Source organism: Enterococcus sp. DIV0574 (assembly GCF_051711125.1).
In the GTDB taxonomy this organism is placed as follows: Bacteria; Bacillota; Bacilli; order Lactobacillales; family Enterococcaceae; genus Enterococcus_D; species Enterococcus_D gallinarum.
This window is the reverse complement of record NZ_JBIOMA010000001.1, coordinates 2803599-2918941: the sequence shown is the minus strand read 5'-3', so window position 1 is coordinate 2918941 and position 115343 is coordinate 2803599. Positions and strand designations below refer to the sequence as shown.

Genomic DNA, 115343 nt, shown 5'->3' with positions numbered 1-115343 from the left:
TCGGTCACACTTTTGCCATCAATCAGAATTTTTCCTTTGGAGGGGTCTGTCATACGGTTGATCATTCGCATACAAGTAGTTTTACCACTACCACTGGTACCAATGAAACAAATAAATTCTCCCTTTTCAAAGGATAGATTGACATCTTCGACAGCCACTTTGCCGCCTTTATAGATTTTGGATACATGCTGAAATTCAATCATGATTTCACCTCTAGTTTTATTTAGGCGCAGCTTATTTACGCCTAGGGTCTGTAATTAGTATGCCCAAAAGTTTGCTGTTATTCAAATATTCTGCCTTTTTTATTCATATTTGCATATTATAAGCAAAATGTTTGAAACAAATCCAATCGAAATGAAAATCCAATAGGGAATATATGCATTATTCTTCATTTTGATTGTTATTTTTAAATGGGAATGAGTAGACTTTCTTCTTCACTAAAAGTGATATACAACATTTTAATATTAAATTAAAAGCGAACATTGCTGCTACAAGCGAGCATGTATCGAGTCACCAAATACTAAATCGATACATTTCAGATACATTTTTCCTTTAATTTAGCAGCAGGAGGTGTTCCGATGCGGAAAATAATTCTTATTTTGCTTTTTGTTTCAGTAGTCCTTGTTGGTGGTATTACTGGCTGGGCAGTCTATTCTGCAAATAAAATAAATACAAAAGTGTACGAAAAATTGAATCCTTCAGATGAGCAGTATGACTTAGATTACGACCAATTGAAACAAGAACCTTTTAATGTTTTGCTACTTGGCGTTAATACTGGAGAGTTTGGGCGAACGGATTCTGGTCGAAGTGACAGTATGATAGTCGCTCATATCAATTTAAAAAAGAAAGAATACACATTAATGGGAGTTGAACGCGATCTTTTAGTTGATATCGCAGACCAAGGAATGCAGGATAAATTAAATGCGGCGTATGCTTATGGAGGTGCAAGCTGTTCCGTTAAAACAGTAGAAAAAATGTTGGATATTCAAATTCCTTATTTTGTTTCTATTGATATGGGAGATTTTCAAAAGATTCTCAAAGAAGTAGGAGCTGTTCAAGTAGAAAATGAATTTGAGTTTAGTTCTGATGGATTCGATTTTCCTAAAGGTAAACTAACGTTATCTCCAGAAGAAGCACTTTCTTGGGCGAGAATGAGGTATGAGGATCCACGAGGGGACTATGGCAGACAAATGCGGCAACAGTTGTTACTGAAAGGTGTTTTGGAAAATATGGCGCAATTGAACCAAGTCACAAAATGGAATGCATTTATCGATATCTTGACAGATAACATCAAAACCAATCTACCCATTACCAATCTTGTTCTTCATGCGAAGAAACTGATGAAAGAGCCAACAATTATTCATGACCAAGTGATCGGAGAGGAATTGATTCAGAATGGAATCTCTTATCAAACAGTTTCGACAGAAGAGATAGCAAGAGTTCATGATGTATTGACAACAAATAAGGAGGAAAAGCAATGAAAAAGATCCGTTTACTCATAACTGGCTTTATCTTTTTGTTAGTACTTTGCGGCTGTGCACGAATCAGTGAGGAATTTGCTAGAGGAAAAACAGAGAACAATCTGTCCCAGTCCTCCGAGTTAACAAGCAACAGTAGTTCTTCAAGAACAGTGACAAGTAACAATAAGGCTACTACAGAGACTAGTTTGGAAAATATACTAGAAAGCACTACAGAGACAGAGGAGATTCCTTCAAATAAAAAAAAGGTCGCTTTGACATTTGACGATGGGCCAGATCCCAGCAATACACCTAAATTATTGGAACTATTGAAAAAAGAAAAAGTGCCAGCTACTTTCTTTTTAGTAGGACAGAACGTAGAGATGTATCCCGAGGTGGTGAAAGCCATCGCAAAGGATGGCCAAACTATCGGTAGCCATACCTATGATCATCAAGACCTCAGCACATTGGACGAATCTGGAATGACTAATGAGATCACGAAGACCGATCAATCTATCAAGAAACTCACAGGCAAAAAACCAGCCTATTTTCGCCGCCATATGGTTCTGTCAATGCAAAAGCTGCAGAATTGATCAATCGTCCCATCATCCAATGGTCTGTTGATTCAGAAGATTGGAAATCTAAAGATGCCCAAATGATCATTGATAAAGTAACGAGTTCTGTCTATGATGGTTCGATTATTTTGTTGCATGACATTCATCCGGAAACCATTGCTGCAGTCCCTGAGATTATTCGTGATTTAAAAAAAGAAGATTATCAATTTGTGTCTTTAGCTACTCTTTTGAATAATCCTTCCAGCAATGAGACTTATTACGGAGAAAATGATCATCGGCCAGCCGGAGGTTAAACATGGATAAACACTATTCAGCAGGCATCGATTTTCTTAGGGCATTTGCGGTTATTGCTGTTATTCTCTACCATTTGCCTCAATATTCTTTTCAAGGAGGAAATCAAGGCGTAACGATTTTCTTTGTTATTTTGGGTTACTTGATGGCAAAGAATGCTTCCTATGCGTATCAAAAAAAACAGTTCTCCTGGATTGGCTTTTATAAGAAACGGATCAAACGGATTTATCCGTTTCTTTTATTCTCCTTACTTATCTTTATTCTGATAGCTGGGAGTATTCAAATCCGAATGCTAGGAAACATCAAAAGTGAACTTCCAAGTTTACTCTTTGGATATAACAACTGGTGGCAGATCCACGAAAAAGTCTCTTATTTTGATCGCTTCGCAAATTCGTCCCTATTTAAACATTACTGGTCTTTGGCGGTGGAATTACAATTTTATCTAGTTTTTCCACTCTTCTTTCTAACAGTCATGCGTTTGTCTAGAAAAAGAGGCTATCAGCTTATGTATCTTCTTACCATTATTTCGATTCTCACCAGTCTGTTATCGCCGTTTTCTATCGCTTATTACAATACCTTTGCTCGACTTTATCCGTTTATAGTTGGCATGTTTGGTTTTTTCAATAGAAAGAACATTAATGATGTCATTTCTTCAAAAAAAGTAACGAAGTTTTGGCTCATCATGAGTTGTTTGACTCTGGCTGTCTTTATTCCGCTGCCTTCGTTTACAGGTAGCTCATTGCTTGTCAGTGTATTAACAATGCTATTACTCGTTTTGATAAATGACAAAGAAGTGGAAAAAAGAACCAAAATCGCCAAATTCCGTCTTCAATATATAGGCAAAATTAGTTATGAATTATATTTGGTTCACTATTCGGTGTTTATTCTCCTAGTGAATATAGCACCTAAGATGAATCCTCTAATTGAATTGGTAGTGGTTCTGATCATGACGGTTCTGATGATTGCTGGCTTTCATTCTTTCATGCATTTAAAAAGAAAAGCAGGACGTTACCTTGGAGCAGGTCTTGTTGCTGTTGCAATCGGAATGATCATTTTTGCACCGACTAACCGTCTGACTGCGGATCAAAACGAATTGAAACAAGAGTTAAGCAGTAATCTGAAAAAGATAGAGAATCAACCCAATCAAAAAGGAAATATCTTATTTCTAGGGGATTCTGTGATGCTTGGAGCATATCAAGAATTGGAAGATACGTTTAGTGGGCAAGCAACCGTTGATGCGAAAGAATCACGGCAAATATCTAGTTTGGCAACGATTCTTCAAGGGTATCCCAATTTAGCTGATTATTCGACGGTAGTAATCGGACTGGGTACAAATGGTATTATTTCGGATGAGTCAATCGATGAAATCCTTACTCAATTAAAGGATAAACAGATATACTGGATAACTATCAAATGTCCGGAAGGCTGTCAAGAATCTGTGAATCAAAAATTAGCAGAGCTTCCTAGTCGCTACAAGAATGTCAATATCATCGACTGGTTTAGCCACAGCAAAGACCACCCAGAATACTTTTATGATGATGAAACTCATTTGAATGGGGAAGGACGCAGTGTTTATGCCCAATTAATGAAGTCTGTTCTTTCTAAATAGTGGGACAATGGCTAGGAGAGCGCGTTAAGACAGGAGGAACCATGTATTTACTAAATAAAACAATGAATGGGATTCGGTTATATTATTTGATTTTACTGGGAATCTTATATCTTTCATTTTATCAATCAAGTGTCTATTTTCTTTTCTTTACTAATACTATTTTGGCATATATTCCAATAGAATTAACCTTTCTTGCAATGTATTGTAAAAAAAAGTACATTATAGTGGTAGTTGTGTGTCTCTGGCTTGTTTTTTTACCAAATAATTTTTATCTCATGACAGATCTATTTCATCTTTCTTTATTGACACCTTATGATGAAGTAACATTGTTGATAAGTAAGGATTTAATGAATTGGATCAAACTTTTTCTGATTTTGTTGGCAGTGATGCCTTCAACAATTTTGGGCTGCTGGAGCATTGACAAGATTGCAAGAATATTAGTAGAGAAATTAACCATTGGTGTCTACCCAGCGCTTTTGATTGCGTGTCTTTTATTTATGGATTCTATTGGGATTTATATTGGGCGATTTACCCGTCTTAATAGTACAGATATTTTTGTGCGTCACAATCAAGCGCTTCAAAAAATTTTCGCTGATTTTGAAGATATTGACAATCGATCGATCGTACTTTTACTTTTGCTCTATCTTTTTTTGTGCGGTATCATGATCGGCTATCAGCTTATAAAACAGCTTCTTTACAAAAATTGGGAAGAAAGTGTGAAATCAAATGGATGTACTCATAGTAGAAGACAATCAAGCCATAAATAACCTGCTAGTAAAAAGCCTCGCAAAAAAAGGCTATCGAACGATCCCGATTTTTGATGGCAAAAGTGCCGCAGATTACATTGAAAATCATGAGGTGGATCTGATTCTTTTAGATATCATGTTACCAGAAATAAGTGGGGATGAATTAATAGACTATTTTGTCGAATTTGATATCCCAGTTATCTTTTTAACTGCCAAGAATACCTTGCATGATAAAGTGCGAGGATTAAAGTTAGGTGCAGAAGATTACATTACGAAACCTTTTGAACTAGAAGAATTATTTGCTCGAGTTGAAACAGTACTTCGCAGAAGGAAAAAGAGTTCTGTTTCTGAGATAAATTGGCACAACATCCGTATTGAAGACGAGAAGAGAAGTGTATTTTTTAACAATGAGTTGATTGCATTGACGCCTAAAGAATATCAATTGTTCATTTATCTCGTTCAAAATCGCGGAATTATTTTAGAGCGAGAAACGATTTATCAACGAATTTGGGAATCGCCAAGTGAGCCAGATAGCAGAACTCTTGATTTACACATTCAGCGGATCAGAAAGAAACTGCATTTGGAAAACGAGCTGCGAACGATTTATGGTGTAGGGTACTTATTGGAGGAATAAGATGAAATATGCGACAAAAGCATTCTATTGGCTGCTATTCTTTTTTTTACTTTTGTATTTAGGGATCAGCACCATCAGTTTGCGGATCATCGCTCAACATGCAATCAATCAGGAATATGATCAAGCACTAGCTACCCAAAAAAGTGCTGCGATACTATTTGCAGCCAAAATTGAAGATCAAGAACCTACGAAAGAGCAGTTACGGAATCTAAGTGATATAGTCAAGAGCACGGTAAAGAATGATTTTGAAATTTTGGATAAAGAAGGAAAGAGTGTGTATGCCAGTACAACTGACTTTCCAAGCATAACAGAGGTTGTTGATTACGATTCAATTAAGAAGAACACAATCAACATTAGCCCAATCATCACAATCAAACAAGAGAAGTTTTTATTTACAAGCTCGACAATTGGAACGACAGACTATTATTTGGTGTCTAAGCAGAATCTAATCACTTATCAAAGTATTCTGAAGAAAGCAAGTCATTATTTTCGAATGATTTTATTTCTTTTGCAGATCGTTTTGATTCCAATGTCGTGGTTTTTATCAACCCTCATCACTAAACCGATTCAAAAATTGATTGATCGCGCAACAGAGATTGCAAAAGGGCAAACAACAAAGCCTTTCGTTGTTGAAAAACGTGGAGATGAAGTTGAAAAGCTTGCCAACAGCCTAAACGACATGGCCAATAAATTAAATCAAGACATAGAACAAATCAGTCAGGAAAAAGAAAAGCAAGAATTATTTGTCTCAAGTTTATCCCATGAAATTTCTACCCCGCTAACGTCGATCATCGGCTATGCGCAAATGTTGCAGTGGGAGGATCTAAAGGAACCTTCTTCGGAATTTGTCGATTATATTTTAGAAGAAAGTTTCCGCTTGAAAAGCCTATCAGAAGATGTTTTGCGTTTATTGTACTCGAAGAAAAATGAAATGAATCTCGAAGCAATATCGACAGACCAGATTGACTCTTATATTACTCAATTTGTCTCTGGATTAGATGAGCGGATCCTTTTGCAGATGACTCTTCAAAAGGCCACCATACGAATGGACTTTAACCTATTTAAATTAGTCATTGCAAATATATTTTCTAACGCATTAGATGCGATGAAGGATAGGAAAGAGATGTGCATCACTGGCTACAGTAATGAAGGACGATATTATTTTATACTGAAAGATACTGGTCAGGGAATTCCCGAAGAGATTATTGATCAAGTCACTGATGAATTTTTTACGGGGGATGTCACTAGAAATTCTGGGCATTTAGGCTTAGGGCTTTCATTAGTGAAGAATATTATCTCACTTCATGAAGGGCAAGTGACGATCACTAGTGAGAAAGGTGAAGGAACGTTTATTACGATCGACTTTCCTTTAGATGAGGACTGAAGATGAGGAAAAGAATAAAGATAAGTCTGATCCTCCTATGGGTCGGTTTCAACGTATTTCTACTATTTTTACCAAATATGCTGTTTACAGATTCATTGTCAAAGCCAGTCGTATTTGAAGAATCCTTGGAGCTGCCTTCAAATAAAAGTACATTAGAAGAAGTGCTCACGAACGCCGGGAAAGTAACGCAATATAATAATACGGGAGAAGGAAGCCAGTATGTCAATACATATGCGGTGGAAATAGAGAAGCTGCTAAAAGAAATGGGAATCTCTTCAGAATACTTGGTTACGTTATCCCAGAATCTAAAGATTGATTCGGAAACTGTTTATTGGCAAATCAATTATTCTTCGATCGAAGGTTATGGGGAAGCCCTGATTGAGGAATCGACTAATAAAATCGTCCAATTTAAATATTACCCAGAGCAATCATTTCAAGAGATAGATCCTGAGAAAATTTTAGGGGCATATTTTAAGTATCTAAACATTGAAATTTCCTCAATAAAAAAAGATAGTCCACTATTTGAAGTATCTTTTGCTGACGGCCAAAACATCAAAGCGGTTATTGATAATTATCGTATTATTCTTAATTATCCCAGTGTTGAATAGGACAAGTAATGGAACAAGTAGCATTTTTTGAATATAGTTCTCCTTGGAGCGATTAAGAAAGGAATGAAAGGATGGCTTTATGAATTTTCGATAGAAGTGAATCGATAGAGACGAAGTGATTCGTAAAGCATAGGTTAGCAGTTCAACCTAAATGTCTTTCGTGGTTAGTTTGAATAATGGAAAAAGAATACTGGAAACGAATTTGCTTGCTTACTGCAATTCCCGATTGGAATAAAGATTCATAGATTGTTACAGAAGTTGAACGATTAAGAAAGAAATATGAAGACTATCGCAAAGAAATTGACTCGAAAAAAGTCATGGTTTTTTATAAAAACAACAGCAGTTATGTTTATGACACATTGAAAAAATGTGCTCAGCAAGAAAAAATCCCACGTGAAAAAATTTTGTTTTATTCACAAAACGATAAAGCAGATAAAAAAGGCAGAAGATTCCGTGTTATCGGTTAAAATTCTCTAATAGATTAGGAGCACCGTGAAAAGGTTCTAGTCTCTCTAGCGCTCTTTTTATTTAAAGCTATGCCTAGTTTCCTAATTGGCGAGTAATCTCTAAACATGATAGAATAGACGGGCATATGAAAGAAAGAGAGTGACGACATGCTTACAACAGAAGATTTTGACTTTGAGTTACCGGAAGAATTGATCGCTCAAACGCCGCTTAGCGATCGCTCCAGTTCCCGCCTATTGGTCGTGGACCGAGAAAGCGGTGCAATGGAAGACAAACATTTTTATGACATTATTGATGAATTAGCTCCTGGCGATGCCCTTGTGATGAATGATACTCGCGTTTTGCCCGCTCGTATCTATGGCGAGAAAATCGAGACCGGCGCTCATCTAGAGATTTTATTGTTAAACAATATCGAAGGGGACAGTTGGGAAACATTAATCAAACCTGCCAAGCGAGCAAAAGTCGGTACGAAGATCACCTTTGGCGACGGTCGCTTAGAAGCGGTCGTTGAAAAAGAACTCGAACATGGTGGCCGAATTATTCGATTCAGCTATGATGGGATTTTCTTAGAGATTTTAGAATCTTTGGGTGAAATGCCATTGCCGCCATACATCAAGGAACGATTGGAAGATCCAGATCGTTACCAAACCGTTTATGCTAAAGAGAATGGATCTGCAGCGGCACCAACGGCCGGTTTGCACTTTACGCCAGAATTATTGAAGAAAATCGCTGATAAAGGGGTCAAATTAGTTTATTTGACCTTACACGTGGGTCTAGGAACTTTCCGCCCAGTTAGCGTCGATAATATTGCGGATCACGAAATGCACAGTGAATTTTATCGATTGACGGAAGAAGCGGCGGCTCAATTAAACGATGTGCGGGCAAATGGTGGGAAAATCGTTGCGGTCGGAACGACTTCGATCCGTACATTAGAGACGATTGGTACCAAATTTGATGGCGATATCAAAGCCGACAGCGGCTGGACGAGTATTTTCATTACCCCCGGCTATCAGTTCAAAGTTGTCCAAGCCTTCTCAACGAATTTCCATTTACCGAAATCGACATTGGTAATGTTGGTCAGTGCCTTTGCCGGACGCGATCTAACATTAGAAGCTTATCAGCATGCCATCGATGAACGTTATCGCTTCTTTAGTTTTGGCGATGCCATGTTCTTAAAATAAAAAACTGAACGACAAGAGCGGCTCGTTAAGTTGGGATACTTCTCAACTTTTTGAACTGCTTTTTTGTCGTCCAGCTTATAACTAAGGGAAGGTATAAGTGGTGGTCGCTGATGGTTGGTTCATGCAAAGCAATTGTTTCTCAAAATTTGTTTTCTTTTACAAACTTACACATGTTTCGTGTGTACTGATACAACGTAATAGACGTATCCTTTTTTCGAAAAGATTCTCGATTTTGTGTTACGCTTTTCTGTTACTTTACACGCTTGATACTAGGTGAAACTTGTACGTTCAACAACTTTTAGTAGATTGAGTTTGCGATATTTACAAGACCACCAACAGAGTTGCTACCTTCCTTACACCTATACTATAGCATATTTAGGAAGCGTTTGCAAATAGGTAGGGTATACAAAGTACAACGATCAATTCACAATTTAAAATCTAAAAAGCTGACTTACTAAAACATCGTTTATTCAATAATCAGCAAATCAGCAATCACTCGTTGACGTTCCTAGAGAGAGTCCACTAATTGTTAGGATCGTTGGTAAACTTTATAAGGGCGTCCGATTTTGGTATAGATAATCTGACTGGTAACATAGTTATTTTTTTCTAAGTAAAGCATGTATTTACGGACTGAGACATGAGAAAATCCGCTGATCTCTACCAAGTCTGGGATCGTGAAAGTGTCTGGAAATGTTTGGATAGCCGCTTTGATGCGATCCATGGTATCAGGAGAGAGTCCTTTATCCAGTTCTGTAAGGGATGACTCGGGACTCTTCTTTGCAACCATTATTTGATCAATGGTTTCTTGGGCAAGACTGTCTTGTTCCAAAGCTTCTTGCCGTTTTAGAAATAGTTCGATGCTTTGCCGGAAACGTTCATAGGTAAAGGGCTTGACGAGATAGTCCAGAACACCTAAATGTAGTCCATGCTGAATAGTTTGTGTCTCATTGGCTGCTGTGATCAAGATCACTTCGATGGCTTGCTGAGAGTTCCGGATCTCTTTGAGCAAGTCTAAGCCGTTGCCATTTTTCAAATGGACATCTAGCAGCACTAAATCAACTTGTTTGTTTTGTAGTAAGTATTCAGCATCTGTCACAGCATCTGCCGAATAGATTTCTTGAAATCTGCCGATTTTTTCTAAATAATTCCGATGGATAAATTCCACCATTGGGTCATCTTCGACAATTAATCCATGTAATGGTTTCATTTTATCACCCCATGATAATGCGTTTGTAATTGGAGAACGACAAAGTTAGGTTGTTCTTCTATCAAAAACTCTGCCTGGTAATCTTTTAACATTTGTTGGAAATAGTTGCTGTGAAAACTATCCTGCAATTGCTGCTGATCCGTTGTGGTCAGCTGAATGGTATAGGTCGTTGTCAGCAGGCCTGTTTCATGATGGATCTCGATCCGCAAATCTTCTATGGTGTTTAGTTGCAACAAAACATGATGAATATACCGGTAAAGATCGATCAACGATTTTGTTTCAACTTCTTGCGAATTGGCGGGAATTTCTGGTGAAATCTCGATCATCAAGTGGATTTTACGCTCAAAGAACTTTTGACGTTCGCCAATCAAAAATCCAGCAACTTGCGGATTCTGAACTAAAAAAGACAAGCGATGAGAGAACTCTTTTTCTGGAGTCAAAATATCATCCAGATAAATTTTCAATTCATCATAGGCTTTTAAATCAGCGAGCCCATAGATCACATGCAGTTTATTCATAAACTCATGGGACTGAGACTGCAGCGCACTGGCGTAAGCAGTAGTATTGGCTAACTGATCCATGACGAATAACGATTCTGTCGCATTGCGCAAAAACACGATCCAACCGATCCGTTTCTGATCCACATTGATCGGTGCAGAGGAAAAAAGAAAATCCTGTCCATTTTGCCGATAGAGCTGTTCAACATTTCGCTCCAAGTCTACAGCATCGGTCTGCAAGATCAAATCCTGCAAATGTTTGCCGACCAAGGAGTCATTGTGTCCACTGTTCTTTTGGTAAAGCTCGTTGGCGGCGATATTTGCCAAATTGATTTGTTGGTTCAAATCCAATACAATGACCGCATCTTTAGTTTCTTCCAACATGGCATTGCGTTCTTCAAAGAGACGTGAGATTTCTTTTGGTTCTAAATTATGAAGTTGCCGTTTCAAATAATAGGCAAGTCCAGTTGCTGCAAAGGCGGCGATTGTGATACTTAATGCTAAGGCAAGTAGATACCCTTCCCGAGAACTCTTTACTAAAGCACTCAAGGACTGCATACGGATCCCTAAAGCTACTACACCGATTTGTTTTTGCGATTCAGTGAGGGAATAGACGGGAACGAATCCCCGCAACGAGCGACCCAATGTTCCTTCACTGACAGAAACATGTTCTTTTCCTTCCAATGCAGTGACTTCATCACCGCCTTCGAAGTGTTTGCCGATTTGGGTCTCATCTGGATGAGTCAAACGAATGGCTTGCATATCCATAACTACCACGAAATCCAACCCGTGTATGTGTGTCACTTCATTTGTGTAAGCTTCCAATTGATCGTTGGAACGTCCTTCTTCCAAAGCGGTAGTCACTTGTGGATCGATCGCCAGCTGTTTACCGACGGACAAGAGCAGGTGTTCTTCGTTGGAGCGAATAAATGTGGAATTTTGAATAAGGACTAAACCATAAAGAATGGAAGTGACAATGAGTAAGACGATTGTAAAGACTAAAGTCAATACCCCCCATAACCGTAACCCTTTTTTCACTACATTTCCCCCTTTATTCGTAAATTATAACATAGCGGCGGAATCCCTAAAGACGCTTTAATTAATTTAAATACTTAAAATAATTAAATAAACTACGAAAAAGAAAACGCTTGCTTTAATCTGTGTGTAACGAGGTACTCGTAGAACTAGTAGATCAATTTAGGAGGAAAGCAAAATGGAAAAGCATATCGAACCCCATGTGGCGAGAGAACAGGTTGAATCTAAAGCAAAAGAAGAGAAGCTAATTGATCGGTGGATGAAAATCAAAATTGGATCAGTTCCGCTGCCAGTATACATTGTTTTATCAACAGTCATCGTAGTCACGGGTCTGTTACAACAATTACCCGTAAATATGCTAGGTGGTTTTGCGGTCATTTTGACTTTAGGGTGGTTATTAGGAACGATTGGTGCCACTATTCCTTTTATCAAGAATTTCGGTGGTCCGGCAATTTTATCTTTATTGGTTCCATCTATTTTGGTTTTCTTCAACTTAGTCAATCCGAATATTCTTGAGTCTGCCGATATTTTGATGAAGCAAGCCAACTTCTTATATTTTTATATTGCTTGTTTAGTTTGCGGCAGTATTTTAGGGATGAATCGCAAAATCTTAGTCCAAGGTTTGATGCGGATGATTATTCCCATGATGATTGGGATGATCTGCGCCATGGGTGTTGGTACGCTAGTTGGTGTATTATTAGGTTTAGAATGGCAACATACGTTGTTTTTCATCGTTACTCCAGTGTTAGCTGGCGGGATCGGTGAAGGAATCTTGCCTTTATCACTAGGCTACAGTGCCATTACTGGTATGGGGAGTGAACAGCTGGTCGCACAACTGATTCCAGCAACGATCATTGGTAATTTCTTCGCGATCATGTGTACCGCATTGCTCTCTCGCTGGGGAGAAAAACGACCAGATCTTTCTGGGGGTGGACAATTGGTCAAAATGAAAAATGATGATGACATGGCAGATGCGTTAAAAGATGATTCCGGCGCTTTTGATATCAAGAAAATGGGCGCTGGTGTGCTGACCGCTTGTACACTGTTCATTGCTGGTAGTTTACTGCAGCATTTGACTGGGTTTCCTGGTCCTGTATTGATGATTGTCTTAGCCGCTTTTTTGAAATACTTGAATGTGGTACCGGCAGAAACACAACATGGCTCCAAACAATTGTATAAATTTATTTCCGGCAACTTTACTTTCCCATTGATGGCTGGTTTAGGATTGTTGTATATTCCATTGAAAGACGTTGTGGGAACACTGAGTGTCTCTTATTTCTTAGTCGTCATCAGTGTAGTGTTCACGGTAATTGCCACCGGGTTCGTCGTATCACGTTTCATGAACATGTATCCCATCGAAGCCGCAATTATTTCTGCTTGTCAAAGCGGTATGGGAGGCACAGGAGACGTAGCGATCTTAAGTACCGCTGACCGTATGAACTTGATGCCTTTTGCCCAAGTAGCTACCCGTTTAGGCGGCGCCATCACAGTGATTGCCATGACCGCAATCTTGCGAATGATTTTTTAATAAAAAATAGAAAAAACGATCAACTATTGGAGGAACGAATCATGTCAGAAGATGTAAAAGAAATCGCTTTGCGACAAGCCAAAGAACATGGCGGTAAATTGGAAGTAGTATCAAAAGCGGCGATTGAAAATCGAAGAGACTTAAGCATTGCCTACACTCCGGGTGTCGCTGCCGTATCTTCCGCGATTGCAGAAGATAAACAGCTGGCCTATTCATTGACAACAAAGAAAAACACAGTCGCTGTTGTAAGCGATGGTTCTGCTGTGTTAGGTCTTGGTAATATTGGAGCAGAAGCAGCAATGCCGGTCATGGAAGGGAAAGCCGCTTTGTTCAAGCGATTTGCAGATGTAGATGCTATTCCTATCGTTTTAGATACTCAAGAGACAGAAGAGATTATTGCGATCGTCAAAGCAATTGCACCGACCTTTGGTGGAATCAACTTAGAAGATATCAGTGCGCCGCGTTGCTTCGAAATCGAACAGCGGCTGATCGAAGAGTGTGCGATCCCGATTTTCCACGATGACCAGCATGGGACGGCAATAGTTGTCTTAGCGGCTGCTTTCAACAGCCTGAAATTGATTGGCAAATCACTAGCAGAAGCCAAAATCGTTGTCAATGGCGGTGGTTCTGCTGGACTTTCTATTACTCGTAAGTTTTTGGCAGCTGGTGCAAAAAATGTCATTGTCGTAGACAAGGTGGGGATCTTGAATGAAGAAAATGATCAGTTACCACCTCATCACGCAGAGATTGCTAAAGTGACAAACCGTGACCATCTTTCTGGTGATTTGCAGACAGCGTTGAAAGGTGCTGATATCTTCATTGGTGTTTCTGCTCCAGGAGCACTGAAGAAGGAATGGATCGCTGAGATGGGAGATAAGCCTGTGATTTTTGCTATGGCTAATCCAGTACCGGAAATCTTCCCAGACGAAGCCTTAGCAGGAGGTGCCTATATCATTGGTACTGGACGCAGTGATTTTCCTAATCAAATCAACAATGTGTTGGCTTTTCCTGGTATTTTCCGTGGAGCTTTAGATGCTCAAGCCCGCAAAATCACGGTTGAGATGCAGATTGCCGCAGCAAAAGGAATTGCTAGCTTGATTCCAGACGAGGAGCTGTCACCAACAAACATTATTCCGGATGCTTTCCAAGAAGGAGTAGCCAAAATCGTTGCGAATTCAGTCAAAGATGCTGTGGAAGCAAAACGTGTCAATTAACGGAAGAAACATTACGTTGAGAACAATTTTTCATTCAATCAAAAAGGACCTTACTTTGATATGTCAAAGTAAGGTCCTTTTTTTAAGCTAATGTCTGTTTTGGCAAGTTTTCATAAAAGGCTGCTTTGGTAGCACTGATATAAGGTGTCAACCAAAGATACCCGATACCAGCTGTGATAATGGCTAGAATGTGCCAGCCAATAAAACTCAAATCAAGTAAGAACAGTTTTCCTTTATACCCTTTCATCAATCGGCGGCTAGCCGTGATGCAAGCAAGAAAATCTGGCCGTGTACCTGTTTGCTCATAGGTATCATAGTAGATGAAGTATGCTTGTGAGTAGGAATAGGATTTGATGATTCCTGGAATCACAAATAATAATGCCCATAAACTAACGAAAATCGTTGATAAAATATAGATGACAATGATACCAAGTGCGAATACACCGCTAAATCCACGAAAGACATCAGAAAATGGACGAATCTCTTGTTTATTGCCGCGTAACAAATCAAGGAATGTCCAAGAAATCCCGGCACCAAACAATGCTGAGAATAATCCGCTGATCAAGCCACCGCCACTACCGCCAGTTGAGTTCGACGCTTCATTGATGGATTGACTATCAAAGGCACCATTTTGACTTAATGCCATCAAAGGCAACACAACAATCACTACGATCACAACAGCAAAAGCAATAGAGATCAACGTAGGGACCAAGCACATCAATACGCTATCTTTCCAGCGTCCATTCAGAACGGATTTGGCTTCACTTTTTAGTTGTCCTCTAGTTTTCATAAAAAAACCTCCTTTCTATCTGTTTAACATGATAGCAAATGAGCATGGATTGTACAAAAAATAAAGCAAAGAAAGGAAAGTTTTTTTGAAAAAGAGGAAGAGAAGCTGAAACCTTCTTGCAAATTCCTAACGCAACCCTTATCATTAATAGCGTTGCACAGTTAATCGAGTCTATAAAGAAAGTAGGGAAATGAATGTCGCAACCTGCCATTCGTTATCGTCTGATCAAGAAAGAGAAACATACAGGTGCCCGTTTAGGTGAATTGATCACACCGCATGGCACTTTTCCAACGCCAATGTTTATGCCTGTAGGAACTTTAGCTACTGTTAAGACCCTTGCACCGGAAGAACTGAAAGCCATGGGCGCTGGTGTCATTTTAAGTAATACATATCACTTATGGCTGCGACCAGGAGAAGATCTAGTGGCCGAAGCAGGTGGGCTGCATAAGTTTATGAATTGGGATCAGCCGATTCTAACCGATTCTGGTGGCTTCCAAGTTTTCTCACTAGCAGATATGCGAAATATTGTTGAAGAAGGTGTCCATTTCAAGAACCATCTAAACGGTTCAAAAATGTTCCTTTCACCAGAAAAAGCTATCGATATCCAAAACAAACTAGGTTCGGATATCATGATGAGTTTTGATGAATGTCCGCCATTCGATGAAAGCTATGAGTATGTCAAAAAATCAGTAGAGCGGACTTCTCGCTGGGCAGAACGCGGATTGAAAGCTCATGCCAATCCAGATTCTCAAGGCCTATTCGGGATCATTCAAGGGGCCGGTTTTGAAGATTTACGGAAACAAAGTGCGCAAGATTTGATCAGCATGGACTTTCCTGGTTATTCGATTGGCGGTTTGTCAGTAGGCGAGCCAAAAGCTGAAATGAATCGCGTCTTGGAATTTACCACACCATGGATCCCTGACCACAAACCTCGCTATCTGATGGGGGTAGGAGCCGCAGATTCTCTGATCGACGGCGTTATTCGCGGGGTCGATATGTTTGACTGCGTATTACCGACTCGAATCGCCCGTAACGGAACATGTATGACGTCTAAAGGTCGTTTAGTCGTGAAGAATGCCCAGTTTGCCCGAGATTTCCGACCAATTGATGAAAACTGTGATTGTTATACTTGTAAGAATTACTCACGGGCGTATATTCGTCATTTGATCAAATGTGATGAAACATTCGGGATCCGATTAACTTCTTATCACAATGTTTATTTCTTGTTGAATTTGATGAAACAAGTCCGTCAAGCGATCATGGATGACAACTTGCTGGAATTCCGGCAACATTTCTTCGAAGAATATGGCTTCAATAAAGAAAATGCCAAAAATTTCTAATTTATTCTGGTAAAACGGTAGGAATACACGTCAGATTCTGATAAAGTATCTATAGAAAAGTAAAAAAATCGAGGTGAAAAAAATGGCACAATCTTTACCAATGCTCTTTATGCTTGTTGCTTTGGTGGCAATGTGGTTCTTCATGAGCCGTTCACAAAAGAAACAACAGCAAGAACGAAAAAACTTATTGGAAAATATGAAGGCTGGAGATCGCGTAGTAACAATTGGCGGACTTCATGGCGTTCTTTCTGAAGTAAATACAGACAAGAGTACAGTTGTCATCGACTGTGAAGGTATTTTCTTAGAGTTCGATCGGGCAGCGATTCGTACCGTGACACCTGGTACTGGTGCATCTGTTGCAACTGAAATCGAACCAGCTGATGTTGTTGATGAAACAAAAGCAGACGATACAAAAGAATAATTTTTTTTGATCCGTCTGACAAAGACAGCTAGGACTAGAGCGTGGGACAAAAGTAAAAAAAACTTTTGTCCCACGCTCTAAACACGTCTAGATGGTGGGAGCAGAAGCAACTCCTTCGGAAACAAGTCGAAATACCCCAAAATTTGAGAAGCAATTTCCGCGTATTCCTTCTTATTTCTAGGAGTTTAGCACCTCTGTCCCAGCCTCTTTTTTTATAGAGTGGCGTTTGTCCAGATTTTCGCTTGTTCTTTAGCAAGAGCAAAAAAATCAGCAAGCAAAGCATGGAGAACAGGTCTTTTTCTACATTAATAGCCCCCTTAACAAGCATTTCTGTTAAGGGGGCTGTTTGTTTGGTAAAAGTGATGCTGCTACTCGATCGGAATGGTTTTCTTAGGTTCTTTGCCGTGATCATCTTTTGGCAAAGTCAATTTAAGAATACCTTCAGAATAAGAAGCTTTGATGTCGTCTTCTTTGACATTTTCTAGCAAATATTGGCGACGAACACTTGTTAAACTACGCTCGCTGCGTACTAGTTTTCCTTTTTTATCTTCAGTCGTAGTATCCGATTGATGTTGACCAGCAATCGTCAAAATACCATTCTCATAAGTGACTTGAATATTTTCTTTAGGAATACCAGGCAGCTCTGCTTCAACGAGATATTCCGAATCATTTTCGTGAATATCTGTTTTGATCATGTTCGCTTTAAAACCATCAAAAAAACTGCGACCAAAATCTTCGAAGAAATTAAAAGGTGTCATACTATAGGCATCTGAGCGACGAGGTTCAATCTCATGTGACATAATAATCAATCCTTTCTTTATTTTTCTTTCCAATTATTATTTTAGTCAAAATTAGTCAGTTTTCAAGTATTTTACTCTCTTTTTCTAGCCCGCATGTCAGGATAAATTTTACCCCTCGATCCTGAGAAAGACTATGGATCAGCAAAGGCGGTTTCTTTAAAGAAAATAAGTTTTTTGATGACAGTATATACTTAATGATATATACTATAATCGAAGCGGAAGGAGATGCTTATGCCAAAAAGAATAAAACGATTAGCTGTTGCACTCATTTATGCACTGTTATCATCCATCGCATTGAATATGTTCTGGCTGCCAGGAAATATATTTGCCAGTGGAATTACTGGACTTTCACAATTATTGTCGCAGCTCTTGGAAGTATACTTTGGTAACGAGTGGTCAATCCCTGTGTTGGTCTTATTTTTTAACGCGCCATTGTTAGCGATTGCATGGTGCAAAATCGATCGTGATTTCGCGCTTATGACGGTTTGTACTGTCTTCCTCTCATCTGTTATGATGAAGGTGGTCCCAGTTGTCACATTGACTACAGATCCAGTCATCTGCGCTGTTTTTGGCGGTGTGCTCCATGGGTTTTCCGTTGGTCTGACTTTAAACGATGATTTTTCCACAGGAGGATTAGATATTTTAGGGATCTTAGTGAAGAGAATGACCGGCAAAAGTATTGGCAGTTTCTTTATCTTTTTCAATGTCAGTCTCCAACTCGTTGCTGGAATGATTTTTGGCTGGCCGTACGCTTTTTATAGTGCAATCTCTTTCTTTATCAGTGGTCGAATGGTAGACTACGTGAATCTCAAGCAAAGGCGTGTGCAATTACTAGTAGTAACCGAAAAAGCAGAAGGTGTCATTGCAACATTACAATGTGCACTTCAGCGAGGGATCACAGTGATCAATGATGTTGAGGGGGGCTTTGATCATCAACAGAAGAAATTGTTGCTTTTAGTCATCTCCCAAAAAGAATTAAAGACAGTTGAAGGAATGATTCAATCCGTCGACAACCAGGCCTTTGTTAGTGTGGCTTCTGGTGTGAGTGCGAATCGTCCATTTTATGAATGGTAGAGTAGAAAGTAGGGAATCAAGTGAAAAAACAAGCCGTTTTTCAGGAAGTAGCAGATAAAATCGCCCAACGTGTCAATGATGGCACTTATGTAACGAGTCAGAAGCTGCCTTCTGATTATGATTTAGCGGAAGAATTTCAATGCAGTCGGCTAACTGTCCGCAAAGCCATCGATCTTCTGATCACCCAAAATATCCTAGTCAAAGAAAAAGGCAAAGGAACGTATGTGATGAAGCAGCCAAAGATCCAGAGTGGATCTGGCGGATTGCAAAGCTTCACCGAAACGGCCAAAGCCCAAGGGAAAAAGACCCGAACCGAAGTATTACAAGTAGAGACAGTGAAAGAATTACCGACTAAGATCCGACAGATGTTCGGCAACTATGGGAAAGAACCAATGGTGTATCTGACTCGTTTGCGTTATTTTGATGATGAACCGATGACGGTGGAGAACCTCTATGTATTGAAGCGTTATTTAGAAAAAGAGTCCGGCGAAATCACCAAAGATCAGTTAGAGTCTTCTTTATATGAAGTGATCGAAGCCAACATTGAGATTGGTTATTCCCATCAAGAAGTGGAAGCGGTCAAAAGTCCGCCAGACATTGCCAAGCTATTGCATGTATCCGAAGAGGAACCAATGCTTCTCGTCCATTCGATGACTTATTCCCCTTCTGCGAAACCGATCTTGTTCGATACATCTTTTTATCGTGCAGATAAATATACCTTTAAAAATACATTGGTACGTCAAAAATAAGGGGTGGCAAAAATGGACCAAATCAGCACAGCCATTGAGGAAAACTGGCTGGATTTTCTAAACTTACTCAAACAAGTCATGCAAGTTCCTAGTGTCAAATCTGAACCTATGCCACAGGCGCCCTATGGTACGGAAACTCGGCGAGTTTTGTCTTTGGTAATGGAAAAAAGTGCCGCTTTTGGATTTGGAACAAAGGTGATCGATGATGCGATCGGCTATGCACAGTGGGGACCAGAAGGGTCAGACTACATCGGTATCCTGGGACATCTCGATGTGGTGCCTGCGGGTTCAGACTGGGATTTTCCGCCGTTTGATTTAAGCGAAAAAGACGGCCGCCTTTATGGTCGGGGAATTCTAGACAACAAAGGACCAATCATTAGTTGCCTTTATGGGATGAAATTATTGAAAGAATTAGGACACCAACCGAAAAAAAATCTGCGGATCATTTTCGGTACGGATGAAGAAAGTGGTATGTCGGATGTTCCTCATTATTTGGCCGCAGAACAACCACCTGTGTTCGGATTTACGCCAGATTGTAAGTATCCGGTAGTCTATGGCGAACGAGGGGTCGTCAATGTAGCGCTCCATTTTCCGCTGCCAGACGATGAACTACAGCAACTCACTTCGTTTCAGGGGGATCAATTCCGAGACCATGTTCCTGACGACTTGAGTGTAAGCATTGCCGATCAGAAGTTTGAAGTCACAGGGAAACGTTCTCCAAGCAATGCTCCTGAATTGGGAGAAAATGCAATTTCGATCCTGGCAGCCCAACTGGCTGAGAAACAAACTATTCCTCCAACCATACAATCTTATTTTCGTTGGATCTGTCAAAGCTTTCATCAGCAGCATTTTGGAGAAGGGATTGACTTGGCGCTGGCTGATGAAGATTCTGGTAAATTGATTTTGACGCCTGTCGTGATACAAAAGTCTCTCACAGGATTAGTGATGGAAGTTGCCTTTCGCTACCCAGTGACTGTTACAGAAACAGACGTATTGTCCCGTTTGAAAAGGCAACTGCCTATCGGTGTCGAATTAGAAGTCATTCGCAGTATTCCCGGGTTTTGCCGAGACAAAGAATCAACCGAAATAGCTAAACTGTCGACGATTTATCACACAGTCACAGGCAATGACCCTAAACCAGTAACCACAACAGGGGCAACCTATGCACGCAAAATGCCGAATATCTTGGCATTTGGTCCGTCTTTTCCTGGTCAAAAAGGGATTGCACACAATAAGAATGAGTACATGGACAGTGCTGACTTACGGATGAATTTAGAGATCTACATGCGCAGCATCAAAGCATTAACAGAATAAGAATGCCCTGGATGAATCCTCAACAATAAAAAAAATCCGAAACGAGTTTCTTATAAATCAATGAGAGTTGAAAGAAACTCGTTTTTTAGTATAGACATACTAGTATATACCATATAGAATATACTTGTAAGCGCTACAAATGATGGAGGGAAAGATATGTGGGGAATGATTGCAACTTGGCGAATGGCACACGATGGTGTACTGGCAGCCAAAGAACTTTTAGAAGGACAAGCGTCATGCAAAGATGCAGTAGAAACTGCCATCAAAGCAGTGGAAGATTATCCATTTTATAAATCAGTTGGTTATGGCGGATTGCCAAATGAACGCGGAATCGTCGAAATGGATGCCGCTTTTATGGATGGTGAAACATTTAAGATTGGTGCCGTTGCAGGGATTACCGATGTTGCCAATCCCATCTCAGTTGCACGCCAATTGAGTGATGAGAAATTCAATAGCTTTCGAGTAGGGCAAGGAGCCACCGAATACGCGATGTTGGCTGGATTTGAACGTAAGAATATGTTGACCGATCGGGCAAAAAAAATCTGGGAAAAACGATTAGCAGAAATCGCTGCTTCCAACCTCGATCCTTACGATGGCCATGACACGGTTGGCGTTGTTGCTCTCGATACGCAACAGCAAATGGCAGTCGGAACCTCTAGCTCTGGTTTGTTCATGAAAAAACAGGGTCGAGTGGGAGATTCGCCATTATCCGGCTCAGGATTTTATGTAGACAGTACGATTGGCGGAGCTGCCGCTACAGGTTTGGGTGAAGATTTGATGAAAGGCTGTCTTTCTTATGAAATCGTCCGCTTGATGGGAGAAGGTCTTTCACCACAAGCCGCTTGTGACCGGGCTGTTTATGGGTTTGAAGAACGATTACGCAAACGTTATGGCAAAGCAGGTGCCTTTTCGTTGATAGCATTGGATAAAAATGGGGCATGGGGGGTGGCAACAAATGTAGAATTCACATTTAGCGTTGCGACAGCTGACCAAGAAGCGGCTATTTATATGGCCAATCCTGGTCCAGATCAAACCACGGTGATCACACCGATCACGCAAGAGTGGCTTGATGCATATGAAGCACGCATCAAAGCACCGGTATGATTTCAAAAAAAGAGGATTGCAAAGAGCAAGATCTCGAAAGGAAGAGTGGAATGTTCGATAAATTAGAAAATGTGTTGATGCCGCTTGCGGTAAAGTTAGGGCAGAACAAAATTTTGATCGCAGTGCGTGATGGCTTTTTGATCACGACACCATTAGTGATTGTAGGATCGATTTTCTTACTGTTCGCAAATTTTCCAATACCAGGGTGGTCAGAGTTTTGGGCAGGAATGTTTGGTACAGGTTGGGAGTCGTGGGTCACTCGGGTTTCTGGTTCTGTCTTTAATACAGTTGGCTTCTTTTCATGTCTAGGAACGGCGTATGCTTATGGACGGGAAAAGAAAACCGATCCCATCCAAGCGGCAGCGGTAGCCGTGATTGCGTTTTTGATTTTAACACCAAATAAGCTGATCGTTGAAGGAGTGGCAGATCCAATTAGCGGGCTTTCTTTTGATCACTTAGGAACAAATGGGATTTTTGTCGGTTTGCTCGTCGCACTTATTTCTGTAGAAATTTATGCTTATACAACAAAACGAGGCTGGACCATCAAGATGCCTGATGGGGTTCCACCTGCTGTAACGAAATCCTTTGCTGCGCTGATTCCAAGTGCACTAGTCATGCTCTTATTTTTTGTCATCAATATATTATTTGGTATGACCCCTTTTGGTACCGTCCATGATTTTATCTTTAATGTCTTGCAAATGCCATTAAAAGGAGCCGGTAATACATTAACCGCACAGATTTTCTATAGTTTAGCCTGTACGATTTTTTGGTTCTTTGGGATTAATGGTCCGGCGGTAGCCAATTCTGTATTTGCGCCGATCTTAAGAATTCTAACCATGGAAAACCTAGATGCCTTTCAAGCTGGTAAAGATTTGCCAAACATCTTCACGGATCCATTTTCGAACTTCTTTACCAACTTTGGCGGCGGTGGTTCTACACTTTCCCTTGTAATCATCATGGTCCTCTTCTGTAAATCAAAACGGATCAAAGAACTAGGGAAACTTTCGCTCGTTCCTGGAATTTTCGGGATCAATGAGCCAATCATCTTTGGTTTGCCAGTCGTATTGAATCCAATCATTATTATTCCTTTTATCGCTGTTCCAATGGTTAATCTGCTTTTATCAACATTGGTAACCAACCTAGGAATCATTCCTTATACAACCGGCGTTTCATTGCCATGGACGACCCCGATCGGCTTCTCAGGGTATTTGAGTACAGGAAGTCTGGTTGCCTCTGTCTGGCAATTGATTCTATTAGCCATTGGTTGTTTGATCTACTATCCATTCATTATGGCATTAGACAAGCAATACCTGAAGGATGAACGGGAAGCAGAACAAGCCAAAAGTGAAGAACTGGAATTGTCGTTTGATGATATTTCCATCGATCACTTGTTATAGAAGGGGGATCACAATGAAAATAATCTTTTTGCTGGATCAAATTCAAGCCGGACTTGGTGGGAAAGAACATGGGGATCAGCCATTAGGGGGGCAAAAGACAGCGATTGGTTCTGTCAAAATGTTCGAAAAGTTATTAAAGGAAAAGAATATGGAGGTTCTTGCCACGATTTATTGTGGTGATGACTATTACCGAAAGCATGCGAAGGAATCTTCTTTAAAGATTGCCGCAATGGTACAGAAATTAGGCGCAGATGTGTTGCTTTGCGGTCCATGTTTTAATTATGAAACATACGGGGAAATGGCTGCTGAAGTTGCGAAAGTTGTCGAAGAGAAGGTTCAGATCCCTGCTGTTGCGGCGATGTCCATTGAATGCCAAGAGGCAATCACAAGATTTAAAGATCAAGTAGATATTGTAAAAATGCCAAAAAAGGGTGGTACTGGATTAACAGAAGCAATGAACGAAATGTTGACTCTTTGTCAGTTGAAAGCAGAGAAAAAAGATACAACGGATTACGTGAAGGAACATTGTTACTAAGGAGTGGTAAAGCAGATGGGACAAATGGATCAGCTCGAAAAAGTGGTCAAAACTCCCGGAATTTCCGGAAGAGAAAAAACAATCTCTAAATTATTGAAAGAGTATTATGCACCTTACTGCGATGAAATCATCTATGACAATCTAGGTTCGATCTATGGGGTCATCAAATCTGAAAAGGAGAATCCAACCACTGTTTTAGTGACTGCCCATATGGATGAACTTGGGTTTATTGTCAAAAAAATCGAAGAAACCGGCTTGATTCGCGGACTGATAATGGGGAAAATCGAGCCGAATAGCTTATTGGGACAGGAAGTCCACCTGTACAATCGACAAGGGAAAGCCTTCCCAGGCGTCATTTTAGGACGAAACAAAGCAAACCAGGTTCAGGGAAAAGAGGACGTTTTATTAGATTTTGGTTTTTCTTCAAAAGAGGAAGCATTGTCAGAAGAAGTTTCTTTGGGAGATATGGTGACATTTGCGCCCAAATTTACTGTCAGCAAAAATGGAAAAGAATGGATCGCTCCAAATTGGAATGGACGGATTTCTGTCAATCAAACGATTGATTTGTTACGTCAAATTTATGAAAATCAACTCAGCTTCCCTTTTGATCTATATGTTGGATGTACGGTTCAGGAGCAAGTCGGTGCCAGAGGTGCTCAAACAGCAGCGAATCTGGTTGCACCAGACCTAACGATCATCCTAGATACAAATCGAGCCTGGGATTATCAGGAAGATGCTGGCGATGTACAAGGAGAACTCTCAAAAGGAGTTCTATTGACATATTATGATCCTTCCGTTTTGCCAAATCGGTTGCCGATGGAAGAATTGAGAAAAATCTGTGAAGAGGCAGCATTGCCATATCAATATTATTTCTCATTAGAAGACTCAGACGGTGCTTGGTTCAACAAATTACGGACGGGATGTCCAGTCTTATTTATGAACATGCCTGTAAGAAATATGAACACAGCAGCTCAAGTTGTTTCGCAAGAAGATTATGAAACAGTCGGTCAAGCCATCTATCTTTTTCTGAAAGACTTAGACGAAGCAGCGATTGTTTCATTCAAAGAAGAAAACCGCTAGGAGACGATCCCTATGAGAGCTGTAGACTTAGAAATCCTAAAAGAATTAAGTGAAGCCGATGGTATCGGCGGCCGGGAAAAAGAAATATCCAGAATCGTGAAGAAATATGCAGAAGGAGCAGTTGATTTCTGTTTTTATGACAACCTTGGTTCATTGATCTTAGTAAAAAAGAGTTCTAAAGCGAATGCGCCCAAAGTGATGTTGTCAGCCCACATGGACGAAGTCGGTTTCGTAGTTCGAAAAATCACCAAGGAAGGTTATTTGAAACTCTTACCGGTAGGCGGCTGGTGGGGACACGTCATGCCCGCACAGGAAATGCGTGTCACAACGATGGAAGGCAAGAAATACACAGGGGTCATTGGAAGTCGCGCGCCCCACGGGATGCCGCCAGAAGAAAAGAATAAAGTGATCCCAGCTAATGAATTTTATTTAGATATGGGGGTTCCGTCAGCTGAATATATTCGCCAGTTAGGAATAATGGTAGGCGACATGGTTACACCTAAGACGGTCTTTCGTGAAATGAATGATCCGAATTACTTGCTAGGGAAAGCGTGGGATGATCGAGTTTGTGTGGGTGTCTGTATTGAGGTCATGAACGCTTTAGCCAAAGAAGAGCTAGCTGTTGATGTCTACTTTGCGGCAACGACTCAAGAAGAAGTCGGTATACGAGGTGCCCGTACAGCTGCCCACAGCATTAAGCCCGATTTGGCGATTGCGTTAGATGTCACTACCGCTGTAGACACTCCCTTTGATCAAGGGGGATTGCAACTGGGAAAAGGTCCTGTACTCTCTGTTTTGGATTCGCTAACGATCGGTAATAGTGAACTGCTTGCAAAAATGGAAGAGATTGCAGTAAGACAAAAACTACCTTATCGGCATGACTTCATGACTGTTGGAGGGACAGATGCTTGCAACATCCATAAAGCAATGACAGGAGTTGTTGCAATGACAGTATCGATTCCGACAAGGTATATGCATTCCTCAAGATTAATCATCCACAAAGAAGATTATTTGCAAACAATCATTCTATTGAGTGAATTTTTGAAAAAAATCACCTCTGAAGAAACACGCTCCTTCAAAATTGGACAATAGAGTGTTATTGTTCATCTATGTAAATGCAAAACCAAAATCAGTATCCATCATACTAAGAACCGATATATTTGAGAATCAATCAAATATATCGGTTCTTTTTCTTGGAAAAAGCTTGATAAAAGCAACGATTGTTCAATAAAGCACATGGATACTCGAGTCACTTAAACATCAGATTAAAATAACTCGATATGTTGAAAACGCTTGATTTAACTTATTTTTAAAAAACTGTGAAAAAAATCACAGAAATTGTTTACAAACGAAAAGAGTTATTGTATGATGTATATGTGAAGTAATTAACAAATAAATTGTTAACGAACTAGGAGGATTACAATGGCTAAGACATTGGAAAAAGAAGTGACGATCGATGTACAAGCAATGATCGATGATCTTGCAAAAAAAGCAAACGTGGCCTTAAAAGAAATGGAAAACTTTGATCAAGAGAAAGTAGACCATATCGTACACGAAATGGCTATGGCAGCCTTAGACAAACATATGCCGCTTGCAAAAATGGCAGTTGAAGAAACGGGTCGCGGAATCTATGAAGATAAAGCAATCAAAAATATGTATGCTTCAGAATATATTTGGAATAGCATCAAACATGACAAAACAGTTGGCGTGATCAATGAAGACAAACAAAAAGGGTTGATCGAAATTGCTGAACCAGTCGGGGTTGTCTGTGGGGTAACTCCAACAACGAACCCAACGTCAACAACGATCTTTAAAGCAATGATCGCATTGAAGACTCGGAACCCAATCGTGTTTGCTTTCCATCCATCTGCTCAAAAATGTTCAGCAGAAGCAGCGCGGATCGTTCGTGATGCAGCAATCGCAGCCGGTGCACCAGAAAACTGTGTGCAATGGATCGAACATCCATCAATCGAAGCAACAGGCTTATTGATGAATCACCCAGGAATCGCCATCGTATTGGCAACTGGTGGTGCAGGCATGGTCAAAGCTGCATACTCAACAGGAAAACCAGCCCTAGGTGTAGGTCCAGGTAACGTCCCTTCTTACATCGAAAAAACAGCAAAAATCAAACGCGCGGTCAACGATTTGATCGTTTCTAAAACATTTGATAACGGAATGATCTGTGCTTCTGAACAAGCAGTGATCGTTGATAAAGAAGTCTATGCAGCTGTTAAAGCAGAGTTTGAAGCTCATCAAGTATACGTGGTAAAACCAAAAGAATTGCAAAAACTTGAAGATGCAGTGATGAATGAAGGCAAATATGCTGTAAATCCAGCAATTGTTGGACATTCAGCAATGGAGATCGCAAAATTAGCAGGCATCAAGGTGCCTGAAGGTACGAAACTATTGATTGCAGAACTAGATGGCGTGGGTGCAGATTACCCATTATCTCGCGAAAAACTTTCTCCAGTTCTAGCAATGATCAAAGCAAACAACACAGAAGATGCTTTCCAAAAATGTGAAGCTATGCTTGATTTAGGTGGATTAGGACATACAGCGGTTATCCACACAGAAAATGAAGATTTGCAATTGGCATTTGGCTTACGCATGAAAGCTTGCCGTATCTTGGTGAATACTCCATCTGCTGAAGGTGGTATCGGTAATATCTACAATGAAATGATCCCTTCATTGACACTTGGTTGTGGTTCATACGGAAAGAACTCTGTTTCTCGTAATGTTTCTGCTGTGAACTTGATCAACGTTAAAACTGTAGCGAAACGGAGAAATAATATGCAATGGTTTAAATTACCGCCAAAAATCTTCTTTGAAAAGAACTCTCTATTATACTTAGAGAAAATGGAAAATGTTGAACGTGTCATGATCGTTTGTGACCCAGGAATGGTTCAATTCGGCTACTGCGATACCGTTCGCGAAGTTCTTGCTCGCCGCAAAAACGATGTGAAGATCGAAGTCTTCTCAGATGTAGAACCAAACCCATCAACAAATACCGTTTATGCTGGAACGAAGATGATGGTTGATTTCAAACCAGATACAGTAATCGCTCTTGGTGGTGGATCAGCAATGGATGCTGCGAAAGGCATGTGGATGTTCTATGAACACCCAGATACATCTTTCTTTGGCGCAAAACAAAAATTCTTGGATATCCGTAAACGGACATACAAGATCGACAAACCAGAAAAAACTCAATTTGTATGTATCCCAACAACTTCCGGTACAGGTTCTGAAGTAACCCCATTTGCGGTTATCACAGATAGCGATACGCATGTGAAATACCCATTAGCAGACTACGCATTAACACCAGATGTAGCGATCGTTGACCCTCAATTCGTCATGTCAGTTCCTGCTTCTGTAACAGCAGATACAGGTATGGATGTATTGACCCATGCGATTGAATCTTATGTGTCGGTAATGGCATCTGATTACACTCGTGGGTTGAGCTTACAAGCAATCAAGTTAGTCTTTGACTACTTAGAAAAATCAGTGAAAACACCGGATATGGAATCTCGCGAAAAAATGCATAACGCATCAACAATGGCAGGTATGGCCTTCGCCAATGCATTCCTAGGTATTTGTCACTCAGTTGCTCACAAAATTGGGGGAGAATATGGTATTCCTCACGGACGTACCAATGCGATTCTTTTACCGCATATTATCCGTTACAATGCCAAAGATCCTCAAAAACATGCGATGTTCCCTAAATATGATTTCTTCCGTGCTGACACAGATTACGCAGACATTGCGAAATTCTTAGGTCTTAAAGGAGAAACAACTGCGGAACTAGTTGAAGCATTAGCAACTGCGGTTTACGAATTAGGTAAATCCGTTGGTATCGATATGAACTTGAAAGCACAAGGCGTGACTCAAGAAGTATTGGATGCAACTGTAGATCGTATGGCTGAATTGGCTTACGAAGACCAATGTACAACTGCGAACCCTAAAGAACCATTGATTTCTGAATTGAAACAAATCATTGTGGATGCTTATAACGGCTAAGCAATGAATGCACCAATCCCCTCGGTATCTTAGCTGCCGAGGGGATATTTTTTGTAGTTGAGAGATACAATGAATTGAGTTAACTGTAGGGTGGTGCAGAAACTAGTAAATTTGACTATAAAAGAAGTGGTATGTGATATGTAATATACAGTAGAGAAAACAATTACTATTCAGCCCGTCTGTTTTTCAACATTATTCTCGAAGCTTTTCTTGACGAAGCAAAAGAAAAACGCAACAATAGAGTAGGAGGTGGTACCGATGGACACAGAGGCCTTAGTGTTAGATTTACTCGTTCAGCAAAAACAAATGGAAGCGTTACAAAACTATTTAATGAAAACATCAATGGTTGAAGATGAAGCAAGCCAAACGTTTCTTTTTGACTTAAAGGATTATGTCGATAGTTTATCTTTAGTGACTATTTACGAAACGGCACCAACGATAGAAGAACGTCAAGTGGAAGAGATGTCGGCTATTCTGGGAGATCAGGCTCAAACACTTCGAGAGTTAATCCGGCAACTAGAAGAACTTGAAGATGCTGGGAAGAAGGATTTCTATGGTCAACAAGACGGTGAGTTGCGCCGAACGATTGCTGGGTTAAAAGGTATCCTCGAGTTAAATGGATTACTTTTACAAGATAATCTTACGTTTCAGAGAAAGTGGAAGGACACCGATGGTACAGTGGTAGTCAAAGAAACAGCGTCCGAAAAAAATGGCTTTTTTCAACGTTTGTTTGGTAAAAACAAGTAGCTTCAGTTTTATTTTTCAGCAGTTTGATGTTTGAAAAGGAGAAAGATGAAAAATCATATACAATTGAAATCAATCACCGAAGAAAACCTTTCTGCTCTTTGGTCGATCAGTTATGGTCCTAAAGCTGACTTAGAGTGGAAAAAGTGGGATGGACCTTATTTTCAGGACCCTATCCTAACCTGGGAAGAATTCAAAAATGGATTTGGCAAAAATTGTTTAAATAATCCATTACGGAAGGCTATTTATTATCAAGGAAGGCTTGTAGGAATCGCCACTGCATATTGGGAAGATGGCAATCTGCATCAATGGCTTGAATTTGGTGTAGCAATCTATGATGCCACTATATGGAATCATGGGGTCGGTAGTCATGCGATGCGTTTGTGGATCACATTCTTATTTGAACAAGAACCACTCATCCAACGGATCGGATATACGACTTGGTCAGGCAATCACCGGATGATGAAGGTTGGGGAAAAACTGGGCATGACGAAAGAAGCACAAATCCGTAGAGTTCGTTATTGGGAAGGCCACTATTATGACTCAGTAAAATACGGTGTGCTGCGAGAAGAATGGAACCAAAGAATGGGCAGGTAAGAAAAAAACTGCACTGTACCAATAAACGGGATTTTTTGTTCCGTCTGTTGGCATCGATAACAGATCTAACTGCTAAAACGTAAAAAATATCTATTTGTGGATCCAGCTGGGGATATTCCTTGCTGGTCTTTTTTTGTCGCCAACTGTTATTGATTGTCTTGCTCCACAATATCGAAAGACGAGGAAGCTAAGAAGCAGCTTTATTTCAGCTGATCAATTTACAATTTTAGATGCAATCCTTTTTTGAAAGTCATGGGAGAGTAAGCGTAGATACACTGATTTTTGTTTGAAGCAAAGTCAAAGCAGGTACAGCTATTTTTTTTGCTACCATTATTCCTAGAAATACTTTGGTCTACAGATACAGTAGTTATTAATTTTTAGCAAATGAAATGGCGTGATTGGGGTGTGAAAAGTGCGTAACGTTCGTGCTATATTTCACTAGTTAAGTTATAACTTTACTATTTTCCATTTTAGGATTATTATTATTAAAATGAGAATATGGTTAAAAAAAGAAAAGGTAATGATTAGCAAAAAAGGAGATCAAAAATAAACGAAAAATATTTAGCTATGTATCTTTATTTGTCTTATTAAATTCACCACTGGCTACCCCCGTAGTGACAGTACTAGCAGCGGAGGGAAACGACTCTGTACAGTCTGACACCACCCAAGAAACTAGCAACGATTCAGTTGAGACTGTTACTGAATCTTCTACCTCTGAAAGTGTTACTTCTGATTCAAAGGAATCAAGTTCTGAGAGTGAAGCATCAACAACATCAACAGCATCAACAGTAGGTACAGAAGAATCATCGATTCCAGATACAAGTTCTGCCAAATCAAAGGAAAAATCAGCTAGAAGTTTGTTGCCATCAAATGCTCAACAGTTCGCAAATTCGTTGCCTGATAATCAAGCCAATACTGAGGATGTTTCTAGTTGGTTACCAGATCCTACATTACAGTCAATAGTGGCGAAGGCATTAGGAATCGAAGTATCAGAAATCACTAAAGAAAAAATCAGTAAAATGCAGACAATCTATATTTATTCGACTGATTCAGCTCTTGCTGATTTGTCCGGTTTGGAGTATGCCACAAGCCTGTCTTCCTTTTACATGAATGGAACCAATCAGATTTCTGATTTTTCGGTATTAACTAAGATAGATAGTTTAGTCTATGCTTATTTAATGGGAGCGAATGTTACAGATGACAATGTTCCTGATTTTGGGGACAATTTTACTCGATTGAACCTTTCTTCTGCTAATGTCACAGATGCTGTCTATCCGAAGATACTTGAAATGAAGAATTTAGAATCACTTACTTTTGAGTCGAATATGAATATTACTACGATTGCGCCATTGGCTACATTGCCGAATTTAAAGGAATTACGGATTCAATTTTGTGCGGTCAGCGATTTCACCGTTATCAACAATTTTCCTGTCTTAGAAAATCTGGCGGCTTATGGGCAGAATACAGGAAGAAGTGATGGAGTGACTACGATATCTGCTAAGGAGCTGAATTATGATGCTGCAACGCAGTCATTTTTTGTCCCGTTTTCGATCATGCCCAATCGACTAACAAATTTTGATGGCTATGTTCCACCTTTTTCAACATCCAATAGTCAAAGCCAAACGTATTTTGACTTAAACGGGGTTCAACTCCCTTCTTCTCAGCTATCTATTACAGATCAAGACGTCACTGTGTCTGATATAACCCCAGAAGAATTTGAAGGTATTCATACGATGAAATACAATTCACGTCTGAATAATCCAGCCGGGACATATGCACAACCAGATGGGTTTAGCTTCTACGCGATTTCTTCAGGTACCTATTTGCATCAATTTGCGATCAATCATCAAGAAGCAGCCGCAGATGTCACAGTAGAATATGTGGACACAGATGGAAATGAGATCCACGCACCACAAGTCATTACAGGGAATGTTGGAGATGACTACGACGCTACGACAGATGTATACAAACTAACGATCAATGGTTATACATTAGACACGAAACAGTTGCCAAAGAATGGCACTGGAGTAATGAGTGATCAAGCGCAAACCGTGACATATGTGTATACGAAGAATTCGGATAAAGGCAAAGATTCAGAAAGAGCGGCAGCTGTGACAGTTGTCTATGTTGACAAAGACGGCAAAGAAATTCATGCAGCGAAAACCATTCAAGGAAATATCGGTGATCACTATGATGCTACTACGAAAGAATATCAGTTGTCGATCAATGGTTATCATCTAGATGAGAGCCAATTACCAGAAAATCGGATCGGAAAGCTAGGGAAAGAGCCGCAAACCATCACATATGTATATACAAAAGATGCTTCTCCAGCAAAAACATCCACTTCAGAGCAAAAAAACAAGACATCAACATCTAAGAAAGAAAATACAAATTATCAAAAAGATTCAGAATCAAAAGCAAAATTACCACAAACCAATGACGTATCAAAAAGTTATTTAAACCTTATAGGAATTGGATTAGTCAGCTTTATTGAATTCTATTTAATAAAAAGACGAAAATAAAAGGTAGCAGTTCTTTTTGATTACGAGATGTCGATTCTTAAGTGGAGACAAGGATTGTTCATTAAGAACGATCGATGAGTAAACGACTAAATACCAAAACAAGGAGCCTATCTTCTTGTTTTGGTATTTTTGTGTGCGGTAGTCTTTAGGAATCAGTACATCGACAGCTCAAAAAAATAGATCTATTTACAAATACACTTTTTAAAACATAGAGAACGTTCATGCATTTAAAGGAATTTCTTGTTCTATGCTATACTTGGGGCATCAAAAAATACTTTTGACTAAAACCGATAAAACATGCAACGATAATACCGGGTGACGTTCTTTGAACTTTGTTATTGTGTAGGAGATGGGAGAGAAGACGAATGAATCCTTTAGAGAATATGAATCAGGCAATGGCCTATCTAGAAGAAAACTTGTTAGAAGAAATTGATTTTACACACATGGCTAAATTAGCTGGTTGTTCGGAATATCATTTTCGGCGGGTATTTTCCTATTTGGCGGGTATGTCTTTAAGCGAATATTTGCGATGCAGGAAATTGGTTTTGGCAGGAGACTTGTTGAAACAAGGAGCGAAAGTAATCGACACTGCAACGTTACTTGGCTATGATTCGTCGGATGCTTTTAGTAAAGCCTTTCGTGGGATGCATGGCATTTCTCCCTCACAAGCAAAACAGCTGGATGTTATTCTAAAAGCATTTCCACCAATGACTTTCCAGCTGACAATCAAAGGAGGTAACAAAATGGACTATCGGATCGTGCACAATGAACCTTTTCAAATCGTCGGTTTCAAAAAAAGGATCACGCTGCAGTATCAGGGAGAGAATCCGCAAATGACATCACTGTATGAAAAGCTGACGCCAGAGCGCATTATGGAACTCAAAAATCTGGCAAATATCCAGCCGCGAGGAATTATCAGTGTGTCGGCAAATTTTGTCGAACGAGAAGTGGAAGGAACAGCGCTTGATCAGTATGTCGGTGTAGCAACTACCCAAAAAGCATCAGAACCTTATGATGTGTTACAAGTGGAAGAATCTGATTGGGCAGTCTTTACAGTAGTAGGACCATTTCCAGAAGCAGTTCAAGAAACTTGGGCGCGTATTTACAGCGAATGGCTGGCAATGTCTGATTATCAATTAACTGGAGGACCCGAACTTTTGTGGCATGAAAGTTCCGATTTGTCTAAACCCGACTGCAAAAGCGAGCTATGGATTCCAGTCAGTAAAAGCTGATGATTGACGAATCAAACGTCACGAAAGAACGTGCAAAGTGAGGAATCAAAACAAGCCAAAAGAAGCACAGAAAGTTACTTCTGTGCTTCTTTTGTATATTCATTGAATAGGAGTTTGAGAAGAATCCATGATGTGGAATTTGTGAGAATAAGACGAGTGATGGTGCAAGAAACTTTGGGCGAAGCCCATTGCTCAAAATAAGTAAGCTAAAAAAATATATTCAAAATAAAAAATGTTATTGTATGTTTGAGAAGTAAGAAGTAGACTATTCTTAATAGTAGACTACTCTTAATGATAGAATGGCGCCTTTTATAGACAAACGTTTTTGAACAAGTATGCCAGGGAGGAGCTGGGTAAATGGACAAGCAAACGAGTAATCAATCATGGTTTTATAGTACATTTTCAAATGACATCCAAAAAATGTTACTCGATGGAAAGCGGGTAGCAGCACTGATTGAAATTGACGCCAAGGAATATCCTCAAGGGTTTGTCAAATGTTCAGCTGGAACGCCTAATTGCAAATGTATCATTGGAGAAGATACGATTGACATAATCAAGTTGGGGGAAAACCATTGTTTGTTTATGAAAAAGCAGGAACAGGAACTATTTCACATAAGAAGAGCAGACTTGGAATATCTTTATTTAGAGATAAGAAGATTAGGAGCTGCGACTAATGGGTACCATTTCTTATTTTTAGATTTGAAAAGCAAGATAAATCCGAACCCGCTAAAATTTGCTATCAATTCTTTGAAACCATTTTTGCTGCTGTGGAATCATCCAGCTTTTGCAGCAATTGAAAAAAGGATAGACGATCGCTTAACTCCTTTACTAAATTGCAATGATTCAGATAGGATCCCTGACGAAATCAAAAGTAATAGAATCGATATTCCTTTAGTGACTGATCGAATAGAATAGAGACAGATTCAAATTAGTCCAAGTGTCAGGTGAAACCCGACTATCGCATTTTCATTGAAACAAGCAAAAAGACTGCGAAGAACCTTTAGAAAGGTTCTGTCGCAGTCGTTTTCTTGTATACCATAATCAGTTCACCATTTTCTGGATCTATGTGGTGGGTATGCCTAAAGCCAAAAGCGGTATAAAACGAAAAGATCGTTTTGTTCTCTTTGTGGGCACTTAAATAGATTTTTTCCACTGTCCAATGGCAGAAAAGATAGTCTAGGAGCAACGGCATAAATTTCTTGCCTAAGCCTAATTTTTGCCAATGCTGATCGATCATCAAGCGATCCAACCAAATACTTTGTTCTTGTTCGTTATAGGCACCGACCATTGCAAAGCCGACAATGGTTTCTTCTTTGTACAAAGCAAGCGGGACCCAATGCAAAGAAGTATCATATGCAGCTTCCAGCAAGGAGGTGGTGTTGTCTTCAATAAAAGTATGTTGGGATTCTGATACTTTTAAGGCAGCAATTGTACGCCAAGTAGACTGGGACACTTCTTCAATTCTGACTGTCATAGTGTATGTCCTTTCTTCCATTTTTTTTAGTATAACGAAAGCTGTCTCAAAGAACAAATACAGTTGCCGCAATTAGCAGCTAGTCTTGCGTTAGGGGGAGAAGCCGGGCTGTACTTTTCGTATTTAATTTACTTTTTAGCAATAGTTTACTTTTTGTTTACTATTTCCTGTTACTATAGTATTGGCTCAGTTTTTATTATTCTGATAATCAAATTTTATTTTCTTTATTTAAAAAGGTAAGAAATCGGATCATTGCGTGTGCAAGGAAGAAAGAATTCACTCTTTCACAACTGACTGAAGGCATCGGTTGAAGTACCTATAAGTATGGGCTAAAATCGAAAAAAATAGACAGCACCTCCTTTCAATAAGAGGCGGATCACGTCGTGAAAACAGGCGATCCCAATTTTTTCAAAGAGAACACTTTAAATGATGGCTGCATAACTATGTTGAATCATCGCTATCAAAGAGAAGAGGAAAAGAATGACTATCAAGCAGCGTTTATTTATATCGCATATATTGATGATTATTGTCCCAGTTTTATTGAGCTTATTAGCTTCAGTGATTGCTTTTTTAATGGTCTGGCGTTATTTCTGGGGGCTAGATGAAGGAGCCATGATCAAGAATACCGAATTTCGTGCCCAGTATGCGACGGTTGAAAGTCTGGTGATCAAATGGGATACGGAGAAGACGACAGATGCAGAAGTAGTCGCCGACATGCAACATTTCAAAAAGACCAATCATAGCAAAAATATTGCATTGCTGGTTTATCGCGGCGACAAGCTAATTTCGTCTGTAGGGGAAGTAACAGATCAAAAAATGAAAGAAACTGCTCTTAAAGAAGAGGGAGAACATAGTTACTTAAAAGATCAAACCTTTCTTACGACATTTGATACCAGCAACTACAAGATTATCTTGATCAATTCAAATTATTACAATGATTTGTATTATCAAGATCCATTATGGGATCGCGATTACAAAGCGATGTTGTCTCGGATCATCGTGTTAGTCGTGATTTTGATTTTGTCGATTATTTTTATTACTAGCCGTGTTCTGACGCGATATCTCACAAGAAGTATTACCGATCCTTTGGAATTATTGACTGTAGGTTTCTATAAAATCAGAGAAGGAGATCTGCAATATCAGATCCAGTATACGAAGCAAGATGAATTTTTACCGGTCTCAAAAGACTTCAACGGTATGGCACGTCAGCTGAAAGAAATGATGGATAATCAAAACAAACTGGAAACCAATCGTCGAGAATTGATCGCGGGTATTTCCCATGATCTGCGAACCCCACTGACTTCGATCAAAGCCTATGTCGAAGGATTAGAGAAGGGGATCGCTAATACACCTGCCATGCGGACCAAATATTTTACGATTGTAAAAAAGAAGATCGATGATTTGGACCAAGTGATTGCACAGCTTTTCTTGTTTTCTAAGTTGGATACCGGTGAATTTCCTTTCAATCTAGTGACAACTACTAGTAAAAAACTGATCGATGAATACATCGGCTTTATCCAGCAGGAATACGAATTGAATGGATTGACGATTCTATTGGAACCGACGGATCAAAACGTTTCGCTAGAAGTGGATCCAGTTCAGTTTCGTACAGTCTTAACAAATCTATTTGAAAATGCCCGCAAGTATGTGGATCGCAACGATAAACAAGTGGTCGTCTCTTATGAAGTAGTTGAGGAACAGTTTATCTTGTCGATCATTGATAACGGCAGCGGTGTTTCGGAAGAGAATTTGGAAGACTTGTTTGAACTTTTCTATCGCGATGACCGCTCAAGAACCAACCCGAGCAAAGGCAATGGCTTAGGCTTAGCGATTTCGAAGAAAATCATTGAAGGATTCAATGGAACGATTCAAGCGTACAACCATCCAGCAGGGGGATTAGCGATCGTTATCACCCTCCCAGTTAAATCAAAAAGGAAGTGATCGAAGTTGAGTGTACGAGTATTAATTATTGAAGACGATGAAGATATTTCAATGATCGAAAAAGATTTTTTAGAAATGGAAGGGTATGAAGTCCATATCGTTAACGACGGTTGTGTGGGCTATCATGAAGCATTGACGGAGAAATACCAATTGATCCTATTGGATGTGATGCTGCCAGGAATGGATGGACATGAGATTTGTCGAAACATTCGCGATAAAGTCGATATTCCAATCATTATGGTCACGGCCAAGTCAGAAGAATTAGAAAAGCTGCGAGGTTTAGGTATAGGTGCGGATGATTATATTTCGAAACCTTTTTCGCCAACCGAACTTGTCGCTCGGGTCAAAGCGAACATTGCACAATACAATCGGATCAAGCGCGGACAACAGACAGAAACTGTATCTAGTGAAATCGAATTAGGCGGTATCCGAATCAATTCACAAACGCATCGGGTTTACGTGGATGGAATCGAAGTTGACTGCAAACATCGAGAGTATGAGTTATTGCTCTTTTTGATGGAAAATCCAGAGATCGTCTTCAGCAAAGAACAACTCTATGAAAAAATCTGGGGGATGGAAGCACTAGGCAACATCCGAACCGTCGCCGTCCATATCAATCGTTTAAGAGAAAAAGTCGAGGAAGATCCCACCAATCCACAATATATTCAAACCGTCTGGGGAGCAGGGTATCGCTTTAAGGCGTAACATTGCAGCAAAGTGGTTAGTTGCTGCCAAAAAATATAGCAGCAAGAATCTTTTTTCAGCATAGGTGCTGTTTAAAGAGATTCTTGCTTTTTTTATGAAGAGATGACAATTTTGTTCGTGAAAGCCATTTTGTATTACAAAAATGTAAGTAGATTAAAAAAAAACTAATAAATGAAATAAAAAGTTTATCGCCAGTTTATAAATTGTTTAACATTTCAAGGTCAATTATTTACTCCTTCATTCTAGAATCAATATAGCAAGAAAAGGAGGGATTTGGTGAAACAACGAATCAAAAATGAACATGTGCGTCAAGCACTCTTCTTTGCAGGCAAAACCCTTTTTTATTTCTGTATCATTTTGATGCTGATTTATCTTTATCATTATAAAAACGTGCAAGGTGGCACCTTTATCTATAATGAATTTTAGGAGGAATGTTCATGAACGTGGTAAATATTGTGCAAGCCATTGAAGAATGGGCACAAAAGGATCCAGAGAGGATTGCCTACCGAGAAGATGACCTAACATATACTTATGGACAATTAGCAGCTCGATCCGACCAATTAGCTGCCTATCTCGAGGAAACTCTGGAAACTCGCGGACCGATCGTGGTTTATGGCGAGTTAGAATTTGACATGCTAACAGCCTTTTTGGCAGCTTCCAAAACAGGTCGGGCATATATTCCGATTGAAAGTACCACGCCAAAAGAGCGTATTGAATTGATCCTCTCTGTGGTTACGCCAGATTTGATCATTAGCGTAGCTGACTGGCAAGGTCCGGAAACAATGATTCCAATGCTAGAAATAAATCAATTGGAAGAAATCTATCAAAGTGGGCGCAATTTAGGCACTACAAAAGTACTAGGGAAGGATGATATTTACTACATCATCTTCACATCAGGAACGACCGGCATCCCTAAAGGAGTTCAGATTAGTCATGGAAATTTATTGAGTTTCGTGCAATGGACATTGAAGGATTTTTCTTTACGCGAAGGGATGCATTATTTGGCACAGGCACCGTATTCCTTTGATCTCTCTGTCATGGGGTTATATCCAGCATTGACTTCTGGCGGCTGTTTGGTGCCTTTAAAAAAGGCGGTCATTAATGACTTCAAAACATTGTTTGGAACCTTGCCGCAATTGGCTATCAATGTTTGGATCTCGACACCTTCATTTATGAAACTATGTTTGATGGAAGAGACCTTTGACGGGATGCACGTTCCTCAGTTGGAACGTTTCTTATTCTGTGGGGAAGAACTACCAAAAAAAACCGCTCACGCACTGCTGGAACGTTTTCCAAATGCAAAAATCTACAATACCTATGGACCTACTGAAGCGACTGTTGCCGTATCCGGAGTGCAAATCACTGAAGAATTACTGGAGCAATATGATCGAGTGCCAATTGGGTATGTGAAAGAAGATTCGACGGTTTTCTTTATGGAAGAAGATCAACTAGTTCCTAAAGGGCAAGTAGGTGAGATCATCATTAGTGGTCCTAGCGTGTCAAAAGGGTATCTGAACAATCCCGAGAAAACAAAAGAGGCATTTTTTGTCCATGAAGGGCAACCAGCGTATCGAACCGGCGATAGTGGCAGAATGACGGAAGATGGTTTGTTGCATTATGAAGGGCGTCTTGATTTTCAAGTGAAGTTCCATGGGTATCGAATGGAATTAGAAGAGATCGACCATCATTTAAGCAATAGTTCGTGGGTCAAACAAGCCGTCGTAGTCCCTAAATATCAAGAAAAGAAAGTGGAACAGCTGATTGCTTATGTCGTTCCCGAAACGCACCCATTCGAGAAAGAGTTCCAACTGACAAAAGCCATCAAATCTTCACTGAGTGAAACAGTGATGGAGTATATGATTCCGCAGCGATTTATCTATGTTGAGCAGTTGCCTCATACGGCAAATGGCAAAATCGACCGCAAATGGCTGACAAATGAGGTGAATCCTTCATGAACCTGCAGCATATGATTCCTTATGCAAATCCCACCTATTTCATTTGGCTAATGGTAGGATTGCTTCCGATGATGCTTGTGCTGCTGTTCAAACAAAAGCGTTGGCAATGGTATCAAACGTTACTCACACTAGTGGTATTGTACGTAAGTTTTGGTGGTGAATATTGGCAACAGGGGCTAGCGCTGATCGGATACGTCGTGTATCAGACATTACTCGTCTATGGCTATTATCAGCATCGTCAACGAGCAAATACTTCAGGCGTCTTTTATGGTGCAGTGGTAGCAGCGATTTTACCATTGGCATTGAGCAAAGTCACCCCTTTCTTTGTTGGACATGCCTCATTGATTTATTTCTTGGGTATCTCTTATCTGACCTTTAAATCAGTGCAAATGATCATGGAGATACGGGATGGACTGATCAAAGAATACCATCCTTGGCGTTATATCCAGTTTCTACTATACTTTCCAACGATTTCTTCGGGTCCGATCGATCGGTATCGCCGCTTTGAGAAGGATCTGCTGAATCCGCCGACAAAAGAAGTGTATCTCGATTATTTAAACAAAGGAGTCGCCAAAATCATGCTAGGGCTCCTGTATAAGTTCATTCTTGGTTATTATCTCGGTCAAGTATTACTGCCGATCGTAACCAAAGAAGCCCTGCAAAATGGCTTGTTCTCTTGGGGAATGCTGAGTTATATGTATGTTTATAGTATGTATCTGTTCTTTGATTTTGCTGGCTATAGTTTGTTTGCGATTGGTGTCAGCAACTTCATGGGTTATGATACACCAGCTAACTTCAATAAACCTTTTCTGGCGCCTAATATCAAAGAATTCTGGAATCGTTGGCACATGAGTCTGTCTTTTTGGTTCCGAGACTATGTGTACATGCGTTTAATGTTCACACTGATCAAGAAGAAAGTTTTCAAAAGCCGTATCGTCGCATCCAATGTCGGCTATTTTGCCCTCTTTTTGTTAATGGGCATTTGGCATGGACTTACCTGGTATTACATTTTATACGGGGTATATCATGCGACATTGATTTGCGGAAATGATGCGTGGATCCGTTGGAAGAAAAAACAAGGAAATCTGCCATCGAACAACCTAACCAAAGCGGTGTCCACTGTATTGACCTTCCAAGCAGTTTGCTTTAGTTTTCTGATTTTCTCAGGAATCTTGGACAAATTATTCGTTAAATAAAAGGAGAAAAGAATATGACAACCAAAGAAGCAGTATTAGACATTTTAGAATCAGTTACAGGAAGTGATGAAGTAAAAGAAAACGAAACAATCGATCTTTTTGGTGAAGGATTATTAGATTCATTAGGATCTGTTCAATTGCTGGTTGAACTAGAAGGGCAGTTAGGAATTGAATTTCCCGTATCGGAATTTGACCGGGCAGAGTGGAATACACCAGCAAAAATCATTGAGAAAGTCGACACGCTGCAAAGCCGATGATGAAAAAACGACTACTCACGGCTTTTGGACCGCTTCTTTGTGTGGGGATTCTTGTCGGGGTACTCTTCCTTGGCCCTTGGAAGATCAATAGCCACGATCCGAAAGTCATCGCTCAAGCGGCGACGGCAATGAATGATGTGGTGTTTCGCGGGGATCGTATCAAAAATGAGGCAATAGCAACAGGAAAATATGTCCCATTTTTTGGCTCATCCGAATTAAACCGTGTGAGTGCCACCCATCCTTCCGTATTGTCGCAGAAATATCAACGTTCTTATACGCCATTTTTGATTGGTGCACCTGGCACCCAGTCGCTGACCCAGTACGCCATCATTCAATCAATGGCGAAAGAATTAGCAGGGAAAAAAGCAGTCTTCATCGTTTCCCCTCAATGGTTCGTTCCTAAAGGGTTGAAAGGAGACTATTTCAACCATCATTATTCCGAACAGCATGTGTACGATTGGCTCTCTTCGTTAAAGAAAGTCTCTGACACCGATCAATACTATGCCGAACGTCTCTTAGACTATTCGAAAGTGAAAGAAAATAGCTTGACGGAACAAGTCTTGAATGAAGTGAAATCCGGTAAGATACCGACTGATTGGCAGAAAAAACAGATTGATCTGCAACGATCTATTTTGAAACGGGAAGATGAGCTTTTTAGTGGTCTTGGGTTGGGGCACAACTTGACTGACAAAATCACTGCTGCTGCAAAGAAATTACCTTCTACCTATAATCTCGCTCAAATAGAACAAGTAGCCGATAATGAAGGAAAAGCAGAAACGACTAATAATTCTTTAGGGATCAAGAATTCTTTTTACCAACATAATCTGCAAAGCCGCATAGATAAAATGAAAGGCTCTCAAAAGAAATGGGATTATCGTTTTGGACCAGAATATAGCGACTTTCAACTAGTACTGACAGAATTTGCTCGCAACAATGTGGATGTCTTATTTGTGATTCCGCCCATCAATCAGAAGTGGATGGATTATACCGGCTTGCCGCAAGAGGTGTTGTCCGGTTTTGACAAAAAGATCCGCTACCAGTTAAGAAGCCAGGGCTTCATGAATATCGCTGATTTATCAACGAAGGGCAATCAACCCTATTTCATGGAAGATACGATTCACTTAGGCTGGCGTGGCTGGTTGGCAGCAGATGAATACATTCAGCCATTCTTGGATTCCAAGGTCAAAGAAAAACCGTTGTATGAAATCAACCATTATTTTCTCTCCAAAAATTGGCAGCAAGAGGCACCAAAAGATATTCAGGGGAAATGAAAAAGGAGGACTGTTGGAGAATAGGAATGCTGGAGGCTTCATTCAATGAGTAGACATACGAAAAGACATGCAAAAAGACGCTCAAAAAGGCGCTCAAAAAGAAACGTTCAAAAACTATTGCTTGGGATTGATATCCTGGTAATCATTTGTGGTCTCATTGGCATCTACTACTTGTTTTTGCCAACGGAACCAACGGCTGCTTCTGATCATTACAGTGAGCAAGTCGCACATTCCAGTACTGCCAGCAGCTCCTCCTCCAAAAAGGAGCAACCCGCAAACAAGAAACAGGACTTGTTGGATGCGGGGAACTATGACAATCTCATTAGTGACCAAGAAGTCGTCACAGCCGAAGGAGCCAGCTACGATCAGAAAATTCTTTCCAGTGGTTTTATTGGAAGTGCATTGGTTGTAAAAAACGGGAAAGTCCTGCTGCACAAAGGGTACGGATATGCTGACAAAGCAGCTGATGTCAAAAACACCCCGGCAACATTATTCAATATTGGCTCGATGCAAAAAGGATTGACGGCGGTCTTGATCATGCGGGCAATTAAGGAAGGGAAACTATCCTTGACGGATACATTAGCGCGCTTTTATCCGTATATTCCAGGCGCTGCCAAGATTACGATTCAGCAAATGCTGCAGATGGCTTCCGGACTCAAACTTTCAGAAAATCCGCAAGGGCTGGAAGACGTGCAACAGATCCTCGACTGGGATGCCACCCATGCTGTCTTATCCGGAACCCAAGGAACATTCAAATATAGTCCCATCAACTACAATTTACTGGCAGGTATTTTGACAAAAGTATCAGGAAAAAGTTATGATGCGTTGTTAACGGATTTTTTTATCAATAAGAATGGGTTGAAACAATCTTTCTTGTATAAAGCCTTTTTACAGCAGGATCATCCTACGGTCAATTACAAAACGGATGGCGAAGCAGATCCTTACGGGAACCCTAACAATATTTCCTCAGCCAACTTGGCAGCTGAGGTAGGAACTGGAAATCTCTATATGTCAGTTGGCGACTTGTATCGCTATTATGATTTATTATTGAATGGGAAACTGCTGGATAAAGCTTCACTGAAGCAAATGTGGCAACCAGCCGCTGGCGGGTCCTATGCCGCAGGTTTTTATGACAAAGGGACTTATTTTCGGGCTCATGGTGGTAAAGGAGGATTCGAATCGTTTGGGTTGTTTTCTAAAGACAACAAAACCAGCGTGATCCTACTATCCAATCGTGGACGTAAAAGCGACACAGAATTAATGAATCAACTCTATCATCCGCTTGCAAATGTTGATGCTTCTTTTTGATTGCATCATTTTGCTCGTGCAAGCTTAGAGTTTTCAAGTAGGACACCCTCTGTTCCTAAAGACAAAAGCACATGCTTTCGTCGGGGCTGAGGGTGTCTTTTTTTAGTTTCTTTCAAAGGGGATCCTCACAGCAGTTTGTAATGATTCCAATGTATCTCTAGGGGCTAGATTAGAAGAATTTTAAAAAAGTAGGCAATTGCGTTTGAACTTCATTCTCAATTAGTCTAAAATAGTGAGAAAGAAAAGATACTGGAGGGAACAGAATGTCAGTTTTAGAAATCAAAAACCTGCATGTCCAAATTGAAGATAAAAAGATCTTAAAAGGTGTTGATCTTGTTTTAAAAACCGGTGAGATCCATGCCATCATGGGACCTAATGGGACAGGAAAATCTACCTTATCTGCAGCAATTATGGGAAACCCGAATTATGAAGTCACTGAAGGAGAAATCTTGTTCGATGGGGAAAATGTGCTGGAAATGGAAGTGGATGAGCGAGCACGTTTAGGTTTGTTCTTGGCGATGCAATACCCTAGTGAAATTCCAGGAATCACAAATGCTGAATTCATGCGAGCTGCTATCAACGCTAAACGGGATGAAGAGGACAAAATCTCTGTCATGGATTTTCTAAAGAAATTAGATCAAAAAATGGATCTATTGAACATGCCAGAAGAAATGGCAGAACGCTATTTGAATGAAGGTTTCTCTGGCGGGGAAAAGAAACGGAACGAAATCTTGCAATTATTGATGCTAGAACCAACATTTGCGATTTTAGATGAAATCGACTCTGGATTAGACATTGATGCCTTGAAAGTCGTCGCTAAAGGGGTCAATGAAATGCGCGGGGAAGGCTTTGGCGCGCTCATCATTACACACTATCAACGGTTGTTGAATTATATCACTCCTGACGTGGTACATATCATGATGGAAGGTCGCGTGGTAATGACGGGATCTGCTGATTTAGCGAAACGCCTGGAAGCTGAAGGCTATGCTGGAATCAGTAAAGAATTAGGGATCGACTACAAAGAAGAAGAAGCATAAGGAGGCAAGGCAAATGGCAAAATTACAGGATTATCTTGACCAAGTCAACGTGTTTTCAGCGTTGAAAGAAGAACCTGAATGGATGTTGGAACTCCGCCAAGCAGCCCTTGCAAAAGTGGATGAACTCCCGTTTCCAAAAATTGAACGGGTCCGTTATGAACGCTGGCCTTTGTTTAATATCAATGAAGCAGCACTTGTCGGTGAACAAGAATTCTCTGGCGTGATTGATCCAGCGGCAGCAGGATTGGGGGCAGTTCCATCCTTTGATGCAATGGATAGCCATCCAACGGTTGTTCAGTTTGATGAAACAACGGTCTTTGAACAATTACCGCAACATCTAGTGGATCAAGGTGTCATTTTTACGGACTTGTTTACCGCAATGAGAGAAGTACCAGAACTCGTCAATCAATACTATATGACTAAAGCAGTCCCAATGGATGAAGACAAAATGACTGCGGCCCATGCGGCATTTATGAATAGTGGTTTATTTTTATATGTACCCAAGAATGTCATCATTGAAGAACCACTAGAAGCAATCTTCTATCATAATGGCAATAGCCAAGCGCATTTCTTCAAGCATGTCTTGATCGTAGCAGATGAGCACAGTGAATTCAGCTACTTGGAACGTTTCCAAACCAAAGGGGATCAAGCCAAAAAGTTATCTGGAAATATTGTTGTAGAAGTGATCGCCAAAGCAGGGGCTAAAGTCAAATTCTCAGCTATTGATCAATTGGGGGTCAATATCACTACCTATATGAATCGACGAGGCTATGTCTTACGAGACGCTATGGTTGATTGGGCGATTGGTGTCATGAATGACGGCGATGTGATTGCTGACTTTGATTCAGACCTCGTTGGCGAAGGCGCCCATTCTGAAGTAAAAGCTGTTGCTATCAGTGCCGGTCGGCAAACACAAGGGATCGATACGCGAGTGACAAATAAAGCACCACATTCGATCGGCCACATTTTGCAACATGGTGTCATTAGAGAACGCGGCGTCTTGACCTTCAACGGTATCGGACATATTTTAAAAGGAGCCAAAGGTGCCGATGCCCAACAAGAAAGTCGGGTCTTAATGTTGTCTGACCAAGCTCGTGGCGATGCCAATCCGATTCTATTGATTGACGAACATGAAGTTACGGCAGGACATGCTGCCAGTGTGGGTCGTGTCGATCCAGAAGAAATGTACTACTTGATGAGTCGCGGCTTGCGCAAGGAAGAAGCAGAACGCTTAGTGATTCGCGGATTTCTGGGATCTGTCTTAACAGCCATTCCTGTGAAAGAAGTGCAACAAGAACTGGTGGCTGTTATTGAAGGGAAGTTACTTGCATGATCGATGCCCAAAAAGTGAAACAAGCGTTTCCTATCTTGGATCAAGTCGTCAATGATGAGCCATTAGTCTATCTTGATAATGCTGCCACCACCCAAAAGCCGGAAGCCGTTTTGAAGACGATCGCTGCCTATTATCATCAAGACAATGCCAACGTTCACCGTGGCGTTCATACATTGGCGGAACGGGCGACCCATTCTTATGAAGCCGCGCGGGAAAAAGTTCGCCATTTTATTCAGGCCAAAGAAACCGCCGAAGTGTTGTTCACTCGTGGTACGACGACAAGCCTGAATTGGGTAGCCCGCAGTTTTGGGGATCAATTTGTCAATGAAGGTGATGAGATCGTGATCTCTTACATGGAGCACCATTCCAATATCATCCCATGGCAACAACTGGCAAAACGCAAGAAAGCGATTCTGAAATATATCCAATTGACGCCAGAAGGTATCCTTGACATGGATGATGCACGTCAACAGATCACGGATAAAACAGCGGTGGTTGCCATTGCTCATGTCTCAAATGTTCTTGGTGTGATCAATCCAATTGCTGAGTTAACGCAACTAGCCCATCAACACCAAGCCGTGATAGTAGTAGATGGCGCCCAAGCAGTTCCCCATATGTCAGTTGATGTCCAATCATTAGATTGTGACTTCTATGCTTTTTCTGGTCATAAAATGTGCGGCCCGACCGGCATTGGTGTCTTATATGGCAAACGTTATTGGTTAGATCAGATGGAGCCAGTGGAATTTGGCGGCGAAATGATTGATTTCGTTCATCTTCAAGAAAGCACGTGGAAAGAATTGCCATGGAAGTTTGAAGCAGGTACTCCAAACATAGCTGGCGCCATCGGGCTAGGGGCAGCGGTAGATTACTTGAGTGAACTTGGGTTAGCGGCCATCCATCAACACGAGGCTGAACTGGTCGCTTATGTTTTGCCAAAATTGCAAGCCATTGATGGACTGACGATTTATGGTCCACAAGAAGCAGCCAAACGAACAGGTGTCATCGCTTTTAACATCGACGGGATTCATCCCCATGATGTAGCGACTGCATTAGACATGGAAGGTGTCGCTGTCCGTGCCGGTCATCATTGTGCACAACCCCTCTTAAACTATTTGCACGTACCGGCAACTGCACGTGCCAGCTTTTACCTGTATAATACAAGAGAGGACGCCGATCGATTGGTTGACGCCATCAAGTTAACAAAGGAGTTTTTCCAACATGGCATTAACGAAATTAGATAATTTATACCGACAAGTCATATTAGATCATTCCAGTCACCCCCATCATCGCGGAACACTAGGAGATTCTACCTATAAAGTTGAATTGAATAATCCCACTTGTGGCGATGTGATTCATTTAGAACTCGCCGTTGAAGGGGAGACCATCAAAGACGTGGCATTTACCGGTGAAGGCTGTTCTATCAGCACTGCCAGTGCTTCAATGATGGGAGATGCAGTGATCGGCAAAACATTGACCGAAGCTGGAGAATTGTCAGGTTTATTTTCTGAATTGGTCCAAGGTCATACTGTTTCTGACAGTGACCGTCTAGGTGATGCTTCAATGCTAGGAGGAGTGGCTAAGTTTCCCGCGCGGATCAAATGTGCCACCCTTGCATGGAAAGCATTGGAAAAAGCGATCGCCGACGATACCCAACAATCAGATGTGGAACACAGACACTCGGAAACCGATGAGCATCAAGTAGAGTAGATTGCAGCAAAACAAAGGAGTGAGAACCATGGGTGTACCCGAATTAGAAGAATATAAATTTGGCTTCCACGATGACGTGCAGCCCGTATTTAGTACCGGTGAAGGCTTGACCGAAGACATCGTCCGTGAAATCTCACGGGTCAAACAAGAACCAGAATGGATGTTGGAATTCCGATTGAAGTCATTAGAAGCCTTCAACAAAATGCCCATGCAAAACTGGGGACCGGATCTGTCCGACATCGATTTCGATGCCATCAAATATTATCAAAAACCTAGCGACAGCCCAGCTCGAGACTGGGATGATGTACCAGAAAAAATCAAAGAAACCTTTGAACGAATCGGAATTCCCGAAGCAGAACGTGCCTATTTAGCCGGGGCTTCGGCACAGTATGAATCAGAAGTCGTTTACCATAACATGAAAGAAGAGTTTGAAAAGTTAGGCATCATCTTTACCGATACCGATTCAGCCTTGAAAGAATACCCAGAGATCTTCAAGCAATACTTTTCAAAATTAGTACCGCCAACCGATAACAAATTGGCTGCACTGAACTCAGCTGTTTGGTCCGGTGGAACCTTTATCTATGTACCAAAAGGCGTCCGCGTTGACGTACCGCTGCAAACCTATTTCCGGATCAATGCCGAAAACACCGGTCAGTTCGAACGAACATTGATTATCGTTGATGAAGGTGCCAGCGTCCACTATGTGGAAGGCTGTACCGCACCAACCTATTCCAGTAATAGTTTGCATGCAGCTATCGTCGAAATTTTCACCTTGAAAGATGCCTACTGCCGTTATACAACCATCCAAAACTGGTCCGACAATGTCTATAACCTCGTAACCAAACGAGCAAAAGCATTGGAAGGTGCCACAGTCGAATGGATCGACGGCAACTTAGGTGCCAAAACAACCATGAAATATCCAAGTGTCTATCTCGATGGCAAAGGCGCCCGCGGTACGATGCTCTCCATTGCATTTGCCGGTGCGAACCAAATCCAAGATACAGGTGCTAAAATGATCCACAACGCACCAAACACTTCCAGCTCCATCGTCTCGAAATCTATTTCAAAAGACGGCGGCGCCGTAAACTATCGTGGACAAGTCACCTTCGGCAAGAAGAGCGCAGGCTCTATCTCTCACATCGAATGTGACACTATCATCATGGATGATCTATCGAAATCCGATACCATTCCATTCAATGAAATCCACAACAGCCAAGTATCATTAGAACACGAAGCAAAAGTCTCAAAAATCTCAGAAGAACAACTCTACTACCTCATGAGCCGCGGCCTATCCGAAAGCGAAGCCACCGAAATGATCGTCATGGGCTTCGTCGAACCATTCACCAAAGAACTACCAATGGAATACGCCGTCGAGCTAAACCGATTGATAAGTTATGAGATGGAAGGGTCTGTGGGGTAATAGAATTGTTTAAGCTAGAAATGCCTATTTGAAGGCGTTTCTGGCTTTTTTTGTTTGGGTGTGTAGAAAGTAACATCAAAATTAACACCAATGAGAAATGGATAGTTAGATTGTTATGGTAAAAATAATCTAAGTAATGAAAACCTTTCAGAGGAAAACGAAAATGTATAGGGGAAATAAAGATAAGATACTTTTTTTAAGATTGAAAATATAAAATATCATTGTTCTTATGCTGCTATCATTTGGAAATTAAGCTATCCGTCCGTTGGTGCACTACGTCAATGGTATAATGAATATTTGTTATCTGGGAAGCTTCATCATAATCACCGGAAAAATCAAAGTATTCTGAAGAACAAAAACGAATAGCCGTGGATTATTATTTTGAATATGGCCAATATTACGCACGAACCATTCTTATGCTCAGAAGATTTCTCCTGTACAACCAAATCTAATGAATCGTAACTTCAAAGCAAAAAAACCAAATGAAAAATAGTTAATAGATATTACTGAGTTTAAAATTCTTAAAGGGAAAATCTATTTGTTCCCGCTTGTCGATTGCTACGATGGAGCTTTTATTAGTTGGACCATTGAAACAAATCCTGACGCAGAATTAGTGAGTACTATGCTATATTGTGGACGAGCTGAGCTCTACCCTTCAAGGTCAAGAGCGTCCAATCATTCATTCTGAACGTGGGGCTCATTATCGATGACCAGATTGGATCGAGCGAATGAACAAAGCAAACTTGACTCGCTCCATGTCTAAAAAGGGGTGCTCACCAGATAACTTAGTGTATGAAGGTTTCTTTGGACGATTAAAAAACGAGGTGTTTTATCAACGTGACTGGAAAAACACAACAATCAATCAGTTTATAAACCAATTGGATAACTATATCCACTGGTATAATCATAAACGGATCAAGTTAACTTTAGGAGGACTAAGTCCTCTTCAATATCGGAAGAAACAAAGATGTATTTTTAAAAATGGTCCAGAAAAACATCCGCACCCCCAAACCCACAATTTTAAACTGCCCTTGACAGGAGATGATGGAGTCTCTAAATCACTATATTTTTAACTAGTGATACCGATATAGATATATATCTGTAATAAACAAAAAAATGAAAGCGCTATTGACAAGTTCGTATAGACAATGATACCATTATAGAGTAAACGTTTACGTTGTTTTGTTAGTAGTATTTTCTCATTTTTTTTAGTTATTTATGTAAACGATTACGTAGACCGAATAAAAGGAGTATTACGAATGAAAAAGATGCATAAAATTTTGACCGGTTCAGTTGTATTGAGTAGTGTTGTCTTACTTGCAGCATGCAGTGGCGAACAAGACAAAGAAGCAAAAACAGATACCGATGGAAATATTGTCATGACAGTGGGTCAACAGACGCAGCCAAACTCCAAACTCCCTGATGGAGACTCTTATGCAGATAATGCTTATAGAAGACTGATAAAAGAAGAGCTAGGTGTGAGTATTGAGAGTGCATTTGAGGCAAATGGTGATGATTATACCAGACAAGTGTCGCTTGCCATTGCTTCAGGCGATCTACCAGATGTAATGGTTGTCAGCAGAGATGAGATGGAGGAATTGGCTGACAATGATTTGATTGCTGATTTAACAGATGTTTATGAAGAATACGCTAGTGATAATATCAAAAATATTTACAATTCTTTTGACAATGTCCAAATTGATTCTGCTAAAATAGGCGATCGAATTATGGGACTACCAGGCACTGCGAATGATTTTGGTCCTAATTTGGTTTGGATTAGACAAGATTGGTTAGATGACTTGGATGTCCAATTGGACGAAGATGGCAATCATGCCATTACTTTGGAAGAGCTAGAATCAACGGCCAAAACGTTCAAAGACAAAGATGCAGGAGGAACAGGGAAAACACAAGGTCTCGCATTTGCCAATTGGCTAACTTCCGATAGTCATGGAGGATCTGGGTATACAGCAACTGCGATATTCAATGCCTTTGATTCATTTCCTAAAAATTATTTAGTTGGGGAAGATGGTCAGTTGGTTTACGGGTCAAATACTGCCAAAACCAAAGAAGGATTGAGCTACGTAAAACAACTATTTGACGATGGAATTTTAGATGATCAATTTGGTACGCGAACATACGACGACATCAATGCGATGATGATTAATGGAGAACTTGGTATTATACCTGGCCCTTGGCACTTATCTGATTGGGCTTTGGTTCAAGCAAAAACTGCAAACCCTGATGCAGCATTCACGCCTTATGCAATTGAGAGTAGTGATGGTCAAGTAAATGGTGTGAGCAAACCAGGTGTAGGTGGCTATGTAGTTGTTAATAAAAATTTTGCAAACCCAGAATTAGCCATAAAAATAATCAATTTATTGTTTGATGAAGTACCAAACTCAACCGATATGGAAACAGAGTATCCTGAAATATATGCCTATGCGCAAAAATCTGTAGACGGATCAGTACGTCCAATGAATATTGAAATGTTCGAAAACTTAAGTGAAATATCTGATGCAGTGGAAGCTTCTCAAGCGGCTGAAGGTGAGATAGATATTGATGATATTTCAAGTTTCACAGTAAAAAACAATGCACAAAAAATTAAAACCTATCTTGATGATCCGAGCACTGCAGATCCAACAGATTGGGCGGTCTATGCGTCGAGATTATTGGCTGTAACTAATGTGATGAACGGTGTACGGGAAGAGAATATCTATAATGAAATCACGCCATTTACGACATTTGAAACCATTAAAGCAAGTGAGCGGAATGGTGCCCAAATTTCAAAATTAGAAGAAGAGACGTTTATCAAATTTGTGACAGGGGAAGAATCTTTGGATAATTTTGATTCATATGTGAAGACTTGGAATAGTCAGGGTGGACAAGCAATTTTAGAAGAAATGCAAAAGCTCGCGGATGAATAAAGGTCATTTCTAAATTTTGGGTAGAGCATTTGTTCATTGCTGCAAATGCTCTACTATATTATCAATTATCAAATAAGGAGAAAGTTTATGGAAAAGCTTGCAACAAAAAAGAAGTGGTTTTCTAAAGATCAGTGGTTATTTCTAGCAATGATTGCGCCGGGAATGATTTTTCTACTAATCTTCTCGTATGCGCCAATGTTTGGTTTAATTATGGCATTTCAAGATTTTGTTCCAGCGCGTGGCTTTTTGGGTTCGGATTTTGTTGGACTAGATAATTTTATCTATATTTTTAATTTGCCTGATATCTGGCAAGTAACCTACAATACGGTTTTTATCGCAGTAGGGAAAATTGTGTTGAACACCATTATTCCGATTATCTTTGCCATTTTATTGAATGAGATTCGCGTCAAATGGATGAAGAAAACCATGCAAACAATCGTTTATTTGCCACACTTCTTATCATGGGTCATCTTGGCATCAGTTATTCTCAATCTATTTAATTTAGATGGTACTGTGAATCAAGTGTTACAAAGCTTAGGCTTGGACCGAATTAACTTTTTGGGCAGCAATGCTGTGTTTCCACATTTGTTGATTTGGACAGATGTATGGAAAGGATTTGGTTATAACTCTATTATTTTCTTAGCGGCAATCACATCGATTGATCCAGGGTTATATGAGGCTGCAACAATGGATGGCGCTAGTTGGTTGCAACGTGTAAAACATGTGACGATTCCAGGCATGATGTCTTTTATTATTTTGATGACCATCTTGGCTTTACCAGGTATCTTAAGTGCCGGATTTGATCAAGTTTACAACTTATATTCACCACCAGTCTATGCTAGTGGAGATGTTTTGGATACTTACATTTATAGAATTGGGTTAATCGGACGTGATTATAGTTTAGGGGCTGCAGTAGGACTTGTCCGGTCGATTATCGGTTTGATTTTGATTTATGTCTCGAATAAAACAGCTGAAAAAGCCACAAATCGGGTTATGTTTTAATTCATAGAGAGGAGAAAAAAATGAGAGAGAAATTCGGTATTCGACAATTTGTGATTTATTTAATCGTTATTTTATTAACACTATCTTGTTTGGTCCCTTTATTAAACGTTCTGGCGCTGTCCCTAAGTTCCTCCCAAGCAGCTGCAGGGAATAAAGTAGGACTTTGGCCAGTAGATCTCACGTGGGCAGCATATGAAAGAATCATTAACGATACACAGTTTTGGCGTTCGTTTGGGATCTCTGTTTTTCGTGTATTTGTTGCTTTGGTCCTTAATTTAGTGATGATCGTCACCTTAGCTTACCCATTATCAAAATCAAAAAAAGTGTTTCGGACTAGACGTTTCTTTATGGGATTTATGGTTTTTGCGATGCTCTTTAATGGCGGGATGATACCGACCTACTTGATTGTGCGTAATCTGGGAATGATCAATAGTATCTGGGCGTTAATATTACCGGGTGCTGTGCCTATTGGCAGTGTCATTTTAGTCATGAATTTTTTTCGAGGGGTACCTAAATCTTTGGAAGAGTCTGCATTATTAGACGGAGCAAATGCATTTGATGTTCTGCGTAAGATATACATTCCCATATCTTTACCTTCTTTGGCAACTGTATCATTATTTAGTATTGTCGGGAGCTGGAATGATTTCTTTGGTGGTTTGATTTATATGACAAAAATTGAAAATTACCCATTAATGACGTACATTCAATCTCTGTCTGTCAATATTGCAGAAACTTTGCAAAATGCAAGCGGCATGACATCAGAACAATTACAAAGTTTATTAGCTGTTTCAGATCGTAATCTGAATGCAGCGAAAATCATTGTAGCGATTGTCCCCTTGTTAGTGATTTATCCTTTTTTACAGAAATATTTTGTACAGGGAATTGTTGTTGGGGCTGTAAAAGAATAATTCTAATCATGAGATAATTGAAAAACAAGTCAATGGATTCGATAAGAACCTAAGAAGAAGGGAAGTAAACCTATGAATTCTTTTTTTCGAATAGATGGACCCGTCTATAACCTTTTGATGAAGTTGTGGAGTCTGTTCGTTCTCAATTTATGTATTTTAATAGGGAGTATCCCAATTGTAACAATTGGTGTTGCAACCAGCGCAGCTTATGCCGTTTGCTTTAAGTTGCATGAAAACAATGATACACGTGTTATTGAAAACTTTATTTTGGCATATAAACGAAATTTCAAACAAGCTATTGGTTTTAGTATCATGCAATCTATTGTTTTTTTCGTTGTGGTTGTCGATTTGAATTATATGATCCATTTGGATCAGCAAAATCTCATTGGCTTGCTTGGGGTATCTATCGTGGGTCTTGTCCTTGTGTTAAGTAGTCAATATACGTATGGTTATATTGCACGCTTTAAAGATTCGGCTAAGCTTGTTTTCATGAACTCTATGAGGCTTGTCTTAGCAAATATGCGGGTGAGCTTTTTGTTATCAGTTATCACATTGTTCTTGCTATTTTTGATAGTGACCTCCCCAATTGCATTTGTTTTTGTGTTGTATCTGAGCATTTTTATTGGGTGTAGTTTTCTTGTATTCTTAAAATCATTTTTAATGTTAAGTGTATTTAAAAAGTATGAAATGTAAAAGGAGATTCAATATGAGTTCATGGTGGCAAAAAGCAGTCGTATATCAGGTGTATCCTCGTAGTTTTCAAGATAGTAACGGGGATGGCATAGGTGATTTAAAAGGGATTATCCAACGATTGGATTACTTGGCGTATTTAGGCATTGATGCGATATGGTTAAGTCCTGTCTATAAATCGCCAAATGATGATAATGGTTATGACATTTCAGATTATCAAGAGATAATGGACGAATTCGGAACAATGGAAGACATGGAAATTCTGATTGCAGAAGCTATGAAGCGGAATATCCGAATCGTTATGGACTTGGTTGTTAATCATACCAGTGATGAACATCCCTGGTTTGTTGAGGCAAGACAGTCAAGAGACAATCAATATAGAGATTTTTACATTTGGTCAGATCCTGATTCACAAGGGAATCCGCCCAATGATTTAGGTTCAACATTTTCTGGTCCAGCTTGGGAATATAGTGAATTAACGGGACAGTATTATTTACACTTATTCAGTAAAAAACAGCCGGATTTAAACTGGGAGAATCAAGAAGTAAGACAGTCTGTTTATGACATGATGAATTTTTGGATTGAAAAAGGGATTGGCGGATTCCGAATGGACGTTATTGATTTAGTTGGTAAACAACCATTCAAAAAGATAACAGGGAATGGGCCTAAACTGCATGAATACTTGCAAGAAATGAATCGAGCTACATTTGGCAACAAAGATCTTATGACGGTTGGAGAGACTTGGGGAGCAACACCAGAAATTGCTAAATTATATTCCAAACCCAATCGTAATGAACTGTCAATGGTTTTCCAATTTGAGCATTCCGGTCTTGATCAGCAACCAGGAAAAGAAAAGTGGGATTTAATCGACCTGTCTATTCCAGCACTAAAGGACGTTTTTTCCAAGTGGCAAACAGAGCTGGCTTCCGAGGGATGGAATAGTTTATTTTGGAATAACCATGATTTACCAAGAATCATTTCTCGCTGGGGGAATGATAAAGAGTTTCGCGTCCAAAGTGGAAAAATGTTTGCAATTTTGCTGCATTTATTAAAGGGAACCCCGTATATTTATCAGGGAGAAGAAATCGGTATGATCAATTATCCGGTTGAAACCATTGAAGAAGTCGATGACATTGAGAGTATCAATATGTACAATGTCCGCTTGTCGCAGGGTTATGCAAAAGAGGATATTTTGGACTCGATCAATGCAAAAGGGAGAGATAACGCAAGGACACCGATGCAGTGGAATGATTCAAAAAATGCAGGATTTACCTCGAATAAACCTTGGCTACATATAAATCCTAATTATCCTGAAATCAATGTGGAGAAAGCTCTTGAGGAAAAAGATTCCCTTTTCTACACATATAAAAAATTAATCCAATTGCGACATGAACATCCAATTGTAGTTTGGGGAACTTATAATTTGGTTGATACCGAAGACGAAAATATTTTTGCTTATTGCCGTGTGCTAGATGAGCAAAAATGGTTGATCATTACTAATTTTCAAGAAAAGACAACTACTTTTGATCTAAAGGAAGAGCCAAAATCAGTTTTGATTCAGAATTATACGAAGAAAGAATATACAAAAGGTATGCTCTATTTGGACCCCTATGAAGCTGTTGTCTTAGAAATAAGCTGATTTACTTAGTGACTGAAATATTTAGAAAAGGAGTAAATATGACGAAAATAAGAGAAAAAAATAATAGAAAAGTTCTTGCAACAAAAAAAGATACACAAAAAAGCTGGACTGTTTCGATTATTATCATTGCCTTTCTTTTCGTTTTTATTTTTGGTAGTGCTTATATGAACAAAAAATTGCAAGAGGAGATGGTGGGCATTCAATATGATGCAACATTAAAGTTTTCAGTAGATAAATCTATGTATGATCCCGGGGAAACCATCATCTTGGCGTTATCGACAAGTTCAAATTCTCTAGAAACATCTAAAGGCAAGTATCTTGTCAACGTGAAATACTTGAACGAAACAATCGATACGATTGAAGGCGTTTGGGAAACGACATCAGAAGGGAGCATTCAAGAGGAAATTGAATGGACTGCACCAAACGAAGACTTTAAAGGCTATTTATTTGAATTGGACATACTCGATTCAGAGGGTCACGCTATTCGACACATGAATACAGCAGCAGATGTGTCAAGCACATGGACGAAGTTTCCTAGATATGGCTTTTTGACAAATTTCGATAAGGATATAGACACTGAAGCAGTGATTGAGCAAATGAACGACTGGCAATTAAATGGGATTGAATACTATGATTGGAAATACCTGCATCATCAATTAATTCCTGAAGATGGAACAATGGAGTGGCAAGATTGGGCTGGTCGCAAGATTAGTGGAGAGACCATCAAAAGCTACATAGCTGAAGCAAAAGCAAGAGGGATGACAAATATGTCCTATAATATGATTTATGCTGCGACAAATAATTATGCTCAATATGGTATCAAAGAAGAGTGGGGGCTGTGGTATGCAGAAGATCATGAAGCTGGTAAAAATAAAGGTGATCGATTTACATTCTCAATGGGTGCAAGTCCTACAGGTCAATCCAATCTCTTTTTCTTTGATATTCAAAATCCAGAATGGCAAAACTATATTATTCAAAAAAATTTAGAAGCTCTACAAGTGATGGGATTTGATGGTTGGCATGGAGATACAGTGGGTGAATGGGGAAAAATGTGGACTCATGATATGATTGGTGATGAGACACAAGGTATTTATGTGAAGGATGGGTATAAAGAATTCTTGGATATTGCCAAAGAGAAGCTTGATAGCTATTATCTATCATTTAATCCTGTAGGTGCTCAAGGTATCGAACAGGTAAATGCCTCTGCTGTGGATGTCCTATATGCAGAAATCTGGCCTTGGGATACAACAAGTGATGGAGAGCAGTACAATACTTATCAAAGTCTAAAGAACGTCATCGATAATTCTCGAGACCAAAGTGATGGGAAATCTCTGATCATTCCAGCATATATGGAATACGATTATGCTGAGAGTGTGGTGAGTGAACCTTTTAATATGTCTGCAGTTTTATTAACAGATGCGGCAGTATATGCTGCAGGAGGTTCACGTATTGAATTAGGTGATGGCGACGAAATGCTATCGAATGAATATTTTCCCAAGCATAATTTATATATGTCAGATGAACACAAAGTACGTCAAAAAGCGCTGCAAAATTTTATTGTTGCTTATCAAAATCTTTTGCGGGATGGATTAGAAGATAATGGGCATCAGATTGAATTTGTCGATCAAAATCAATCGAGCGATGGACAGCCTAATACAATCTGGGCATATAGTAAGTCTGGTAATGGATTCGATACGATTCAAATGATCAATTTACTTGGCGTTTCTGATAATGATTGGCGAGCAAATCAAGGAGAGAAAGAAACACCTACTATTGTTGAAGATTTGACAGTGAAATATTATACGAATGACACATTTGAAAGTGCTTGGCTCACTTCCCCAGATCCGAGATATAATTCCGTTTCTAAAGAACTGGATATGGAATATGGACATGATGCGCAAGGAAATTTCGTTACGATCACTGTTCCCTCGTTAGAGTATTGGGACATGCTTTACTTTAAGCAAAAAGGATGAACGACAGAAGATCAACCCGCAGAAGGCGCATGTTCAAACGTTGAACAAGAAAATTTATTGTGAACCCGTGTGCTTCATTTATTTCACTAATGAAGGCGCGAGGTTCTTTTTTTATACTAAAACCTCTCGCATTTCCCTCATATTTGTGTAATACTAGAGCTAACAACGTAAGCGTTTACTCAGGAGGTTTCTATGCAATATACAATTAAAGACATTGCCAAGAGAGCGAATGTCTCGATAGCTACAGTTTCACGAGTTATTAATGGTCTTGGTGGATACAGCGAGGAAACAAAACAAAAAATTTTAGCTATTACTCATGAGTTGGGCTATAGTCAGAATAAATCTGCTGTATCATTGGTGAGTAGAAAGTCAAATTTGTTAGGTATTATTATGCCGCAGTATGCTACTACTTTTTATGGTGATATTATTAGCGGGATTGAAGATGAAGCCTATCAAAGAGGCTATAACGTTATTTTGACACATGCAGGCGTAGATGGGTCTAGGATGAAAGAAAGCATCACGCTTATGAAGGAGAGAAATGTTGACGGGTTTATCATTTTTTCTGTAGATTTATCAAATGATGAGATCCATTTAATTAAAAAACACAATATTCCTTGTGTGTTGCTTTCTGCAGATACGGTGAAGGGGGATATTCCGTTTGTTAAAGTCAATGATGAACAGGCGATTGCCGATGCTACTTCATATTTAATCAAGCGTGGAAGTCAAAAACTAGCTCTGATTGGTGTAAATCCATCTGATCGTATCGCAGGGAAGGCACGGATAAAAGGATTTAAAAAAACGTTGATCCATCATCAATTGATTTATTCTGATACAGATATTTATTTTGGAGATTATGGTTTTGATTCTGGAAAGAAGAATATGGAGGAAATTATTCAATCGGGTGTTTGCTATGATGGAATTGTTAGTGCCAGTGATGAAACAGCATTGGGTGTCATGTCAGCTTGTTCTGAAGCTGGGATTAAAATTCCTGAGGAATTGTCAGTGATCGGCTATGATAATTCATTAACAGCAAGAATGAGTACACCAGCTTTAACAACAGTATCTCAACCTTTTCATGAAATGGGGAGTGAGGCAATTGACATGTTGATTCAACTTGTTGAAAAAGGCGGAAACGTAGAATCTAAGATTGTAAAACATGAAATTGTAATCAGAAATTCAGTTAAATAATCGTTTTCTGTTTTTGTTAGTATATGTTGAATATCTTTCCAATACCATGTCAATCATGGCACTAGTCAAAAGTAGCCAATTATCTATCGGTTAAAGATTTCACTATAAATGACTCAACAGAGGGACAACCTGAAGTAGGTATTGCAAGTGAAGGTTTTGTGAATTATCAAGAATCAGCACAATTGGTGAAAACAGATAGTAAAGAAAACCCATTGCCTGGCGCAAAATTCAAGCTCATCGATAAAGAAGGAAAAACGGTTATACAAAATCTTGTATCGGATGATAAGGGGGTTGTATTGGTAAAAAATCTGGCACCAGGAGATTATCAATTTATTGAGACAAAAGCGCCTAGAGGATATGTGTTAGATGAGACACCTGTTGAACTTACATTTGCAAGCAAAGCCCTAGGTGAGCCAAGCTTAGTTGATGTAGGGGAATTTGAGAACTCGAGTTATCTAATTGGTAAAAGGCATATTTATAGATATTTTTTTGATGTGGGTGTAAGGGATAGTAAAGGGAGTAAATTTGGAAACTTCATTTCCTATGCTAGAAGATGTCAAAAGAAATTTGATCAAATATCTCCTCTGACGGAGAATTTAATGATGGAACAAATAAAAAACAGACGTAAAAAGCTATTAAAGAAAATGTATAAGAACTGATAATCAAATGATATGCTCCCATCATAGTAGACGTTAGAAAAAAATATTGATAATCTACTATGATGAGAATTTATCAAATCGTGACTTTCATATCTATCGTCCATTAACCGCTGAAACAAACACCAAATAATTCGCGAAATCGCCAATCCGTTGTCGGTGGTCATTCACATCACTTCTTGTACGTTGTTCTTGTTCTTCTTGTAAGAATAAGCGTGATGTCCAAGAATGACTGTCCCAATGGTTTAATTGAAAGATGCGTTCCAATAGGATGAAATGGTCGATAATGGTATTGTGAATATTCGTTCGTTCGGAATCTTTTGCCAGTTTTTGTTCCTTAGAAAATTGATGCCATTCTGCACGAATGACTGTATAACGAATAGCAGCACCCATCAACTCTTCCCAAATTTCGATAAAATCATTATCATTCATATCAGCATTTTTCAATATTTCTTGATAGATAGTGGTCATTTCAGTAAAAGATAACGCTTCTGGTTGTTGTAAATAATTTTCGTATGTTTGATTCAATTGGGACATTAAATCACTCCTTGAAATGTTTTTTGTTTTAACTAGTTTACTACAAGCAATAAGTTAGTGCATCAAAAGAAAAATAGGTAAGCATACCATTTTGGTAGTTTGTTTTCGTTGAGTTGGTAGAAATTTGATGAGACAATTAGGCTAGTATTACTTTGTTCAGTGATACTAGCCTATTTTGTATCCAAAATTTATGAAAATGATTAAAACAAATCTTTTTCTTGCTCAATAAATTGAGCAAATTTATCAGCACTTCGTTCTTCTCGTTCTGGATAAAAATAGTTGTAGACTTGTTTTGTCATTTTTGAATCTCTATGTCCAACACGATACATAATATCCTCTAGTTTCATATCTGCCATTGCGCACAAGGAAACGTGAGTTTTTCTAAATTCATGAAGAGTTATCCGTTTTTCAAGTTTATATTTATTAGCGATCATATCATACCAATCATTTGGTTGACTAGGACGACAAAAGTTATTTGAACGATTGGGGAAGACTAGTTGCTTATTACTCTGATGGCTTAAACCTAGTATAGAAAGCTCCTTTTTTTGACGTTGTTGCCAGTTGTTTAAAAGTTGTATGGTTTGCCAGTTGTCAAGGGCCATAATAAAATGTTGGTTTTGGGCCATTGAAATTGTAGGTAGTTTTCTCTTTATCGTTTCGTTTCTTTTCCTTTCGTTTCACTATAACTTTTCATTCGATAGGAAGGTCCTGTAATTTGAATAATTTTAGAATGATGGACCAATCGGTCCAATAAAGCATTAGTCAATTTCTTATTACCAAAAATTTCGGACCATTGAGACAGAGGAATATTCGTTGTAATAATCGTTGATTTTCTTTCGTATCGCATATTAATTAGTTGAAACAGTAAGTTAGATCCTTCTTTTGAGAAGGGGAGATACCCGACTTCATCAATAATTAATACAGAATAGCTCGCATATTTTTTGAGCATGGTATCACTTGTCCCACGTTTATGTGCCCGGATAAGTCGATTAACCAGTTCTGTACTAGTGATAAATAAACAGCTCTGCCCTCTATCAATACACTCTAAACCAATTGAAACGGCTAAATGGGTTTTTCCAACACCGCTATTTCCAATGAATAAAAGGTTGTCATACGTGTCTAAAAAGCGTAATGTCACTAAATCTTGAATTTCACTTTTTTTGATTTTGGGTTGAAAATCAAAGTTAAAATCATGAAGGCGTTTATGATAGGGAAACATTGCCCGTTTTAAAATTTTTCTTTGGGTCTCCTTTCTACGATAGCTAATTTCTTGATGTGTTAATTCAAATAAAGAATCAACTAGAGATTGTTCATTTTTAGCTACTTCATCTAAATGGGCAGGTAAAATTTCTTTGATACAGGTAAGATTTAAATCTGATAATTGATTTAATAACTGATGGTAATTTGACATATGAGCCTCCTTATAATTCATCGTAAGCATCTAAATTTTCTTCTACAAAGCGCTCCAACTCTTCGTCTTCTAAGTATTTGAAGACATCAGATCGAAGAATCTCAAGAGAGTCATCACGTTGATAATTTAAGGTTTTTTTGCTTAATGGGTGCGAGCGAATACATTGATGGCCATACCAAATGAATAGACTGTCCTTACGGACATCTAAAGTTACCTCTTTACCAATATATTTCACGGGAACAGAATACTTTGAGTTTTGATATTGGACCATGGATTCAATGGAAACTTTTCTAATTACGTGTTGGGTTCTAGAAACATATCTGACTAATTCTAAACGATTGAAAGGACGCAACACCGATTGTTCATCTATAAGAAGCTTAGAGGGATGATTATTCACTGCTTGAGAACGTTCATTATTTAAGTCATTCATAAACTCATAGACGATTCGTTTTAGCTCCTGCTCATTTTCAAACTCGTAGTTAAAGACCATTAAGCGGTTAACAGTACGAGCTAAAGCTTCAACTTTGCCTTTGGTTTGTGGACGAAAAGGGCGACAAGCAATCGGATTGAATCCAGCATCTTTAGCAAATTGACGAAATTTTTCGTTAAAAACGGTTTGACTAAATTGGCTTTTACTTCTATCAACAACTGTTTTCATATTGTCAAACCAAATTTCTTGAGGAACACCATTCCCGCAGTACTCAAACGCATTGACCAAACAATTGAAGACATTCGCTTGGGTTCGATCAAAGGTTACCTCTAAGTATTTCATGCGAGAATAGCCTAGAATATATAGAAAAAGATTGAAGTAAAAGACTTCACCATGTTTACTCACCATCTTAATATTTTCTTTCCAATCGACTTGAGCAGAAAGACCTGGCGTCGTTTCAATTCGAATGGTTGCTTTTTTTACACGCTTTTCTCGATAGTTCCGACAATATCGTTTGACGGTGGTATAGCCACCTTGATATCCTTTTTTCTTAATAAAATAATAAATTGAAGAAGCGGAACAGCTTAACTCCATTTTATCTTTAATAATTTCTTCAAAACCGCTTAATAAAAGAGGAGCAGAAGATTGTCTCTTTTTGATCTGTTCTACTTCCCATTTAGTTCCAGCTTCATAGTAACGCTTGACTGTTCGGTAATCACAATTATATTGCTTGGCCATGGCTGCATAGTTAGGTTGAATATCGTTCATAATGTGTCGTAAGACTCCTTCTAAGACATCTTTTCGCATGAGTCACTCTCCTTGAATGGTTTCATGAAAAAGAATATCAGATTTTAAATCTAACCTACATTTTCGATGGCCCTTTTCCTACATTTTATCGTGGCCCTTTACACAATGAAGAAATGAAGATAAAAAAAGAAGTTGCGAAAATTGTTTGAATAGTGCTGCATGAAAGATACTTTTCTACTAGAATTGTCTAATTAAGTTCAATATTAAGAGTGTTTGTAAAAATTATAAAAATGAGATAAAGTATCTAATAAGTATTTTTTTAAACACTATTTTTTATTAAAAAGGTTTAAAGAATTGAAATTCTTATAGAGTTAAATTTTTTGTCATGATACCTTTGTTTAAAAGGAGGAAGAGACTTATGCTCTCATACACAATTTATTTTTTTGCAGTTTGGTTTATACCCTTAGCCATAATTATTTATGGAATTTATAAAAAATCAAAGAAGTTTTGGCTTACAGGAATTTTCTTAATTCCAATCTTCCTTATCGTTATGCCGGTAATAGCTATGTTTTTTGGTGGAGATAATATGTAAATTATTTTAGATGAGTCAAAAAAATTGACTCTTCGTAAAATTTTTCATGTTAGTTTTTCCATTCTTGCTATTCTATAGGCTGATTATTTAGCTTATTAACGATAGACTCAATTGGTTTATTGAAACATACGCTACCTAAAAAATAATTAATCGTCAAATGATTTTTGAATATAGGAACAACAAAAAAAGTTGAAGCTAAAGAAATTGGAGCAGACGTTCAAAAAGACGGAACAGTTACAGTTAAAGGTTTAGACGGAAAAATGAAAGTTTTACCAAAAACAGGTGAAACAGCAAATATTGCATTGTCTGTCCTAGGTTCATTAATGGTATTAGGATCAGGAATCATTTTTAAAAAGAGAATTTAAGTAAATTTAAAAGCATGGTCGCAAGTTTCACTAGCAGCCATGCTTTTATTGAATCATTGTAGGACATTTTAAAGATAAAATTGCCCACTTTAAAATTAAACATGTGCTTAGAATCGTTCTAGGCAACACCAATAACAACAGATAGAATCAGCAACTTGGCTTCATTTTAAAATCATGCTATAATGAATGTGCGAAACGAGATAAGTTCTAATGAATAGCACAAAAGCCCAACCTATTGCGAGTAGGTCGGGCTTTTCTTTGCACTTGTTGCGAATACAAGCGTGTGAGTTAGACAGCAACTTGCTTGCTATCGTCTAATCATCTAACCAATGATCAACTAATGTGATTATTAGACCCACTAAAAGTGGTGCGATAACTAACGAGATAATTTGTTCCATGAATAGCACCCCCTTACGGGGCAAGTTGCCGTTAATTAGTATAGCATACTTAATATTCTAAACAGTTGATAAATTAAGATAAAAGCTAAAATCACTAATCACAAGTGATTTGTGATTAATCACTTGTGATTTACAAGGTGTAACGATATAATTAAATGGAAAACGTGCAAAATATTTACATAAACAGGGGGAGAAACTTGGAACTAGCATTTAGAGAAAACTTAAAAAAGATGAGAGGTACCAAATCAAAAGAAAAATTCTCCCAAGAATTAGAAATGAGTAGATCAAATTATTCACGAATAGAATCAGGAAAATCAGATCCAACCATAAAAACACTAGAACAAATTGCAAAGTTAACTAACTCAACGCTAGTAGTGGATTTAATCCCAAATGAGCCAACAGAACCAGAATCAGAACAAGTAACATTGGATTTAGAAATGGAAGAAGAAATAATCTCAACTCTCCAAAATCCTCAAAATACCGCTATATCAAGCCATTTCCAGCCTCTACTTATCCACCCTTGTTATCAATCCCACCAACTCGATGTGGCTTGAGAGGACAGAATGAATGTCATTTGAGTATGTTCGTTCTCGGAAACATATCCACTGCGTTTTTAGCACTATCGGTAGACGGGAACATATCCATTCATGATAAAAAATAACGTGTCTAATTGCATAATCATTATTGAGTAGAGTTGTCAAAAGAATAAACATAACGTATTTCAGTAAGTTTTTTTCCTGTAATTTCAATAATGCATTCATCGTCTTCATTGCATCGCCACTTATTCTTCCGGCTGAATCAATACTACCCCCTGCTCTGAGATGACAATAATGATATCACCTGAAGCTGGTATCCCCTTGTTGGAAGTATATCTTTCAAAAAATTTGACAAAACTTATCATCTAGTACAATTTCCATGCCTAAAACCACAATATTAATATCCCTCGACTACTATAACTTCACCTTCTTCATCAGTTGGGGGTTGAAAATGATCATAATAAGTGGAAGCTGTTTGCTCCGTCAATATGATATCATTTTGATGATTTCCGTTTCTTTTTCGAATACGTTCCATAACAACTTCCTTAGGTGTCTTTATATAATAGATTTTGGGTTCTATGTCGTATTTCTTTAATAATGAAATATATTCATTTCTCATTTCTCTAGACCAAAATGAATAATCGAGAACATTTCAATGTTTTGCATGATAAGTGAAATTAGTTTTTCATCAAGATAGGTTTTAATATCTTCTAAAACCTCCTGAGGTAAAGGATGTTCATTCAAACCTCGTTTGAATGATTCTTCATCATAAGATAGTATTGTCATCCCGGTACTTTCAAATTTTTTTGCTAGTGTTGATTTACCTGCTCCCGCAGGGCCGCACATTAAAATAACTTTACTTTTCGACAAATTATCTACTGTATTTTTCATTGATATAACCTCCTATAACAAACCAAAAAAACATGACACTCTCCTTAAGCATTATTACTATTCGCTCTTTTCATGATTTCCTGTACTATTGATGTTTTAGCATTCGCATAGTGCTGGACATGCCTCCATTTATGCATTGGCACTTAATCTCTTATTACTGGAGTTAAATTCATATGATTTTTAATCTGCAAAAAAGTTTATAGCACCGTCGCTTATACCAGAAAATATAACAAACGCCGCATTGTTTTTTTGTGCACTTTAATAATCTATTCAACTAAGGAATTAAGCTGGCTGTCAAGAGAGTAATATCGTATTGAATCTCAGGTGGAAATTTTCTGCGGTATCTTTTTTGACTGAAATGACATTAGTGTCTTTTGGGGATTGTGTATGTAAGTATTTTTTAAAATCATTTTAACAAGTTTTGGACAAAAATTCTCATGAAAAAACAGAATTTAAATAGCATGATAAATTAGAGAAGATAGTTTAATGTGCTTATAGGAACACCCCACTTTTACAGTCACAATCAATAACCTTGCTACTTTCTTTCGAAATTGATAAGAGTCTAAAGGATTGACAACGCTTGATAGTGAGCATAAGCTTAGTGTACGCTAGTTAGTTTACAAGTGTAAACTAAAAAGTATGATGTGTCGTCTCTGAAATTCTCCCTGATTCAAGTCATAACCAGAGTACATATCGGTTATTTTTTGATTCCATATTTTTTCCTTTATGTGCTGAGGATTAAGGGGTACCAATTGTAATTGCGCGTTATATGGTCTTTGTTTAGAATCGCTCTCCAAAAAGCCAATTTTTTTGCATAGAATTTTAGATGTGGTACCATTAATTAGAATTATTATAAATAAGAAGTAGGTATCATTGTTTCAGTACAAAGACTAGGAGGAATGGAAGATGGAAATAGACTACAAGGATCATGGGAAGAAGCCGTATATCATTAATATTGAAGACGCCACCACAGGAAATGATAATTACCGGACGACCATTTGGACAGGCAGTAAACTGCAAGTCACCGTAATGTCCATTCAACCGGGCGATGACATCGGTTTGGAAGTGCACGAAGGCATTGACCAATTTATCCGTATTGAAGAAGGAGAAGGCGTGTGTAAAATGGGGCCTTCTAAAGATAACTTACATGTTCAACAAAAAGTGATGGATGATGACGCCGTATTTGTTCCGGCGGACATGTGGCACAACATCGAAAACACCGGTGATAAGCCGCTCAGACTGTATACCATTTATGCTGGTCCAGATCACCTTAAAGGAACGGTTCACCCTACTCATGAAGACGCCAAAAACGATCCAAACGAACACTGAGGTACACTAGGATGAAACAAAAGCCCAGCACCCGTATGGATGGTCCACTGGTGCAGGGCTTTTTTATAAAGGAGAGAAGTGGTATGAGTGATTCATTGTTTCAATTAGAGAAGGTTGGTTTTCAGGCAAACGGAAACCAAATCCTTCAAGATATCTCTTTTACAGTAAACAAAGGGGAAGTGATTGTTTTTTCTGGTCCTTCTGGAAGTGGAAAAAGTACCCTTTTGAAATTAATTGGTACGCTGCTTTCTCCAACTTCCGGAAAAATTTATTATCGAGGTACGGATCTGCAAAAAATCGATCCTGTGGAGTATAGAAAAGAAGTCTCTTATTTCTTTCAAAACGCTTCTCTATTCGATGAGACAGTTCAAGAGAACTTGTCTTTTCCTGCCCGCATAAGAGAAGAAGGATTTGATCGGGAACGTGCAAAAAAATTATTAGAACGAGTTCAAATACCTGAAACTTACTTATCGAAAGAGGTCAAGGAACTATCAGGAGGGGAAAAACAACGGGTTGCATTGGTCCGAAATTTGATGTATCAACCGAAAGTGTTGCTCCTGGATGAAGTTACCAGTTCATTGGACCAAGAAAACAGAGCGATTGTCCTTGATTTAGTCCGAGACATGATGAAAGACCAACAAACTACGGTGTTGGCCGTCACTCACAACCAGGAAGAAATCGACCAAGCTTCTCGTCTGATTACTATCAAAGGTGGAAAAATGGAGGAATCGAAATGACAAACAATTTGGAAATCAGTAATCTTTCTTTGCTTTTATCCTCTGTCCTCTTGATAGTTGCCTTGTTGATTGATTACAAAGAGAAATTGGGATTAGGAAACGACATTTTTATTGCGGGAATTCGCGCTGTCGTTCAATTATTCCTTATTGGATATGTATTGAGCTACGTATTACGAGTGGATAACAACTTTCTCACTTTAGCGATGGTTTTGTTCATTGTGTTCAACGCTTCTTATAACGCCCATACACGCAGTGAGGGGATCAACCGCTCTTTTAAAATTTCAACGACGGCTATTGGAGTAGGAACAGCCTTGTCCTTACTCATTCTTGTTTTTTCAGGAGTCATTGACTGGTCCCCTTCCCAAATCGTTCCAATTACAGGCATGATTGCCAGCAACGCCATGACTGCGATTGGAGTGACCTATCGGTCTTTGAATTCAAAATTTACGGACCAACGCCAACAGGTATTGGAAAAATTGGCATTGGGAGCCAATAAAAAACAAGCGTCCATGAGTATTGTAAGAGAAAGCGTCAAAACGGGCATGGCTCCTTCTATTGACCGAACAAAAACGGTTGGACTTGTCAGCCTACCAGGTATGATGTCAGGGTTGATTTTTGCTGGAATTGATCCTGTTCAAGCGATTCGTTACCAAATTGTTGTGATGTTTATGTTGATTTCAGTTACTGCGATTTCTTCGTTTATTGCTAGTTATATGGCTTACCGTGAGTTTTATAACAATCGCAGTCAATTAATTATATGATTTGGGATGATACACTACTCTTAAAACCAGTGGTTACAATTTTATGTAGTTAAAAGAAGACCTCACGAGAATAATTACAAAAAGAACTTCATTTTTTAAGGAAGAAGGATATTTTTGTCATCGAATCTTTGGAACGACTAGGGCGAAACTATGATGAAATTTTTTATATAGTGCAGCAACTGGATTAAAAGGATATCGGACTGATTGTTTTGAACATGCCTATCCTCAACCAATGAGAACTTTCGACGAAATCATGTTCTAGAAAGAAATTTCTATCCAATAAGAATTCCAAATCATGGACACTATTATCAAAGAAGCTTTAATAGATAAAATATTCAAAGCAGATTCTAAAAAAGTCGATTCCACAAAATATACATGAAATGAAAAATGGAGGAATATAAGTGAACTTTATGTATGAAGTTAAAACAACTAAATCATTCCAAGCGGCAACAGAAGCACTCATTGAGAAACTCAAAGAAAGAGAATTTGGTGTATTGTATCAAGTTAATTTTAAAGAAAAAATTAAATCTAAAGGGTTAGATTTCCCTACAAATTTTGAGGTATTAGAAGTATGTAATCCAAAACAAGCAAAAGAAGTATTGGAAAAACGTATTGAAGTTGGCTACTTTTTACCGTGTAAACACGCCAAATTGCCGATTGGTTGATCGGCATGAACGCAAGCCCTTTGTATACGTTAAATTTACAACAGAAGGGCGTACAAGGTACATTTTCCCTAGGACGTGTTCAAACGCCCACCTTATACCTTATTTTTCAGCGCCAGGAAGCCATAGAGAATTTTAAAAAAGAACCTTTTTTCGAGGTGGAAGCTAGTATAAAAGTAAACCAAGGGTCATTTAAGGGCGTTCTAAGCCCCACACAGCGTTTTAAAACCCAAGAGGAGCTTTTTAGCTTTTGTTTCTTCTAAACAAGCTAAAATAGGCAATCAAGAGGGGATAATTGCTGATGTTCAAACCAAAGAGAAGAAAACGAATAGTCCGAGTTTGTTTTCTTTAAGTAGTTTGCAATCAAATCAGAACTTGAAGAAGTAGTCGCTGAAGAATTTATCCGCAGCCGAAAGGCCTACGGCTCAAGAAAAATAAAAAAAGCCTTATCAAAACGAGGCATTCAGATCAGCCGACGAAAAATTAGTACAATCATGAAAAATAGAGGATTAAAATCGAGCTATACTGTTGCTTATTTTAAAGTACATCATTCTACTTGCAATGAAGCCAAAACGACAAACGTATTGAATCGTAAATTCTTAAGAGACAACCCATTAGAAGCGATCGTAACAGACTTGACTTATGTACGAGTCGGGAAAAAATGGAATTATGTCTGTTTCATTTTGGATCTGTTCAATCGAGAAATTCTCGGCTATTCTTGTGGAGAACATAAAGATGCCGTTCTAGTAAAAAAAGCATTTAGCCGTATCAAACAACCTCTGACAGAGGTTGAGATTTTTCATACTGATCGTGGAAAAGAGTTTGATAACCAAGCTATTGATGAATTATTAACAACTTTTGACATCAATCGATCATTGAGTCATAAAGGCTGTCCTTTTGATAATGCCGCAGCTGAATCAACTTATAAGTCGTTGAAAGTAGAATTTGTCTATCAATATACATTTGAAACCTTACAACAATTGGATTTGGAGTTATTACATTGATTTTAATGAAGATCAGTTTACTGTACGGATAAAAAATGGAACGTACCAAGAAGAACGTTTTTTTAATGAGGCACTAATGGAACTGTTAGAGCCGGTGCAAGATACTCGTTATTTAGTAGAAATTAATAATCGCTACTTTACTGTTCCAAAGGATTTAGCGCGCAATAAAGAAGCTGCTAATAGTTTTCTACGAGAAATCAAGCGGAAACAAAGAAATTGTCGCCTTGTTTACACAAGAAATTTATTAGGAAGACAAAAGTTATTGCAAGCTCGTATAAAAGCTTTGCAGCAAAGAAATCATAAAATCGTCCAAGAACATCTGTGGTATTGAGAAATCTTTCGTTTGATTAGTGCTGTTTTCTACAATGAATTATGAACATCTTCGCTCGTATGAAAATATACTTGTGTCATTGATGATACGTCCTTTAAATTTGCTTTTTAGTCAAAAAAGGCTTAAGGAACGTATCATCAATGATTTTTTTTGGTGTTCTTTTTATGAAATTGTGTGGGAGACATTTAATTCTAAGATTGTTTCTCTAAATAATACGTATTGATGAGAATATCTTGATTGTAATTTCCAAATCCTTTACCAAAAAGTGTCATACCTCCTTTATTGATAGCGTTTGACTCTACTGAGAATCGAAGCTTAATAAATGGATGCTTAGTGAGTTCTAAATCATCAATAGTAATATCAGAATAGGCTTCCCCATCAATTCCAGTATCTAATTTATTGATCCGTACATGCTTCAATAAACCATATTGACTAAAATTGCTGTTCCACCAAGAAGGGGTATAACGACCTCGAGTATCAGAGAAATTTCCAGGCACAGTATAAACAGCAACCAATATGTCATTAACATAAATGGAGATGTCACTAGGCCAAACATTATTTGAGAGTGGAAACTCTGAAGCGATTTCGAAACTTATTTCTAACATATTAGGATCTTCATCGTCTGTTAACAAATTTGGAATTTTATATTCTACAAATCCCTCGCTGAACCACAACAAAGCAGCATCAACACGCTTGGTATCCATAAAGTATTTAGGGTCATCTGCTTTTCCTACGACTTCTTGGGGAGTTGCCAGACCACAAGTTGGTAAAATAGAAAAGTCTACAAAATGACCAATTTTTAATTCCGTTTGATGAATTTTGAATTCTTGATAAACCTTTTCTGGAAAGACAACATGAATATCATCGACTTTTAAGTACACCATTTTTTTGTTTCGGTGGGTGCCAACGCCTCGCTCGGAATGTAATAATCCTGCATCTTCCATCTGTTGTACGTGTCGAGTTACGATAGCGTTGCTCATTCCTAAATATTTCGAAATTTCACCAATACTTCTTTTTTTATTACCAATGTACTTTAGCATCTTTAAACGAGTTTTACTGGCTAAGGATTCATAAACAGGCAAAGAATGTAATTCGAGATCAAGTTCCATTATATACAGACTCCTTTAACTAAAAAGTAAAATATAATAGTAGTGCTTTCATTATAATGCAATATCTGTTTAACTGTAAAGTTGTTTTTGATAAATAGTTTGATAACAATATTGACATCGCTTTCATGGAATGATAATTTAAGTTTGTACAAGGGTTTTATATCTATAAATACTTTTTTGTTAATTTTAAAAAAAGTATTTATAAAAGTATATTTAACCTAAAAGTAAAATGGAGGGGAAAAAATGAATACGAAAAAAATAGCAGGAATGGTACTGATGGCTGGTGTAGGATTTACATTATTGACAGGATGCGGTGGAGGAAATTCATCTTCAACAAATGCTGGGAATAGTAAGAACGAAATTACTTTTTGGAATCCTTTCGTAGGTGCTGATGGCGAAAATTTAAAAAAGATGGTCGATGAATATAATAAAACAGATCCGGAATTCAAAATAAAAAATGTCTCACTTAAAGAATCTGATATGTATACAAAAATTCCTACTGTTGTTAATTCAGGTAGAAATATCCCTGATTTAAATATTGTTCACGCGGAACGTATTAAACAATATAAAGATAATGACATGCTAGTAACTTTTGATGATGTATTAAAAGATTTTCCCGATATAAAAGATGAAAATTATGTTCCAGAAGCATGGAATCTAGGAGAAATTGATGGTGCTCGGTATAGTGTTCCATTAGACATCCATAGTTATGGTATCTACTATAATAAGGAATTATTGGATAAATATTTACCAACTGCTTTAGATGATAATATTATTACTTTCGATGAAATAGAAGAAATTGGTAAGAAAGCTGAAAATGATGATATTCGAGGATTAGGAATCACATGGACAAAACCTAACTTCTTATCTTTATTTGCGCAAGAAGGCGGGGAGCTAAGCCAAGATGGTACAGCACCTACTCTAGATACAGATGCTACGAAAAAGGCGATTCAGCGATATGCTGATATGTACAAGGAAAATATTACTACTCGAGATGGTGAAGATCCAGCACAACTATTCTTAGCAGGTAAGATGGTTCTTTTTCCTGAAGGGATCTGGATGCGTAATCAAGTAAAAGAAGCAAAATTTGAATGGGGCTTGACGAACTCACCTCAATTAAGTAATGATCTTTCAAATGCAGTAAACTGGGCATCTTCTCATCAATTTGTTATGTTCAAAAATAAAGATCGTTCTGAAGAGAAAACAAAAGGAATAATGGAATTTTTGGATTGGGTGCGTACCAACTCTTTAGAATGGGCCAAAGCAGGACAAAACCCAGCGACATTAGATCTGTTAGACAATAGTGAATATACAGATATGGAACAATCCCTATTTGTTAATACACCAGAGGAACTAGCGACACTGAAAATTTTTGATTACAAATATAACGGTTTTGTAGCTGAGTACTTAGATGCTCATGCATTAGATGTTATATTTGGAAAAATGTCAGTTGATGACTTTGCATCAGGTATGCAAAAAGAAGTAGCAGATAAAATCGCCAAAGACAATTCCAATAATTAATAACAAGCAATTGTGATATAGAGTGCAAAATCCGGACTATATTTAAACTACAGACTTGTTTATTTCCTTGAATGCAACGTATCAAAAGAAACAATGATGTAATTATATAGTTCGGTTTTTGTTTTAAAAAAAGTAATGAAGTAGAAATGGTTTCTTTACATACTCTTATCGAGAGAATATTAGTTAAGAAAACTTTTCTCTTATCCCAATTATTTAAGAAAGGAAAAACACACTATGATGGCAACGAATAGTGAATCAATAACTACTTCAAGTAAAGGAAAGCACCATCAAACGAAAAAATTAATACCATGGTTATTTATAGCGCCGCATCTAGTTATATTTACCATCTTCTTTTTAATTCCTGTTATTTTTGGTATCTATGTATCTTTTACTGACTGGGACTTATTTGGGGTTCCGACTTTTGTAGGGTTAGACAATTATAAGGAATTATTTTTCCAAAAAGATTCCACTTTCTATGGACAGTTGCGTATAGGGTTATTAAACACTTTTAAATTTGTACTTTTTTCAGTTCCTTTTTGTATAGCAGTACCATTAGTATTGGCAGCAGCTCTAAATACAAAACCTAAACTAGGGAAAATTTTTCAGTCAATATTCTATATGCCATCCCTTTTTGCTATTTCAGCAGTAGTAATTATATGGACATTGATTTTCAATGTAAATTATGGACCAATAAATACTATGTTGAATTCCAATATACCTTGGACTAGCACACAGCCATATGCATGGGTGACTCTCGTTGTTGTGACTGTATGGTGGACAATTGGAGGAAATATGGTTATCTATCAGGCTGCATTGAACGGGATTCCCAAGGATTATTATGAAGCTGCAGATATTGATGGAGCCAATTCAATTCAAAAATTTCTGAAAATCACACTGCCTGCAATCAAAGGCCAAATTTTATATACGTTAGTGATGACAACTATTGCTCAATTCAATATTTATGGACAACCATTGATGCTGACAGGTGGGGGGCCAGCCGATTCCACACGAGTATTATTAATGTATATTCAGCAAAATGCTTTTGGTTCAGGACAATCAATTGCTGGTATTGCTTCAGCTATGGCGGTTATATTGGGAGTTTGTATTATGATCGTATCAGCTATCCAGTTTAAATTGTTACGCAAGGAAGACTAGGGGGAATATATGATGAGTAAAAAGAAAAGATTTTCCATTTCACAGTTAGTCGCTTTTATATTCTTATTTGCGATGGCATGTATCTGGATTATTCCTCTGGGATATGGGGTATTAACATCTTTTAAATCAGAGATGGAACTTATGACTTCTGGATTTAAAATCATGCCGATCGAATGGGTTTTGACCAATTATCAAGAGTTATTGATAAATAATACAAGTACCCCAATAATTCGCTGGTTTACGAATTCTCTATTGATCTCTGTTTCGCATACTTTGTTAGTATTGGTTGTCGTTTCCCTGTCTGCTTTTGCGTATAGTCGCTTAAATTTTAAGGGGAAACATGCATTGTTTTCATTCTTGTTAGCCACAATGATGTTCCCAAGTGTTGTGAATCTGATTCCTCTATATAAAATAATTGATATTCTTGGTTGGGTAAATACACCATTAGCTATGATTGTCCCGGGTGCGGCAGGTGTGTTTAATATTTTCCTGGTAAAACAGTTTATGGATAATATCCCAAAAGATTTTGATGAAGCCGCTCAAATTGATGGCGCGAGTGAAGGCACAATTTTCTTTAAAATAATCTTACCACTAATTAAACCAGTACTATTAGTAGTTTCATTATTTGCTTTTACCGGATCATGGAATGATTTTTTATGGCCTTCAATCGTTTTTAATGATATCGAAAAAATGCCGATTACATCTGGCTTGCAGCTATTACAAGGAATGTATGTGTCCAAACCAACTTTGCTGATGGCAGGTGCATTGATAGCTATCGTACCAACGTTCATTTTGTACTTGTTTGCACAAAAATATTTTCTACAGTCTATGTCATTGTCTGCAGGTGTGAAAGGATGATTCTAGTTGGATAGAAAAGTTGAACGACGAATGGTTTGTACAATTGGTATCTGGCAAATTATCGATGGCTTGATAACAATTTTATATTTTGGATTATATAAATTAGCTCCTTTGAGTGGAAAAATAGCTAGTGAAATGTCTAGTCAGGCAAGTCAAACATTAAACAGTAGCATGTTTACCCTAACCTGTACATTTGGTTCATTGTTGATTGGCTTAGGTATTATGAACCTTGTGATAGCAAAACGTTATTTGAAAGATGAGCAAATTGCTAAAAAGATAGGCTTTTTTCTATTGGCACAAGGGATATTTTCCTATTTTATCTTAGATATACCTTCAATGGTTCTAAGTATTGCAACAGGTGTAGTTTACTTTGCTAAAAATAAAGCAATGAAGCGAATGGTCATTGCTAATACAAAGGTTAATTGAATCGTGAAAAAGAGATGACATTGCATAGCAATCAAATAAAATTTGTTAAAAAGAGAGGTAGAAAAAATGAGAAGTGAATATCCTCGTCCGCAATTTGTCAGAAAAGATTGGCAAAATTTAAATGGAGAGTGGGCATTTGCATTTGATGATAAGGATATGGGAAAAAGAGATCAATGGTTTATTAAACCAGAAGTCTTTGATAAAAAAATTCAGGTTCCTTTTGTCTATCAAACTAAATTAAGTGGAATTAACAGTCAAGAAATTCATGATATTGTTTGGTATCAAAAGCAATTCAATTGGACGGAAAATCCAAACAAGCGGTGCTTACTCCATTTTGGGGCAGTAGATTATCAAGCAGAAGTATATGTGAATGGTCTTTTAGCAGGAACACATACTGGTGGACACACTCCGTTTTCACTTGATATTAGTCAATTAGTAAAAGAAAACGATAATATCTTGACTGTACGAGTACAAGACTTTCATGATAGTGAAGAGATTCCTCGTGGGAAACAATTCTGGAAACCAGAATCTTCAAGCATATGGTACACCAATACTACCGGTATCTGGCAGACAGTATGGCTAGAGCCGGTTGAAGAGTTCTTTATAAAAAACGTAAAGTTCACACCTAATATTGATAACGGAACAGTAGATATTGCTATAAAAATCAATAAGTTAGCAGCAAATCAATATATTAGGTATTCTATTTCATTCAAGGGCGAGTTACTAGTTGAGGATGTTATTAAAGTTGCCACTCAAGAAATCATTCGAACAGTGGATATATATGATAAAACAATTTTCCGCAGCAACTTTCATGGTGATGGCTGGACTTGGTCTCCTCGTACCCCTAACTTATTTGATGTAGAGTTAGAGCTGGAAGATCAACAAAAAGGTATTCTAGACCATGTATCTTCTTATTTTGGAATGCGCAAAGTCCATACGGAGAACGGGATGGTTTTTTTAAACAATCAACCATTTTATCAAAAGCTGGTATTAGATCAAGGGTATTGGCCAGATGGGCTATTGACAGCGCCAACAGATGAAGACTTTAAAAAAGATATTCAATTAGCCAAGGATATGGGATTTAATGGCTGCCGTAAGCATCAAAAGATAGAAGATCCACGCTTCTTATATTGGGCAGATCAGATGGGTTATATCGTATGGGGAGAATGCGCATCAACGATATCTTATTCTCCTGATGCAGTGACGAATCTAACAAACGAATGGTTTGAAATAATAGAGAGGGATTATAACCATCCATCCATCATCACTTGGGTACCGTTAAATGAAAGTTGGGGCGTACCTGAAATTCATAGTAATAAACAACAACAAAGCTTTTCACAAGGAATCTACTATATGTTACATGCCTTGGATCGAACTCGGCTAGTTATATCTAATGATGGTTGGGAAATGACTGAAACTGATATCTGTGCTATTCATAACTATTCACATGGACAAAAAAATGAGATTAATAAATATAATCATTTCAGAAAGACGTTAAAAAATGTAGAAGGCCTAGTTCATATGCCACCTGGAAAATGGGCAATTTTTGCAGAAGGATTTGAATATAAAGGGCAGCCAATTCTTTTGACAGAATTTGGTGGTATTGGATACAAAGTGAATGGTCAAGTTGGATGGGGATACACTACTGTTGAAAATGATGATCAATATTTAGAAGACTATAAACGTATAATGGATGCGATTTATGATTCAGAAGCTCTCTGGGGCTACTGCTATACCCAGCTTACTGATGTGGAACAAGAAATCAATGGGATTCTAACATATGATCGTCAGCCAAAAGTCGATTTAGAAAAAATCAAAGAAATCAATGAACAGTATTTCCCTGAACGTATCAATCTAAGAGGACAATGGTAAATATCAACTATACCAAAGTGATAAAATTACTCAGTTCATTTTTATGATTAAGCCATTTAGTGTTCTTACAGAGATTTAACTATATCCAGAAGTCGACACTAAACAGCAGATTTTGAAGGTAGGCATGAAATTTACCGATAATAATAAAAATTGTGATTGTATAATCTTATCTTTAATAATAATGGAAAATTTTTATTGGTATATCATCATTTTATAACACAACAGCTAGACATAATCAGCAAATTTAAGGAGAAAATAGACATATGGAAATAGAAAGAAAATCGCACCCCCGACCACAATTTATCCGCAAAAATTGGCGTTTGCTTAATGGGACGTGGGATTTTAGATTTGATGATGATAATAATGGATTAATTAAAGATTGGTCTAAGGGATTTAAAGCAGAAACAACTATTAATGTGCCATTTACTTATGAAACCAAGGCTAGCGGAATACACAGAGAAGAACCGCATTCTGTGGTATGGTACCAAAAATGTTTTGAGTCTGACGAAGATAAAAAACTATTGACTTTGTATTTTGAAGGCGTTGATTATAATTCTTCTGTATGGGTGAACAATACCCTAGTAGGAACTCATCAAGGTGCATATGAGCGGTTTTCTTTCGATATTTCGTCCTTAGTGGTTAAAGGAGAGAATAGGATTGTTTTAAGAGTAGAAGACTCACTTGATTGTGAACAGCCTCGAGGAAAACAGAGATGGAAAAAAGACAATTTTGGTTGTTGGTATATTCAAAATACAGGAATTTGGAAATCAGTTTGGCTTGAAGAAAAGATATCTCCAATTTCATTAGAAATGGTGAAAATTACCCCTAATCTGGATGAAGATCAAGTGGTATTTCAGCCAAATGTGAATGCACCAATCAAGTTTAGTGAGGATTTGATTTTTGAAGCAATTATTACTTTTGAAGAAGAACTGATTAGTAAAGTTCAAGGTAGTTTGCATCAGAAAATGCAGAGATTTACTTTGGATACTCGTTCTAAAGAAGATCCTAATTGGGGTACTAAAGTTTGGTGTCCCAATGATCCCAATTTATATAATGTAACTTTTCGGTTATATAATTCAGATAAGCAACTTTTAGATGAAGTATCTAGTTATTTTGGAATGCGAAAAATTCATATAAAAAATGGTCAAATCTTATTAAACAATACGACATTATACCAACGATTAATTTTGGATCAAGGCTATTGGCCAGAATCATCTATTACACCGCCTTCTGTTGAAGCAATGGAGTTAGATTTATCTCGCATAAAGGATTTAGGTTATAACGGATTACGAAAACACCAGAAGATAGAAGATGAACGATTCTTGTACCTATGCGATAAAATGGGGATGTTGGTGTGGAGTGAGATGCCTTCAACCTATGTTTTCAATGATATCGCTGTAGAAAATTTTGCTTCTGAATGGCAAGCAATCATTAAGCAATACTACAACCATCCAAGTATTATTACGTGGGTACCCTTCAATGAATCATGGGGAATTAAAGATATTGCTCATAGTAAAGAGCAGCAAGCTTTTACTGAAATGATTTATTATTTGACAAAAGCATATGACCCAGAACGACCAGTTATTACAAATGACGGTTGGGTGCATACTATTTCTGATATTTTAACATTACATGATTATGAAGAATATGGAGAGATGCTTGCAACTCGTTATGCTGATAAAGAGGCGATTGTTAATAACAAAATTCAATTTAATAATGATTTTTTTGCCTTTGCAAATGGATACACATATAAAAATCAACCGGTAATAATTTCAGAATTTGGCGGGATTGCATTTTCAACTGCAAAAGAAAGTGAATGGGGGTATGGCCATCAAGTAGTATCAAATGAAGAATTTATGACTCGCTTTGATAAGGTGCACAAGGCTATTCAAGATTTACCATATGTAGTGGGATATTGTTATACACAACTGACAGACGTAGAACAAGAGGTCAATGGATTACTTGATTTAAACCGCCAACCCAAAATCGAGGTTTCCCAAATTGCTGAGATTAATGCACGCCGTTTGAAGTAAACTGAATAATAACAGAAAGTAATATGAAGCAGAAATCAACAATTTTTATCTGATTTTATTAATGAGTGAGCACTTTGAAGATGCTAAAAGTATCTGAAATAAAAAACTACCCGCTATATAGGGGATAGATCTATGGCTGTATCCTCAAAGATTTTATTTCTGATGTACAATATACTATAAGTTTCTCTCTTACATCTTTCAGGGTGAATAAGCTTGCGAATTCATGGGTGTTTGATAAGATACCAAACCTTCCCGACCCTATTCTATAGGTCGGGTTATTTGACGTACAGGTACTATCCTATGGGGCGCTTACCAATTCTTTAAACTTCCTCAACAATAAACTTTTTTCCCCTGTTCGCTTGACAAGAAACAACCGTTTTCATGAGAATATAGCCAGATAATTTAAATCAAATAAAAAAGGCACCTTGCAGTTCCGTCGGTAGCGAAACTACAAGGCCTTGATAAGTCAAATCAGCTGACCATCAAGTTGCCATAGTTAGTGCAAGCACTAACCTTGTTTATTGTACCTAATTTTTTACTGGATTTCCACCGGTTTACTGGAATTTTTTGATCAAGTTAGGTCGATTTTTAGGGAATTGTTGCTCGTTTATTTGCTATGTCAGAGGTATTGGACAGTTGTCTGGTACCTCTTTTTTTATTTTATTTGGCTGTCAGAAAGTAAGCCCGATGAAATTAACCGCATAGAAAGCCGGAAATTCTTCCTGTATGATAAGACTATCTTAATCAGAAGGAGGAATTTTTGTTATGCCAAAACAACCCCATCACACCATCGTCCCCGTCTCACTCATAAATGAAATAAGCCAACATACTGTCTCGCCTGCTCCATCATCTCCCATGAAACTTGCTGCGAAAATCCAATGCAAGAAGCAAGAAGTTCGAATTTATAACGGGATTGACAAATATATTCTCTATGCTCTGTTAAAGGAGTTGAAGTCACATGATTCTTGACTACACTAAAATAAACCACCTCTACCTTGTTTGTGGACATACAGATATGCGTAAAGGAATTGATGGCTTAGCCGCCGTAATTCAAAACCAATTTGAATTAGATATCTATCAAGAGGCCTCATTATTTCTTTTTTGTGGTAGACGTGCCGATCGGTATAAAGCACTGTTTTGGAATCAAGATGGATTCACATTGCTTTATAAACGAATCGATTCAGGAAAATTACAATGGCCACGAAATGAATTGGAGGTCAAAAAATTGACGCAACGTGAGTTGCGTTGGCTATTAGAAGGGTTAAAAATTGAGCAGCCAAGGGCTATCACAAACGCACGAACTGGTGGTTCATTCTAATAACCCCCTCGATAAAATTAGTTCGTGACCATTCAGGTCTCATTTGATAAACTAGAAGAAACAAAGCGATAAGAATGGACTGAGCAGATGGCGACAAATACCGAATTAGAAGAACAAAATGCTGAATTACTGGCGAGACTAGATCAACTACTTGAGCAAAATATGGAACTGTCCAATCAGGTCGCCAACTTAACAAAAATGTTATTCGGGTCTCGTAGTGAAAAAACGCGCTATTCTCAGGAAGAGATTCCTCAGAACCAAACGTCTTTATTTGATGAGCCATCCGATTTTTTCGGCCAACCAGAAAAGGAAGAAGGTGAAATTAGCCGTATAACCGTTATCTCCACGCACACTCGCAAGCATCGCGTCCCTGGGTGGAAAGAAAAACAGTTGGAAAATCTCCCCACTGAAGAATATCATCACCGCCTCGAAGAACCAGTTTATTTGTGTTGCTACGGCGAGATGAAAGAACTTGGTACCAAGGAGTTCCTTGGAAACTGGCAGGGATTGATTTTGTGTGACGGCTATTCGGTCTATCGGCAGTTGCCCGGTATCAAGTTCGCCCATTGTTGGGCACATGCTCGACGAAAATGGGTCGAAGCCTTAGAATTAGGTGGGAAAGCTTCGAGTCCAGCGGTTCGCTTGGGTAAAATGGTGTGTGATGCGCTTTTTCGTATGGAACGGGATTGGCAAGAAATGCCAATTATGGCACGAGATCAATTGCGTCAAAAATTTGCGAGACCACTGTTGGAAGACTTTTATCGTTGGTTGGAGACGCAATTCGCTGCGCCAAAATCTGCCTTGGACAAAGCGATCACCTATTGCTTGAATCAAAAAGCCGGCCTGTTGAAGTTTCTGGAAGTTCCTGCGTTGCCGATTCATAATAACGGTGCAGAGAATGCAATTCGTCCGCTAACATTGGGCAAAAAGAATTGGTTATTTTCTACAAGTGAAGCGGGTGGAAAAGCCAATGCCATCTATTTGAGCTTGGTGGAAACCTGTAAAGCAAATCACATCGATTTTCGCCAATATCTGGAAAAGCTATTAATTGAATTGACATAAGTCGATTTGATTCAGGAACCTGAGAAAATCAACGACTATCTCCCTTGGTCGTTGGCGATTATCGAAAGCTGCCAGCCAGCCAAAAATATGAAAAAAGCAGCCTGATTTCAAAAAAATGGATGAAATCAGGCTATTTGTCATGCTTTTTTTTATTTGGAGCTATCGGCGTCCATTTTAACGGGCTTACGAATAGATGATGGCTATTTTCGAAAAAGTCTCTTACTTTATTTCTATTGATCATCGGTAAAGTATCGTTAGTCAGTCACAAATAAAGTCAAACACTTGGAGCGGGTGACGAGTAGTGAATTTGATCAATTTAAAAATATAGTAGTGTTTGAAAAGCTGCAGCGTGAAATTGAACAAGCAAAAATGAGTCAAGAGTCAGACCTGTTTAGGAGAAAGAGGAAGGTTAAGGAAAATTATTACTTTATCAATAGTGTGGATCCAGAGAGCCAAACGATGTGTATTTAGGAAGTGGATGCATAAGTAATTGCTACGTCGATACCAATATACCAGGCACTACCAGTACTATCTTTTTTAGCTGAAGCCATGCGGTTTTTCACTTTATCTACTCAGACTCTACCAAGTAAGTAGAAGATGTTTTCATGTTGGTCAGCTACTTTAGGGATAATTCTTGGCACACCACCTGGAGAAAGTAATATTTTATCGTAAATTTCTGTTGCTTCTTTATCGTTAGTGCTGTGTGTAGTAATTTCCTTAGTATCAGGGTTGATAGTAATAATGCTTGTGTTCATGAAGATATCAACGCATTATTCTTTATATGCTGTTTCAATTGCATAGTGTAATTCATCTGAAGATTTTGAAATATCTTATAAATAGGATTGAATACCACATGATAAGAATGAAGCGATAGAATCAGTTCCGAGCACAAAAATTTCTGTATTGTGACTGCTTTTGGTAAGGGTTTGAAAGGCTTAGAAATCTACATGTGAAGTTCCTATTATGACGTATTCATTCGTATTACCTCCATGTTTCCATATCTATCCAATCTAACTTAAATATTATACTCTATGTTAGTTATATTGTATCTGACTTTGTGAAGAGAGTGTAAAATATTTTGTGTAAATAGAAAAAAGGAAGTCCCTTCTGTAGAATAGAGTTACCACAACACATTCACAGAAGAGAGGACTTCCCTATGAACGATTTTACTACAGAAATTCTAAAGACTCTAGCGAACAAAGGCGATTTGAATGAATTATTCCGTGTCCATTTGGAGAAAGCAGTCAATACGCTTCTCAAAACGGAGTTAACGGCTTTCCTAGATTACGAAAAGTATGATCGCATTGGTTTTAACACGGGTAATTCTCGTAACGGCTCCTATGACCGTACGGTCAAGACCGAGTATGGGGAACTTCATCTCCAGATTCCGCGCGACCGCAATGGTGAGTTCAAGCAACAGACTGTTCCTGCTTATAGACGGACGAATGACACGTTAGAGGAGACCGTCATTCACCTCTTCCGAAAAGGTATTACCATGTCGGAAATCGCAGACTTGATTGAGAAAATGTATGGGCATCACTACATGCCCCAAACCATGTCCAATATAACAAAATCATTTACAGAAGAGGTAACGGCGTTTAAAGGGCGGGAGCTTCATGACCGTTATGCTGCTATTTATATGGACGCAACGTATATTCCGTTAAAGCGGAAAACCGTCGCCAAGGAAGCTATTCATATCGCAGTTGGCATTCGCCCGGACGGATCAAAGGAAGTATTGAGCTATGCGATTGCACCGACTGAATCCATCACGATTTGGGAGGAAATTTTATTGGACCTTCAAGAGCGCGGTTTGAAAAATGTCCTCCTGTTCATCACGGATGGCTTAAAGGGGATGGTAGGAGCGATTAGTCGGTTCTATCCCAAAGCTCGTTTTCAACATTGTTGTGTACACGTTTCCCGTAATATCAGTCACAAAGTGCGTGTCGATGATCGTAAGGAAGTCTGTGATGATTTTAAAATGGTGTATCAAGCCTCATCTAAAGAGGTGGCGTTGGAAGCACGTGGTGCTTTTGCGTAAAAATGGAAAACCAGCTATCCAAAAGTGGTTGAATCGATTCTTTCGAACGATCACTTGCTCACTTTCTATGATTTCCCCTTGGCCATACGCAAGAGTATTTATTCTACGAACTTGATTGAATCCTTTAATAAGCAAATCAAGAAATACAGCCACCGCAAGGAACAGTTCCAAAACGAAGAGTCGATGGAACGTTTCTTAGTCTCGTCTTTTGATACTTACAACCAAAAATTCCTAGGTCGCAGTCATAAAGGCTTTCAACAGGCCGAAGGCGAACTTGAACAAATGCTAAGCCAACTGATTGAGAATTAGAAACAATCTGCAGTAGGGAAGAATCATTTACACAAAATTATTGACGCTCCCAAGCTAAAACTCCTATTAATCGATCTACTAAAAATAAATAAAAAATTCTTTTCAATTTTTATTTATGGTATGACATAAATAAAGTAAAGTTATTCTTCTAGGTTAATCTTATTAATACTCTTTCTCACTAGTGTTGCATGCAACACTAGTGAGAAAGAGCATTAAATATACTGCAAGGCAAGACATTTGGTAATTGAAGAATAACAAGCAAAAAAATAGCAGTCAGGTCTCTTGACAAAGTATAGTTGCTATTCTTTTTTTAGGCCCTACTTTAATGAAATTTTTGTTTGGAGGGAACGACTTCATTCCTTTGATTATTTCAGTTGAATTTAATAGAGAAGCCTGGCGTCTATTAAGAAATACTTTTCTTGATGAGCGTCAATTTTTTTAACGGAAATCTATCCTATACTAAATTCAGTAAAGAAAAAGGAGGAATCAAAGAAAGCTATTTTAAACAAACCAAAATTATAGGAGGAATAAATCATGACTGAAAATAAAGCTACTCAAGAAAGAACACCCCAAGAAAGATTGCAAGAAGAACAAGAACACAAGGAACATGTTCATCATACGAAAATTAATGCAGCGGCCATTGCGGATCATCTTTTAGGCAACATGCATACATTACATGTGAAACTGCACCAATATCACTGGTATGTAAAAGGAGCCAATTTCTTTACGTTGCATGAAAAATTTGAAGAGTTGTATAACGAAAATGAAAAATGGTTCGACAAACTTGCGGAGCGTCTAATTACTTCTGGGCATAAACCTGCTTCGACAACGGTTGAATTTGAAAAATATTCGATGCTTTCGGAAGATGCAGTTAATAAATACGCTAAAGCAGAAGACATGGTTGAAAATATTATCGAGGACTTCAGAAGCACTCGTGACCTAACTATTCGCGCGATTCGTTTAGCTCAAGACGAGGGTGACGATGCTTTAGAAGATACATTGATTGCTTTTAAAAATGACTTAGACAAGAACATTTGGATGCTGCAAGCGTTCATTGGTAAAGAAGCATTAGAAGATGATGACGCTCTTGATGAGGATGAAGATTAAGGTAAAAGTAGAAGCTGATTTAAGGATTGGAATTCTTTCCAGTCCTTTTTCCATTTTCTTGATGTGCATCAATTTTTTTGTAGTAAGAGACTTATATAATAAAAGCAGCGAATATAAACAAAATAAATAAAGGGGGAGAATGAATTGACTAAACATACCCATCATGAAATTGGCGACCACGCAGCCTGTATCCGCTTGGTTCCAATATTCAATCACTTAGAGGATAGCGCGATGAATTACATTGCTGAAAAAGCCCACACGAAACAGTATCAAAAAGGAGAGTTTCTGTTTCGTTCACAAGAAAAAGAGGATACTTTATATATTATCAATCGTGGGAAAATCCGTATTTATCGATTGGCAGACTCTGGCAAAGAGCAGCTAGTGCGGATCTTGAACCCTGGTGATTTCACCGGAGAATGGACCTTGTTCAACCCGGATGCAGTACACGAGGAATATGCCGAAGCAACCCGAGATACCGTTGTCTGTATGATTCAGCAAAAAGATGTCCAAGATTTTCTGGAACAATACCCAGCTATTTCTTTAAAACTATTGGCGGAAATGTCTAAACGGTTAGAAAGTTCAGAACGTCAAACGACACAAGTAGCCTTGGAGAGTGTCATTACCCGTTTAGTTTTGTTTTTGGCAGAAAATGTGGAACCTGAAATGGGCAACTCTCCCACCATCACCCTGCCGATGGAAAAAAAGGACATTGCTTCCTATTTAGGAACGACACCTGAGACCATCAGTCGCAAATTTGGAGAATTGGAGGACGAGGGATTGATTCAACAGCTGTCTGGGAAAAGGATCAAGATTCAGGATTTAGATGATTTATTGCTTTACAGCGAATAATCGGACACACTTTTTTCTACACGTTGGTGTTCTGTCGCTCTTCATTAACAACGGGACAGAACTCAGTGCTTTTGCTTCCATCTGTCCGTTTTTGGCTTTTTTAAGACAGAACGACCTTCATTCATTGGAAAAATAAAAGCACAAACATGATAACCCTCAAGTTTTTTTGTTTTATTTTTCTTTAAGATAGGGTTGTCGAACAAAACGTAAAAATAAGTAGGGGTGAATGTGCATTATTTTTGGGTGATAGTTGCCATCACGTTGTCAGCAGCGGGTGCATTCTTTGTCGTCCCTTTCACCAAGAACACGATTGGCGGCGAAGCAAAAACGTCTAACGTTGTTGAGGCAGATAGGTTAGCTATGGAAAAAGAAGAGGAAGTTGTAAAAGGAGCCGGCGTAATCGGACACGGAAAAGTGGCGTATTACGAAGCGAGTGACCAGGGAGATAAAAGTGTATTTACTGTTTGGTTTCCATGGAGCTTAGCCGGAATCTTGTTCAGCATCACCATGACTAGAATGACGCGAAAAATTGAAGAAATGGAGCAAATAGAATGGAAATCGTATTAGGCGTTTTGAATCCCCATGCGGTGGAGATTGGTTCTGTTGTGATTCATTGGTATGGAGTCATTATTGCAGCGGGCATATTAGCGGCTCTCCAGTTGAGCACCAAGGAAGCAAAGAAAAAAGGACTGGAAGAGGATACCGTTATCGATATGGCCTTATGGGCAATTCCGATTGGACTCCTCGGCGCTCGGCTTTATTATGTGTTATTTGAACGTGGTTATTATCTGCAAAATCCAGGACAAATCCTTGCGATTTGGAATGGCGGCATTGCGATTTATGTGGGGTTGATTGCAGGAGGGGGTACGCTATATTGGTATGCAAAGAAAAAAGGTACTTCTTTGGCACTCGTTCTTGATATTTTAGCGCCCAATGTATTGTTAGCCCAGTCCATTGGTCGTTGGGGCAATTTTATGAATCAGGAAGCTCATGGAGGACCGGTTACTCGTCAATTCTTGGAAAATCTTTATTTACCTGAATTTATCATTGAACAAATGAATATCAATGGTACCTACTACCATCCGACTTTTTTATACGAGTCATTGTGGAGTTTGTTGGGCTTTGTCCTCATCGTCACTATACGGAACCGAAAACAGCTTTTGCGTCAAGGAGAAGTCGCTTTGAGTTACGTTTTGTGGTACTCAGTGGGTCGGTTCTTCATTGAAGGTATGCGAACGGACAGTTTATGGATTGGCGAGTGGATCCGCGTTTCGCAAGCCTTGTCTCTGGCCCTGTTTATTGGCGCGATTGTAGTATGGTTTATACGCAGACAAGACTATCCACCAATTTCTTATTATTCTGATGGCAATAAGGGGCAGAAAAAGACTATTAAGATGGTGAATTGAGCAAAAAGATAAAAAGAAGTGCAAAACTTGATATGCGTCAATTTTCGTTTGCTAAAAGTGAGCTATACTACAGTTGTAAAGAGGAAAAGGCAGTGTTCATTAATCTGCTGCGGATAAAATAAAAACACATAAAGGAGATAGGAATTATGGAAAAAGCTATATTGCAATTAGAAACGTTGTCTTGTCCAAGTTGTATGCAAAAAATTGAAGGTGCCTTGAAATCAGTTAACGGTATTGATAAAGACAGCATTAAAGTATTATTCAACTCCAGCAAAGTCAAAACCAATTTTGATTCAGCTGTCACTTCGATTGAAGAGATTCAAAAAGCTATCGAAAACGTAGGCTATCCGGTCCTTAAAGCAAAAGTCAAGGCCGCTTAACAGATTAAATGAACTAGGCAATTCTGGAAGAAAAGCTATTTTTCCGGGATTGCTTTTTTGTTGCAATCCGATTCGAGGTGCTTAGAAACGATAAAAGAGAACTTTCTAAACTTGATAGCCGTAAATTTTTATTCGATAAAAAGAGGGTATCGTTATAACTGTAAAGAGGAATAAGTGTCATTGAGGCTGTTAGATCAAAAAAATAGTGAGAAGGGACACGTATTTTTTCAAAACTTGATGTCAGTCAATTAATTACTTAGGCAATTATCTTATACTGTGTTTATCAATAAAAGAGAAATTAAATTTGGAGGGAAAAAGCATGCAACAATATATATTAAGCAAGAAAAATGTTATCACCGTCATCAGTGGATTGTTAATCGCACTCGGTTTCTTCAGTCACTTTGTTTTAGAAAACGTAGGACTTTCAGAGTGGTCTTTGATCATCGCCTCTGTCTTTGGGATTACGCCAATTGCCATTCAAGCGTTTCAAGCAATGAAAGTCAAAGTCATCAGTATTGATGTCTTAGTCAGTATTGCAGCGATTGGTGCGCTTTTTATTCAAAATTATGAAGAATCGGCTATTGTCACGTTCTTATTCTTATTCGGACACTACTTGGAACAACGAACATTGAACCAAACGCGATCTGCTATCAAAGAATTGACTGAAATGGCACCCGAAAGCGCCTTGAAACAAATGGATAATGGCGAATTTGAAGAAGTAGAAGTGGATGATGTAGATGAAGGGGATATCTTGCTCGTTAAAACGGGTGCGAAAGTTCCAGTGGATGGCACAGTCCTTACGGGCGAAGGGCATATCAATGAAGCTAGCATTACAGGGGAAGCTGTTCCGGTCAACAAGCTAGCTGATGCAGAAGTTTTTGCAGGAACCATTTTAGAAAACGGAACGATTCAAATCAGAGCTGACCGAGTTGGTGAGGACACCACATTTGGAAAAATTATTGAACTCGTGGAAGAAGCACAAGATTCTAAATCCGAAGCGGAACGGTTCATTGATCGCTTTTCTAAATACTACACACCAGCTGTCTTGGTTCTGGCAATTGTTGTATGGGCGTTCAGTCAAAATATTGAGTTAGCAATCACCATCTTGGTTCTAGGTTGCCCAGGCGCATTAGTTATCGGAGTGCCTGTCTCAAACGTTGCCGGTATCGGGAATGGTGCTCGTAACGGTGTTCTTTTAAAAGGGAGTGAAGTCATTCAAGACTTCAGCAATGTGGATACAATTGTATTTGATAAGACAGGTACTTTAACTGTCGGAAACCCAACCGTTGCAGCGACTGAACTGTATGAAAAAGATTCTGCTGAAACGCTTGGCTATCTGGCCAGTGTGGAACGGGAATCAGATCATCCATTAGCAAAAGCGGTCTTAAATCAAATTGGAGAAACAAATTTTTATCCTGTTGAAGGAACTGAAGTCGTGAAAGGCGGCGGAATCGTTTCAAGTGTAGCTGGACATAGAGTGGCTGTTGGGAATGTGGCCTTGATGGAAAAAGAAAATGTCACTCTCAGCAAAAAAGTGCAAAAAGATGTCAAACGGTTTGAACAACAAGGGAACTCTCTCGTTTTGACAGCGGTCGACGGTGAATTAAAAGTACTGATGGGCATTCGCGATCAAGTCCGTCCGGGTGTGAAAGCTAATTTGCAGGAATTAAAAGACTTGGGCGTGAAAAATCTAGTCGTTCTTTCAGGAGATAACCAAGGAACCGTTGATGTGGTCGCCGGCGAACTTGGTTTGACCGAAGCTCACGGCCACATGTTGCCGGAAGACAAATCGGCTTATATCGGAAAACTTCAACAACGTGGTCAAATTGTAGCCTTTGTTGGAGATGGCGTTAACGATAGTCCGTCCTTAGCTTTAGCAGACATTGGAATCGCAATGGGAAGCGGAACGGACGTAGCGATTGAAACATCCGATGTCGTTTTAATGAACTCGAACTTCAGCAACTTGCCTCACGCATTAGGATTAGTAAAAGCCACCGCAAATAATATGAAGCAAAATATCGTGATTTCAATTGGAGTAGTGTTGGTCTTGTTGACCAGCGTCTTCTTCAGCGAATGGATGAATATGTCTATCGGAATGTTGGTTCATGAAGGTAGTATCTTGGTGGTAATTTTCAATGGCATGAGATTAATGAAGTATAAGTTGAAAGGTCGAAAAGAACAAAAAGAAGTATCAGCACCTGCAGAGAAAGTAAAAATATCTTAAGAATAAATTAGAAGAGGCTGAGACAATAGTCCATCCTTGAAATGACAAAAGCGGAAACTCAGATTTTTAAATCTGGGATTTTCCGCTTTTTTGAGTTCTTGAAAAAAAAGAAGAGTATTGTATTAACGACAGTTGATCGTAAGTTAATTATTTTAATGGGAATCCGTGACCAAGTTCGAGCAGGTGTTAAACAAGACCTACAAAAATTAAAATCACTTGGTGTTAAAAATCTCACTGTATTATCAGGGGATAATCACGGCACAGTTAATTTAGTTAAAAAGGAGCTAGGATTAACCGAGGCTCATGGCGATATGTTACCTGAGGACAAGCAAGCGTTTCTAAAAGAAAGACAGTCTACTGGTGAAATTATTGCTTTTATTGGTGATGGTGTGAACGATAGCCCTTCTCTAGCTACTGCAGAAGTAGGGATTGCTATGGGAAATGGGACAGATGTGGCTATTGAAAGTTCAGATATTGTTCTAATGAATTCCAATTTTAATCGTCTCCCCCATGCTTTAGGTTTAGCTAAAGGGACATATGCGAATATGAGACAAAATATTCTAATTGCTGTTGGTGTGGTGATAATATTATTGGTTAGTTTAATATTTAGTGAATGGATGTCTATGTCGATAGGTATGTTAGTTCATGAGGCAAGTATTTTAGTAGTTATTTTAAATGCAATGAGATTAAGAAGATATCAATTAAGATAATTGATCTATGTCAATTATCTTAAAAGAAATGTCCTGTATAATTTATTTAAAGGAGTGATAGATATGACTAAAGCAACATTAAAATTAGAAACATTAACTTGTCCATCATGTTTACAAAAAATTGAAAGTGGTTTAAAACAGACAGCTGGTGTAGAAAAAGATTCTGTAAAAATACTGTTCAATGCAAGTAAGGTAAAAGTAGATTTTGATGAAGAACAAGTCAATTTGAGTACAATTGAAAGAGCTATTGAAAACCTAGGATATTCAGTTATTAGTTCAAAAGTAAAGGAAGGTGTATAAAATGACAACAGCAAATGAAAGACAAGAAAAATTAGCTGCTGAAAAAGCATATAAAGAACACATTCATCATACTAAGATTAATGCTGTAGCTGTCACAGATCATATACTTGCTAATATCCATACCTTACATGTAAAATTACATCAATATCATTGGTATGTAAAAGGCACAAATTTCTATTCATTGCATAGTGTTTTTGAGAATTTATACAATGAGAATGAGACATGGTTTGATAAGATTGCAGAACGTTTACTAGCTTCAGGATTTAAGCCAGCTTCAACAACTACTGAATTTCAGGAATTTACAATAATTTCTGAAGATCCGTCTGAAAAATATTATTCTGCTGAAGAAATGGTCATACAGTTAGTAGAAGATTTTAGGACTAATCGTGAATTCACCGTTCGTGCAATGCGTTTAGCACAAGAAGAAGCAGATGATGCATTAGAAGATTTACTAATTAGTTATAAAGATTACTTAGATATAAATATTTGGCAACTTCAAGCCTTTGTTAACAAGGATGCGTTAGAAGATGATGACTATATAGATAACGATTAATTAGGAGGAAAGTTGTATGGCACACCATCACCACCATAGTCATATAGATTGTATACGTTTAGTTCCGATTTTTAATCACCTAAATGAAGAACAAATGAGTTTAATTGCGCAATCAGCGCAAGAAGTACATTATGCAAAGAATGCGTTGTTATTTGGAAATGGTGATAAAGATGACACACTTTATATTATAAATAATGGGCGTGTACGTGTTTATAACTTAAATGAATCTGGTCGTGAACAAACTGTACGCATATTAAATCCTGGTGATTTTATGGGAGAAGTGGCTATTTTTCAAACTGAAAGTTACCATTCTAATTATGCTGAAGCAATATCAGAAGTGAGCATATGTAGAATTCATAAAAAGGATATGGATGACTATTTAGGCGCTTACCCAGAAATTATGAGAAGAATACTATCAGATGTTACGAAACGTTTACAGGTATCAGAAAAGCAAACGATGCAAGTTGGTATGGAGCAAGTAGAGTCTCGTATTATTGATTTTCTATCAGAATACGTTGAAGATGAAGAAAACCATACTTATGTGACTTTACCAATGTCGAAAAAAGATCTAGCCTCGTACTTGGGTACAACCCCAGAAACAATAAGTCGTAAGTTCTCATCATTGGAAGAGAGAGGTTTAATTAAACAGCATACTCAAAAATATGTTGAGATATTTGATTTAGATAAGTTATTATTTGCATCAAGTTAAGTTAAATGGTTCTGTGTCAAATAGTATTGGTCACCAACACTATTTATCATAGAACCCAATTTTTTAGTACAATGATCCATGGTGATATCCTTTCTTGGTGTAGTTTTGTTTTAGAAGCCTAAAATGGTAATTATGATATTGATTTTTGGGATTCTTTTCCAGCTGGAATGGACGAGTTAGCGAAAATTTTTAGAATGGTTGTCATGGGTGAAGATACCGTAAAAGGAATTGCAGTAACTATGGAAATATTGCGGATGCAGCGACTATAGCTAAAGAAGCCTTAGAGGCGTTCTGTGACTTAATACAAGAAGAAGGAAAAGGTTACTTTAAAGATCCAGAAAAAATTGCCAAATCATTCAACGTGCAATTACCATGAGTTATCGGTTAGGTAGACTTGCACAAGAATCCAGCAATGTCGTTCTAAGTGTTCTTGTACGTGAAATTCGTGCGCTTGAAAAGAACATCAAAGACTTGGAAAAGCAATCAAGCAATTATTTGTCGGCATTCGAGAATATCAATATTTGCCCGGTGTTCCAGGTATTGGAAAGGTGTACTCCACTTAATTAATCGTTGAAATCGGTCAAATTGAACGATTGGAAAATCAAACAAAATTGGCAAAATATGCAGGCTTATATTCGAAAGTCAAACAAGTAGTCACCGAATTCCAGTTAGAAACTACTTTGTAACTACGTTTTGAGGAGGAGTAAAATGCTTTCCTACGTTCGATATTACCCACTAGCGATAGCTAAATTAATGTGTCTGTGCTCCCCTAAAATCTGCTGATTTATTACTGACTAATACAGGAGGTTTTTTTATGGGACAGACAATCATATCTGCTATCGGTGTTTATATTTCCACCAGTATCGATTATTTAATTATATTGATTATTTTATTTGCACAGCTATCACAGAATAAACAGAAATGGCATATTTATGCGGGGCAATATCTAGGCACAGGCTTACTTGTAGGGGCGAGTTTAGTTGCTGCTTATGTCGTCAATTTCGTGCCTGAAGCATGGATGGTTGGATTGCTTGGTTTAATCCCTATCTATTTAGGGATTCGCTTTGCAATTGTTGGAGAAGGTGAGGAAGAAGAAGAGGAAGAAATTATTGAAAGATTAGAACAAAGCAAGGCAAATCAACTGTTTTGGACAGTTACATTGCTGACAATTGCGTCTGGCGGAGATAATTTAGGTATCTATATACCTTATTTTGCTTCGTTAGATTGGTCACAGACCCTCGTGGCGTTGCTTGTGTTTGCAATCGGCATAATTATCTTTTGCGAGCTTAGTCGGGTGCTATCCTCTATTCCGTTAATATCCGAGACAATTGAAAAATACGAGCGAATCATTGTGCCCTTAGTATTCATTCCACTTGGACTATACATCATGTATGAAAGTGGCACGATAGAGACTTTTCTGAACTTTATTTTATAGATAAAAAAGCCCCTTAAATGGAAAGCCCCTTATGTAGTGACCCCAAAAAGTTAGACTTTTATGGAGTGGAGAAATCCACTCCTTTTTTGTATGATAAGATTAACTGTTAGACAGCTGTTTTTACAGCTTCTCGAAACTGAACCGGACTTCGCCAATTTAATTTCTTTTTGATGCGTTTATGGTTGTAATAATAGATATATTGGTCAATTTTTGTTTTCAATTCATCTAAACTCCGATAGACTTCTCCGTGAAAAATCTCTTGCTTTAATAAACCAAAGAAGTTTTCCATAGGTGAGTTATCTAAACAATTCCCTTTACGAGACATACTCTGGAAGATTTTATGCTGCTTCAATTTATTCTTATAAGCATTCATTTGATAGGCCCATCCTTGATCTGAATGGAAGGTTCTACGAAATGGATAATCATTTGTCATCTGGATTGCTTCTTCTAATCCTTCCATTATGGCTAGTGCGTTTGGTTTTTCAGAAATCCGATAAGATAGAATTTCACTATTGTAGAAATCCATGAAAGGATCTAAATACAGCTTTTTCTGACGAACGACACCTGTGGTGTCTACTTCATAATACTTAAACTCTGTGGTATCAGTTGTAATTTTTTGGTGACAGATATTTGTATAAAACCGACGATGAATACGATTTTTGGCGACAGTGCCAACCTTCCCACGATAAGAATTGTACCGTCGAGATTTTCGAGTGTAAGACTTTACTTCGATACCTAGTTTTTTTATCAGACGTTGAATCTTCTTTTTATTGACATGAATCCCTTGATTCTCTAATTCTTTTTTTAGTCGCAGACAGCCGTAATCTTTATGATCTTTGCGAATTTCAAGCATTTTTTCTTCAATTTCTTGGTCTGGGTTTGGTCTGTCAAACCGTTTCTGCCAATACATATAGGTTGCTTTAGGAAATTTCAATGTTTCAAGAAGCTCAACTAGTTTGAATGATCCTCGGAGGCTGGCGATGATTCGTGCGATTGATTCTTGCGTCTTTGCTGGGCTTCCTGTTTTCGCAGCTTCCTCAACTCTTTTAAAAAGGCATTCTCAATTTGAAGGGATCGGACTTGCTTTTCTAATGCCTTGATACGATCGCGTTCTTCAGTTGTTGTATTTTCTTTTTTGTTTTCTTTTTTTCTAGTCAAAGTAAGTGGTCGCCCTTTCTCTTTTGAGAGCCCCTCAATACCTGCTTCTCTGAAATTACGCATCCAATTGGCAATAAGCGCAGGGTTGTTCATTTCTAAAGTGCTAGCAACTTCTCGATAGGACATCTCACTTGTTTGATATAACTCTAGCGTATTTAACTTAAATTGAACAGAATATTTCTGATTTTGATGCTTTCTCAATAGACCTTCCTCTCCGTATTCACGATAGACATTCACCCAATTACTTACTTGAGACTTGCTTGAAATACCGTATTTGTTGGCAAGATACCGATATCCGCCCACGCCACTAAGATATTCTTTAACGATTTTTAGTTTTAATTCAAAAGGATATTTTGCCATACAAATAACGACCCCCAAAAGTTAGATTTTTTGGTCTAACTTTTGGGGGTCGCTTCATTAAATGGGGCTTTTCTTATATTTTTTTGAAACCTAACTTCAAACCCCAGATACGTTTTTTTACCGCTAATTCGCCAAACCAAAGAATGGAGGACTTAGCGTGGATCCAGAGAACCAAATGATGCGTATTCAAGAAGTGGGTGCTGGCGAAATGAGTGCGCAACAGTTACGTATCACGAAAGAGGATGACGATGTTTATTCTTTAATGTTGGATGAAGCAATGCAAGAAGGGGAGCCGTTGATCGTTCAGCTGGATCTAAAATAAAGTCAAAACCAGCCGTAGAAAAATTTTTTTCGACCAGTACAAATAAAAACCGATTTTCTTTTTTTAGAAAGTCGGCTTTTAATAACGAAGCTAATTTAGTTGAAGTAGTTGCTCAATAATCGAAGAGCTGCCTGGTAAAAATAAAAGTAGACTACCTATGACTAACAAGATCCCTAAAACAAAACAGGCTATTACGAATTTGGTTGATCTAGATACTTCTTTATTTGAAACACTTATGATCAACAAAGTTATACCGACAGCTAACGTTAAAAAATACCAAAATCCCATTGTTATCGCCCACTTTCTTTGAATAGTTTTTACTTTCAAACTGTTTAATAAATTTTATCATAGACAAGAAGAACTAATCCTTATACAAGAAAAATATATGCAAAGTTTAAACTTTCTTATACTAAATAAACTAAGTATGTAGAAAATTGATCGTAAACCACCTTCAAGGAAACTGATAGAACAATTTAAAAATTGTTAGAGTTACTTTCAATTGTCTTGACAGTTTTATCTGTGAAGAATGCGGTCGACCGGTAAATCCTGAAAATGCAGGTAGTCAGCATCGCAACCACTGTCCCCACTGTTTAACGAGTCTTCATGCGGATACTCTTCCCGGAGACCGAGCTTCTTTGTGCGAGGGAAGATGGATCCTATCAGTATTTGGTCCAAGGAGGATGGCGAATGGGCAATCATTCACCGTTGCCGAAATTGTGGTACTCTAAAGACGAATCGAATTGCGGCTGACGACAATCAGGAAAAACTCATTCACTTGGCGACAAGAGCGATTCAGTACCCACCCTTTGCTATCGAGAACTGTTAACTGTTTTGGTTTATAACGAAAGGAGAGCCACTGATGTATCAAATCCACCACATTCAAATTACTGTCAACGATGTAAAAAAAGCGGAACCCTTTTATGATCAATTGTTCCATTTGTTAGGTTTTGATGTTCAAAAGAAATATTCAGGCTATCTCGAACATGCCGACATGGAAGTAGTAGAGTATTTGAGTGATACCTTTGATTTTGGAATCTGTTCGCCAAAGCAAGAATGGATCAATGAGACAATTGATTCTAGAAAGCCTGGTTCCCTCCAACACATTGCTTTTAAAGCAGAAAGCAGGGAAGCCGTAGACGCGATCTATCCAAAAATCAAAGCACTAGGAGTAAAGATTCTTCATGGGAAACCAATGGAATACAAAGAACGGATCGCGCCTAATTATTATGCACTATTCTTTGAGACGCCAGAAGGCCTCCGCTTTGAAATCTTTCATTATGCCTAAACCTGTGCTGACTTTTCAGGTCTTTTAAATGAAGGAGTTTTAACCAAAAAAGACAAATCCTTTTCTGATTCGAATCGAGTTGATTCGATGAATGGGAAAGGATTTGTCTTTTTTTTAGTATAAAGCAAAATCATTTAGCTGTTCTAGTTTTTGTTACGAAGAATGGTTATAGATTTTGATCGACTAATTTTGTCTTATTGTTCTCCATTACTTTAAAGAATGGATAGTATATGAAGATACTGATGACGATCAACAGTAGGCAAAAGAGAATGTTGCGCCAGTCCATACTTGAAAGATAAGCTTGTGCAAAAAACGGTGTGAAGGAAGGATCAACAATAAAGCCAATTCCGATCCATCCAAGACTCTGAGCAAAGTAGGTCAGCAATAACGAAATGATCGGAGTGACCAAAAATGGGATTGCTAGAATGGGATTAAAAACGATTGGTAAGCCAAAGATCACTGGTTCGTTGATGGAGCAGATTCCAGGAATCAAGGATAATTTTCCGATGGTGCGATATTCGGGAACTTTGCTTCGCATCATCAATAAAACCAATCCCAAAGTACCACCAGCTCCGCCAAGGACTGAAATCCGAAACATTTGTAAGTTCATTAAGTGTGTCATGGTTTCGCCATTTGCCATTTGCTCGGCATTCAAGCCAGTTTGAGCCATTCCCAGTGTAAAGACGATGGGAAAGATGATTGAAGAGCCGTTGATGCCAAACAGCCATAAGATATTGCCCAAGGTCACGATCAACAAGAAACCGCCGAGACTGCCAGCGATGTTCGTTGCAGGAGTCAGAACTTCCATCACTGCTTCAGGAAAGATTTTGTTTGTTGCTGCTAAGAAGATCAAATTGATCCCATAGAAGATGATGATATTTGTCAACAGCGGAACGAGCATATTGATGAAGGTTGCCACCATGGGTGGAACGGTATCTGGCAGTTTCAATTTGATCTGTTTCACTTCAAACAAACGATTGATTTCTACCACTAACAAGCCGATGATGATTGCGACGAAGAGTCCGTTTGTTCCTAGAAAATTGAGGCTGATCGCGCCTTCTTTTACTGGTGTACAAACCATTAGAAAAATGACGGATGCAACCATACCATTCATGGAAGGGTTGATTTTGTATTCATTTGCAAGAGAGAAGGCAATCCCAAAGACGCTGATGAAACCAATGATGCCCATCGTCAATTGATAAGGCGCGGTGATGAGATCATAATTTGCTACAGCGAAATCTTTCCAGCCAGCCATAAATGTCATAAAGATATTGGCTGTTTCAGGATGGTACTGATCCATGTTGATGGGTGGGTTGGCAAAGATTAGAAAAAAAGAACCGATAACAATAAATGGTAGTCCAAACATCATACCGCTGGATATAGCTTTTAAGTGGCGCTGATTGCCGATTTTTGCTGCGATGGGGCTTAGGACGTCATTCAGCTTCATGATAAATGCAGAGTTTTCCATGTAACTTCCTCCTATACTTGCCAAGGATTGAATGAAAACGCGCTTGGCACAACGTGATCTGGATCATAGTTCTCGATGATTTTTTCGTATTGTTCTTTGTAGTCATTAGTGACTTTTGCTTGTGGGATTACTTTGCTGGCTTCATGTAAGAAATGTTCGGAACCACGGCCCATTTCCTGTCCGCGGACAGTATGTTTATCCAAGGCAATATCAGGAATTTCTGGAACATAGCCCATCGCGAAACTCTTGATCACAATATTCTTGAGTAAGTCTGATGAGCGGTCTTTTTCCGACTGGCATAAGTAACGAATCGCATGGAAGAAATACATCGCCCGGTCGGATTCGTTGTATTGGAATTCCTTGCGCATCGTGTTTAAGTTATTGATCATAATGGCAGCCATTGGATTTCCCATACCTACATCTTCAACACTGATCGCTAGTAATCTTCTCCACAGTTTTTCTTCAAATTGCGGCGAGGTGATATACATTTCATAGGCAAATTCACATGCCTCTTTTTCTTTGCCTCGACGGATCGACTTTTGCAATGCCGAGATAACTTCATCTCCGCGTAAGCCGTTGCGGGTCGTCATTTTTGCCCAGGGATCTTGAATAAATTTCGTTTCTGTCATGATATAATACTCCTAATTGATAAAATTTGAGGTGGATCTTATGGATGTTGAAATGCTTATAGATAAATACCAACTGAATGATTCAGAAGCAGAAGTCTTGCGTTTTATGAAAAAAAATCGACAGTCATTAAAAACAATCGGGATTCGTGATGTGGCTAAAGCAACCTATGTCTCTACAGCAACAATCATCAATATGGCCAAGAAAATTGGCTATTCCGGTTATAGCGAGTTGGTTTTTGCACTAGGTAACAGCCAATCGGACATTGCGATGCCAAGCACTTTCTCCAATGAGGAAAAGGCGGCATTTATCGATTTACTCTCTGAGTATCGCAACAAGCGCATCATGATCCTTGGCTCCGGTTTCTCTCAGAATCTCGCCAATTATTTTTCGGAATCTCTTAATTTATATGGCTTTCGTGCGACTGCCAATAGCCATCTGGAATTTCTTAGACAGCAAGTGCAGCAAGACATTCTGCTCGTTATTATTTCTAATTCTGGGGATACAGTTCGGTTAGCTGAGCTAGCGAAAATGGCTAACGACCACCATATCGATGTGATTGCTTTTGTTGGTCAAAAAAATTCAAAAATCGGCAGCCTAGCCACACTGACCATTAGCACAGAAACATATACTCCCCAAAGAATCTCCGATTACCAACCGAATCTTTTCTTTGGCACAACACTGAACCAATTTGAGCTTTTGCTAAGTGCAGCACTGAAGGCTATTTTTGAATAGAAGAACGATGTGGCCACTGTTTCTTCAAAACCTAGTATAAAGAATCTCTTTTGAAATGTAAGTGTTTTCCCTTTGTTCTGAACATGTTTAGGAATTTGCAAACTTGTTTAGAAAAAAATTTCCATTCCCTCCACTATCCCATCATTGTTTGATTTTCGGCTAAACTGAGTCCAGATCAGATGGGAGGGAATGTATGAGCAAACAAGCAGCGATACAGGTTCATGGATTGAGCAAAACATTTGGGGAGAAACGAGTGATTGATGATCTTAGTTTCACAGTCGAAAGGGGCACCATCTTTGGTTTGTTAGGACATAACGGGGCAGGGAAATCCACGACGATCGATTGTATTTTGGGCACACAAAAATGTGATTCGGCAAGGATCTCGCTTTTGGGAAGAGATCCTAAGGCTGAACGGAAACGACTGTTTCAGTATGTAGGGGTCCAATTCCAAGAATCTGCCTTTCAAAATCAATTAAAGGTAAGAGAGATTTGCGAGATCACCCATTCGTTGTACGAAAACCCGCTAAACTGGATGCAGGCGCTCCATGAATTTGGTCTTGCCTCTAAATTGAATTCATTTCTCGGAACATTATCGGGGGGCGAGAAACAGAAGCTATGTATCCTTTTGGCTATCATGGGGAATCCGCAAATCATTTTTTTGGATGAATTGACAACCGGACTGGACCCCCAGGCCAGGCGCGAGGTTTGGCGATACTTGCTCGCTTTGAAAGACAAGGGGGTCACTATCTTTCTGACCTCTCATTACATGGATGAAGTGGAAACGCTGTGTGATCGGATTCTAGTGTTAAACAAAGGCAAAGAAGTTGCCAGCGGGACGGTAGCTGATATTCTATTAAAAGTGAATAAGAAGAATCTCGAAGAGGCTTTCTTGACGCTTGTTGGGGAGGAAGTGTAGGAATGAAAACATTTATATGCTGGCGGATAATCTAAAGCTGGATGTTGATGAGATCATCAAAGAGAAACTGCAGAAAAATGCGGTGAAATATCCGGTGGAACAAAGTAAGGACTCCAAAAAGAAATACCGGGAGTTGTGAGTATTAGTTTTGACGTAAGAGACCAGAATCGGAAGGATTCTTGGTCTCTTTTTGTGTAGAGAGTCATACTAGGAGTAACATTTTCATAGTATTATTTAGGTCGGTAAATCCAATGAAATAGAGTTGCAGACAATGAAAAATTAGTTTAACTTTTTGATAAAATTATATAGTTTGATATTAAATATTTATGATGTGCTGCGATTATAATACCAAAGGAGGAAGTAGATGTTAAAGAAGTTTAGACCAAAGAACAATGCTCAGTATTGTTTATCAGAAATTTTATTTGATTTCTATACAAAAAAGGATCAAAGCGGCGTGGTGAAAGATATCTTATACACGCATGTAAAACAAGTGCGCACAAAAGCAGAATTAGTAGAACTGATTGATAGGGTTGCGGAAGAAGATGCGTTTATTTTGCGATTTTGGAGCACACGTTTTTCTAATACAGAAAAAGAGCTGCTTACATCATATGACAAAATGTCTTACTCGATGTCTGCGTTATCGATTATCTTAGCTATGTTGGCTTTGACATTCGAAATAAAAAGTCCAGAATTCACATTACCTGTGTTTTTGTTGTTGGTTCTCATTGCTGGGTATTACTTGCGTATTCCTTTTAATAAAGAGAAGGATAAATATTTGACTGTGATTTACTTATTAGACGAAGCACTGCGAAAGAAGGAACAAAACAAAGACCAGTAACTGCCCTACGGTTTGTGTTCTTAAAAGAAGAGCAGCAAGTCCTGTACATCCGTTTGATTCTTGTTAAAACAATAGAAATATCAAGGATAATCTCCATATCTCAATAAAATACTGCCATATTTTGAATGTTTTGTTCGTTTTTCCTCTGATGTTCGCTTGCAACCCCTTCCAAAATCGGCTACACTTATAACCGAATAGAAACCAAAAAAATAGGCACCTCGCAACTCTGTTGGCGCAGAGCGGCGAGGCCCTGATCAGTCAGCACTTTAACCAAGATGACCAATCAAGTTGCCATAGTTGAACGCCATCGGCATCAACGTGTTTATTGTACCCAAAATTTCCCTTCATTTCTAGTAGCGGGGTGTTTTTTTGGTAAATTTTCGCGGGATGCTAGACGCTTATTTTGCTATGTCAAAGGCATTGGACAGTCTTGTCCGATGCCTTTTTTGTTGTCTAAACATTCATGCGCAGAATCGTTTTTGACAAATGGCAGGCATAAAAGCCTCGTAATGATAATGCTTACTGATAAATAGGTAGTCATAGCTGAACGAATAGTAAGTCGTTACATTCGTCGGGTGAACAATCCTTCTATCCTAGGTCCAGAAGTTGGCAAGCCTTGGTTTCTATTCACCTATGGTTGATCCGATAGTTATTGGAGACAATCCGTCAATCGTTATCGGATCAACAGGGATCATATTAGCTGAGGAGTGAACACATGAAAAAATTCAAAGGGCTGGTTTGCTTGGGTGCATTCTTTCTCTTAACGGCCTGTGGAGAAGAAACAAAGGAGACCGATCAAACAGCGCAGGACTCTCAAACATTAGTGATCAATGGCGATTATGTTGTTCCGCCAACTGCCCATGGCAATCCTTATATTAGTGGTTTTATTGGTGGTGGGATTGAACCTTATGTGCAAGAAGCGTTGTTTTCATTCACCCCAGTAGGTGAAGGCGGCGAGAATTTCAAGCCTAGGCTAGCTTCGAGTTACAGCATTGATCAAAATGTGATCAATATCACACTGAAGGAAGGTATCAAATGGAGTGATGGCAGCGACATCACTGCCCAAGATGTACTGACCAGCTACCAAATGTGGGTTGGTAAGAAACAGATTTGGGAATTTTTAGAGAAAATTGAAGTCCCGGATGAGCAAACAGTGGCGTTTTATTTCAAAAATGAAAGTCACTTGATGCTGAATCTACTGACTGATGTAAAGGTATCTGCTCGTTTCGAGGAATACGGTGATTGGGCACAGCAATATCAAGGCATCGCTGATGCAGAGCGGGAATGGCATGATGAGACCAATACGTATTGGTATTCAGAAGCAGGAAATGAACAATTACAAATCCTTAATGAAGAATTGGAAGGATATATGCCGCAAGTGACAGATATGGTTGGTTCGGGCGCATTTACGATTGCTGCTCTTTCTACCAGTGAAGCAGTCTTGGAGAAGAATGAACATTTTTATCAAGAGACTGGCATCGATTCATTAACGATTATTCGCGCTGTCACACCTGAAGTAGCTGCCAACAGTATGATCGATGGGACTCTCGATATGCACAGTGGCGGTATGACAGAAGATTTGATTCGCCAAGTTGAAAGTAAGTTGGACCATTTTACTGAATTTTATTTACCAGAGTATTCACAAATGTCCGTAGTTTTCAATGTAAAGCAGGCTTTTGCCCAGGAGCTGGCTTTCCGCGAAGCTGTGGCCTATTTGGTGAATCCTGATGAAATTCTTCCGTTAGCAGAAGTCGGCAGTATGCCAAGTGAGACGGGGAGTACAGGATTGCCGCTTTCTTTACAAGAAGTTTATGGATTGACAGATTGGGTGCAGTCGGAGCTCACCGCACGAGAATACAATGTTGAGCAAGCGGAAGCCGTCTTATTAGCAGCTGGTTGGAAAAAAGAAGATACCTGGATCGATGCGCAAGGAAATAAAGTGGCCTTTGATTTTGCTTGCAATAATGGCTGGGGTTCAGCTTTGTTGCCGGGAGAAGCGATCGTTAATGAATTGAATAGTTTTGGCTTTGATGTGACATTTCTGCCAATGGAAGGCGCTTCTTATGATGCGTATTTGAGAAATGGAGAGCACACTGTTGCTATCGAATTTGCCCCGCCTTCTAATATTCTTTATGCCAATCCTTATGGGACGTATGAACAATTATATAAGGGCCGCAGTTGGCTATTCGGGCTTGAAACGGAGCCAACAGGAGAATTATACTTGACCAACGCTCAAGGGAAAGTTGATGTGATCGCTTTAACGAATCATCTGTTTGACAGTGAGGGAGACGATTTTATTGCGACCACCAAAGAATTGATGGCAGTGACAAATGAGCATATCTTGTTCATCCCTTATCTAGAAAAAGGTTTTCCAGTGCGTGTCCTTAATCGGGCTATCGACTTTCAAGTTCCTGCAAACCAATTGGTTCAAGACCCACGCTTTATTGGCGTTGGCGAATCAATGTTTTCTTCATTGATTGCGGAAGGAACGCTGCGAAAGAGCATGGGAATCACTGATTAAACAAATAGACTGGAAGGAGGCGTGTATAAGAAATGAAGAAATTAGCGAATGTTTTCTTTACGATAACCGCAGGCGTCTTTATGACTTTTTTGATTATCAAAATCATGCCTGGCGATCCAGTAACGATTTTGTCAAATGAGCTGCGAAGTACGCAAGGAATCTCAGAAGCGGATGCTATGAGCCGAGCAATCAGTATGCTGAATTATGATCCATCTCAGCCATTGCTGCAGCAGATCGGCCATTTCATTCTGCAGCTCTTAAGAGGAGATCTAGGCACCTCGATCCGTTTTCGGACGCCTGTTTTATCCATTGTTTTAAGTGCATTGCCTTGGACGCTTTTTTCAGCAGGCGTGGCTACTATTCTTTCTTACATGGCAGGCACACGAATCGGTTTGATGGTTGCATGGTCCAAGAATAAACGCTTAAATACGGTTACAGAAACGCTGACCTCCATGGTTGGTTCGTTTCCGGATTACCTCATTGGTTTCTTCTTGGTCTCTTTGTTTGCCGTGCAGCTTGTCTGGCTGCCGAGCCGCGGTGCCTATGGATCACAAGTGACGGTTGGTTTGAACCTTCCGTTTCTCATTAGTGTGGCACGTCATGGGATATTGCCTATCAGCGCCATTTTTGTTGTTTATTTGGCGAACTGGATTCTGAATATGCGGGGAAGTGCTATGAATGTTATGCACCAAGAATACATCAAGTATGCCCGTGCGCGTGGGTTGAGCGATGGTGTGATCCGCAAGAAATATGTCGGTAAGAATGCTCGCTTACCCATGATTACTACATTAGGAACGACTTTTGGTCTTTTATTGGGCGGTGCGCCTTTGATTGAGAACATCTTTTCTTATCCAGGATTGGGCTATTACTTGAACACAGCTATTGCGGTGCGTGATATTCCTTTGATGCAAGGGATGTTCTTTATGATCATTGTCACAGTAGTTGGTGCCAATGTCATTGTAGATACACTATATGGCTATTTGGATCCTCGATTAAGGAGGCAGACAGAATGAAACAATTGTCTTCTTTTATCAAAGTGATTCGTGCAAATCGTCAAGCGGCTGTTGGAATGTATTTATTACTGATTTTAGTTGGTTTCGCTCTTTTTGGGCAATGGCTGATTGGCGACTTGCCCGCAGATTATACCAATCGATTATTAGGTCCCTCTTTGCAACATCCTTTAGGAACCGATTTTACTGGTAGAGATACATTGCTGCAGTTTATTTTAGGAACGAGGGATGTCGTCCTAATTGCCTTATTTTCAGGTTTTTTCTCGATTTTGATTGGGATGTCGATTGGCATTGTTGCGGGATTTGTGGGAGGAGCAACAGATAAACTCTTGATGTTCCTCACGAATGTTGTTTTGACGATTCCTTCTTTTCCCGTACTTATGGCACTTTCTTTGGTGATCAGTGCGGGAAATGTTCTGGCTTTTGGTTTTCTTTTGGCGATTTGGAACTGGGCAGGGTTAGCTCGCAGCGTTCGGAGTCAGGTCATGACATTGCGGGGAAGTGAGTACATTCTGGCTAGCCGGCTTTTGGGAATGTCTAAGGGATATATGATTCGGCAAGATATTTTACCTAGTCTGATCCCTTATATTGCAATCAATTTTGTCTTGATCATGCGGGCATCGGTTCTTGCTTCTGTCGGCTTGATGTTGCTTGGATTGGCACCTTTTAAAGGGGAGCATTGGGGAATCATGCTGAATTTGGCAATGACCAAAACCGGTGCCATGTTTGGATCCTCAGCTGCTATTTATTTGATTACACCGATTGTTGGCATCGTTGTTTTCCAGTCGGCCTGCTTTCTTTTTTCAAAAGGATTAGAAGATGCCTTTAATCCAAGGATTAGGAGTGAGATCGATGGGTAAGATACTTGAAGCAGACCAGCTAACTATAGGGTTTCGTCGTCACGCAACTTCGAAAAGTAGATCAAAATGGCGAATCAGTCGGAATCCTGACAAGCCGTCACGAAAGAATCAACTAAAGCCAGCAGGTTCAAACGCGCATGGAGAACGAGGGGGATCAGAAGCTTCGGAGATGCTTTTGAAGCAGATGGATCGTGGAACGATCAATGCAGTGGATCGAGTATCGTTAACGATTGAAAAAGGAGAGATTCTGGGAATCATTGGTGAGAGCGGCAGCGGAAAGTCCACATTGGCTTTTGGCCTTTTAAACTTGATTGATGAGCCAGGAGAAATACTGGCTGGACAAGTATATTATTGGCAATCTGGGGAGGCAGTTGACTTTCTTTCCTTGCCTTCACAGGAAGGGAATCGTTACCGCTGGCGGGAGATCGCAACGGTTTTCCAGGCGGCACAAAGTGCGTTGAATCCGATCTTAACAGTAGAGGAACATTTCTATGAAACAGCAGTAGCCCATCAAAAAACGGGCGATGCTCTACTGGATGCCAAAATCAATGATTTGCTGCAATATGTGCGATTAGATCAAGGAGTCAGAAAAATGTACCCCTTTGAATTAAGCGGCGGGATGAAGCAGCGAGTGCTGATTGCATTAAGTTTGCTGCTTGACCCGCAGGTGATTATTCTTGATGAACCTACGACAGCGTTGGACGTGATTACTCAATGGCATATTCTGGCTATTTTGCGGAAAATCAATCAAGAGAAAGGAATTACGATTGTTTTTCTTACCCATGATCTATCAATTGTTAGTTCAATGGTAGACCGTATTGCTGTGATGTATGCTGGACAACTGGTAGAAGTAGGCGAGGTGAGTGCCGTCATGACGCATCCTGCCCACCCATATACCAAAGCGTTATTGGCGGCAATTCCTAGCTTGACGGATGCTATTGATACACGTTCATCGATTCAAGGAGTGGCTTTTGATTTAGCTAAAGCGGACGCGACCTGCCGCTTTAAAGAACGATGCCCTTTCGCTGTGCGCATTGCTTGTGATGGCAGCGAGGAGACTTGCCATATGCTTTTTCCTGTCAGTAAACAACAAGCTGCGCGATGTATCCACTTCAAACAGGTAGAGGAGGAAGACCATGAGTCCATTACTTGAATTAGTAGCTGTCCACAAAGCTTTTTCGCCAAATGAGCCAGCGATTCTCCGAGGAATCGATTTGTCGCTTGCTCCAGGAGAAAGCTTGGCATTAGTAGGAGAAAGCGGCTGTGGCAAGACGACATTAGGAAAGCTGATCACGGATCTCCATCAACCTACAGCGGGAAAGGTACTTTATAAAGGTCAAGACTTGCGCACGATGACAAAGAAAGAATATCAGGCGTATCGCCTCAAAGTGCAAATGATCCAGCAAGATTCCTTTGCGGCACTCAACCCTTACAAAACGATTTTCCATTCACTGCAAGCAGCGATGCGAAAGCATGGATTCGCTAAGGATCAGAATGAAGCGCGAAGGAAAGTGCATGGGCTATTAGCCGATGTCGGGTTATTTCCTACAGAACAGTTCATTGATAAATACCCGCATCAGTTAAGCGGCGGACAACGGCAACGTGTACTGATTGCACGGGCATTATCTGTAGAACCAGAATTGATCGTGGCAGATGAACCTGTTTCAATGGTAGACGTGTCTCTAAGGATCTCCTTGTTGAAGTTGTTGCGGAGAATGAATCAGAAGTATGGAATTTCTTTTGTTTATATTACGCACGATCTTGCCACTGCCCGTTATATTTCAGATCGTGGGAAACTCTTAGTCATGTATTTAGGAGAAGTGATGGAAGTCGGTGATATTCGACAAGCCACCAATCATCCGAATCATCCATATTTTCGGGCATTAGTAGCAGCCGTCCCGCAAGGAGTCGCTAACCGGCAATACACTGTCCCAGATTTGCCTTTGAAAGGTATGGATATTCCTGACATCAAGCAATTACCAACTGGCTGCATTTTTCATCCTCGCTGCATCTACGCGACAGAAAAATGCCACATGCAAAAACCCCGATTGATCCAACAAGGGGCGGCGGAAGTTGCTTGTTTTCATCTAAATGAGATCGAAGAAAGTTTTCAGTGATTATCATGCAGCAAACCGCAAGCATATACCCGTAAAGAAGTGTTCTGTTTGATGGACAGTGATACAACATTTATCTTTTAAGAAAAGCGCCTAGGCAATGATTTGCTTGTCTAGACGCTTTTTTGGTTTATCAGTTTATCAGCGGTTGGTTTGGCAGCAAGTCGTTACACCAAGAGTTGCAATAAACTAAGACTTCCTTCTAATGTTCTCTCCAATACTGCCCTCCAACACTCCCGCCCAAGACTCTCTCAGCACGCTTTTTCCCAGTGTTGAATGCTGATAGAATCCTTGCTATGACAGCGCTTTATGAATTTGGCACGCCTTTTGCTTATAGAAAGGTGTAAACAGACAGGAGGGTTAATGATATGGCAACAATCATTCTAGCAAGCTATGGAGAGTTATCTCAAGGATTAAAACAGACTGCTGCAATGATTATAGGAGATCATTCGAACATTTATGCATTATCTGCTTTTCGAGACGAAGATCAACCGATGACAGAGCAAATTCAGAATATATTAGCCAAAGTAGACTTGGCAGACACGTATATTCTTACAGATATTCTTGGAGGGAGTGTCAACAACGACCTGCTGAGGGTCGTTCAAGAGCACCCCGATTTGGAACTGATCGCTGGAATGAATCTTCCATTGGTGATCACGCTTGCGACACAAGTCAACCGAGTCTCGCAAGAAGAATTAGCAGCTATTATTCAGGAAAGTCAGCAATCTATTGTAAATTGCAAGAAATTACTAGTCGAAGCAACAGCAGAGGAGGATGAATTATGATCAAATTAGTACGGATCGACCATCGTTTGTTACATGGTCAGGTTGTTTTTTCTTGGAGTAAGTTTTTTAATATCAACCGCATTATTGTCGCAAACGATGAAGCTGCCAATGATGAATTCAAGAAGATGTCGTTGAATCTTTCCAAACCGGCGGGTATCAAGCTGACGATTTTAGCAACGGATCAACTAATTGCTAAAATGCCTAAGATCGAACAACTCGCCGAAAACATCATGATCATTTTTGGGAATACCCATGAGACGCGGCGATTTATCGAAGCATATCCTAAAGTCAAAGAGATCAATTATGGCGGAATCATCAAAAAAGCCGGTTCAAAGCAATACAGCAATGCCATTTTTTTGACAGATGCGGAAGCAGAAGCAACCAGCAGTCAAACGATCACTTATAGCAACGCCAATCTAGGGGAACAAACCATCACAGTCACAGGAGGAAGCACCGGTCCGTGGATCCTTGCCGGAATTGCCTCGTGATTGCAGGTTATTCTTTTTGGAAAATTAGAGGGAAATCTCTTAAAGCAATCAAGAATTAATTCGCCTTCTTTTCTGGTTTGCTGCTTGATCCAATGACTCTCGTTTCTCTTGGAGATTCGCCTGCTTCGCTTAGGGGGAAGTAACCAGTACAATAGATTCAACAAAAACAAAGCGCTAAATTCTACCTTGTGGGAGAATTTAGCGCTTTGTTTTAATTTGCTTTAATAAGTCGAACAGATTCTCGGATGTTCAGCTGCGGAACGATTTGCTGATGGACGATTGGCTCTTGGGGATGGGCGATTCGATGGACCAATGTTCGAATCGCCAACTGGCCCATAAACTGCAGATCGGTAGCGATATTTGTCAATTGAGGAATCGCCATGCGTGTAAATTCAGTTTCATCAAAACAAATCACACTGATATCTTTGGGGATCGTGTAACCAGAAGATTGAAGATAACTGTTTAACATGAAAGCTAGCCCAGAATTCACGCAAAACCATGCATCTGGCATTTGTTTTATATTCTTTAAGCTGTTAAATAAAGCACCTTGAGATTCTTCAATTTCTGTGATTTCAATCGTAGGATCATGTGTTAGATTGTGTTCTCGTAAAGCCCGTTGATACCCGCGATAACGCTCAAGATAGCTGGGAGAAAATGCTGTATCACCAATAAAGCCAATTCGCTTCATTCCATTTTCAATCAGAAGTGAGATGGCTTGGAACGTTCCGTCGGTGTTTTTTGTCAAGATGGCATCTGCTGTGAGTGAAGGATCATGGTGATCGATCAATGTGACAGGAAGCCCAGTATCAATTACTTTCTTGATGTAGGCATTTTTACTATGAGACAGGATCAGGATACCGTCATACTTTTTTAAGTTTGGCGGAAGCTTTAGGCTAAGTAAGTCTTCCTCTGTAATGGTATAAGTATCAAGTTTGATCGCTGTTTTTTGAGCTTCTACTTCTGCACTTTTAACGATTTCGCCAAAAAAACTCGTTTGAGAAAAAGCAAATTCGGTTGCCATCAATAAGAATGACATCGTGGTATCTTCATTCATCGTTTGATAATGATAGCCTAATTCATCTGCTTTGTTTTTAACGAGTAATTTGGTTTGTTGACTGACACCAGGCTTATTTCTCAACGCCTGTGAGACAGAATTTTTTGAGATGCCCAATGCATCGGCAATATCTTGCATAGAGGCTTTTTTCATATTTTCACCTTATTTCTCCTAGTCTTATATTGATTATACCATAATGTTACAAAATTAATAGCCTAAAACAATTACAAAAGTAATGTTGTAATTATAATTACGTAATGTTGACAATTAAAATGACGGGTGGTATGATGACGGTGTAAAAAGAAATCGCTTACTATTTAGGAGGAACGATCATGAAAATGAAAAAAATGCTTTTTGGTATTGCTGCGGTAGTGGCAGTGACAGTTTTATTCACTGGTTGTAGCAATCAATCAAAAGAGAGCGGTTCTGGGGCAACGGATGGGAAGACAAAGATTACTTTTTGGGCTGCACCCAATCCAACACAATTGAAGTATTGGCAAGAAATGGCCGCAGACTTTGAGAAACAAAATGAAGACATTACAGTTGAAGTTTCTCAAATGAAGGAAAGTCCATCTTCTGAAGCAACAATCCAAAGTGCGATTGCTTCTAACACCGCACCAACATTATCTGAAAACATCAATCGTAGTTTTGCTGCCCAGTTGGCTGCTAGTCAGGCTATTTTACCATTAGAAAAACAAGATTCTTTCGATACGATCGTCAAAGCTCGTAATATGAGTCAAACCATCGATAGTTGGAAATTCTCTGATGGTAGTCAATACGTGCTACCTGTTTATTCCAATCCGATTTTGTTTGGCTGGCGATTAGATAGTTTGAAAGAATTAGGCTTTGATGAAGTGCCAAGAACCTATTCAGATTTATTGAAAGTCGTCGACAAAATCAAAGGAACGGACAAAGCACTTTGGGCGAAAAAAGACTTAGCAGATCCAACGGCTTGGATGCGTTGGTTTGATTTCTTCCCACTCTACAATGCGGCCAGTGAAGGTGCGAGCTTTGTCGAAAACAATCAATTCACAGCTAATGAAGCAGCCATGACAGATGTATTTGGTTTGATGCATACATTAGCGGATGCAAAAGTACTGCGCACCGGTGAAGCAACGGATCCCTTTGAAAACGGCGATAGTATTATGACCGATTTGGGTCCTTGGACGTTCCCTAACTGGGAAGAAAAATACCCAGAGCTGAAGTTTGGTGAAAACTACACGGTTACTACGCCTGTGGTACCTGATGCTTTAGCGGATGCAGAACAAGTATCCACCTATGCAGATGCTAAAGGAATCGTGATGTACGCCCAAGCAACAGAAGAAGAACAAGCGGCAGCGATGAAATTCTTGGAATTTGTTTATTCAGATGAAAACAACGACATGAAATTACTAGAAATGACTTCGCTTATTCCAGCGCGCGATGATGCAACAGAAAACGATGCTTTCAAAGCCTACTTTGAAGAAAATCCAGCGATGAAAGTCTACGCAGAGAATGTACCGTATGCGGTTCCAGCAATGGACAACGAGAAATACAATGACATTCAGCAAGTATTTGGCGAACAAGCATGGGTGCCAGTTGTTCGGGGTGAAAAAGATGCGAAAACAGCTGTGAGCGATGCGAAGACAGCTGTCGAAGGGGCGCTACAATAATGAGTAAGAACACAAAATTGGGCTGGTCATTTACCAGCCCCTATCTGATTTTTACATTGATTTTCTTTCTACTTCCTTTATTTTGGTCATTTTGGCTAGCATTAACGAGTTGGAATATGATTTCACCGACCGTTGAATTTGTTGGATTTCAGAATTTTATTGATGCGATAAAAAGTCCAGCGATCCAATCTGCATTCGTCGTTACATATAAATTTCTGATTATCTTTGTACCAATGGCGCTGGTTCTTTCGATGGTGATTGCGCTATTAGTCAACAGCCTGCCAAAGCTGAAGGGGTTATACATGGTGGCTTTCTTCTTGCCTTACCTGTCAAGCGGGGTTGTCACTTCTTTGATCGTCAAAGGATTGCTTTCCTACAACGGTCCCTTTAATACCTTCTTGCGAACGAGACTAGGCTGGGATATTGATTGGCTAGGTAATCCCCATGCAGCCATCATCATCGTTTCTCTGATGATCGCTTGGAAGATGTCTGGCTACTATGCGCTGATCCTAATTTCGGGCTTAGGGAATATCAACAAAGAAGTGTATGAAGCAGCGGCAATCGATGGTGCGAGTCCTTGGACAAGGTTTTGGAAAATCACCTTTCCCATGTTGTACCCAGCATTCTTTACGGTTACAGTTCTGGCGGTGGGGATCAGCTTTGGTATCTTCACAGAGGTCTACCAGTTGACAGGAGGCGGACCAAACTTTGCGACCAATACATGGCAAATGGAAATCTACAATCAAGCCTTTGTTAATTTGAAATCCGGCTACGCGTCTGCAGTTGCACTAATGGCTTCTGTCGTTACTTTTGCATCTATCGGCGTTATTCGGAAGTTACTAGAAAAGTGGGGTGAAAAAAATGGTTGGCAATAAACGAACGAAGGGAAAGAACAGTGTCCTATATCTAGTAACCACCCTGGTGATGCTCCTCATGACGTTTCCTTTTGTCTATCTTGTTTTGCACTCGTTTGCTGCTTGGGATCAAGTCGATCGAAAAATTATCCCGACCACTTTTAGCTTACGTTCTTGGACGTGGCTGTTTGGCGGTTCGGCCACTTCAGCAGATGTTCCTTGGATCGGTGCATTCGTGAATACCACGATCGTGGCTACGATCGCAACGTTTTTAATGATGGTCTTTGCATTGATGGTAGGGTATGCGCTTGCCAAAATCGAATTTAAAGGGAAGAAATTCGTGAATCATTTTATTCTCTTTCAAATGTTTTTCCCAGCGATCATTTTGCTGATCCCCCAATTTCTAATGGTGACCAAAGTGGGATTATTGGATTCTTATGCTGGAATGATCATTCCGACTGCAATTAGTTTATGGGCGATTTTTATGTATACCAACTTTTTCAAAGCCATTCCCGATGCGTTGATCGAAGCTGCAAAGTTGGATGGGGCAACGGAAATGCAAGTGTTATTCAAAGTGGTATTGCCAATGTCTAAGTCGATCACAACGGTGATTTTTCTTTTCCTATTCACGGATCGTTGGACGAACCTGCTTTGGGATATGATCGTTTCAAAGAGTGACGCCACTGTTACGCTAAATGTCTTGATTTCGCAAATGTTTGGGCCTTATGGGACATATCCGGGACCAATGTATGCAGCCTCTGTGTTGCTCACGTTACCATTGATCCTTTTGTTTTTGATTTTTTCAAAACGATTCCAAGATGGAATGCAATTTACACTGAAGTAAGGAGACCAACGAATGTGGTGGGAAAATGCTGTATTTTATGAAATTTATATTGCCTCATTTGCAGATAGTGACGGAGATGGAATAGGCGATATCAATGGGATTCGTGAAAAATTGCCCTATTTAAAAGAATCCGGTATGGATGCCCTCTGGCTAACACCATTTTATCCTTCGCCTAAAGTTGACAATGGATATGATGTCTCCGATTATTGTGGGGTTGATCCTCAGTATGGTACTTTAGCCGCTTTTGATCTCCTTGTGGAAGAAGCCCATCAGCTAGAAATGAGAATTATCATTGATGTCGTAGTTAATCATACTTCTACCGAACATCCTTGGTTCATCGAATCAGCCAGTGGCAAAGAACATCCAAAGCGGGACTGGTATATATGGCAAGATCAACCAAACAACTGGGAAAGTTTTTTTTGTGGTTCTGCTTGGAAGTATGACGCGGCTACGGATCAATATTATTACCATAGCTTTGCCGAAGAGCAAGCAGACTTGAACTGGCAGAATCAAGAAGTGAGACAAGCCGTTTTTGATGTCTTGCAATTTTGGCTAGACAGAGGTGTCGATGGGTTCCGTTTTGATGTCATCAATAATTTGACGGTCAGTGATCAATTTA

106 protein-coding genes and 9 pseudogenes (2 of these 115 cut by a window edge) are annotated in these 115343 nt (G+C 39.0%); 97 read left to right on the top strand and 18 right to left on the bottom strand.

The features are described 5' to 3' along the window. Positions 1 to 203: the 5' end (the start) of a betaine/proline/choline family ABC transporter ATP-binding protein gene (locus IGJ45_RS13980; protein ID WP_005470181.1), read on the bottom strand. The gene continues 964 nt to the left of window position 1, outside the view; only the first 203 of its 1167 coding nucleotides appear in the window; the start codon lies at positions 201 to 203; the stop codon falls past the left edge of the window. Positions 204 to 578: 375 nt separating this feature from the next. On the opposite strand from IGJ45_RS13980, the gene IGJ45_RS13975 reads away from it, so the two are divergent. The 9 genes from IGJ45_RS13975 to queA all read left to right on the top strand — a co-directional run bounded on the left by IGJ45_RS13975 (position 579) and on the right by queA (position 8950). After that, complete coding sequence (locus tag IGJ45_RS13975; RefSeq protein WP_029486330.1) at positions 579 to 1481, top strand: LCP family protein; 903 nt, start codon at positions 579 to 581, stop codon at positions 1479 to 1481. Then, positions 1478 to 2050 (top strand): polysaccharide deacetylase family protein, encoded by a 573-nt coding sequence (locus tag IGJ45_RS13970; protein ID WP_003128245.1) that lies wholly within the window; start codon positions 1478 to 1480, stop codon positions 2048 to 2050. The genes IGJ45_RS13975 and IGJ45_RS13970 overlap by 4 nt, the downstream gene beginning before the upstream one ends. Continuing rightward, positions 2047 to 2325, top strand: a complete 279-nt coding sequence (locus tag IGJ45_RS13965) for a hypothetical protein (protein WP_005470187.1) — start codon at positions 2047 to 2049, stop codon at positions 2323 to 2325. The genes IGJ45_RS13970 and IGJ45_RS13965 overlap by 4 nt, the downstream gene beginning before the upstream one ends. 2 nt (positions 2326 to 2327) lie before the next feature. After that, on the top strand, positions 2328 to 3932 hold the full coding sequence (locus IGJ45_RS13960) for an acyltransferase family protein (protein ID WP_096710910.1): 1605 nt from the start codon (positions 2328 to 2330) through the stop codon (positions 3930 to 3932). 41 nt (positions 3933 to 3973) lie between these two features. Then, positions 3974 to 4699, top strand: coding sequence for a DUF1361 domain-containing protein (locus tag IGJ45_RS13955; protein WP_117474742.1), 726 nt, complete (start codon positions 3974 to 3976; stop codon positions 4697 to 4699). Then, a complete protein-coding gene (locus IGJ45_RS13950) occupies positions 4659 to 5312 on the top strand; it encodes a response regulator transcription factor (protein WP_003128251.1) in 654 nt (217 codons plus the stop codon). Before IGJ45_RS13955 ends, IGJ45_RS13950 begins: the two co-directional genes overlap by 41 nt. A 1-nt stretch (position 5313) precedes the next feature. Further along, positions 5314 to 6696: a HAMP domain-containing sensor histidine kinase gene (locus IGJ45_RS13945; RefSeq protein ID WP_003128252.1), complete on the top strand. Its 1383-nt coding sequence runs from the start codon at positions 5314 to 5316 to the stop codon at positions 6694 to 6696. Positions 6697 to 6698: 2 nt separating this feature from the next. Next, positions 6699 to 7304 (top strand): hypothetical protein, encoded by a 606-nt coding sequence (locus IGJ45_RS13940; protein WP_003128253.1) that lies wholly within the window; start codon positions 6699 to 6701, stop codon positions 7302 to 7304. Positions 7305 to 7918: 614 nt separating this feature from the next. Then, positions 7919 to 8950 carry a tRNA preQ1(34) S-adenosylmethionine ribosyltransferase-isomerase QueA gene (gene queA, locus IGJ45_RS13935; RefSeq protein WP_005470202.1) on the top strand — a complete coding sequence of 344 codons (1032 nt, stop codon included), beginning with the start codon at positions 7919 to 7921 and terminating at the stop codon, positions 8948 to 8950. Between the two features lie 529 nt (positions 8951 to 9479). On the opposite strand, the gene IGJ45_RS13930 is transcribed toward queA, so the two are convergent. Together IGJ45_RS13930 and IGJ45_RS13925 are read right to left on the bottom strand one after the other, a co-directional pair. Then, complete coding sequence (locus tag IGJ45_RS13930) at positions 9480 to 10157, bottom strand: response regulator (protein ID WP_005470204.1); 678 nt, start codon at positions 10155 to 10157, stop codon at positions 9480 to 9482. Then, entirely contained in the window at positions 10154 to 11692 is a 1539-nt protein-coding gene (locus IGJ45_RS13925) for a Spo0B domain-containing protein (protein WP_003128260.1), read from the bottom strand. The genes IGJ45_RS13930 and IGJ45_RS13925 overlap by 4 nt, the downstream gene beginning before the upstream one ends. Positions 11693 to 11948: 256 nt before the next feature. Between IGJ45_RS13925 and IGJ45_RS13920 the strand changes: the two genes are divergently transcribed. After that, complete coding sequence (locus tag IGJ45_RS13920; protein ID WP_225585976.1) at positions 11949 to 13217, top strand: 2-hydroxycarboxylate transporter family protein; 1269 nt, start codon at positions 11949 to 11951, stop codon at positions 13215 to 13217. A 38-nt stretch (positions 13218 to 13255) separates the two neighbouring features. Further along, positions 13256 to 14431, top strand: coding sequence for an NAD(P)-dependent malic enzyme (locus tag IGJ45_RS13915; protein ID WP_029486340.1), 1176 nt, complete (start codon positions 13256 to 13258; stop codon positions 14429 to 14431). An 82-nt stretch (positions 14432 to 14513) separates the two neighbouring features. Here the strand turns inward: IGJ45_RS13915 and IGJ45_RS13910 are convergent, their stop codons facing one another. Further along, the gene (locus IGJ45_RS13910) at positions 14514 to 15221 is read right to left on the bottom strand and encodes a DUF975 family protein (RefSeq protein WP_003128265.1); all 708 of its coding nucleotides are present in this window, start codon (positions 15219 to 15221) and stop codon (positions 14514 to 14516) included. A 194-nt stretch (positions 15222 to 15415) separates the two neighbouring features. Between IGJ45_RS13910 and tgt the strand changes: the two genes are divergently transcribed. Beyond that, positions 15416 to 16561, top strand: a complete 1146-nt coding sequence (gene tgt, locus IGJ45_RS13905; RefSeq protein ID WP_005470211.1) for a tRNA guanosine(34) transglycosylase Tgt — start codon at positions 15416 to 15418, stop codon at positions 16559 to 16561. Between the two features lie 82 nt (positions 16562 to 16643). Next, positions 16644 to 16982, top strand: coding sequence for a preprotein translocase subunit YajC (gene yajC, locus IGJ45_RS13900; protein ID WP_005470213.1), 339 nt, complete (start codon positions 16644 to 16646; stop codon positions 16980 to 16982). Positions 16983 to 17350: 368 nt separating this feature from the next. Here the strand turns inward: yajC and IGJ45_RS13895 are convergent, their stop codons facing one another. Beyond that, the gene (locus IGJ45_RS13895; RefSeq protein WP_003128269.1) at positions 17351 to 17782 is read right to left on the bottom strand and encodes an Hsp20/alpha crystallin family protein; all 432 of its coding nucleotides are present in this window, start codon (positions 17780 to 17782) and stop codon (positions 17351 to 17353) included. Positions 17783 to 18013: 231 nt separating this feature from the next. On the opposite strand from IGJ45_RS13895, the gene IGJ45_RS13890 reads away from it, so the two are divergent. The 14 genes from IGJ45_RS13890 (at position 18014) to IGJ45_RS13825 (ending at position 35059) form a co-directional block, all read left to right on the top strand. Then, positions 18014 to 18856, top strand: coding sequence for a YitT family protein (locus tag IGJ45_RS13890; RefSeq protein ID WP_005470216.1), 843 nt, complete (start codon positions 18014 to 18016; stop codon positions 18854 to 18856). Positions 18857 to 18876: 20 nt separating this feature from the next. Then, positions 18877 to 19605, top strand: a complete 729-nt coding sequence (locus IGJ45_RS13885) for a GntR family transcriptional regulator, LSA1692 subfamily (protein WP_003128274.1) — start codon at positions 18877 to 18879, stop codon at positions 19603 to 19605. Positions 19606 to 19617: 12 nt separating this feature from the next. Further along, positions 19618 to 20919 carry a Sapep family Mn(2+)-dependent dipeptidase gene (locus tag IGJ45_RS13880; RefSeq protein ID WP_005470217.1) on the top strand — a complete coding sequence of 434 codons (1302 nt, stop codon included), beginning with the start codon at positions 19618 to 19620 and terminating at the stop codon, positions 20917 to 20919. Positions 20920 to 21075: 156 nt separating this feature from the next. Further along, positions 21076 to 22023 (top strand): N(4)-(beta-N-acetylglucosaminyl)-L-asparaginase, encoded by a 948-nt coding sequence (locus tag IGJ45_RS13875; RefSeq protein ID WP_003128278.1) that lies wholly within the window; start codon positions 21076 to 21078, stop codon positions 22021 to 22023. A 50-nt stretch (positions 22024 to 22073) separates the two neighbouring features. After that, the gene (locus IGJ45_RS13870; RefSeq protein ID WP_005470219.1) at positions 22074 to 23420 is read left to right on the top strand and encodes a PTS sugar transporter subunit IIC; all 1347 of its coding nucleotides are present in this window, start codon (positions 22074 to 22076) and stop codon (positions 23418 to 23420) included. A 13-nt stretch (positions 23421 to 23433) separates the two neighbouring features. Next, positions 23434 to 23955: a GrdB-related putative oxidoreductase gene (locus tag IGJ45_RS13865; RefSeq protein ID WP_003128281.1), complete on the top strand. Its 522-nt coding sequence runs from the start codon at positions 23434 to 23436 to the stop codon at positions 23953 to 23955. 15 nt (positions 23956 to 23970) lie between these two features. Next, on the top strand, positions 23971 to 25035 hold the full coding sequence (locus tag IGJ45_RS13860; protein WP_005470220.1) for a M42 family metallopeptidase: 1065 nt from the start codon (positions 23971 to 23973) through the stop codon (positions 25033 to 25035). 12 nt (positions 25036 to 25047) lie between these two features. Beyond that, a complete protein-coding gene (locus IGJ45_RS13855) occupies positions 25048 to 26127 on the top strand; it encodes a M42 family metallopeptidase (protein ID WP_003128283.1) in 1080 nt (359 codons plus the stop codon). A 330-nt stretch (positions 26128 to 26457) separates the two neighbouring features. Continuing rightward, the gene (adhE, locus tag IGJ45_RS13850) at positions 26458 to 29049 is read left to right on the top strand and encodes a bifunctional acetaldehyde-CoA/alcohol dehydrogenase (RefSeq protein WP_005470221.1); all 2592 of its coding nucleotides are present in this window, start codon (positions 26458 to 26460) and stop codon (positions 29047 to 29049) included. A 258-nt stretch (positions 29050 to 29307) separates the two neighbouring features. Continuing rightward, positions 29308 to 29796 carry a hypothetical protein gene (locus IGJ45_RS13845; protein ID WP_005470222.1) on the top strand — a complete coding sequence of 163 codons (489 nt, stop codon included), beginning with the start codon at positions 29308 to 29310 and terminating at the stop codon, positions 29794 to 29796. A gap of 45 nt (positions 29797 to 29841) precedes the next feature. Next, on the top strand, positions 29842 to 30390 hold the full coding sequence (locus tag IGJ45_RS13840) for a GNAT family N-acetyltransferase (protein ID WP_003128287.1): 549 nt from the start codon (positions 29842 to 29844) through the stop codon (positions 30388 to 30390). Positions 30391 to 31004: 614 nt separating this feature from the next. Further along, positions 31005 to 32912 (top strand): MucBP domain-containing protein, encoded by a 1908-nt coding sequence (locus IGJ45_RS13835; RefSeq protein ID WP_096710912.1) that lies wholly within the window; start codon positions 31005 to 31007, stop codon positions 32910 to 32912. 365 nt (positions 32913 to 33277) lie between these two features. Beyond that, positions 33278 to 34144 carry an AraC family transcriptional regulator gene (locus tag IGJ45_RS13830; RefSeq protein ID WP_029486347.1) on the top strand — a complete coding sequence of 289 codons (867 nt, stop codon included), beginning with the start codon at positions 33278 to 33280 and terminating at the stop codon, positions 34142 to 34144. A gap of 357 nt (positions 34145 to 34501) precedes the next feature. Further along, complete coding sequence (locus tag IGJ45_RS13825; RefSeq protein ID WP_003128291.1) at positions 34502 to 35059, top strand: hypothetical protein; 558 nt, start codon at positions 34502 to 34504, stop codon at positions 35057 to 35059. Positions 35060 to 35144: 85 nt separating this feature from the next. Here the strand turns inward: IGJ45_RS13825 and IGJ45_RS13820 are convergent, their stop codons facing one another. After that, the gene (locus IGJ45_RS13820; protein WP_029486348.1) at positions 35145 to 35618 is read right to left on the bottom strand and encodes a GNAT family N-acetyltransferase; all 474 of its coding nucleotides are present in this window, start codon (positions 35616 to 35618) and stop codon (positions 35145 to 35147) included. 480 nt (positions 35619 to 36098) lie between these two features. On the opposite strand from IGJ45_RS13820, the gene IGJ45_RS13815 reads away from it, so the two are divergent. The 22 genes and pseudogenes from IGJ45_RS13815 (at position 36099) to IGJ45_RS13710 (ending at position 60731) form a co-directional block, all read left to right on the top strand. Then, positions 36099 to 37559 carry a HAMP domain-containing sensor histidine kinase gene (locus IGJ45_RS13815; protein ID WP_003128293.1) on the top strand — a complete coding sequence of 487 codons (1461 nt, stop codon included), beginning with the start codon at positions 36099 to 36101 and terminating at the stop codon, positions 37557 to 37559. Positions 37560 to 37565: 6 nt separating this feature from the next. Next, complete coding sequence (locus IGJ45_RS13810; RefSeq protein WP_003128294.1) at positions 37566 to 38264, top strand: response regulator transcription factor; 699 nt, start codon at positions 37566 to 37568, stop codon at positions 38262 to 38264. A 288-nt stretch (positions 38265 to 38552) separates the two neighbouring features. Continuing rightward, positions 38553 to 38690, top strand: coding sequence for a teichoic acid D-Ala incorporation-associated protein DltX (locus IGJ45_RS13805; protein ID WP_029486349.1), 138 nt, complete (start codon positions 38553 to 38555; stop codon positions 38688 to 38690). Between the two features lie 11 nt (positions 38691 to 38701). Further along, complete coding sequence (dltA, locus tag IGJ45_RS13800; protein ID WP_003128296.1) at positions 38702 to 40219, top strand: D-alanine--poly(phosphoribitol) ligase subunit DltA; 1518 nt, start codon at positions 38702 to 38704, stop codon at positions 40217 to 40219. Next, positions 40216 to 41415 carry a D-alanyl-lipoteichoic acid biosynthesis protein DltB gene (gene dltB / locus IGJ45_RS13795; RefSeq protein WP_003128298.1) on the top strand — a complete coding sequence of 400 codons (1200 nt, stop codon included), beginning with the start codon at positions 40216 to 40218 and terminating at the stop codon, positions 41413 to 41415. Before dltA ends, dltB begins: the two co-directional genes overlap by 4 nt. Positions 41416 to 41429: 14 nt before the next feature. Further along, entirely contained in the window at positions 41430 to 41672 is a 243-nt protein-coding gene (gene dltC, locus IGJ45_RS13790; RefSeq protein WP_003128300.1) for a D-alanine--poly(phosphoribitol) ligase subunit DltC, read from the top strand. Further along, a complete protein-coding gene (gene dltD / locus IGJ45_RS13785) occupies positions 41669 to 42943 on the top strand; it encodes a D-alanyl-lipoteichoic acid biosynthesis protein DltD (protein ID WP_003128301.1) in 1275 nt (424 codons plus the stop codon). Before dltC ends, dltD begins: the two co-directional genes overlap by 4 nt. A 45-nt stretch (positions 42944 to 42988) precedes the next feature. Next, the gene (locus IGJ45_RS13780; protein WP_029486352.1) at positions 42989 to 44251 is read left to right on the top strand and encodes a serine hydrolase domain-containing protein; all 1263 of its coding nucleotides are present in this window, start codon (positions 42989 to 42991) and stop codon (positions 44249 to 44251) included. A gap of 263 nt (positions 44252 to 44514) precedes the next feature. Further along, positions 44515 to 45288 (top strand): Fe-S cluster assembly ATPase SufC, encoded by a 774-nt coding sequence (sufC, locus tag IGJ45_RS13775; protein WP_003128303.1) that lies wholly within the window; start codon positions 44515 to 44517, stop codon positions 45286 to 45288. Positions 45289 to 45301: 13 nt separating this feature from the next. Further along, complete coding sequence (gene sufD / locus IGJ45_RS13770; RefSeq protein ID WP_003128304.1) at positions 45302 to 46621, top strand: Fe-S cluster assembly protein SufD; 1320 nt, start codon at positions 45302 to 45304, stop codon at positions 46619 to 46621. Then, positions 46618 to 47862, top strand: a complete 1245-nt coding sequence (locus IGJ45_RS13765) for a cysteine desulfurase (protein WP_041120277.1) — start codon at positions 46618 to 46620, stop codon at positions 47860 to 47862. Before sufD ends, IGJ45_RS13765 begins: the two co-directional genes overlap by 4 nt. Continuing rightward, a complete protein-coding gene (gene sufU, locus IGJ45_RS13760; RefSeq protein ID WP_003128306.1) occupies positions 47840 to 48328 on the top strand; it encodes a Fe-S cluster assembly sulfur transfer protein SufU in 489 nt (162 codons plus the stop codon). The genes IGJ45_RS13765 and sufU overlap by 23 nt, the downstream gene beginning before the upstream one ends. 28 nt (positions 48329 to 48356) lie before the next feature. Then, on the top strand, positions 48357 to 49748 hold the full coding sequence (gene sufB, locus IGJ45_RS13755) for a Fe-S cluster assembly protein SufB (RefSeq protein WP_005470231.1): 1392 nt from the start codon (positions 48357 to 48359) through the stop codon (positions 49746 to 49748). A gap of 412 nt (positions 49749 to 50160) precedes the next feature. Next, positions 50161 to 50722: pseudogene (locus IGJ45_RS13750) on the top strand (IS3 family transposase); the annotation flags it as partial. A 285-nt stretch (positions 50723 to 51007) separates the two neighbouring features. Continuing rightward, positions 51008 to 52672, top strand: coding sequence for an extracellular solute-binding protein (locus IGJ45_RS13745; protein ID WP_005470256.1), 1665 nt, complete (start codon positions 51008 to 51010; stop codon positions 52670 to 52672). 87 nt (positions 52673 to 52759) lie between these two features. Further along, complete coding sequence (locus IGJ45_RS13740) at positions 52760 to 53674, top strand: ABC transporter permease (RefSeq protein WP_005470258.1); 915 nt, start codon at positions 52760 to 52762, stop codon at positions 53672 to 53674. Between the two features lie 20 nt (positions 53675 to 53694). After that, positions 53695 to 54582, top strand: a complete 888-nt coding sequence (locus tag IGJ45_RS13735; protein WP_005470260.1) for a carbohydrate ABC transporter permease — start codon at positions 53695 to 53697, stop codon at positions 54580 to 54582. A gap of 72 nt (positions 54583 to 54654) precedes the next feature. Beyond that, on the top strand, positions 54655 to 55275 hold the full coding sequence (locus IGJ45_RS13730; protein WP_005470262.1) for a YesL family protein: 621 nt from the start codon (positions 54655 to 54657) through the stop codon (positions 55273 to 55275). A gap of 13 nt (positions 55276 to 55288) precedes the next feature. Next, entirely contained in the window at positions 55289 to 56911 is a 1623-nt protein-coding gene (locus IGJ45_RS13725) for a glycoside hydrolase family 13 protein (RefSeq protein WP_086268985.1), read from the top strand. A 38-nt stretch (positions 56912 to 56949) separates the two neighbouring features. Continuing rightward, positions 56950 to 58884 (top strand): glycoside hydrolase family 66 protein, encoded by a 1935-nt coding sequence (locus IGJ45_RS13720; RefSeq protein ID WP_117474738.1) that lies wholly within the window; start codon positions 56950 to 56952, stop codon positions 58882 to 58884. A 192-nt stretch (positions 58885 to 59076) separates the two neighbouring features. Beyond that, positions 59077 to 60072 (top strand): LacI family DNA-binding transcriptional regulator, encoded by a 996-nt coding sequence (locus IGJ45_RS13715; protein WP_005470268.1) that lies wholly within the window; start codon positions 59077 to 59079, stop codon positions 60070 to 60072. A 158-nt stretch (positions 60073 to 60230) separates the two neighbouring features. Further along, positions 60231 to 60731, top strand: a complete 501-nt coding sequence (locus IGJ45_RS13710; RefSeq protein WP_005470270.1) for an MSCRAMM family protein — start codon at positions 60231 to 60233, stop codon at positions 60729 to 60731. A 93-nt stretch (positions 60732 to 60824) separates the two neighbouring features. Here IGJ45_RS13710 and IGJ45_RS13705 read toward each other — a convergent pair whose 3' ends face one another. The 4 genes and pseudogenes from IGJ45_RS13705 to istA form a co-directional block, all read right to left on the bottom strand. Then, positions 60825 to 61265 (bottom strand): hypothetical protein, encoded by a 441-nt coding sequence (locus IGJ45_RS13705; protein WP_086268986.1) that lies wholly within the window; start codon positions 61263 to 61265, stop codon positions 60825 to 60827. Between the two features lie 200 nt (positions 61266 to 61465). Then, positions 61466 to 61849 (bottom strand): annotated as a pseudogene (locus IGJ45_RS13700) (tyrosine-type recombinase/integrase); the annotation flags it as partial. Positions 61850 to 61914: 65 nt separating this feature from the next. Next, entirely contained in the window at positions 61915 to 62676 is a 762-nt protein-coding gene (istB, locus tag IGJ45_RS13695; protein WP_003129321.1) for an IS21-like element helper ATPase IstB, read from the bottom strand. A gap of 10 nt (positions 62677 to 62686) precedes the next feature. Further along, positions 62687 to 63913, bottom strand: coding sequence for an IS21 family transposase (gene istA, locus IGJ45_RS13690; protein ID WP_086268987.1), 1227 nt, complete (start codon positions 63911 to 63913; stop codon positions 62687 to 62689). Between the two features lie 696 nt (positions 63914 to 64609). On the opposite strand from istA, the gene IGJ45_RS13685 reads away from it, so the two are divergent. Beyond that, positions 64610 to 64810 (top strand): LPXTG cell wall anchor domain-containing protein, encoded by a 201-nt coding sequence (locus IGJ45_RS13685; protein WP_002337566.1) that lies wholly within the window; start codon positions 64610 to 64612, stop codon positions 64808 to 64810. Positions 64811 to 65124: 314 nt separating this feature from the next. Here the strand turns inward: IGJ45_RS13685 and IGJ45_RS13680 are convergent, their stop codons facing one another. Further along, positions 65125 to 65208: a type I toxin-antitoxin system Fst family toxin gene (locus tag IGJ45_RS13680; protein WP_071869432.1), complete on the bottom strand. Its 84-nt coding sequence runs from the start codon at positions 65206 to 65208 to the stop codon at positions 65125 to 65127. Between the two features lie 197 nt (positions 65209 to 65405). Between IGJ45_RS13680 and IGJ45_RS13675 the strand changes: the two genes are divergently transcribed. Further along, complete coding sequence (locus IGJ45_RS13675; protein ID WP_021150498.1) at positions 65406 to 65762, top strand: helix-turn-helix transcriptional regulator; 357 nt, start codon at positions 65406 to 65408, stop codon at positions 65760 to 65762. A 379-nt stretch (positions 65763 to 66141) separates the two neighbouring features. On the opposite strand, the gene IGJ45_RS13670 is transcribed toward IGJ45_RS13675, so the two are convergent. After that, a complete protein-coding gene (locus tag IGJ45_RS13670; RefSeq protein ID WP_242624585.1) occupies positions 66142 to 66363 on the bottom strand; it encodes an ATP-binding protein in 222 nt (73 codons plus the stop codon). Beyond that, on the bottom strand, positions 66360 to 66635 hold the full coding sequence (locus IGJ45_RS13665) for an AAA family ATPase (RefSeq protein ID WP_438768692.1): 276 nt from the start codon (positions 66633 to 66635) through the stop codon (positions 66360 to 66362). The genes IGJ45_RS13670 and IGJ45_RS13665 overlap by 4 nt, the downstream gene beginning before the upstream one ends. Positions 66636 to 67541: 906 nt before the next feature. On the opposite strand from IGJ45_RS13665, the gene IGJ45_RS13660 reads away from it, so the two are divergent. The 7 genes and pseudogenes from IGJ45_RS13660 (at position 67542) to IGJ45_RS13630 (ending at position 71459) form a co-directional block, all read left to right on the top strand. After that, on the top strand, positions 67542 to 67964 hold the full coding sequence (locus IGJ45_RS13660) for a cupin domain-containing protein (protein ID WP_096711114.1): 423 nt from the start codon (positions 67542 to 67544) through the stop codon (positions 67962 to 67964). A gap of 83 nt (positions 67965 to 68047) precedes the next feature. Then, positions 68048 to 68701, top strand: a complete 654-nt coding sequence (locus IGJ45_RS13655; RefSeq protein ID WP_002307505.1) for an ABC transporter ATP-binding protein — start codon at positions 68048 to 68050, stop codon at positions 68699 to 68701. Further along, entirely contained in the window at positions 68698 to 69462 is a 765-nt protein-coding gene (locus IGJ45_RS13650) for an ABC transporter permease (RefSeq protein WP_002318452.1), read from the top strand. The genes IGJ45_RS13655 and IGJ45_RS13650 overlap by 4 nt, the downstream gene beginning before the upstream one ends. A gap of 410 nt (positions 69463 to 69872) precedes the next feature. Further along, the gene (locus IGJ45_RS13645; RefSeq protein ID WP_231455875.1) at positions 69873 to 70127 is read left to right on the top strand and encodes a DUF302 domain-containing protein; all 255 of its coding nucleotides are present in this window, start codon (positions 69873 to 69875) and stop codon (positions 70125 to 70127) included. Beyond that, a pseudogene (locus IGJ45_RS13640) lies at positions 70112 to 70499 on the top strand (DNA topoisomerase); the annotation flags it as partial. The gene IGJ45_RS13645 and the pseudogene IGJ45_RS13640, both read left to right, overlap by 16 nt. Continuing rightward, positions 70490 to 71119, top strand: a pseudogene (locus IGJ45_RS13635) (IS3-like element IS1485 family transposase); the annotation flags it as partial. The pseudogenes IGJ45_RS13640 and IGJ45_RS13635, both read left to right, overlap by 10 nt. An 85-nt stretch (positions 71120 to 71204) precedes the next feature. Beyond that, the gene (locus tag IGJ45_RS13630; protein WP_029486376.1) at positions 71205 to 71459 is read left to right on the top strand and encodes a hypothetical protein; all 255 of its coding nucleotides are present in this window, start codon (positions 71205 to 71207) and stop codon (positions 71457 to 71459) included. A 191-nt stretch (positions 71460 to 71650) separates the two neighbouring features. Here the strand turns inward: IGJ45_RS13630 and IGJ45_RS13625 are convergent, their stop codons facing one another. Next, positions 71651 to 72568, bottom strand: a complete 918-nt coding sequence (locus IGJ45_RS13625; RefSeq protein ID WP_096711203.1) for an ArsR/SmtB family transcription factor — start codon at positions 72566 to 72568, stop codon at positions 71651 to 71653. Between the two features lie 243 nt (positions 72569 to 72811). Here IGJ45_RS13625 and IGJ45_RS13620 point away from each other — a divergent pair, with 243 nt between their 5' ends. The 21 genes and pseudogenes from IGJ45_RS13620 to IGJ45_RS13520 all read left to right on the top strand — a co-directional run bounded on the left by IGJ45_RS13620 (position 72812) and on the right by IGJ45_RS13520 (position 94833). Next, positions 72812 to 74089: an extracellular solute-binding protein gene (locus IGJ45_RS13620; protein WP_096711202.1), complete on the top strand. Its 1278-nt coding sequence runs from the start codon at positions 72812 to 72814 to the stop codon at positions 74087 to 74089. Between the two features lie 234 nt (positions 74090 to 74323). Continuing rightward, positions 74324 to 75244, top strand: a complete 921-nt coding sequence (locus tag IGJ45_RS13615) for a carbohydrate ABC transporter permease (protein WP_051661444.1) — start codon at positions 74324 to 74326, stop codon at positions 75242 to 75244. Positions 75245 to 75256: 12 nt separating this feature from the next. Next, on the top strand, positions 75257 to 76102 hold the full coding sequence (locus IGJ45_RS13610; protein WP_029486382.1) for a carbohydrate ABC transporter permease: 846 nt from the start codon (positions 75257 to 75259) through the stop codon (positions 76100 to 76102). Between the two features lie 6 nt (positions 76103 to 76108). Further along, entirely contained in the window at positions 76109 to 76528 is a 420-nt protein-coding gene (locus IGJ45_RS13605; RefSeq protein ID WP_029486383.1) for a hypothetical protein, read from the top strand. A gap of 66 nt (positions 76529 to 76594) precedes the next feature. Beyond that, positions 76595 to 78400, top strand: coding sequence for a glycoside hydrolase family 2 protein (locus IGJ45_RS13600; protein WP_029486384.1), 1806 nt, complete (start codon positions 76595 to 76597; stop codon positions 78398 to 78400). Between the two features lie 263 nt (positions 78401 to 78663). Continuing rightward, complete coding sequence (locus IGJ45_RS13595; RefSeq protein WP_096711201.1) at positions 78664 to 80433, top strand: glycoside hydrolase family 2 protein; 1770 nt, start codon at positions 78664 to 78666, stop codon at positions 80431 to 80433. 958 nt (positions 80434 to 81391) lie between these two features. Next, entirely contained in the window at positions 81392 to 81751 is a 360-nt protein-coding gene (tnpB, locus tag IGJ45_RS13590) for an IS66 family insertion sequence element accessory protein TnpB (RefSeq protein ID WP_029486387.1), read from the top strand. Between the two features lie 87 nt (positions 81752 to 81838). After that, positions 81839 to 82813 carry an IS66 family transposase gene (gene tnpC / locus IGJ45_RS13585; protein ID WP_051661445.1) on the top strand — a complete coding sequence of 325 codons (975 nt, stop codon included), beginning with the start codon at positions 81839 to 81841 and terminating at the stop codon, positions 82811 to 82813. Positions 82814 to 83969: 1156 nt separating this feature from the next. Continuing rightward, positions 83970 to 85160: pseudogene (locus IGJ45_RS13580) on the top strand (IS256-like element ISLgar5 family transposase). A 534-nt stretch (positions 85161 to 85694) separates the two neighbouring features. Continuing rightward, positions 85695 to 86267 (top strand): Dps family protein, encoded by a 573-nt coding sequence (locus tag IGJ45_RS13575; protein ID WP_002292150.1) that lies wholly within the window; start codon positions 85695 to 85697, stop codon positions 86265 to 86267. Between the two features lie 144 nt (positions 86268 to 86411). Continuing rightward, the gene (locus IGJ45_RS13570; protein WP_003125436.1) at positions 86412 to 87116 is read left to right on the top strand and encodes a Crp/Fnr family transcriptional regulator; all 705 of its coding nucleotides are present in this window, start codon (positions 86412 to 86414) and stop codon (positions 87114 to 87116) included. Between the two features lie 228 nt (positions 87117 to 87344). Further along, complete coding sequence (locus IGJ45_RS13565) at positions 87345 to 87683, top strand: hypothetical protein (RefSeq protein ID WP_096711217.1); 339 nt, start codon at positions 87345 to 87347, stop codon at positions 87681 to 87683. Continuing rightward, positions 87668 to 88522, top strand: coding sequence for a prolipoprotein diacylglyceryl transferase (gene lgt / locus IGJ45_RS13560; protein WP_096711218.1), 855 nt, complete (start codon positions 87668 to 87670; stop codon positions 88520 to 88522). The genes IGJ45_RS13565 and lgt overlap by 16 nt, the downstream gene beginning before the upstream one ends. A gap of 146 nt (positions 88523 to 88668) precedes the next feature. Next, complete coding sequence (locus IGJ45_RS13555) at positions 88669 to 88902, top strand: heavy-metal-associated domain-containing protein (protein WP_003125439.1); 234 nt, start codon at positions 88669 to 88671, stop codon at positions 88900 to 88902. A gap of 319 nt (positions 88903 to 89221) precedes the next feature. Beyond that, positions 89222 to 91126 (top strand): heavy metal translocating P-type ATPase, encoded by a 1905-nt coding sequence (locus tag IGJ45_RS13550; RefSeq protein WP_005225221.1) that lies wholly within the window; start codon positions 89222 to 89224, stop codon positions 91124 to 91126. A 41-nt stretch (positions 91127 to 91167) separates the two neighbouring features. Beyond that, positions 91168 to 91836 (top strand): annotated as a pseudogene (locus IGJ45_RS13545) (HAD-IC family P-type ATPase); the annotation flags it as partial. Positions 91837 to 91899: 63 nt separating this feature from the next. Further along, entirely contained in the window at positions 91900 to 92136 is a 237-nt protein-coding gene (locus IGJ45_RS13540) for a heavy-metal-associated domain-containing protein (protein WP_003125446.1), read from the top strand. A gap of 1 nt (position 92137) precedes the next feature. After that, complete coding sequence (locus IGJ45_RS13535) at positions 92138 to 92689, top strand: Dps family protein (RefSeq protein WP_005237709.1); 552 nt, start codon at positions 92138 to 92140, stop codon at positions 92687 to 92689. A gap of 16 nt (positions 92690 to 92705) precedes the next feature. Continuing rightward, entirely contained in the window at positions 92706 to 93398 is a 693-nt protein-coding gene (locus IGJ45_RS13530) for a Crp/Fnr family transcriptional regulator (protein WP_005225225.1), read from the top strand. A gap of 265 nt (positions 93399 to 93663) precedes the next feature. After that, positions 93664 to 94048: pseudogene (locus IGJ45_RS13525) on the top strand (transposase); the annotation flags it as partial. 164 nt (positions 94049 to 94212) lie between these two features. Further along, complete coding sequence (locus IGJ45_RS13520) at positions 94213 to 94833, top strand: CadD family cadmium resistance transporter (RefSeq protein ID WP_005237707.1); 621 nt, start codon at positions 94213 to 94215, stop codon at positions 94831 to 94833. Positions 94834 to 94939: 106 nt separating this feature from the next. On the opposite strand, the gene IGJ45_RS13515 is transcribed toward IGJ45_RS13520, so the two are convergent. After that, positions 94940 to 96351, bottom strand: a protein-coding gene (locus IGJ45_RS13515) for an IS3 family transposase (RefSeq protein WP_438768691.1) whose coding sequence is annotated in 2 segments (ribosomal slippage) — positions 94940 to 95883 and positions 95883 to 96351 — 1413 coding nt in all. Because the reading frame shifts where the segments join, the coding sequence is not laid out codon by codon here. Between the two features lie 157 nt (positions 96352 to 96508). Between IGJ45_RS13515 and IGJ45_RS13510 the strand changes: the two genes are divergently transcribed. The 3 genes and pseudogenes from IGJ45_RS13510 (at position 96509) to IGJ45_RS13500 (ending at position 97958) form a co-directional block, all read left to right on the top strand. Further along, positions 96509 to 96673, top strand: coding sequence for a hypothetical protein (locus IGJ45_RS13510; RefSeq protein ID WP_005470389.1), 165 nt, complete (start codon positions 96509 to 96511; stop codon positions 96671 to 96673). A 479-nt stretch (positions 96674 to 97152) separates the two neighbouring features. Next, positions 97153 to 97499 (top strand): annotated as a pseudogene (locus tag IGJ45_RS13505) (RNHCP domain-containing protein). 30 nt (positions 97500 to 97529) lie between these two features. Then, a complete protein-coding gene (locus IGJ45_RS13500; protein ID WP_086268995.1) occupies positions 97530 to 97958 on the top strand; it encodes a VOC family protein in 429 nt (142 codons plus the stop codon). 166 nt (positions 97959 to 98124) lie between these two features. On the opposite strand, the gene IGJ45_RS13495 is transcribed toward IGJ45_RS13500, so the two are convergent. Together IGJ45_RS13495 and IGJ45_RS13490 are read right to left on the bottom strand one after the other, a co-directional pair. Further along, a complete protein-coding gene (locus IGJ45_RS13495) occupies positions 98125 to 99426 on the bottom strand; it encodes a PTS sugar transporter subunit IIC (RefSeq protein WP_029486393.1) in 1302 nt (433 codons plus the stop codon). An 11-nt stretch (positions 99427 to 99437) separates the two neighbouring features. After that, positions 99438 to 100055 (bottom strand): hypothetical protein, encoded by a 618-nt coding sequence (locus IGJ45_RS13490; protein ID WP_003125462.1) that lies wholly within the window; start codon positions 100053 to 100055, stop codon positions 99438 to 99440. A gap of 40 nt (positions 100056 to 100095) precedes the next feature. Between IGJ45_RS13490 and IGJ45_RS13485 the strand changes: the two genes are divergently transcribed. The 11 genes and pseudogenes from IGJ45_RS13485 (at position 100096) to IGJ45_RS13435 (ending at position 110320) form a co-directional block, all read left to right on the top strand. Then, a complete protein-coding gene (locus IGJ45_RS13485; RefSeq protein ID WP_096710774.1) occupies positions 100096 to 100788 on the top strand; it encodes a MurR/RpiR family transcriptional regulator in 693 nt (230 codons plus the stop codon). A gap of 193 nt (positions 100789 to 100981) precedes the next feature. Continuing rightward, complete coding sequence (locus IGJ45_RS13480) at positions 100982 to 101704, top strand: ABC transporter ATP-binding protein (protein ID WP_096710773.1); 723 nt, start codon at positions 100982 to 100984, stop codon at positions 101702 to 101704. 13 nt (positions 101705 to 101717) lie between these two features. After that, a pseudogene (locus IGJ45_RS13475) lies at positions 101718 to 101843 on the top strand (MazG-like family protein); the annotation flags it as partial. Between the two features lie 225 nt (positions 101844 to 102068). Beyond that, complete coding sequence (locus IGJ45_RS13470; RefSeq protein WP_005470395.1) at positions 102069 to 102542, top strand: hypothetical protein; 474 nt, start codon at positions 102069 to 102071, stop codon at positions 102540 to 102542. 715 nt (positions 102543 to 103257) lie between these two features. Beyond that, positions 103258 to 105063 carry an ABC transporter substrate-binding protein gene (locus tag IGJ45_RS13465; RefSeq protein WP_096710772.1) on the top strand — a complete coding sequence of 602 codons (1806 nt, stop codon included), beginning with the start codon at positions 103258 to 103260 and terminating at the stop codon, positions 105061 to 105063. A 32-nt stretch (positions 105064 to 105095) separates the two neighbouring features. Then, a complete protein-coding gene (locus IGJ45_RS13460) occupies positions 105096 to 106076 on the top strand; it encodes an ABC transporter permease (RefSeq protein ID WP_096710771.1) in 981 nt (326 codons plus the stop codon). Further along, positions 106073 to 106933 carry an ABC transporter permease gene (locus IGJ45_RS13455; protein ID WP_005470399.1) on the top strand — a complete coding sequence of 287 codons (861 nt, stop codon included), beginning with the start codon at positions 106073 to 106075 and terminating at the stop codon, positions 106931 to 106933. Before IGJ45_RS13460 ends, IGJ45_RS13455 begins: the two co-directional genes overlap by 4 nt. Continuing rightward, positions 106926 to 108086, top strand: coding sequence for an ABC transporter ATP-binding protein (locus IGJ45_RS13450; protein WP_231455630.1), 1161 nt, complete (start codon positions 106926 to 106928; stop codon positions 108084 to 108086). Before IGJ45_RS13455 ends, IGJ45_RS13450 begins: the two co-directional genes overlap by 8 nt. After that, a complete protein-coding gene (locus tag IGJ45_RS13445; RefSeq protein ID WP_005470403.1) occupies positions 108070 to 109050 on the top strand; it encodes an ABC transporter ATP-binding protein in 981 nt (326 codons plus the stop codon). The genes IGJ45_RS13450 and IGJ45_RS13445 overlap by 17 nt, the downstream gene beginning before the upstream one ends. A 365-nt stretch (positions 109051 to 109415) precedes the next feature. After that, entirely contained in the window at positions 109416 to 109832 is a 417-nt protein-coding gene (locus tag IGJ45_RS13440) for a PTS sugar transporter subunit IIA (protein ID WP_096710769.1), read from the top strand. Next, positions 109829 to 110320: a PTS sugar transporter subunit IIB gene (locus IGJ45_RS13435; protein WP_231455631.1), complete on the top strand. Its 492-nt coding sequence runs from the start codon at positions 109829 to 109831 to the stop codon at positions 110318 to 110320. The genes IGJ45_RS13440 and IGJ45_RS13435 overlap by 4 nt, the downstream gene beginning before the upstream one ends. A gap of 211 nt (positions 110321 to 110531) precedes the next feature. Here the strand turns inward: IGJ45_RS13435 and IGJ45_RS13430 are convergent, their stop codons facing one another. Next, positions 110532 to 111527 (bottom strand): LacI family DNA-binding transcriptional regulator, encoded by a 996-nt coding sequence (locus IGJ45_RS13430; RefSeq protein ID WP_003125476.1) that lies wholly within the window; start codon positions 111525 to 111527, stop codon positions 110532 to 110534. Positions 111528 to 111706: 179 nt separating this feature from the next. Between IGJ45_RS13430 and IGJ45_RS13425 the strand changes: the two genes are divergently transcribed. The 4 genes in view from IGJ45_RS13425 to IGJ45_RS13410 are tightly spaced (at most 58 nt apart) and all read left to right on the top strand, a layout consistent with a single transcriptional unit that may run on beyond the window. Beyond that, positions 111707 to 113026, top strand: a complete 1320-nt coding sequence (locus tag IGJ45_RS13425) for an ABC transporter substrate-binding protein (RefSeq protein ID WP_005470407.1) — start codon at positions 111707 to 111709, stop codon at positions 113024 to 113026. Beyond that, positions 113026 to 113901, top strand: coding sequence for a carbohydrate ABC transporter permease (locus tag IGJ45_RS13420; RefSeq protein WP_003125478.1), 876 nt, complete (start codon positions 113026 to 113028; stop codon positions 113899 to 113901). The genes IGJ45_RS13425 and IGJ45_RS13420 overlap by 1 nt, the downstream gene beginning before the upstream one ends. A gap of 58 nt (positions 113902 to 113959) precedes the next feature. Continuing rightward, complete coding sequence (locus IGJ45_RS13415) at positions 113960 to 114724, top strand: carbohydrate ABC transporter permease (RefSeq protein ID WP_021150439.1); 765 nt, start codon at positions 113960 to 113962, stop codon at positions 114722 to 114724. 12 nt (positions 114725 to 114736) lie between these two features. Beyond that, a protein-coding gene (locus IGJ45_RS13410) for an alpha-amylase family glycosyl hydrolase (RefSeq protein WP_096710768.1) crosses the window boundary here: on the top strand, positions 114737 to 115343 show its 5' end (the start). Its footprint extends 902 nt past the window's final position; the window shows 607 of its 1509 coding nt (coding positions 1-607); its start codon is at positions 114737 to 114739; its stop codon lies beyond the right edge, outside the window.

Excerpts from the sequence above, each read along its gene's own strand:
- sufC (WP_003128303.1), top strand. The coding sequence starts at position 44,515 with ATGTCAGTTTTAGAAATCAAAAACCTGCATGTCCAAATTGAAGATAAA.
- IGJ45_RS13615 (WP_051661444.1), top strand. The coding sequence starts at position 74,324 with ATGATGGCAACGAATAGTGAATCAATAACTACTTCAAGTAAAGGAAAG.
- IGJ45_RS13660 (WP_096711114.1), top strand. The coding sequence starts at position 67,542 with ATGGAAATAGACTACAAGGATCATGGGAAGAAGCCGTATATCATTAAT.
- IGJ45_RS13735 (WP_005470260.1), top strand. The coding sequence starts at position 53,695 with ATGAGAGAGAAATTCGGTATTCGACAATTTGTGATTTATTTAATCGTT.
- IGJ45_RS13960 (WP_096710910.1), top strand. The coding sequence starts at position 2,328 with ATGGATAAACACTATTCAGCAGGCATCGATTTTCTTAGGGCATTTGCG.
- IGJ45_RS13455 (WP_005470399.1), top strand. The coding sequence starts at position 106,073 with ATGAAACAATTGTCTTCTTTTATCAAAGTGATTCGTGCAAATCGTCAA.
- sufU (WP_003128306.1), top strand. The coding sequence starts at position 47,840 with ATGGCATTAACGAAATTAGATAATTTATACCGACAAGTCATATTAGAT.
- IGJ45_RS13430 (WP_003125476.1), bottom strand. The coding sequence starts at position 111,527 with ATGAAAAAAGCCTCTATGCAAGATATTGCCGATGCATTGGGCATCTCA.
- IGJ45_RS13465 (WP_096710772.1), top strand. The coding sequence starts at position 103,258 with ATGAAAAAATTCAAAGGGCTGGTTTGCTTGGGTGCATTCTTTCTCTTA.
- IGJ45_RS13420 (WP_003125478.1), top strand. The coding sequence starts at position 113,026 with ATGAGTAAGAACACAAAATTGGGCTGGTCATTTACCAGCCCCTATCTG.
- dltA (WP_003128296.1), top strand. The coding sequence starts at position 38,702 with ATGAACGTGGTAAATATTGTGCAAGCCATTGAAGAATGGGCACAAAAG.
- IGJ45_RS13495 (WP_029486393.1), bottom strand. The coding sequence starts at position 99,426 with ATGGAAAACTCTGCATTTATCATGAAGCTGAATGACGTCCTAAGCCCC.
- IGJ45_RS13765 (WP_041120277.1), top strand. The coding sequence starts at position 46,618 with ATGATCGATGCCCAAAAAGTGAAACAAGCGTTTCCTATCTTGGATCAA.
- IGJ45_RS13450 (WP_231455630.1), top strand. The coding sequence starts at position 106,926 with ATGGGTAAGATACTTGAAGCAGACCAGCTAACTATAGGGTTTCGTCGT.
- IGJ45_RS13575 (WP_002292150.1), top strand. The coding sequence starts at position 85,695 with ATGACTGAAAATAAAGCTACTCAAGAAAGAACACCCCAAGAAAGATTG.
- IGJ45_RS13870 (WP_005470219.1), top strand. The coding sequence starts at position 22,074 with ATGTTCGATAAATTAGAAAATGTGTTGATGCCGCTTGCGGTAAAGTTA.
- IGJ45_RS13645 (WP_231455875.1), top strand. The coding sequence starts at position 69,873 with ATGTATGAAGTTAAAACAACTAAATCATTCCAAGCGGCAACAGAAGCA.
- IGJ45_RS13460 (WP_096710771.1), top strand. The coding sequence starts at position 105,096 with ATGAAGAAATTAGCGAATGTTTTCTTTACGATAACCGCAGGCGTCTTT.
- IGJ45_RS13930 (WP_005470204.1), bottom strand. The coding sequence starts at position 10,157 with ATGAAACCATTACATGGATTAATTGTCGAAGATGACCCAATGGTGGAA.
- IGJ45_RS13470 (WP_005470395.1), top strand. The coding sequence starts at position 102,069 with ATGTTAAAGAAGTTTAGACCAAAGAACAATGCTCAGTATTGTTTATCA.
- IGJ45_RS13670 (WP_242624585.1), bottom strand. The coding sequence starts at position 66,363 with ATGAGAAATGAATATATTTCATTATTAAAGAAATACGACATAGAACCC.
- dltB (WP_003128298.1), top strand. The coding sequence starts at position 40,216 with ATGAACCTGCAGCATATGATTCCTTATGCAAATCCCACCTATTTCATT.
- tnpC (WP_051661445.1), top strand. The coding sequence starts at position 81,839 with ATGGCGACAAATACCGAATTAGAAGAACAAAATGCTGAATTACTGGCG.
- IGJ45_RS13630 (WP_029486376.1), top strand. The coding sequence starts at position 71,205 with ATGGAACTGTTAGAGCCGGTGCAAGATACTCGTTATTTAGTAGAAATT.
- IGJ45_RS13415 (WP_021150439.1), top strand. The coding sequence starts at position 113,960 with ATGACGTTTCCTTTTGTCTATCTTGTTTTGCACTCGTTTGCTGCTTGG.
- IGJ45_RS13595 (WP_096711201.1), top strand. The coding sequence starts at position 78,664 with ATGGAAATAGAAAGAAAATCGCACCCCCGACCACAATTTATCCGCAAA.
- IGJ45_RS13445 (WP_005470403.1), top strand. The coding sequence starts at position 108,070 with ATGAGTCCATTACTTGAATTAGTAGCTGTCCACAAAGCTTTTTCGCCA.
- IGJ45_RS13625 (WP_096711203.1), bottom strand. The coding sequence starts at position 72,568 with ATGGAACTTGATCTCGAATTACATTCTTTGCCTGTTTATGAATCCTTA.
- IGJ45_RS13740 (WP_005470258.1), top strand. The coding sequence starts at position 52,760 with ATGGAAAAGCTTGCAACAAAAAAGAAGTGGTTTTCTAAAGATCAGTGG.
- IGJ45_RS13940 (WP_003128253.1), top strand. The coding sequence starts at position 6,699 with ATGAGGAAAAGAATAAAGATAAGTCTGATCCTCCTATGGGTCGGTTTC.
- IGJ45_RS13600 (WP_029486384.1), top strand. The coding sequence starts at position 76,595 with ATGAGAAGTGAATATCCTCGTCCGCAATTTGTCAGAAAAGATTGGCAA.
- IGJ45_RS13520 (WP_005237707.1), top strand. The coding sequence starts at position 94,213 with ATGGGACAGACAATCATATCTGCTATCGGTGTTTATATTTCCACCAGT.
- IGJ45_RS13715 (WP_005470268.1), top strand. The coding sequence starts at position 59,077 with ATGCAATATACAATTAAAGACATTGCCAAGAGAGCGAATGTCTCGATA.
- IGJ45_RS13650 (WP_002318452.1), top strand. The coding sequence starts at position 68,698 with ATGACAAACAATTTGGAAATCAGTAATCTTTCTTTGCTTTTATCCTCT.
- IGJ45_RS13490 (WP_003125462.1), bottom strand. The coding sequence starts at position 100,055 with ATGACAGAAACGAAATTTATTCAAGATCCCTGGGCAAAAATGACGACC.
- IGJ45_RS13610 (WP_029486382.1), top strand. The coding sequence starts at position 75,257 with ATGAGTAAAAAGAAAAGATTTTCCATTTCACAGTTAGTCGCTTTTATA.
- istB (WP_003129321.1), bottom strand. The coding sequence starts at position 62,676 with ATGTCAAATTACCATCAGTTATTAAATCAATTATCAGATTTAAATCTT.
- queA (WP_005470202.1), top strand. The coding sequence starts at position 7,919 with ATGCTTACAACAGAAGATTTTGACTTTGAGTTACCGGAAGAATTGATC.
- IGJ45_RS13655 (WP_002307505.1), top strand. The coding sequence starts at position 68,048 with ATGAGTGATTCATTGTTTCAATTAGAGAAGGTTGGTTTTCAGGCAAAC.
- IGJ45_RS13895 (WP_003128269.1), bottom strand. The coding sequence starts at position 17,782 with ATGTCACATGAGATTGAACCTCGTCGCTCAGATGCCTATAGTATGACA.
- IGJ45_RS13970 (WP_003128245.1), top strand. The coding sequence starts at position 1,478 with ATGAAAAAGATCCGTTTACTCATAACTGGCTTTATCTTTTTGTTAGTA.
- IGJ45_RS13845 (WP_005470222.1), top strand. The coding sequence starts at position 29,308 with ATGGACACAGAGGCCTTAGTGTTAGATTTACTCGTTCAGCAAAAACAA.
- IGJ45_RS13840 (WP_003128287.1), top strand. The coding sequence starts at position 29,842 with ATGAAAAATCATATACAATTGAAATCAATCACCGAAGAAAACCTTTCT.
- IGJ45_RS13875 (WP_003128278.1), top strand. The coding sequence starts at position 21,076 with ATGTGGGGAATGATTGCAACTTGGCGAATGGCACACGATGGTGTACTG.
- IGJ45_RS13880 (WP_005470217.1), top strand. The coding sequence starts at position 19,618 with ATGGACCAAATCAGCACAGCCATTGAGGAAAACTGGCTGGATTTTCTA.
- tnpB (WP_029486387.1), top strand. The coding sequence starts at position 81,392 with ATGATTCTTGACTACACTAAAATAAACCACCTCTACCTTGTTTGTGGA.
- IGJ45_RS13865 (WP_003128281.1), top strand. The coding sequence starts at position 23,434 with ATGAAAATAATCTTTTTGCTGGATCAAATTCAAGCCGGACTTGGTGGG.
- tgt (WP_005470211.1), top strand. The coding sequence starts at position 15,416 with ATGTCGCAACCTGCCATTCGTTATCGTCTGATCAAGAAAGAGAAACAT.
- IGJ45_RS13620 (WP_096711202.1), top strand. The coding sequence starts at position 72,812 with ATGAATACGAAAAAAATAGCAGGAATGGTACTGATGGCTGGTGTAGGA.
- IGJ45_RS13540 (WP_003125446.1), top strand. The coding sequence starts at position 91,900 with ATGACTAAAGCAACATTAAAATTAGAAACATTAACTTGTCCATCATGT.
- IGJ45_RS13780 (WP_029486352.1), top strand. The coding sequence starts at position 42,989 with ATGAGTAGACATACGAAAAGACATGCAAAAAGACGCTCAAAAAGGCGC.
- IGJ45_RS13435 (WP_231455631.1), top strand. The coding sequence starts at position 109,829 with ATGATCAAATTAGTACGGATCGACCATCGTTTGTTACATGGTCAGGTT.
- dltD (WP_003128301.1), top strand. The coding sequence starts at position 41,669 with ATGATGAAAAAACGACTACTCACGGCTTTTGGACCGCTTCTTTGTGTG.
- IGJ45_RS13955 (WP_117474742.1), top strand. The coding sequence starts at position 3,974 with ATGTATTTACTAAATAAAACAATGAATGGGATTCGGTTATATTATTTG.
- adhE (WP_005470221.1), top strand. The coding sequence starts at position 26,458 with ATGGCTAAGACATTGGAAAAAGAAGTGACGATCGATGTACAAGCAATG.
- IGJ45_RS13725 (WP_086268985.1), top strand. The coding sequence starts at position 55,289 with ATGAGTTCATGGTGGCAAAAAGCAGTCGTATATCAGGTGTATCCTCGT.
- IGJ45_RS13855 (WP_003128283.1), top strand. The coding sequence starts at position 25,048 with ATGAGAGCTGTAGACTTAGAAATCCTAAAAGAATTAAGTGAAGCCGAT.
- IGJ45_RS13920 (WP_225585976.1), top strand. The coding sequence starts at position 11,949 with ATGAAAATCAAAATTGGATCAGTTCCGCTGCCAGTATACATTGTTTTA.
- sufD (WP_003128304.1), top strand. The coding sequence starts at position 45,302 with ATGGCAAAATTACAGGATTATCTTGACCAAGTCAACGTGTTTTCAGCG.
- IGJ45_RS13910 (WP_003128265.1), bottom strand. The coding sequence starts at position 15,221 with ATGAAAACTAGAGGACAACTAAAAAGTGAAGCCAAATCCGTTCTGAAT.
- istA (WP_086268987.1), bottom strand. The coding sequence starts at position 63,913 with ATGCGAAAAGATGTCTTAGAAGGAGTCTTACGACACATTATGAACGAT.
- sufB (WP_005470231.1), top strand. The coding sequence starts at position 48,357 with ATGGGTGTACCCGAATTAGAAGAATATAAATTTGGCTTCCACGATGAC.
- IGJ45_RS13950 (WP_003128251.1), top strand. The coding sequence starts at position 4,659 with ATGGATGTACTCATAGTAGAAGACAATCAAGCCATAAATAACCTGCTA.
- dltC (WP_003128300.1), top strand. The coding sequence starts at position 41,430 with ATGACAACCAAAGAAGCAGTATTAGACATTTTAGAATCAGTTACAGGA.
- IGJ45_RS13975 (WP_029486330.1), top strand. The coding sequence starts at position 579 with ATGCGGAAAATAATTCTTATTTTGCTTTTTGTTTCAGTAGTCCTTGTT.
- IGJ45_RS13480 (WP_096710773.1), top strand. The coding sequence starts at position 100,982 with ATGAGCAAACAAGCAGCGATACAGGTTCATGGATTGAGCAAAACATTT.
- IGJ45_RS13720 (WP_117474738.1), top strand. The coding sequence starts at position 56,950 with ATGACGAAAATAAGAGAAAAAAATAATAGAAAAGTTCTTGCAACAAAA.
- IGJ45_RS13860 (WP_005470220.1), top strand. The coding sequence starts at position 23,971 with ATGGGACAAATGGATCAGCTCGAAAAAGTGGTCAAAACTCCCGGAATT.
- IGJ45_RS13830 (WP_029486347.1), top strand. The coding sequence starts at position 33,278 with ATGAATCCTTTAGAGAATATGAATCAGGCAATGGCCTATCTAGAAGAA.
- IGJ45_RS13440 (WP_096710769.1), top strand. The coding sequence starts at position 109,416 with ATGGCAACAATCATTCTAGCAAGCTATGGAGAGTTATCTCAAGGATTA.
- IGJ45_RS13730 (WP_005470262.1), top strand. The coding sequence starts at position 54,655 with ATGAATTCTTTTTTTCGAATAGATGGACCCGTCTATAACCTTTTGATG.
- IGJ45_RS13550 (WP_005225221.1), top strand. The coding sequence starts at position 89,222 with ATGCAACAATATATATTAAGCAAGAAAAATGTTATCACCGTCATCAGT.
- IGJ45_RS13945 (WP_003128252.1), top strand. The coding sequence starts at position 5,314 with ATGAAATATGCGACAAAAGCATTCTATTGGCTGCTATTCTTTTTTTTA.
- IGJ45_RS13530 (WP_005225225.1), top strand. The coding sequence starts at position 92,706 with ATGGCACACCATCACCACCATAGTCATATAGATTGTATACGTTTAGTT.
- IGJ45_RS13535 (WP_005237709.1), top strand. The coding sequence starts at position 92,138 with ATGACAACAGCAAATGAAAGACAAGAAAAATTAGCTGCTGAAAAAGCA.
- yajC (WP_005470213.1), top strand. The coding sequence starts at position 16,644 with ATGGCACAATCTTTACCAATGCTCTTTATGCTTGTTGCTTTGGTGGCA.
- IGJ45_RS13705 (WP_086268986.1), bottom strand. The coding sequence starts at position 61,265 with ATGTCCCAATTGAATCAAACATACGAAAATTATTTACAACAACCAGAA.
- IGJ45_RS13680 (WP_071869432.1), bottom strand. The coding sequence starts at position 65,208 with ATGGAACAAATTATCTCGTTAGTTATCGCACCACTTTTAGTGGGTCTA.
- IGJ45_RS13555 (WP_003125439.1), top strand. The coding sequence starts at position 88,669 with ATGGAAAAAGCTATATTGCAATTAGAAACGTTGTCTTGTCCAAGTTGT.
- IGJ45_RS13890 (WP_005470216.1), top strand. The coding sequence starts at position 18,014 with ATGCCAAAAAGAATAAAACGATTAGCTGTTGCACTCATTTATGCACTG.
- IGJ45_RS13745 (WP_005470256.1), top strand. The coding sequence starts at position 51,008 with ATGAAAAAGATGCATAAAATTTTGACCGGTTCAGTTGTATTGAGTAGT.
- lgt (WP_096711218.1), top strand. The coding sequence starts at position 87,668 with ATGGAAATCGTATTAGGCGTTTTGAATCCCCATGCGGTGGAGATTGGT.
- IGJ45_RS13485 (WP_096710774.1), top strand. The coding sequence starts at position 100,096 with ATGGATGTTGAAATGCTTATAGATAAATACCAACTGAATGATTCAGAA.
- IGJ45_RS13815 (WP_003128293.1), top strand. The coding sequence starts at position 36,099 with ATGACTATCAAGCAGCGTTTATTTATATCGCATATATTGATGATTATT.
- IGJ45_RS13425 (WP_005470407.1), top strand. The coding sequence starts at position 111,707 with ATGAAAATGAAAAAAATGCTTTTTGGTATTGCTGCGGTAGTGGCAGTG.
- IGJ45_RS13820 (WP_029486348.1), bottom strand. The coding sequence starts at position 35,618 with ATGACAGTCAGAATTGAAGAAGTGTCCCAGTCTACTTGGCGTACAATT.
- IGJ45_RS13825 (WP_003128291.1), top strand. The coding sequence starts at position 34,502 with ATGGACAAGCAAACGAGTAATCAATCATGGTTTTATAGTACATTTTCA.
- IGJ45_RS13665 (WP_438768692.1), bottom strand. The coding sequence starts at position 66,635 with ATGAAAAATACAGTAGATAATTTGTCGAAAAGTAAAGTTATTTTAATG.